Genomic DNA, 111,051 nt, shown 5'->3' on the forward strand with positions numbered 1-111,051 from the left:
GCTCCCACTGCCGGTGTGCGAGCCGGACCGCACGCGCAGACTCAAGCCCTTCCAGGGTTCCCACTGCCTTCAGTGCGGGTTCCTCGAGCGACGCGGCCGGCTTGTAGAAGTGGTCGTATATGTCGTCGGCCCGGCTCGCCGCCTTCTTGAGTACCCCTGGTGCGATTCTCAGGTCGACCGGTGGTCCGGCGGAGTTCGGCGGCCGGAGACCGTGAGGGTCCAAGGTCAGCTTCGGTCGGGCCAGGGGGTCAGCAGTGCTGTCCGCGGGCGGCGCGGTGTAGTGGCCTTCCCAACCGGGGAGAACCTTGTGTCGGTCCATCTCCTCTGGCGACAGCGGGAGTTGCGTGCTGTCTGGTTCCGGAAGCCGGTCGTCCCCAGCGGCCTCGCCGCCACTCCTGGTTGTCGTGCCTTCGCTCATCTAAGCTCCCCGTTCCTGTCGTCACTCAGACAATCATGGAGAAGGTGGGATGATCGCATCCGGGGAGCGGGTCAGGCCGACAACCGCGACGATCCGGACCGCACTGCGAGAGGCGAGGCAGAGGTCGTGCGCGCCCTGCTGCGTGGCCGACCCGCAGGACCTGCGGCTGCGGCTGTGGGTGAACCGTACGCTGCGGCAGGACGGCACGACCGCCGCGCAGATCTCCCGGGTGGGCGTCGCCATGGGCCGTCCCGAGCCGAGCCGTACCTGCGCGCCGGGGACGTGACTTCTCGCGTGAGACACCGCTCGGAGCGGTGCTGCCCGACATGTTCGACGAGGACCACTGGCGGCCCCACTTCAGTTCCCCTGAGCCCGACTCCACCCGCCACCAGGTCGAGCACGCCCTGACCGTCGCCGAGCGGTACGCCGGCCGACCGCTGTTCCTCTTCGTCAACGTCTCCGCCACCCACGTCCCCCACGGCCACTACACCGGTGCCGGAGTCGACTCCTGGCAGTCCCAGGCCGCTGCGCTCGCGTACGCGGACGAACACCTGGGCCGCCTGGTCGAGGGGCTCACCGGCAAGAAGAGATGGCTGATCATCATGTGTGCCGATCACGGCGATGCCTTCGGAGAGGACGGCTACCACGGTCGTGGCATTGCTCATCCGACCGTGTTGAACGTGCCGTTCGCGGCCTGGCTGTCAGAGGAGGCGGATACGCTCCCGGGCCATGACCGACACAACACGACAAGAGGCGAAGCGTGACGCCTCCGTCATCGTGGCTCGAGATGCGGAGGGCATGGTCGCCGTCCTGGCCGCCGAATTCCCCCAGCACGGCGGCGAGTACGTGTTCCTGCCCGGGGGGCGCCGGGAGCAGGGCGAGACACCGGAGGACTGCGCGCGGCGTGAGCTGTGCGAGGAAGCCGGTGTCATCGCCCGGACCTGGCGACCCCTCGGCTCGTACGCCATCACCCTGGAGTCCACTGCCCGCATCCACCTTTTCCTGGCCGAAGGGCTCACCTGTGGCCCGCAGCAGCTCACGCCCGGCGAAGAGAGCTTCAAGCTCATGTGGTGGCCGATGCCAGATGCGATTCGGGCTGCCACCGAGGGGCGCTTCCTGCTTCAAGGGGGACCGCTGGCGCTCCTGTTGGCCCAGCAGGCCATCGCAGTCTGAGAGGCGTCGGTCCCGGGCACCGACCGACAGCCCGCGCGCATCGGGTTCCACCTGAGCGGATGCGGACCCGGACCGGACCGGGCCCCCGGCCCACCCCCCGGCCGGGTATAGCACCGTGTTATCGCCAAGCGTTAGTACCCCGTTCGACGAATATCCGGGAACCTGTGCCGTACCCCGCATCGAACTCCTGTGTCACGGGCCGGAGTTCGGGTGGGGTGCGGTCCGGTGTTCCTCGCCGGGCCGTGTCCCCCACAGTGCGCACGCGTCCCCCTGCGTGCACGTCGAATCGAGGAACCCTTGCGCATATCCCGGCTCGTTCCCGCGCTCGCCGCCGCCGCGGTCACCGTCCTCGCACTCCTCAGCCCGACCGCCGCCGCGGCCGAGGCCCCGGCGCCGCCCCCGAGCACCAAGGCGCCGCAGCCCATCATCGGCGGCGGCCACGCCTCCAGCGGTCCCTGGGCCGCGCGGCTGTTCTCCAACGGCAGAGAGACCTGCTCGGCCACGATCATCGCGCCGACCTGGATCCTCACCGCCAAGCACTGCGTCACCGGCGGCGGGCTGTCCTTCCGCATCGGCAGCCTGGACCAGCACAGCGGCGGCACCGTCGCCAACGGCGTCCAGACCTACACCCACGGCTCGGACCTCGCGCTCGTCCGCCTCGACCGCTCCGTGTCCGCCACGTACGCGCGCCTCGGTCAGCCGGGCACCGTCCGGGTCGGCCAGAACGTCCAGGTCTACGGCTGGGGCGCCACCTCCCGGTGCGGCTCCGAGGCCAACTGCCAGTCCCGGTACCTGAAGGTCGCCAACGTGACCGTCACCGGCGGCTGCACCGACGCCTACGGCGGGTCCGCGATCTGTGCCCGCCGCGGCGACGGCATCACCGCGGGCGGGGACTCCGGCGGCCCGATGATGGCCAACGGCGTCCAGGTGGGCGTCGCCTCGACCAGTGACCGGCAGACGACCACGGCGTACACGAACGTGACGGCGTACCGCTCCTGGATCCAGTCGGTCGCGGGCGTCTGAGGTCCGCGGCGTACGACGACGGGCCCTCACCGCGCGCAGTGCGGTGAGGGCCCGCAGGCATGCTCGGGGTGGCTCAGCAGGCGGCCAGGAAACGCTCCAGTGCCTCCACCACCATGCGGTGGTCCTGGAGTTGGGGAAGTCCCGACACCGTGACCGCGCCTATCACGCCCACGTCGACGACGGTGATCGGGAACGAACCGCCGTGTGCCGCATACGTGTCGGGGTCCAGGCGCGACGACTCCTCGAACGTCGTGCCCTTGGCGCGGTGGCGGGCGCCCACCAAGTAGGAGGCGGAGCCGTAGCGTTCGACCACGCGGCGCTTGCGGGCGATCCAGGCGTCGTTGTCCGGCGTGGAGCCGGGCAGGGCGGCGTGGAACAGCTGCTGCCCGCCGCGGTGGATGTCGATGGCGACCGGGGCGTGCCGTTCCCGGGCCATCCGCACCAGGAGCGAGCCGAGCTCCCAGGCGTCCTCATGGGTGAACCGGCGGAAGATCAGGCGCCGTTCCTGCGCCTCCAGTTCCTCCACGGTCGGCGTCGTGTCGGTCGGCGTCGTGTCGGTCGTCGTCACAGGGTCACCGTCACCTTCTCGGCGGCGGAGCGGCGGGCCGCCTCCAGGACGTCGAGGGCGTCGGCCGCCTCCTGGGCGGTCACCGGGTTGGGGCCGCCGTCCCGCAGGGCCCGCGCCACCGCCGCGTAGTAGGCGGGGTAGTCGCCGGGCAGGCTCTCCACGGCGCGTCCGCCCCCGGTCACCGGGGACTCGCCCGCGCCGATGCGGCCCCACAGCTCCTCCGGCTCCGTGCCCCAGCCGGCCGCGTCCGGGCCCGGACGCAGTCCGTCCCGCAGGGCCGCCTCCTGGGGGTCGAGGCCGTGCTTGACGTAGCCCGCCTTGGAGCCGAGGACGCGGAAGCGCGGGCCGAGCTGGGCCGTCGTCGCGGAGACGTAGAGATGGGAGCGGACCCCGCTCGCGTGCGTCAGCGCGATGAACGTGTCGTCGTCGGCCAGCGCGCCCTCCCGGCGGACGTCCGACTCGGCGTAGACGGACGTGACCGGGCCGAACAGCACCAGCGCCTGGTCGACGACATGGCTGCCGAGGTCGTAGAGCAGGCCGCCGATCTCCGCCGGGTCGCCCGACTCCCGCCAGCCGCCCTTGAGCTGCGGACGCCAGCGCTCGAAGCGGGACTCGAAGCGGTACACCTCGCCGAGCTCGCCGTCGGCGACCAGCTTCTTCAGCGTGAGGAAGTCGTTGTCCCAGCGGCGGTTCTGGAAGACGGAGAGCAGCAGGCTGCGTTCCTCGGCGAGCGCCGCCAGCTCCCGCGCTTCGGCCGCCGTACCGGCCAGGGGCTTGTCGACGACGACCGGCAGACCGGCCTTCAGGGCGGTGGTGGCGAGCGGGACGTGCGTCCGGTTCGGCGACGCCACGACGACCAGGTCCAGCTCGTCGGCGCGGTCGAACAGCTCGTCGGAGCTCGCGGCGACCCGGACGTCCGGGAAGGCGTCGCGGGCCTGCTGCTGCCGCTCGGGGTGGGAGGTGACCACCGTGTCGAGCACGAGGCCCTCGGTGGCATCGATCAGCGGGGCGTGGAACACGGAGCCCGCGAGGCCGTAGCCCACGAGGCCGACGCGGAGGGGGTTGCCAGTCATGCCCTCTACTTTCGCAACGCTGTTGCCAAAGTGCAAGCACGGGAGACAATGGGCCGGTGAACAGGACGAACGGCGGACCGGGACCGGGCCTGCGGCAGGTCACCGGCGGGGGAGCGGCCGACGGGACGGCGCGCGGCGCCGGGGGCGTCAACCTCCTGGCCCTGCGCAGCCACAACTCCGCGCTGGTGCTGGACCTGCTGCGGACCGCGGGCCCCGACGGCATCAGCCGGCTCGAACTCGCCGAGCGCACCGGGCTCACCCCGCAGGCCGTCAGCAAGATCACCGCCCGGCTCAGGGAGGACGGCCTGGCCGTGGAGGCGGGGCGCAGGGCCTCCACCGGCGGCAAGCCGCGCACCGTGCTGCGCCTGGTCCCGGAGGCCGGGCACGCGGTCGGCGTGCACCTCGACCGGGACGGGCTGCGGGCCGTGCTGGCCGACCTGGACGGCACCGTGGTGGCCGAGCGGCGCACCCCGCTGGACCTGGGCGCGGGCGCCGAGGCGGTGCTGACCCGGGTCGCCGAGGTCGTCGGGGCGCTGGGCGTGCCGGGGGTGCCGGGGGCGGCCGGCCGTACGGGGACGGCCGACGGGGCGGTGCGGGGCCTGCTCGGCGTCGGCGTCGCGCTGCCCGGACCGCTCGACCACGCACGCGGCGTGCTGCACCGGGTCACCGGGTTCCCCGAGTGGGACGGCTTCCCGCTGCGGGACGCGCTGACGGAGCGGCTGGGAGCGCCGGTCGTCGTCGACAAGGACACCAACGCGGCGGCCCTCGGGCTGGCCGTCGGCGGGGAGGGCGGCGGCGAGGGCGGCTCCTTCGCCTACCTGCACCTCGGCACCGGGCTCGGGGCCGGACTGGTGATCGGCGGGAGCGTGCACCGCGGGCCGCGGACCGGCGCGGGCGAGTTCGGGCACCAGGTCGTGCAACTCGACGGGCCGCGCTGCCCCTGCGGCGACCGCGGCTGCATCGAGGCGCTCTGCCTGGACGCGGTGGCCCGGGGCGACACTCAGGAGGCGGCCCGCGTGCTCGGCACCGGCGCCGCGAACCTCGTCGGACTGCTGGACATCGACCGCGTCCTGCTCGGCGGCCGGACGATCGCGACCGCTCCGGACACCTTCGCCCGCGGGGTGCGTGCCGTCCTCGACGCCCGCGCCCGGCGCACGGGGGACCCGCCCGTGACCGTACGCATCGCCTCCGGCAGCGACGGGGGAGGGGCGGCCGGGACCCTGGCGGGCGACGGGGCAACGGCTCCGGCGGGCGGCGCGGGAGGCACCGGCGGTGCGGAAGGGACTGGCGGCACGGAAGGCACCGGCGGTACCGAACGCAGCGGCGGCGCGCATGGCACCGGCGGCACGGGAGGCACCGGCGGTGCCACCGACGGGATCGCCGAGGGTGCGGCCCAGCTGGTCCTGGCCCCGGTCTTCGGCCGGGACGACGGATAGCGCCGGGCCCAGCCCACCCTCCCCTGGGGCCCCTCCGCCGGCCGGACGGTTTTCCGGACCCGTCCGGGTGGGCTTCCCGCGTGTCGGGGGACCGGTGGCCCCGGAACGGCAAGGAGACGTGGCATGCGACCCTGCCTGCCCGCGGCCGTCTGCCTGGCGGTGGCGGCTGCCGTCCTCCCCGTCGCCGGAGCGGCGGCGTCCGCGCGCGCCGACACCGACGCCGCCCCGGCCACGGCCTCCTGCGCCACCGCCGGGGACCGCGAGTTCCCCCTCACCACCCGCCTCCACGGCGGTCCCGCCGGCTACACCGCCGGTGGCGGCTACGGGGTCTGGTACGTGGACCTGACCAACACCACCGACCGCACCTGCACCGCCGTCCACCCGGTGATCGTGCTCGTCGACGCCGAGCGGGCCCTGAAACCCGGCCACGCGCAGCTGGAGTTCTACGACCGCGGCACGGTCACCGCCCCGGCCGACACCACCGCCCCCGGCACCCCGACCCCCACCCCCAGCTCCACCCCTACCCCCCACCCCGTCCGTTTCGAGCTCACCGACGAGGACGAGCTCGTCGGCGCCCTCGCCGACGACGAGGCGGGCTTCCGCGGCTTCACCGTCGGACCCGGCCGGACCCTCACCGTGAAGGTACGGCTCCAGTTCACCTCGGCCGCCGTCGCCAACGAGATCGTCGCCAACGCGGCCGTCGTACAGCGGCACAAGGACGACGGCGACTGGGTCGGCCAGTCCAACGACTACCGCTTCCGCGTCGAGGCCGCCCCCGGCACCGGCACCGGGGAGCCCGACCCGGACGCCCGGCGGGACCCCGAGGAGGACCGCGCCCCGAGCCCGGGCCCCCACCCCCGCCCCGGCGACAGCACCGGCCCCCCCTCCTCCACGGCCCCGGCCCCGGGCACGCCCGCCCCGTCCGCGTCCTCCCCGTCGCCCCTGCCGCTCGCCGACGAGCTCGCCGCCAGCGGCACCAGGGCCCGGATCCTCGCCGTGGCCGCCGCCGCCCTGCTCGCCGGCGGAGCGGCGGTGCTGCTGGCCCGCAGTCGGGGCTGACCCCATGACCGTCGGCGGGGCTGAATCACCTTCGGCGGCCCCGCCCCGGACCGACGTGGACCGGCCACCGTCGGCGGGTCTGAACGACCGCCGGCGGCCCCCGCCCGGACCCGGACCCCCACCGGCGGCCCCGCCGCCGTTCCCTCAAGATCCTGGTCTGTTTAGGCTGGGGCACACGCAGCACGCGGACGGCACACGCAGCATCGCGGACGGCAGGAGAACCGGCACATGGCAGACCGCAAGCCCATCGAGTCCTGGCTGACCGACATGGACGGGGTGCTCATCCACGAGGGCGTCCCGATCCCCGGTGCCGACGCCTTCATCAAGAAGCTGCGCGAGACGGGCAGGCCCTTCCTGGTCCTCACCAACAACTCGATCTACACGCCGCGCGACCTGCACGCCCGCCTGCGCCGCATGGGCCTGGAGGTGCCGATCGAGAACATCTGGACCTCCGCCCTCGCCACGGCCCAATTCCTCGAGGACCAGCGCCCGAACGGCTCCGCCTACGTCATCGGCGAGGCCGGTCTGACCACCGCGCTGCACGATATCGGCTACGTCCTGACCGACCACGAGCCGGACTACGTCGTCCTGGGGGAGACCCGCACCTACTCCTTCGAGGCCATGACCAAGGCGGTCCGGCTGATCAACAACGGTGCCCGGTTCATCGGGACCAACCCGGACGAGACCGGCCCGTCCGCCGAGGGCCCCCTCCCGGCGACCGGCGCGGTGGCCGCGCTGATCACCAAGGCGACCGGCAAGCACCCGTACTTCGCGGGCAAGCCGAACCCGCTGATGATGCGCACCGGGCTCAACCGGCTCGGCGCGCACTCCGAGGTCAGCGCCATGATCGGCGACCGGATGGACACCGACGTGCTGGCCGGCATGGAGGCCGGGATGCGGACGTTCCTGGTGCTCACCGGCCTGACCGGGGCCGACCAGGTGGAGGACTTCCCGTACCGGCCGTCGCAGGTCGTGGACTCCATCGCGGACCTCGTCGACCTCGTCTGACCCGGCGGGCCGCCCCCGCCGCACCCCCGCCGGCCTGCGGCTTCAAACCTCACCCGGCGCGGCCGCCACCCGGACGGCGTAACCGGCGCACCCGCGAGGATGCGTGCACCCTCCTCGCGGGGGAGGCTCCGTGTGTCTGGAGGTTCACGATGAGTTCCATGAGACTCACTCTCTGTACGGGAGCCCTGGCCGTGGCCGCGCTCACCCCGACGACGGCGTACGCGGCGGACGGCGGTGGTGTCGCGGTGACCCCCGCGGCCCCGGCGCCCGGCACGGACGTCACCCTGCGGGTGGCCGAGTGCGCCGAGCGGACGGCGGTCGCCGTGTCCGCGGCGTTCGTCTCCGACGTACGGCTCAGCGTGTCCGACGGAGTCCTCGTCGGCGAGAGCCGCGTCCGGTCCACCGTCACCGCCGGGGTGTACGACGTGAAGGTCAGCTGCGGCGAGACCGACCGCAGGGGCACCATCACCGTCGCCGAGGCCCGCAAGCCGTCCGGCGGCCATGACGAACCGGCCGGCGACCGGCCGACGGCACCCGCCTCCCCGGTCGCGCCGGTCGACGCGGGCGGCGGCGGCACGGCCCGGCTGGCGGCGGCCGAGGCCGAGGACGGCCCCGGCACCGCCCAGGTGGTGACCGGTCTGGCGCTCGCGGGAGCCGCGGCGGTGGCCGTCGCGCGCGGCCGCGCCCGCCGGAGCCGCGGGACGGGCTGACCATGTCCGGATCCGAACAGGCCCCCGCTCCCTCCGGCACGGGGCGGTTGCTCACCGGCGTGGCCTGGGTGGTGCTGCTGCTCGGCCTGTGGCTGTGGGGGCGCGACGCGACGGACGCGCGGCCCGGGGTGACCGGGCCCGCCACCGGTGACATGGCCGCCGCCGGCCGCCCGCCGCAGGTGGAACTGCCGCCCGCGCACCGGCCGTTGGACGAGGCGCTGCCCGAGCGCCTGGAGATCCCCGGCCTCGACGTCCGGGCCCCCGTCGTCTCCCGCGGCCTCGACGCGCGCGGCGCGCTCGACCCGCCGCCGTTCGACCGGCCGGGCGTGGTCGGCTGGTACGCGGACGGGGTGACACCGGGGGCGCCCGGTACCGCCCTGATGGTGGGTCATGTCGACACCGAGACCCGGCCCGCCGTCTTCTACCGGGTGAGCACGCTGCAGGCCGGCCAGAAGATCCGGGTGGTCCGCGCGGACGACGAGGTCGCCGAGTTCACCATCGAGGGCATCCAGGTGCTGGAGCGGGACGGCTTCGACGCCCGGCAGGCCTACGGGCCCCGCCGGGACGGCCGGGCCGAGCTGCGCCTGGTCACCTGCGGCGGCACCTTCGACGAGAGCACCGACAGCTACACCGCCAACGTGGTCGTCTCGGCGTACCTGACCGGGACGGGCACCGACAGCGGCACCGAGGACGGCACGGGCGCGAGCACCGGCGCCCGGGGCACCGTCTGAGGCGCCCGGGGCGGTGTCCCCCTCCGGCCGGCGGCCCCCGCCCGACGGGCCGCCGGCCGGGGTGTCGTCACCGCCCGCGGGGCGCGGGAACCCGGGGTGGGCGGCACCCGTTCTGACGGGGGGCGGTGCCGTCTCCGACCGGGGGCGGTGACCGTCGGATCGTCCTCCTGGGGGCCCCGGGACGTATGTCAGGATTGGGACCCGGACAACGGAACAGAAGACCGGAAGAGCACAAGAGCATTCCGGAACCACGCACCTGAGCACAGGTGACCAGTGCACCCAAGGGGGGGTTGGATGTACGGCAGCAGGGGGGTCGGGGCGTTCGCCGGGAGGCGGGCGTCCGCAGCGGTGCTGGGGGCGGCACTGCTGATCACCGGGTGTTCCTCCGACGGCGACGGCAAGGGGGACGACCCGGAGGCCGGCGCGGGGATCAGCCAGCAGCCGAAGGAGACCGACCCCTACTGGGTCAACCCGGACGGCACCGCCGCCCGGGAGGTCGCCGCGCTGACGAAGGCCGGCAAGAAGGCAGAGGCGGAGCAGGTCCGCAAGATAGCCGAGCAGCCCGTGGGCGAGTGGATCAGCCCGGAGAACCCCGAGGAGCAGACCCGCGGCTTCACCGAGGCCGCCGACAAGGCGGGGCGGACCGCGCTGCTCGTCCTCTACAACATCCCGCACCGCGACTGCGGGCAGTACTCCCAGGGCGGCGCCGCCGACGGCGACGCCTACCGCGACTTCGTCGACGGGGTCGCCAAGGGCATCGGCGACCGTCCCGCGACGGTGATCCTGGAGCCCGACGCGGTGCTCCACCTGGTCGACGGCTGCACCCCGCAGGAGTTCCACGAGGAGCGCTACGACCTCCTCAAGGGCGCCGTCGCCAAGCTGAAGGGCCTGAAGGACACCAAGGTCTACATCGACGCGGGCAACGCCGGCTGGGGCGAGCCCGACCAGATCTTCGACCCGTTGAAGCGGGCCGGGATCGACCAGGCCGACGGCTTCTCGGTGAACGTCTCCAACTTCTACTCCACCGAGGACTCCATCGCCTACGGCAAGCAGCTCTCCGCCAAGGTCGGCGGCAAGCCCTTCGTCATCGACACCAGCCGCAACGGCAACGGCCCCTACACCCAGGGTGCCGCCGACGAACGCTGGTGCAACCCGCCCGGCCGGGCGCTCGGCGAGACCCCGACGGTGAAGACCGACGACCCGCTGGTCGACGCGTACCTGTGGATCAAGCGGCCCGGGGAGTCGGACGGCGAGTGCAAGGGCGGCCCGAAGGCGGGCCAGTGGTGGCAGGACTACGCCCTGGGCCTCGCCCGGGCGAGCGACTGACCGAACCCCGCGCGCCGGGCCCGCAAGCCGTCGGGCCCGGCGCGGGAACCGGAAAGGGGTGCCCTCCGTGACGGAGGGCACCCCTTCCTCGTGGGTGCCGGGGCACCGGGACGGTGTTACGGCACCTGCACCCACTGGGCCTTGCTCGGCGTGCCGTCGGCGTCCGTGGCGAACAGCATGTACCAGCCCGCCTGGACCAGGTTGCGGTTCTTCGGCACGGTGACCGTCAGCTTGTCGCCGTCGGCCTCGAAGTCCAGCGCGATCGAGCGCTGGTCCACGTCGGTGACGTGGGTCGAGGCGCTCGGGCGCATCAGCCGGACGCTCTTGATGTTCGCCGCGTCCTTCGAGGTGAACGTGCCGGACTCGCCGCGCTCGATGGTCTCCGGACCGTCGGCCAGCTGGGGCTGCTCACGCTCGCCGTACAGGTACGGCGGGGTGTAGATCTCGATGCGCTGCTCGAACTCGCCCGGCTTGGTGTTGGCCTTGTCCGCGTAGAGCGAGTCGGAGCCGAAGAACATCACCCGGCCGTCGGGCAGCAGGATGGAGCCGGCGTGGTAGTTGCGGCCCACCAGCGGGTCGGCGACCCGCTTGAACTCGTTCTTCTCCGTGTTGTAGATGCGCGCCTCGAAGATGTTCGAGTCGCTGCGGCCCCGGTAGTCCTCCGAACCGCCGGAGACGAGGATGTCGTCGTTCGGCAGGATGGACGCCTGCGGGTAGCGGGTGCCCTTGTCCAGCGTGGGACCGTCGACGAACTTCGGGTCGTCGTCCTTGAGGTCGACGATCCGGGTCTTCACGCTCGCCTTGCGGGACTCGCCGACGCCGCCGCCGCCGATCACCATGTAGCGCTCGTCCTGCGCCGGCGGCAGCAGCACCGTGCCGGACGTCTCCATCATGTCGGGGTCGCTCAGCCCGGGGATCTTGGTGAACTTGTTGGTCTCCACGTCCCAGACGCCCGGGTCACGGCCCTCGTCGGCCGGCCCGTAGCCCGCGTTCGAACCCGAGTAGAACACCTTGCCGTTCTGCATCAGGAACAGCGCCGGGTAGGTCGGGAACTGACGGATCTTGTCCGTGTAGGTCCACTTCTTGGTCTTCGGGTCGTAGATCTCGTTCTTGCCCGGGACCAGCTGGCCGATGTCGTCGAGGCCGGAGACGCTGAGGATCTTGCCGTCGCTCAGGGTGGTGAGCGTCGGGTACCAGCGGGCCTCCTTCATCGGGTCGACCTTGATGTACTTCTCGGCGATCGGGTCGAACTCGAAGGCGTCGTCGATGCCCTGGAAGTCCTTCTTGTCCAGGGCCAGCTTCTCGGCGATGCCGTACGTGTTCTGGGCGTCCTCGCCGCTGAGACCCTGCACGGTGTAGTTGTCCTGCGTGCCGGTCTCGTACTTGGCGCCCTCCTTCTGCGCCTCGACGTAGGTCCGGCCGTAGCCCGGGGTGTTGCCCAGGAACTCGCCGGTCTCCTTGTCGAAGTTCTTCTTCGCGCGGGGGACGAGCACCGGGTCCTTCGAGATGAAGGTCTTGCCGTTCTCCTTGCCGACGAACTTGGTGCCCGCCGGGAGGGTGATCGGCTTGTCCGGGTTCTCGTTGTGGACGACCATCAGGCCGCCCGCCTTCTTCACGTCACCCTTGAGCTTCTCGTACCGCTTGGTACCGCCCGCGATGAGCAGGTTGCCGTTGGCGAGCTGGGTGTGACCCGTGCAGAACAGGTCGCTCGGCGTCGGCACCTTCTTGATGGTCCCCTTGACCGGGTCCCAGATACGGGTGTCGTACTTCTTCGCGTCGAAGTTGTCCTTGTTGTTGCCCGAGCCCGCGACGAGCAGCACCTTGCCGGTGCGCAGCAGCGCCGCGTGGATCGTGTTCTGCCGGTACTTCTCCGGGAACTCGATGATCTCCCAGCGGCCGTTCTCGGCCTTGTACTCCGGCTGATTGATCTTGTACGCGTGGTACTTCTCGGTACCGAAGCGGTACAGCCACGGCCCGTTCATTCCGGCCAGCGCGAGTACCACCGTCGTGCCTATCGCTATGCGACGGGCGCGACGGCGGCCAGCACGGTCGTTCATTTCTTACGTCCCCCAAGTCCACCAAGGGCGATCTGCATGGTCTGGTCGTTACCGGGGTTGCCGCCCCCGGTCCCGCCCGGGCCTTCGGGGCCCCTTGATCCGCCCGGTGCGCCGTGCGAGCCGGCCCAGTCGGGCCGTGCGTGCGGTGCGTGCTGCTGCGGCAGTGCCTGCGTCGGGGCCGCCTGGTCGGCGGCCGGAGGCTGCCCCGCGGCGTGCGCGCCGGGCTTCTTCCTGTCCTGCCGCATGCCGTGGCGCCACGCGAACATGGGCGCCGCGGTGATCAGCAGGGCGAACGTGGCCCAGATGACCATCGCCGGGTGGTTGTGTCCGTAGACGAAGCCCGCGGCGATGGAGCCACCGAAGATCACGATGAAGTACCAGTGGTACCGGAAGGTTCCGAACCATGTGTCCGGGCTGGCCGAGTCGCCCTTCGGGGTGACCACGAACTTGCTCTTGCGGCGCAGGACCGAGTCGATCAGCGCCTTCGCGTAGAGCGGGGCGGACAGCGCGGACATCACCATGCCGGCCACACCGCCGGAGCCCTCGGGCTCGTGCGGCGACACGTTGTGGCGGCGGTTCCAGATGTACAGGCCGATCTGCAGCGCCGAGGCGTTGCCGTAGAGCATCAGCCAGATCGTGGGGTCGATGTTCACACCCGAGGCGCCCAGACCCAGGAACAGCGCACAGCTCAGCGCCGCCAGGATCCAGTTCATGGCCGCCATCGGATAGAAGATGATCATCATGGTGTAGTTGAAGAGCTTGCTCGGCGGAAGCGAGTAGAAGCCCTTCCAGTACTGCCCGATGATCGTCTCGTAGGTGCCGCGCGACCAGCGCATCTGCTGGGTGAAGAAGTCCGTCCAGGCGTTGGGTCCCTCACCGACGGCGAGCACGTCCGGGGTGTAGACCGAGCGCCACTTCCGGCCCGTCTCCGGGTTCTTGTGACGGTGCATCTCGAAACCGGTCGCCATGTCCTCGGTGATCGAGTCGTACAGACCGCCGATCTGCTTCAGCGCCTTGATGCGGACGGCGTTCGACGTGCCGACGAACATCGGCGAGCCGTAGCGGTTGCCGGCCCGCTGGATCAGCGCGTGGAAGAGGAACTGCTGCGACTCCGCGGCCTTGGTGACGAAGTTGTCGTAGTTGCCGTACACCTGCGGGCCGATGACGAAGCCGACGTCCGGGTCCCGGAAGAAGCCGAGCATCCGCTCCAGGTAGTTCGGCAGCGGGACGTGGTCGGTGTCGACCGAGGCGAAGTAGTCGTAGTCGTCGCCGTGCGCCTCGAGCCAGGCGTTGTAGTTGCCGTGCTTGGTCTTGGCGCGGTGCGCGCCCTTGGGACGGTTCCACTTCGCGACCCCTTTGCGGGAGAAGTGGTGCACCCCCAGGCGCGCGCAGACCTCTTTGACCTCGGGGTCGTCGCCCTCGTCGAGCAGCCACACGTGCATCAGGCCCCGGTGGCGGATCTTGACGGCCGCCTCCAGGGTCTTCGTCACCATCTCCAGCGGCTCCTTGCCGGGCACGAAGGAGGTGAGGAAGGCCACGCGGGTGCCGGTCTCGGGCACCACCGGGATGGGGTCGCGGGCGACGAGGGTGGCGTGGGCGTTCGACAGCACGTTCATGCAGCGGAAGAACTCGATCAGACCGATCGAGACGAGCATGACGATGTCCAGGGCCGGCAGCCACTCGAACGCCGGGTGGTCGCGCTCGGTCCAGTGGGACGGCTGCAGCAGCCACACCAGCAGCACCAGCGACAGCACGGGGGCCGCGGCCAGCATCAGCGCGATGCGGATGCGGTGCGGCTCCTGGCCGATCAGCGAGCGGTACTGGACCTTGTACGGCTTGTTCGGATCCGGCTGGGTGAGGGGCCCCGCGAGCCGGCTGTAGTGCTCGTAGTCGTATCTCGGCAGCGTCTTCTTGATCCGCCGGAACGCGCCCGTGTTGCCTGTCCGGTGGGCAGGCACCCTGAGCTGGGTGGTCTGGGACGGGTCGTCGTCCCGTTGGGCGCCCTTCGGCGTCGACGTCATGAGTCATCCCCCCACACGCGGTCCCCCGCGTGTTTCGTCGCTTCCTTCCGTCCGCGTCCGGTCCCCCTCGACCTTCACGGACGTATCAGTGGTAGACCGCTGTCACCACGTCACGCACACCTTATAGACACGGCACAGCGCTCTTCCGGTTGCATGATGCCCCCCTCGGCATCGCTTCCCGGACGGGGCCCGTCGGACCCCGCCTGGTGGCAACCGTTCTCCCGCCCCCAATCGCCGCGAAGCCGCAGCTCATTGAAGAGACCAGGTTGTACGGTGCCCATCATGATCGCAAGATGCGATACACGGTGTTCACCGGTCATACGCGCCCATTGTGACCTCTGAGAGGGGTCCGCGGGGCACGGTTGTGCAGGCTGGGCCGCAGTCCTGTACGGACGGCGGGGGGACCCCGCTCACCGCGGGCGGCGGAACGGCCAAAAGCGGACGGGCCCCCCGGTCACGAGGAGCCCGTCCAGTCGGTGCGCCGCCAGGGACTCGAACCCCGGACCCGCTGATTAAGAGTCAGCTGCTCTAACCAACTGAGCTAGCGGCGCGCGCTGACGGAGTCACTCTACAGGACCCCGGCGGGTGCTCGGGACCGCCGCCCGGCCGGCCCGCGGGGCCCGGGGCGTACATCATTCGGACCGTCAACATGCGCGGGGCGACGACAGTTGAGAAACTGATCAACGTGCACAGGTGCGGAGATTTTCACCGGAAGTGTGAGGGGTATCGCATGGAGTCTCCGGAATTCGAGGAATTCGATCCCGCGAGCGATTGCGAGTGCCCCGGCTGTGTTCAGGGTCGACGCCTCTTGCCGCATTTCCCGGACGGTCGCGGCACCGGCCGCCCGGCCGCCCGGACCGTGGCCGTGGCGGCCGCCGCCTCGGCGGTGGTCGGCGGGCACGCGGCGCCCGCCCTCGCGGCCCCGCAGGCCGCCCAGCAGCCCGCGGTCACCGGGATTCCCGCAGCTGACGTGCCCGACACCCCGCAGGGGCAGCGGGCGCCGTTGCACGGCCCGGCGGGCCAGGCGGCGCCGCCCGTCGCCCCCGCGAACACCCCTGCGACCACCCGCGCGGACATCATCAACCGGGCGAAGAAATGGGTCACCGCGAAGGTCCCGTACAGCATGACCTCCTACTGGTCCGACGGATATCGGCAGGACTGTTCGGGTTATGTCTCCATGGCCTGGAACCTCGCCGGGAACGAATGGACCGGCAGTCTCGGAAACTACGCCGACAAAATCACCAAGGACGAACTGCAGCCCGGCGACATGCTGCTCTTCCACAATCAGGCCGACCCCAACAACGGTTCACACGTCGTCCTCTTCGGCGGCTGGACGGACCACACCCGTACCTATTACGTGGCGTACGAGCAGGCCCGCCCCCACACCCGCAGCCAGCCCACCCCCTACGCCTACTGGAGCGATTCCGCCGGCTACGTCCCCTACCGGTACAAGGGTGTGACGGGCAGCACGGCGGGCTCCGAACCGGACACCGCGAAGCCGGCCGCGCCGGTGCGCACGCCGTTCCCCGGGGCGGCGTACTTCGGGCCGGGCGCCGACAACCAGCACGTCACACAGCTGGGCCGGATGCTCGTCGAGCGCGGCGGGGCCCGCTTCTACACCATCGGGCCCGGCCCGCGCTGGACGGAGGCGGACCGCAGGGCGACCCAGGCGTTCCAGGAGGCCCAGGGCTGGAGCGGGACCGCCGCGGACGGGCTGCCGGGACCGCAGACCTGGGACCTGCTGGTGACCGGCCGGGGCAACGACATCCCCGCCGCCGCCCCCGGCACCGCGGCTCCCGGCTCGCGGGGGGTGCCGGTCTTTCCCGGCCGGGCCCTGTTCCGTCCCGGCGCGCACAACGACCACGTGACGCAGCTGGGCCGGCAGCTGGTGCAGAAGGGGTTCGGCCGCTTCTACACCACCGGGCCCGGCCCGCGCTGGACCGAGGCGGACCGCCGCAACGTCGAGGCGTTCCAGCGGGCCCAGGGCTGGCGCGGCGGAGCGGCCGACGGCTGTCCGGGCCCGGAGACCTGGCGGCGGCTGTTCTCCTGACCGGCCGGCGCGACCCCCGCCGCCCGCGCACCGTCCGGTGCGGTGGGCGGCACCGGTCGTCCGGCCGGGCCCGGACGACCCTTCCCCGATGTGACGCATCTGGCGCGGAGGCTGGAGGCACGCATGACCACGACCACGCCCCACACCCCGGAGTCCGAGCAGCCCGCCGAGGGCGGGCCGGTCACCCGGCCGTCCCGGCTCATCCACACCGAGTCCACCACCGAGATCCCCGTCCACCTGCTGTTCCGGGACGACCCCGACCCGGCCCCGGTGCCGCTGCGGCCCGCCGTCGTGGCGCGCCGGCAGGGCACGGGGGAGCAGCCCCGGCTGCGGCGCCCGGTGCCCGACCGGTCCGGGACGCCGCCCCGGGTCGACCCCGACCTGGTGGAGCGGCCCGCGCGCGTGCTGCCCGGCGTCGTGGGCGTGCTGGCCGGGGTGTGCGGGGCGGCCGGCTGCGTGGCCACGGCGTGGTGGACGGGCGCGCTCCCGCCGCTCGCGGCCGGCGCGCCGGGCCTGCCGCCCGCCCCGGGAGCGGCCGGGATCGGCCCCGCGCAGTGGGCGGCCTGTGCCGGTGCGGGCGCCCTCGCGCTGTTCGGCTTCGGCGGGCTGGCCCGCGGGCGGACCGGACGGGCCTGGGTGCTCGGCCTGTTCGGCCGCTACCGGGGGACGGTCCGCCGGACGGGGCTGCTGTGGGTGAACCCGCTGCTGCTGCGCCGTCGGGTCGACGTGCGGCTGCGGCACTGGCGCAGCGAGCCGATGCCGGCCGCGGACCGGGGCGGGATGGCGCTGCGGGTGGTGGTCACGGTGGTGTGGCGGGTGCGGGACACCGCGCGGGCGACGCTGGGCGTGGAGGATCACGAGACCTATCTGCGGGAGTGTGTCGAGGCGGCGCTGCTGCGACTTCCGGTGGAGGCGCCGGGTGCGGGCCAGGCCGCGATGGACGCGGTGCGCGAGGAGTTGACCCGGCAGGTGGCGGCGGACACCGCGCCGGTCGGGCTCGAGGTGTTCGCGGTGCGGCCGGTGCGGGTGGAGTACGCGCCGGAGGTGGCGGCGGCGATGCACCGGCGCCGGATCGCCGCCCTGGACGCCCGGCACCGGGCGAGTGTCCTCAGCTCGGTCGTGGACTCGGTGGAGGACACGGTGACCCGGCTGACCGTGCGCGGGCTGGTGGAGCTGGACGACTACGAGCGCAAGGCGCTGGTGAAGGACCTCACGGTGGCGTTCTGCGCGGGGAGGGGCGAGCCGATGCCCTGATCCCGCCCGGGGGCCGCCGTCGGGCCGGCACGCAACTGGTTGAACGCGTCGTGCATCTGGTCTGGACATGTTCATGTCGCAGTCCTACGCTCAGACTTGGTCTAGACCTACTCGCACCACCTGCACGGCTCACTGACACCCCCACGTTCACCAGGAGCGGCAGCATGCGCACACGGACCAAGCTGTACGCGGCCGCGGTGGGACTGGCCACGACCGGAGCACTCGCGTTCTCCTCCGGCGGGGCCAGCGGCCACGGCTACACCGACCTGCCGGTCAGCCGGCAGAAGCTGTGCCAGAACGGCACGGTCACCAACTGCGGCGCCATCCAGTGGGAGCCGCAGAGCGTCGAGGGCCCGAAGGGCTTCCCCGCCTCCGGCCCCGCCGACGGACGGATCTGTTCGGGCAACAACACCCGGTTCGCCCAGCTCGACAGCCCCCGCACGCCCTCGGGGGGCGCGTGGCCCACCACCCGCGTCACCGGCGGCCAGAACTACACCTTCCGGTGGCAGTTCACGGCCATGCACGCCACGACCGACTTCAAGTACTACGTGACCAGGCCGGGCTGGAACCAGAACCACGCCCTGACCCGGTCCGACCTCAACCTGACGCCGTTCTTCACGGTGCCCTACAACGGGCAGCGGCCCCCGCAGACCCTCTCGCACACCGGAAGGCTGCCGTCCGGGCTGAGCGGACACCACGTGATCGTCGCCGTCTGGACGGTCGCCGACACGACCAACGCGTTCTACGCGTGCTCGGACGTCACCTTCTGAGCCTTCTGAGCCGGACGTCACGGGCGGGGCCCTTCTGAGCCGGGCCCTCCCGGGGCACCGACCCGTCCCGGGCACCGACCCGTCCCTGGTGCCGACCTGCCCGGGCCGCAGAACACCGAAGGGCCTCTCGCTCCCACGAGAGGCCCTTCACCGTGCGCCGCCAGGGACTCGAACCCCGGACCCGCTGATTAAGAGTCAGCTGCTCTAACCAACTGAGCTAGCGGCGCATGACTCCCGCCGTCCGCTTCCCGCGGCCGGCGACGCGAAAATACTACCTGGTCCCGGAGGGTGCTCCCGACCACGACCGGCGGCGCCGCCCGCGGTGATCCGGATCTAGATCGTCAGCGACAGCAGCACCGGGGCCGCGCTGCGGTTGAGCGTCTCGGCGGCCCGGCGCAGCCGGTGGGCGTGCTCGACCGGCAGCGACAGGGCCAGGCAGCCCACGGCGGAACCGGCCGTGATCGGGACGGCCGCGCACACGGTGCCGACCGCGTACTCCTGGAGGTCCAGCACCGGCACGGTGGGCGGCTGCGTCGCCAGCTGGGACAGCAGCAGCCGGTCGCTGGTGATGGTGCGCGAGGTCAGCCGCGCCATCCGGTGCCGGGCGAGGTGATCCCGCCGCCCGCTGTGGTCCAGCTGGGTGAGCAGGCTCTTGCCGACCGCCGTGGCGTGCGCGGAGCTGCGGAAGTCCACCCACTCGTTGACCTTCGGGGTGGCCGGGCTGTCGGCGTACTGGGTGACCCTGACCTCGCCGTCGATGTACCGGCTCATGTAGACGGCGGCGCCGACGCGGTCACGCAGCCGGTCCAGGGTGCGCTGCAGCGTCGCCCGTACCGCGGCGTCGTGGCCCTCGGTGGCGCCGAGGCGGGCGAAGGACTCGCCGGTGACGTAGGCGCCGTCGGCGATCTGCTCGACGTAGGCCTCGCGGCGCAGCATCCGCAGGAGGGTGGTCAGCCGCTCCCCGTGCAGGCCGCTCTCGCGGGCCAGGTCGTGGTCGGTCACTCCGGTGGTGTGCCGTGCCACCGTCTCCAGCACGCGCAGGGCGTCCTGGGCCGAGTGGTACGGCGCGGTCGGCTCGTGCTTCAGCGCCACGGTTTCCCCCTGCGCTCGCTGGTGGGCCGCGATCCGGTCGGCAGTCCCGTCCACGATAGCCGCGAACGCGCGCTCCCCGCCCGGCTGTTGCCCGGATTCCCGGGCCGGTCCGGCGGGGGCCGGGGCGTCATGACCAGGTAATTATGGCGATGGCATATGACTCCGGCGGCCGGGCGGAGGTGCGCGGTTTTCCCGCGCACCCCCGCCCGGCCGCCAGGGACGGACCGCTGCCGGCCGCCTTACAGGATGGTGCTCAGGAACTCACGGGTGCGCTCGTGGTCGGGGTCCCCGAACAGCTTCTCCGGCGACCCGGATTCGATGACCCGGCCCGAGTCGAACATCAGCACCTGGTCGGAGATGTCCCGGGCGAACGTCATCTCGTGGGTCACGCACAGCATGGTGATGTCGGTGCTGCGGGCGATGTCCCGCAGCACGTCCAGCACCCCCGCGACGAGTTCCGGGTCGAGCGCCGAGGTCACCTCGTCCAGCAGCAGCACCTGGGGCCGCATGGCGAGCGCCCGCGCGATCGCCACCCGCTGCTGCTGGCCGCCGGACAGGTGCGTCGGGTACGCGTCGCACTTGTCGGACAGCCCCACCAGCTCCAGCAGTTCCCGGGCCCGGGCCTCCGCCTCGTCCTTGGACAGGCCGAGGACGGTGACCGGCGCCTCGGTGATGTTGCGCAGCACCTTCATGTTCGGGAAGAGGTTGAACTGCTGGAAGACCATCCCGATCTTCTTGCGGACCTCCCGGACCTGCTTCTCCGGCGCCGGGAACAGCTGCTCCCCGTCGACCGTGACGGTGCCCTCGTCCGGCTTCACCAGGGTCATCAGCAGACGCAGGATGGTCGTCTTGCCGGAGCCCGACGGGCCGATCAGGGTCACGTGCTTGCCGGCGTCGACGGAGAAGTCGAGCCGGTCGAGCACGGTGTTGTCACCGAAGCGCTTGGTGACCTTCTCGAGGCGGATCAGTTCCCGGCCCTTGTCGGTGGACACGGGCTTCTCGGGTGTGGGCGCGGTTTCAGCGGACAAGGCGGCGCTCCAGGGCTCGCAGGAGAAGAGAGGCGGGGTAGGCGATGAGGATGAACGCGATGCCGACGAGGACGATGGGCTCGTTCATCTGGAACGTCTGCGACCCGAACTGACGGGCCTCGCCCAGCATTTCGAGCACACCGATGACCATCAGCATCGGCGAGTCCTTCAGCATCGCGATCACGTAGTTGCCCAGCGCGGGCACCACGCGGCGCAGCGCCTGGGGCAGGATCACCGTGGTCCAGGTGCGCGAGCGCGGCAGGCTGAGGGCCGTCGCGGCCTCCCACTGCCCGGCCGGCACCCCGTCGATGCCGGCCCGGTACACCTCGGCCGTGTACGTCGAGTAGTGCAGTCCGAGACCGACGATGCCGGTGGTCAGCGCGGACAGCGTCAGACCCCACTCGGGCAGCACGTAGAAGATGAAGAACAGCTGCACGAGCAGCGGGGTGTTGCGGATGAACTCCGTGACCGCGGTGACCGGCCAGCTCACGATCTTCAGCGGCGACCGCTGGGCCAGCGCCCAGACCAGGCCGAGGGCGAAGGCGATCAGCGACCCCAGGACCAGGGCCTGAAGGGTGACGAGGACACCGTCCCAGAAGGCCGGGAGGAAGTCCTCCAGCGTGCTCCAGCTCCAGTTCACGCGGCACCTCCGGTGGCCGACGGGTCGGCGACGAGGTCCTTGCCCGGACCGGTGGCCCGGTTACGGATCAGGGACGTGCGCGGCGGAGCGGTCCGGCCGACCCCCGCCTTCGCCCGGCGCTCGACCACACGCATGACCCGGGTGAGCAGGAAGGCGAGCACGAAGTACATGACCAGGATGACGGTGTAGACCGGGGCGCTCTGCCCGGTGGCGTTGCGCACCAGCTGGGCGGCGAAGGTGATGTCGCCGACGCCCAGGACGGACACCAGGGCGGTGCCCTTCAGCAGCTCGATGAGCAGGTTGTTGAACGGCGGCACCATCTCGGGCCAGGCCTGCGGCAGCACGACCTTGCGCAGCCGCTGGCCCCGGGTGAACCCGAGGGCCACGCCGGCCTCCATCTGGGCCGGGGGCACCGCGGCCACCGCGCCGCGCACGATCTCGGAGCCGTAGGCCCCGTAGGTGCAGCCCAGGGTCAGGACGGCCGCCCACATCGGGACGAGCTGCCACCCGAGGGCGATCGGCACGACGAAGAACACCCAGATCATCAGGACCAGGGCCGACGTGCCCCGGAAGATCTCGAAGTACAGGCCCGACAGGAAGCGGACGATCCACAGGTCGTGCGTCCGGGCGAGCCCCACGACGAAGGCGACCGCCGCGCCGAGCGCGGCACTGAACACGGTCAGCTGGACGGTGATCCACACGCCCTTGAGGAGGAGTTCCCACAGACCGGAGGTGATCTCACTCATGGGCGGCACTTCTCCTCGGCCGTGAGCGTCGTCATCTGGTCCTCGGAGAACCCGAAGGGACGCATGATGTCGAGCAGCTCGCCGCTGCGCTTCATCTTGTGCAGCTCGCGGTTGAAGGCGTCCCGCAGGTTGCGTTCCGGCCTGCGGAACGCGAAGCCGCCGACGTCGACGACGGGCTCGCCGTCCACGTAGGGCGTGACCTCCGCCGTCGCCTCGACCTTGCTGCTGCGGCTCTGCTCGACCACGTTGCGCACGGTCACCGCGGTGCCGGCGAAGACGTCCACGCGGCCCTGCTCGACGGCGAGGAGACCGGCCAGCTGGTCGGGCAGGGTCGATATCTTCTCGACCCCCGCCTCCTTCGCGTAGTCGATCTCCGCGTAGCCGATGCCGGTGGCCATGCGGGCGCCGGTGCGGGCGATGTCCTCGTAGGTGCGCAGCTTCATCGGGTTGCCCTTGCGGACGATGAAGGCGTCCTTCATCTGGTACTCGGGGTCGGCGAACAGCACCTGCCCGCACCGCTCGGGGTTGATGTACATCCCGGCGGCGACCACGTCGAACTGGAGGGAGTTGAGACCGAAGATCAGCGAGCCGAACTCGGTCGGGAAGGGCTCGACGCGTTCCACGCCGAGACGCTGGAAGATCTTGGTGGCGATGGCCGGCGCGGATCCGGTGACCTTGCCGTCCCTGCCTATGTAGCCGTAGGGCTGCTCACCCGCGATGCCGAGGCGCACGGTGCCCTTGGCGCGCAACTGCTGCAACAACTGACCGCCGTCCCCGGTGTCCGCCGTCGCCACGCGGCTGCATCCGCTCGTCGCGCCGACCGCCCCCGTGGCAGCCAGCGCGGCCGAACCCGTGAGCAGGAGGCGGCGGGAGATGCCGGGGCGGCCTCTGGGACGTGGGCCGTTGTCCACTACCTGTTCTCGAACCATGGGCGCGCCGCTACCCAGGGTCCGGCCAAGTATGCCCGCCGGTTTCGGCCCTTCTCGGGTGATGCCCGGCGCCCACCGGACGCCGGGCACCGGTCGGTCAGTACTTGACGCAGGCCCGCGCCTCGCTGCGGTACGCCGGGTGCTCGGTCAGCGGGAAGTTCCAGCTGCCGATCATGCAGATCTTCTGCGTGCCCTTCGGGTTGGACAGCTTGACCGTCTTCGTGGTCGACTTCTTCCCGCCGCGCTGACGCTTCGTCACGGTCTTCAGCTTCTTGTTGTCGATGCTGAGCAGACCGATCAGCACGTGGTCGGTGCCGTACTCGCAGCTGCTCTTCAGGTAGCCGGACGCGGTGTTCTTCGTCACGCTGACGACGGCGTGGACCCGGCAGCCCGGCCGCTTCCCGCTGATCCGGATGATCTTGCCCTTCTTGGCGGCGACCTTCGCGGCCTGGGCGGAGACGCCCGACGACGCGGCGGCCTGCGCGGAGGGGCCGGCCTCGGCGGCCTGGGCGGGGGCCAGGGCCAGCGAGCTGACGGCCAGACCGGCGGCGGTGAGGACGCCGGCCGCGCCGAGACGCCGGCGGCCGGGCGCGGTTGCCGTGCTGAGCAGCATGTCTCTCCTAGGGGGTCGGGCCGGGTGGGCCGGCCCGGGTGGGGGGTGGTGTGGATCCGGTGACGGCGCGGTCAATTCACCAGGCCATGCTGATGTGGGTGCTCAGGCGGTACGGCATGGTCAGTTTGAGATTTCCCTTGGGCATGTTCTTGCAGGTGAACGTCTTCTTCTTCCAGTTCTCGCGGACTTCACCCGTGCAGATGATCTTGCCCTTGTGGCGGATGTCCCAGGCGTATCGCGTCGCCTTGTTGCCGCTGTTGTCCACGGTCACGCGGATCGTCTGCTTCTTCGGGTTGACCTTGCCCAGGACGCAGTTGGCCGGGCCGTTGGTGCACCTCTTCGACACGCTCGCAGCCTGCGCGGGGGCCGCCGCGCCGAATGCCACTCCGGCACTCAGGGCCACGGCGAGAAATCCGAGTGCGGCGCGTTGCTTGGACATGGGGGAATTCCCTTCGGTGGTTCCGGGGGATGACACCGGGAATTCTGCTGGAAAGGGCGCGACCGTTTCTATTGCCCTTTGGTGAGGTGACCGAAAGTGCAATCGCCGTCCCGTGCTTGGCCCGCCCGCGGGCCGGGTAGATGCCGGGAAACCCAAAGGGAGGCGGAATGGCAGAACGCCATGTCGAAGTCGCACTCGAACGGCGTGGTGTGCGCGGCACGGCCGTGCTCCTCGACGACCGGGCACCGGTGACCTGCGCCGCGGTCTGGGACGCGCTGCCCCTGGGCGGCGACGTCTACCACGCCAAGTACGCGCGGAACGAGATCTACGCCCTCTTCCCGCCCTTCGCGGACGCCGAGCCGCCCCTGGAGAACCCGACCGTCACCCCCATCCCGGGCGACCTCTGCTACTTCTCCTTCGCCGGCGCCGAACTGGGCACGAAGGCGTACGGCTACGACCGCGAGGTCCGCCCCGGCACGACGGTGGTCGACCTGGCCCTGTTCTACGAACGCAACAACCTGCTGCTGAACGGCGACGTCGGCTGGGTGCCGGGCATCGTCTGGGGCCGGGTGGTGGACGGCCTGGCCGAGCTCGCCGAGGCGTGCAACGACCTGTGGCGCACCGGGGCGGCGGGGGAGACGCTCAGCTTCCGCCGGGCGTGACCCCCGCCCCGGCGGCGGGGCCGGCCGCCACCCCCGCCTCGTACAGCGCGTGCGCGGCCCGCAGCACCAGCGCGTCCCGGTGGCGGGCGGCCACCAGCTGCAGGCCGATGGGCAGACCGTCCGCGTCCCTGCCCACCGGCACGGACGCCGCGGGCTGCTGCGTCATGTTGAACGGATAGGTGAACGGCGTCCAGCCCGTCCAGCGGCGCAGGCCGGAGCCCTTCGGCACCTCCGCGCCCGCCTCGAACGCCGTGCCCGGCATCGTCGGCGTCACCAGCAGGTCGTAGGTGTCGTGGAAGCGGCCCATCCGGCGGCCCAGGTCCATGCGCACGTCCACCGCGGCCAGGTAGTCCAGCGCCGACAGCCGCGCACCGCTCGCGCAGATCTCCCGCAGCCCCGGATCCAGCCGGGCCCGCTGCCCCGGGCCCAGGTGCTGCGTCACCCGGGCCGCCCCGGCGAACCACAGCGCGTGGAACGCCTCCACCGGGTCCACGAAATCCGGATCCGTCTCCTCCACGTACGCCCCGAGACCGGCCAGCCGCTCCACCGCCCGCCGCACCGCAGCCGCCACCTCCGGCCGCACCGCCACCTGCCCGCCCAGCGTCGGCGAGTACGCCACCCGCAGTCCCCGCACCCCGCCCGTGAGCCCCGCCGAGAAGGAACCGGCCGACGGCGGCAGCGCCGACCAGTCGCGCGAGTCCGCCCCGCCGATCACGTCCATCAGCAGCGCCGCGTCCGCCGCGTCCCGGGTCATCGGGCCGACGTGGGCCAGCGTGCCGAACGCGCTCGCCGGATACAGCGGCACCCGCCCGTACGTCGGCTTCAGTCCGAAGATGCCGCAGAACGACGCCGGGATGCGCACACTGCCGCCGCCGTCCGTGCCCAGCGCCAGCGGCCCCGCGCCCAGGGCCACGGCCGCCGCCGCACCCCCGCTCGACCCGCCCGCGGTGCGCGCCGGGTCGTGCGGGTTGCGGGTGACGCCGCTGAGCGGGGAGTCCGTCACGCCCTTCCAGCCGAACTCCGGCGTCGTCGTCTTGCCCAGGAACACCGCGCCGTGCTCCCGCAGTCGCGCCACCGACGGCGCGTCCTCGTCCCAGCGGCCCGCCGGGTCGACCGTCAGCGAGCCCTTCAGCGTCGGCGCGCCCCGCAGCAGCAGGATGTCCTTCACGGTCACCGGCACCCCGTCCAGCAGCCCGCGCGGCTCGCCGCGCCGCCACCGCTCCTCGGACGCGGCGGCCTGCTCCAGGGCCTCCCCGTCCGTCAGCCGCACGAAGGCGTTCACCTCCGGCTGGATCTCCTCGGCCCGCGCGAGCGCCGCCCGCGTCGCCGCCACCGGGCCGAACTCACCCCCGCGGTAGCCGTCGAGGAGTTGTACGGCGGTCAGGTCGGTCAGCTCGGTGAACTCGGTCATCCACCCTCCCGGGGACGTCAGTGTCCGGGTACATACCCACGGTGTTTGTCGACCACGTTCGGCAGCGGCTCGCCTGCTGCCCACAGTTCGAAGAACTCCACGAACTGGGCGGCGAGTTCGTCCCGCCAGCCGACGGTGTCACCACTCATGTGGGGGGACACCACCAGACCCGGCACCTCCCACAGCGGGCTGTCGGGGGACAGCGGCTCCGACTCGAAGACATCCAGGGCCGCGCCCGCGATCCAGCGCCGCCGCAGCGCCTCGGCCAGGTCGTCCTCGACGACGAGCTGCCCGCGGCCGATGTTGACGAAGTGCGCGGAGGGCTGCATCACCCCGAAGCGGCGCGCGTCGAACATGCCGCGGGTGTCGTCGGTCAGCGGCGCCGCGGCGACCACCCAGTCCGCCCGCGACAGCAGCCGGTCCAGCTCGCCCGGGCCGTACACCCCGGCCCGCGCGGTCCGCCCGACCAGGGCCGTCGTCACCCCGAGCGCGCGCAGCAGGTCCGCGATCGCCCGGCCGATCGGCCCGGAACCGACCACGCACGCCCGGGTCCCGGCGACCCTGCGGGTCTCCCGGTGCCGCCAGGTCCGCTCCCGCTGGAGGGCGAGCGTCCGCGGCAGGTCCTTCGCCAGCGCCAGCACCAGCGCCGCGACGTACTCGGCGATCGGCCCGTCGAAGATGCCCCGGGCGTTGGTGACGACCGTCGGGGAGCCGGCCAGTTCCGGCCCGAGGAGATGGTCCACGCCCGCGCTCGCGGTGTGCACCCAGCGCGGCCGGGGGCCCTCTCCCGGCCAGGCGGCGCGCACCGCGTGCGAGGTGAAGTCCCACACCAGCAGCACGTCCGCGTGCGGCAGCCGCTCCGCGAGCGTCGAGGCGTCCGCGTGCTCGATCCGGGCCCGGCCGGTCAGCCGGCCCAGGCGGGGCGGGGGATCCGCGTCCAGCACGAGGACCGTGGGGACGGCGGGGGTGGCAGGGACGGAAGAGGTGCGGGGGGTGGTCATAGCCGCCGTTTCTGCGCCGTGGCCGAAAGTCTCAGATGCGCGGATTGACCACGCTCGCACCCGAACCTACCGTCGTCAACACGGGCGTTCCGACGATCCGTTGTGTGCTCCTTGCGTGCTCCTCACGGGCCACCCGCCGGTCCGTCGTGGGCTCGTCCCCCAGCGTGAGGCCGGTGCTGACATGGACGTCTCCCTTCTCGGTGGACCGGGTCCGCAGCGCGGGGTCGGTGTCGTGGCCCCCTTCGACTTCGCCCTGGACCGGGAACTGTGGCGCTGGGTCCCCGACGACGTGTCCCTGCACCTGACCCGCACGCCCTACGTGCCGGTCGAGGTCAGTCTCGACCTCGCCCGCCTGATCAGCGAGCACGAGACCCTCGGCAACGCGGTGCGCACCCTCACCGCCGTCACCCCCGAGGTCGTCGCCTACGCCTGCACCTCGGGCAGCTTCGTCGGCGGGACCATGGGCGAACGCGCGATGTGCGAGGCCATGAGCCGGACGGGCCGGGTCCCGGCGATCACCACCTCGGGCGCGCTGCTGGAGGCCCTGGTGGAACTGGACGTGCGCCGGGTGGCGCTGGTGACGCCCTACACCGTCTCGGTGACCCGGGCGCTGGAGGGCTACGTCGCCCAGGCGGGCGTCACGGTCACCGGCTGCGCCTTCATGGGCCTGACCCGGCACATCTGGAAGGTCACCTACCGCGAGGTGGTCGACATGGCCCGGCAGGCAGCGGTGCGCGGCCCCCTCGGCCCGGCCGACGCGCTGTTCCTGTCCTGCACCAACCTCCCGACCTACGACGTCATCCCGCAGCTGGAGGCCGAACTGCGCATCCCGGTCATCTCGGCCAACCAGGTGACCATGTGGGCGGCGTTGCGCCGATTGGGTACCCGAGCGGTGGGACCGTATCAGGCGCTGATCGACATGTCGGCGCGCTCCGGGCCCGTACTGCCGGACCAGGCGTCCGGCTCCGTACTGCCGGACGTGCCGGAAGAGAAACAGCAGGAAGGCTGGACATGACCGCACTGGGATTCCTCTACCCGGGACACTCCGCCGAGGACGACTATCCGCGCATCGAGCAGCTGCTGGGCAGCGACGTACGGGTGGACCTGGTGCACACCGACATCGGTGAGGACGCGCACCGGGTCGACGCGCTGCGCGAGATGGGCTCCCCGGAACGGCTCGCGGCCGGGGTGGAGCAGCTGCGGCTCACCGGCGCCGACGCGGTGGTGTGGGCCTGCACCAGCGGCAGCTTCGTGCACGGCTGGGACGGTGCCCAGCAGCAGGTGCGGTCCCTGGCCATGGCGGCGGGCATGCCCGCCTCCTCCACCTCCTTCGCCTTCGTGCACGCGGTGCGGGAGATGGGCGCGAGCCGGGTGGCGGTCGGCGCGACCTACCCGGACGACGTGGCCGCGCTGTTCTCCGGCTTCCTGCGGACCGGCGGCATCGAGGTCACCGGCGTGCGCAGCTCCGGCATCATCACCGCGGCGGAGGTCGGCACCTGGGGCGAGGCGGAGCTGTTCGCCCTGGCCCGCGCGGCCGACCACCCCGACGCGGAGCTGCTGCTCCTCCCGGACACCGCCCTGCACACCGCCGCCCACATCCCCGACCTGGAGAAGGACCTGGGCAAGCCGGTCCTCACCGCCAACCAGGTCACCGTCTGGGAGGGCCTGCGCCTGGCCGACCGCCGGGTCAACGCCCCCGCCCTCGGTGCGCTGTTCACCCGGGAGCCGATCGTCCAGGCGTAGGGCCCGTGCGCTCCCGCGGGCGCGCCCGTCGTCAGGAGCCCGGCGCACCGGCCGTACCGGCCGGGGCCGGCACGCCCGCCTCGGTGTAGTTCGCGACGTCCGCCTCGATGCCGGCCCGCGCGAAGAACTCGGCCGGGCGGAACGACGCGGCCCGGTGCGCCCGCTCGACCACCGGCCGGGCCGCCGCGAGGTCGTCGGCGGAACGCCACCGGACCAGGGTGACGACGTTGAACCGGCCGGGGCCCGACTGCTGCTCCAGCAGGACGTCGTCGAGGAAGCCGGGCTGCTCCCGGAGCAGGGCGTGCGTGCGGCGCACGTGCCGCCAGAACTCCTCCCGGGCGGTGTCGGGCACCGCGAACTTGTCGACGCGATAGACGGTCGTCGTCATGGGAAACCTCCGTGAGCAGGGGCCGGTGCCGGGGGCGCCCGGGCCGGACCGGATACGGGACCGCTGCCGACGCTCGCACCTCAAGCTCGGTTCAGGTCAAGCGCGGAATCCGGGGACCGGTGCACTGGGGGTTCGCCGTGGCCGTACCGGGGGCTGCCCCGGAAGCCACCCGGTGCTGCTGCCCCTGACGCAGCCGCCCCCGGAATGCTCCCGCTACGCCCGGCCCCCGGGAATAACCGGGGACTGTCCCCTGTTCCGTACCGGCAGGGCGGCGCGCGGGCCGCGCACGTCCGCGGCGTGCCGCCGCGCGGACCGCCCCGCACGACAGACCGACCCGCACGACAGACCGACCCGACCGGGACGACTCCGGCCGCCGCGCCGCGCAGACCGACCCGGACGACAGACCGACCCGACCGGGACGACAGACCGACCCGGACGACAGACCGACCCGACCGGGACGACAGACCTGCCGAGACACAGGAGGCACCCCACCGTGGCCGCAGACGACACCGCAGCCGACGAGATCCGCGGCACGGCGCTGGGGAGCGCCCCCGTCCCCCTTTCCGTCCTGGACCTGGTCACCGTCGGCGCCGGGAGCACCGCCACCGACGCCCTGCGCACCAGTGTCGAGCTGGCCCGGCTGGCGGAGTCCCGCGGCTTCCACCGCCACTGGGTCGCCGAGCACCACTCCATGCCCGGCGTGGCCTCCTCGTCGCCCGCCGTGATCCTGGCCCACCTCGCCGCCCACACCAGCCGCATCCGGCTCGGCTCGGGCGGCGTGATGCTGCCCAACCACGCCCCGCTCGTCATCGCCGAGCAGTTCGGCACGCTGGAGGCGCTGGCGCCGGGGCGGATCGACCTCGGGCTCGGCCGCGCCCCCGGCACGGACGGGGCCACGGCCGCCGCCCTGCGCCGCACCGACCGGCTGAACGAGGGCGCCGACGACTTCCCGCAGCAGCTCGCCGAACTCACCCGGTTCCTCGACGACGACTTCCCCGACGGCCACCCCTACCGGCGCATCCACGCGGTGCCCGGCCCGGTGCAGGCCACCTCGCCCGGCGGGGTGCAGTCCCCGCACCGGCCGCCCGTCTGGCTGCTCGGCTCCTCCGGCTTCAGCGCCCAGCTGGCCGGCATGCTGGGCCTGCCCTTCGCCTTCGCGCACCACTTCTCGGCGCGGAACACCATCCCGGCGCTGGACCTCTACCGCGAGTCGTTCCGCCCCAGCGAGGTGCTCGACGCGCCCTACGCTCTCATCGGCGTGTCCGCGCTCGCGACCGAGGACGAGAAGGAGGCCCGCCGGCAGGTGCTGGCCGCCGCGCTGAACATGGTGCGGCTGCGCACCGGCCGCCCCGGACTGGTGCCCACCCCGGAGGAGGCGGAGGCGTACCCCTTTAGCCCGACGGAGCGGGACTTCGTCGACTCCTGGAACGCCAACGTCGTCTTCGGCACCCCGGACGAGGTCCGCGCGGGCCTGGACGAGCTGCACAAGCGCACCGGCGCCGACGAACTGATGATCACCGCCAACGCGCACGGCGGTGACATCCGCCTGCGCTCCTACGCCCTGATCGCCGACGCCTACGGGTTGCCCGCGACGCCCGCCTGAACACCGGGCTCGGCCAGCAGCGCGGAGATGCGGTCCGGGGACACCGGGCGGGAGTAGAGCCAGCCCTGCCCGGTGTCGCACCCGATGCGGCGCAGCCGGGTCGCCTGCGCCGAGGTCTCCACGCACTCGGCGGTGACGGTCAGGCCGAGCCGGTGGGCGAGCTGCACCATCGCCTCGACGATGACCTCGTCCGCCGGGTTCGGCGCGGCGGCGGCCCGCTCCTCGTACTGGAAGCCCCGGACGAAGGAGCCGTCCAGCTTGAGCACCGACACCGGCAGCCGGCTCAGGTAGGCCAGGTTGGAGTAGCCGGTGCCGAAGTCGTCGATGGCGATGCGCACGCCCATGTCGCTGAGCGCCTTCAGGGCCTGGAGCGGGCGGCCGGAGGAGCCCATCACGGCCGACTCGGTCAGCTCCAGCTGCAGCAGGTGCGGGGCGAGGCCCGTCTCGTCGAGGGTCTCGGCGACGTCGGCCACCAGGTCGGAGTCCCAGACCTGACGGACCGCCACGTTGACGCTGACGAAGATGGGCGGGTCGTCGGGGTGCTCGACCTGCCAGCGACGGGCCTGCCGGCACGCCGTGCGCAGCACCCAGCGGCCGAGCGGCACGATCGAACCGTCCTCCTCGGCCAGGCCGATGAACCGATTCGGCGTGAGCGTGCCGAACTGCGGGTGGTTCCAGCGGACCAGGGCCTCCACGCCGTGCACCCGGTCGTCCTCCATGCCCACCAGCGGCTGGTACTCCAGCGCGAACTCGCCCCGCTCGATGGCCGGGCGGAGGGTGGAGGCCAGGGCCTGGCGGGTCATGCGGTGGGCGTTGCGTTCCGGGTCGAACAGGGTCCAGCGGGACTTGCCGTCGGCCTTCGCCCAGTACAGCGTCGTGTCGGCGGCCTGCATCAGGGCGGTGGGCGTGGTCCCGGCGGCGTGCCGCTCGACCACGCCGATGGAGGCGGACACCGACAGCTGCCGCCCGCCCAGGTCGAAGGGTTCCTGGACGGCGGCGAGGACCGACTCGGCGAGCTCGGCGAGCTGTTCGGTGCCGGTGGAGTCCTCGACCAGGACGGCGAACTCGTCGCCGCCGAGCCGCGCCACCAGCGGGGTGGCGGTCCGCGTTCGGCCCGCTTCCTCCGCGCAGCGCGTGAGGCGTTCGGCGACGGCGGTCAGCAGCCGGTCGCCGATGCGGTGGCCGAGGGTGTCGTTGATGGCCTTGAAGCCGTCCAGGTCCAGGTAGCACAGCCCGATCCGGCCGCTGCCGCCGCGCTCGTAGGAGTCCTCCTCCAGCGCGGCCGTGAGCCGTTCGAAGAACAGGGTGCGGTTGGGCAGCCGGGTCACGGGGTCGTGCATCTCCAGGTGACGCAGCCGGTCCTGGAGTTCGCGGCGGGCGCTGATGTCGGCGACGGCCAGCAGCACGCCGTCGTCCCCGTCCTCGCCCGGGGGCAGCTGGGTGACGGTGACCTGCACCCACAGGGCTCCGGCCGACGGGTGCTTGAGGCGGCGGACGCAGTCGAGTTCCGGGCGGCGGCCGCGCAGCACCTCCAGGTAGGCGTGCCAGGTGCGGGCGTCGGAAGAGAGGTCGACGAGGTCGGCGGCGACCGTGCCGGCCAGCGCCTCCGGGGTGCTGTCCAGCAGGCCGGCGAGGGTCGCGTTGACGCCGACCACCATGCCCTCGCGGTCCACCACCGCCATCGCCAGCGGCGCGGCCGTGAAGACGGAGCGGTAGGACGGGGCGGCGGGAGCGGTCGGGCCCGTCCCAGGGGCCGGGGACGCCGGCGGGAGGGAGGGCGCGGGCGCCGGGGATGCCGGCTGGACGGAGGGCGCGGGTGCCGGGGAGGGGTCGGTACGGGTGGACGCCACGATCTCACTCTCCGTGACGATCGGTCGGTCCAGATCCACTGCGGACGCCGGTCCTTCGGAGGTTCCGCTCACCGCTCGCTCCCGCCATGCACTCGATTGCCGTTCGTGCAGGAAACTCTCAGGAAGTCTCAGGAAAGTGTGCCGATCATAGAGCTCGGCGCCAGACCCTTCCAGCCGGTGTTCAGTCTCGGGCATGGTCCGCTTCTCTGCCAGATCGTTTCTGCTCGCAGGTGGCGGGGTTCTGGGTCCCCTCGACCGGTTGTGACGTTCCGTGAATGCTCCGGGGGTGTCGCTCGGGCGCGAAAAGGGGCGCTCGCTCACCCGTCCGGTGCAGCCGAACAGGGCGTAGTGCGACAAACCACCACAGTCTGGGTGCGGTGTCCCGTGAACCGTCTCCCGGAGGTCCCCGTGCCGCGTCGGCTCCCGCTGCGAGGACTCGGTCGTGAGGCTCTGCGGGAATTGGGCCGATCGGGGGTACGCCCCCGACTGCGCAGCACCACCGCGGTGTGCACCACCCTGTCGGCGCTCGCGGCGACCTCCATGGTCTCCGCCCCCTCGGTGGCCGAACCCTTCTCCCCGGCCCCCTGCGCGCTGACCCGCACCGACGCCCACCACTCCGAGGGCCTGGACACCTGGAACGCCGCCTATCCCCGCCCCACCCGCCGGCTGGACGCGGTCATGGTGTTCCTGTCCTTCCCGGACGCGCACCCCCTGACCACGCCCGCCGACCTCACCGCGGACCACTTCCCGGCCACCACCGACTTCTTCGACCGGGCCTCCTACGGCAGGTTCACCCTCCGCCCGCACGCCCTGCAGCACTGGATCCGGATGCCGAACCCGTCCACCGCGTATGCCATACAGCGCGACTGGAGCCTCGCCCACCGGGCCGCCTACCTGCGCGACGCGCTCGCCGCCGCCGACCCCGTGGTCGACTTCTCGCAGTACGACATCGTGTACTTCGTCGCCGACCCGGACGCGCCCGGCGTGGACTCCGACGCCACGAAGGTCGTCAACCTGGACACCCCGCTGCGCGCCGACGGCACCGACATCCGCCGTGTCGTCACCGTGTTCGAGAACCATCCCCCGGACCGGCTGGTCCTCGCCCACGAGACCGGCCACGTCTTCGACCTGCCCGACCTCTACAACCGTCCCGTCGACGGCAAGGGCGACTGGGACACCCATGTGGGCGACTGGGACCTGATGGGCAGCCAGTTCGCGCTCGCCCCGGACCTGTTCGGCTGGCACAAGTGGAAGCTGGGCTGGCTGGAGCCCCGGCAGGTGCGGTGCGTGCGGGGCACGGACCCGGTGCGGCTGACCCTGGAGCCGCTGGGCGCGGGCCCGGACGTGCAGGTGACGGGGACGGCCGGCGCCCCGTCCTTCGGCCTGGGCCGGGGCACCAAGCTGGCGGTCGTGCGCACCGGCCCCGACAGCGTCCTCGCCTTCGAGGCCCGCGGCCGGATCGGCAACGACGCCGAGGCCTGCCGTGACGGGGTGCTCGTCTACCGGGTGCGCAGCGGCACCCGCTCCGGCGGCGGCCCCATCGAGGTGATCGACGCCCACCCGCACACCGAGGCGTGCGGCGAGGACTCGGTGTACCCGCCGCTCGCGGACGCGCCGGTCACCGCCGGCGAGAGCTTCACGGTGCCGGGGGAGAACGTCCGGGTGGAGGTGGAGGGGCGGACCGCGTCGGGGGCGTGGACGGTGCGCATCACCGTGGGCGGGACCGGGACCGCGGGGACGGCCTGAGGGCCGGGGCCACGCTTTGCCCTGACTGCCCCGACGGACAAATGGAGAGGCCCTCTGCTTCACGCAGAGGGCCTCTCCATGTCGTGCGCCGCCAGGGACTCGAACCCCGGACCCGCTGATTAAGAGTCAGCTGCTCTAACCAACTGAGCTAGCGGCGCCTGCTGACGTCGTAGACATTAGCATCCTGATCGGCGGGAGGAAAAATCGATATCCGCACCGCCGCGCGGGCCGCCCGGACGGCCGCCCACAGCAGGACCTCCGGCCCCGGCAGCCAGGGATGACGCGTGTCGGGAGCCACCAGCCAGCGCCCTCCGTGACCGCCCTGCGGCCCGGCTCCCGCGGCGGGCGGCACGGTCACCGCGTCGCCCGTCCCGTGGCACAGCAGCGGCGGCACGGCACCGGCCCGGCCGGCCTGCCGAAGTCCCCCGTCGGCCGCGCTCTCGGGCGCGCCGTGAATCTCGGAGGTGCCCCATTCCTCCCACTCCAGCAGCACGGGCAGGCGCTGGGCGGTGCCCGGGGCGGCGAAGAGCTGGATCCGGCCCCGGTACTGCGCCACCGGCCCCGAGCCCGGCCCCTCGTCCCACATCCGGTCCAGCATGCGGCGGCCGAACAGGGCGGGCGCGCTCACCACGTCGAAGACGGCACCGCAGGGCAGGACAAAGGGGGCGTCCGGGCGCTCCTCCCACAGGGCGAGGGTGCTGCGCGGATACGTGCCCGCCGAGGCGAGCCAGGCGGCACCGTCCGGGGTGAGGCCGCTGACGTCGGAGACCTTGCGTGTCCTGCTCATGAGGACCAGGTCTACCCGCTGTGAGGGAACGGTTCTCCAGAGTTGCCGGAATCGGGGACAGGGCGCCTGCCGACGGGGTATCTTGCCCACGTGGCATATGCCACGTCAGTTCGACCCGGATGCGGGGCCCCTTCGGGTGCGGCCTCGCGCGCGCCTCACAGGCTGTCGATGGACCCCGGACCCTCACCGGCACGCAGCAGATCCCGCCCGAACTCGACCATCTTCTTCGCGTAGTCCTCGGTCCACTGGGCGCGCTCCGCGATGTCGGCCGTCGTCAGCCGGTCGAAACGCCGGGGATCGGCCAGCTGCGCCGCCGCCAGCGCCTGGAACTCCACGGCCCGGTCCGTCGCGGCACGGAAGGCGAGCGTCAGCTCCGTCGCACGCTCCAGCAGCGCCCGCGGATCATCGATCGACTCCAGGTCGAAGAAGTGCTCGGGATCGGCGGCCGCCGCCGCGGGCTCGAACAGCAGGGGCGCGGGGCGTAGCCGCGGTGGGTCCTGACGCGGCGTGGGCTCCGCCATGTGCGTCTCCTTCTCGTACGTCGTCGCGGTCGTTCCTCCCCGCGAGCGGGGACACCCCTGGACAAGCGGGCCACCGCCCATTGTCCCGCGCCCCCGCAAGAGGGCGTCGGGACGCGGGGGCGGTTGCGGGAGCGTGCACCGGGGTGCGGTTGCGGCGGGTACCCCGGAGGGGGCGGCCGAGGGTGGGTGGAGCAGGTCGCGACCGGCAATCACGGAACAGCCGTCAGCCGGATTCCACGGCTCTTCGCGCCGCGTCCCACTTGAGCCGGTTCTTTTCCAACCAATCAAAGGCCACATCAATGGGTACGCACACGGAGATCTGGGTCGACGGAGAGTCGCACACCGTCACCTCCACCGGGTCATCCGGAACGACTTCCAGCCATGCGCCGCGATCTCCGGCCGGCCATTGAACCCCGTTATCAGCCTCAAGCGAATCCAGGCACTGACCCCATTCGTCCAGATCAGCAAGCGAGACCTGAAGGCCGACCCGTCCGGAGACGAAGGCGCTCTGCAGGACGATCTCAGCCGTGTAATAACGCTCCTCGCCCATCACCGTCGGGTTGTCCCACGTCACGTTGACGGTGACGGACTGTGCCGAATCATCGAACGTGAGGAGTTCTGCGCATCTCGCTGGGTGCGGATCATCATTCATGGTCGATCCTTGGAGCATCCCAGGCCGCAGGGTTCTCGGAAAATCTCGAGGACGGCACCCTGACGGTGGCGAGCGGTTCAGAGATCCACGATGCCTCCGGCGCCACGCCTGTGATCTTCTCGGTGAGCATCAACAGGTGCTCACCCGTAGCCTGCTCTCTCTGCAAACCCGCGAGCGCTTCATTCCACGAGGGATTCCAGCGTTCGTCATTCGGTCGAAGCGGGGCAATGACATCCATGGCGTCCTGTTCGTAGGCCACCACATCGCCCCCCACTGCGTAGCGAAAGCTGTTCACGCCCTCGTTGCCGAGTGTCAAGCTCAAGCATCGCCCTTCTTTCGAAAGGTCCCGGAGTACGGCAGGGACAGCGAAAGTCATCCCGATTGCTTCCACGGCGAAGACAAACTCCCGAACGCTTCCCAGTCCGACGAGGTCCACGTCGTGCTCGATCCGGGTGACCGCCTCTTCGGCTGACATCATCTCGACTCGTTCGGTGCCGCACCGGAGGTAGTCGATGACCTCCCTCAGGCTCGCACCCTCGATGAGGGCGAACGTGGGCGAGAGGTATTTTTCTTCCATCTCGGCAAGCCAGGCCGAGCTGCCGTCGGTCGTACCGCCGCCCCCGCGCACCGGGCTCACCCCCGCCACTCCACCCGGTGTTCCGCCAGGTGGGCCAGGACCGCGTGGTTGGCCTCCCAGCCGTCGGGGAACTTCACCAGCGTTCCGAGCTGGACCGGTTCTGTGGACGGGTAGGCGTCCAGGAGGTCGTCGACGCCTTCGCGGCAGACGACGATGCAGGCGTGCCGGTGGCGGGAGGCGAGGACGCAGAGGCGGCCGGTCTCCAGGTGGAAGGCGGTGGCGTCGGGGCGGCCGGAGAGCGGGTGGAGGACGACGGTGATGTCGTACTCGCGGCCCTGGAGGCGGTTGGCGGTGTCGACGACGACGTCGGTGACGCCGAGGGCGGCGAGGGCGGAGCGGACCGCGGCTGCCTGGTCGCGGTGGGCGGTGCCGACGGCGATGCGGTCGGCCGTCAAGGGGGCCGGGTCCGGGGAGCGTTCGGAGGTGGCCACGCCCTCGCGGTCCAGGAGGCGGCGGACCACCAGGGCGACGGCGCGCACCGCTTCCGGGTCGGTGCGCGGGGTGTGCGCGGCCGGGAGTTCCAGCAGGCCCCAGCCGGAGGCAGCCGCCTCGTCGATCACCCGGTCCGGGCCGGAGCCGTCCGACGGGACGGTGAAGGCGAGCGCCCGGTCGCCGTGGTCCGTGCCGCTGCGGAACGGGGTGTAGGGGTAGAAGGCGTCGGAGACCAGCGGGGCCGCGGAGGCGGGGAGGCGCCAGGAGACCGGGAGGCGGTGCTGGGGGAGGTCCGGGTTGTGCGCGAGGAGCGTGGTGACCGCCGACGCCGACGGGTCGTACGACAGGCCCGCCCACTGGTCGCCGCCCACGATGGAGAACGGGTCCAGCTGGCCGGGGTCGCCCACGAACAGCGCCCGCTCGAACAGGTTGGCCACGGCGAGCAGGGCGTCCGAGCGCATCTGGTACGCCTCGTCGACGATCGCGTGCCCCCACGGCTCGACGCCCTTGACGTGCGCCCACTTCGCGGCCGTGGAGATCACCACGTCCAGGCCGGCCAGGTCGGCCGCCTTCGCCGACTTCCGCACGTTGTCCAAGGCGTCGAGCGCCTTGTCGTACGGGTCGGCGTCGCTGCTGTGCAGGCGGCCCACCGGCAGGTCCGGGTCCTTCTCGGCGAGGCGCAGGACGAGGTCGTCGACCTGCGCGTTCGTCTGGGCGACCACCATCAGGGGGCGGCCGACCGCAGCCAGCTCCAGCGCCGCGCGGACCACCAGGGTGGACTTGCCTGCGCCGGGCGGGGAGTCGACCACGACACCGCGGGCCGTGCCGTGCAGCGTGTCGTGGAGGATGACGTCGGTGGCGCGGGTCGCCGCCGCTCCCGGGTGGAAGGCCTTCTCCTCGGCGGGGGCGGTCACAGCACGTCCTCCTCGGTCACCGGGTCGGCGGGCTCCGGCGCCCGCTCCTGGCCGGGCGGGCCGCCGTGCGTCCACGGGGTCTCCTCCGGGTCGGGCAGCTTCGCCCCGCCGCGCGGCTCGTGCTCGAACAGCGTGAAGCAGAGCCGGTCGCCCTTCTCCGGCACGGACCCCGGTTCGGGCTCCTTGCCCCGGCCCATGCGGTCCATGATCCGCAGCACCAGCAGGGCGCCGTCCTCCTCGGCCGCCACGAACTCCGCCGACTGCGGTTTCCCGTCCAGCGAGCGGTACACGCGGGCCCGCTCGGCGAGGTGCGGCCGGTCGTCGGTGCGGACGGTGACCAGCGGGCGGGGGCTCGGCCGCTTGCTCTCGCTGTACGCCATCACCACCTCGGTGACCTCACCGACGAACGCCTCCCCGGACAGCCGCCGGGCCGCCATCACCAGCGGGTCGTCGAGGGCCTCCTGCGCCTCCAGCCGGGCCTGCTCGCGCTCGCGCGTGGCCAGCTTGTTGGCGGCGGTGACCGCGTCGTCGCGGCGGGGCTGCGGCGGCTCACCGGCCACCACCCGGTCCCGGTGACCGGTGAAGGACCACCGGTCGCGCGTCCAGCGCTCCTCCACGTGGGCGCCCTCGGGCAGCGTCCGCAGCAGGTCCAGGCCCCGCCACACCGCGTCCCACGTGGGGCGGGTGCGGCTCTCGACGAGTGCGCGGATCCGCTGCTCGGCGGCGGTCACGTCACCGAGCCGGTCGTCGGCCTCGACACCGTCCTCGGCGGCGGCCAGCGCCGTGCGGGCGCGGTCGAAGCGCTCGATGGCCGGGGCGAGCAGCTTGTTGTCGAAGGCCGGGTCGGTCGCCGGGCCCGCGGGCGGGCACAGCAGCTGCCCCTGGTCGTCGCGCGTGAGCTCGGCCTCCCGCGCGGCCTCGGCACCCGAGCGCCCGGCGGGCGGGTCGATCCAGGCGAGCAGCGCGCCCAGGTGCTGGTCCTCCAGGGTGGACTGGCCGGTCGCCCAGTGCCGGGACAGCACATCGGTCAGGGCGAGCAGCAGCGACGAGCCGGGCACCCGGGCCCGCTCGCCGAAGTGGGTCAGCCACCGCCCGAGCAGCGGCACCCGGGGCGGTGCCGGGAACGGCGCCTCGGGGTCCTGCTCCGCCGTGCGCCGGAACCGGGTGGAGCGGCCGAGGAGGCGGACCAGGTCGATGCCGGCCCGGCTCGGCACGATCAGCTGGGGCGCATCCGCGCACAGCTCCACCTCGACCTTGACCCGCTTGCCGGTCTCCGGGTCCGTCTCGGACCGCTCGGCGGCCTCCACCACATCGCCGTACGCGTCCACGTACGGCAGGACGATGTCGGCCAGGTCGGCGAGGAAGCCGAACCGCAGGTCGCGGTCGCGCGGCTGCGGCACCACCAGCAGCCGGGGAGCGTCCCGGTCGGTGCCCACCAGCGCACCGAGCGGAGCCCCGGCCTCACCGGCGGTGGTGAGCGGCACGAACACCAGCGGCCGGGGCGACAGATGCCGGTGCCGGACGGTGGCGGCGGGCTGGGCGCGGCCGGTGTCCACCGCCTGCAGGCGGGCCAGCGTGGTGATCAGGGACACGGGGCGACCTCCGGGGCTGCCGTCCTCAGGGCCTCCGCCCGCAGGGCCGCCGCCCGGCGCAGCGCGGCCACCGCCGGATCGTCCGGGTCGCCCGCCTCGCCGCGGGCCGCGGCGAGCACGTCCTCCACCGTGGTCAGCCCGCCCAGTTCGGCCCGCACCGGACGGCCCAGGGAGGTGACCGCACCGGACGCGCGGGACCGGTCCCGGCAGTGGAAGGCCAGCTCGCAGGTGGACAGGCACTCCGGCGCGTACGTCGCCGGGACGGCCTCCACGGCGGCCGTCAGCTCCTCGGGAGGCAGCTCCGGCGAGAAGCAGATGCCCTCGGGCAGCGCGTCGGCGATGTCCTCGACGCGGGTGAGCCGGGCCAGCTGGCGGGCGGTCACCGCACGCTGCTTGCGCACGTCCACGGCGGACGCGGTGGGCAGGTTGGAGAAGTCCTTGGGGCACACCAGCAGGATCCGGTGCCGCACGCGCGGGGGCGGGTCGAGCCGCGCGGCCACCTCTTCGAGGGCTATCACGTAGACCGCGGCCTGCCGGGTCGCCGCGCCCACCTTCGCGGGGTCGGCGGCGCCGTCCAGCATTGGGAACGACTTGATCTCCACGACCGTCCAGCTGCCGTCCGGGTGCACGATCACCGCGTCCGGCTCCAGGTAGGCCACCGAGCCCGCGACGTCCAGCGCCAGCATCGGGTGGTCGAGCAGCGTCCAGGTGCCCGGCGAGGCGGTGGCCTCGCGCAGCGCCAGTGCAGTGCGCGCCGCGCGGCCCGAGGGGCCGACGGCGCTCAGGTCGGGCACATGGGTCCCGGCGGGAGGTTCGGCGGAGCGGTCCAGTCTCTCGTGGGCCAGGCGCAGCAGTTCCGTGCCGCCGTCGGCCTTGACCTTCGCCTCGAAGGCGTTGCCCCGCACGAGCGCGAACTGCGACTGCCCGAAGGCCGACGGCGCCCCCAGGGCCCGGGCCAGCGCCGCCTTGTCCACCCCGGCGCCGTCGAGGATCGCGCGCCGGCCGCAGCCCGGGTTGGCGGCCAGGGCGGCCAGGGCGCGCGCGTCCAGCGCCTTGGGCTGCGTCTCGGGGCCGCGCAGCTCAGCGAGCCGGTGCCGGAGCGCCCTCTCCCGTGTCCGCGGGGGCGGCACTCGGCTCGGCTCCTGGCCCGTACCGCGGCTCGACGTGCCGCTGCCGTGGAATTCGCTCACCCGCGGAAGTCTGGCATCCGGCACTGACATCCGGGGAACCCGCCGCGGAAGCCACCGCCGCGGGAAGCGCGGGGCGCGGCAGGAAACGGGCCTTGACCCGGTCCGCCCACCGCATCGCGGGCGCGGCCAGCAGCAGTCCGGCGCCCATCACGGCGGCGCCGGCGACCGCGTCCAGGAAGTAGTGGTTGGCGGTGCCCATCACCACGATCGTGGTGACCAGCGGATAGACGACGGCGAACGTCTTCACGGTGCGGGTCCGGCCGTGCCGCCAGAGGATCACGCCGCACCACAGCGCCCAGCCTACGTGCAGGCTCGGCATCGCCGCGTACTGGTTCGTCATGCCGCCCAGCCCGCGCGGGGCGCTGGCCTCGCCGCCCCACCAGCCCCAGGAGCTGTAGTGGGCCATGGTGTCCACGAAGCCGTGGCTCGCGTCGAGCAGCCGGGGCGGGCAGGTCGGCAGCAGCGTGAAGCCGATCAGCCCGATGAAGGTGGACACCATCAGCCAGGTGCGGGCGGCCCGGTAGTGCACGGCACGGGACCGGAACAGCCAGATCAGGACGGCCGGCGTCACCAGGTAGTGCAGGGAGGCGTACCAGAAGTCGGCGGGTATCCCCAGCCACGGCTCGTGGGTGAACCAGCGGTTCAGCGGGCTCTCCGCGTTCAGGTACAGCGCCTTCTCGATACGCAGGATGGCCAGGCCGTGGTCCACGGCGTCCGAGACGTCGCCCCGGACGACCAGGCGTCCCAGCGAGTAGCAGGCGTACACCAGGACGATCAGCGGCAGCTCGGTCCACCAGCGCAGCCGGGTCACCGGGGCCTCCTCGGTGCCCGGTTTCTCGCTGTGCGGCATCCGATCGCCCTCCCCCTTCGTCCTTGCCCGCGCCATCGGCGGTCAGCCACTCTACGGCGTCGGTCCACGCCCCCCGTGAGGCGCCCTCGGCCCTGATAGACGTCGGGATCGGGCCAGGGGTTGCCCCTCATCAGGGTGCGCGATGATGGACGGGTTCCGCTCGGCTTTTGTTCCGGAAGGTCTCCCATGGCACCGCGCATTCTGCTGGCCCGGCACGGACAGACCGCGTGGTCGCTGTCCGGCAAGCACACCGGGCGGACCGACGTGCCGCTTCTGGAGGAGGGCCGCCGGGGCGCCGAGCTGCTCGGCGAGCGGCTGCGGCGCGCCCCGTACGACGCGCTGCCCGGCGTGGAGGTGCGCACCAGCCCGCTGTCCCGCGCGCGGGAGACGTGCGAGCTGGCCGGTTTCGGCGAGCGCGCCGACACCTGGGACACGCTGATGGAGTGGGACTACGGCGCCTACGAGGGGCTGACGCCCGACGAGATACAGGCGCTGCGCCCCGGCTGGCTGATCTGGCGCGACGGGGTGCCCGAGGGCGGGGAGACCCTGGCGGAGGTGACCGCCCGCGCGGACGAGGTGGTCGACTGGGCCCGCTCCGCTGACCGGGACGTTATGGTCTTCGCCCATGGCCACATCCTGCGCTCGATCGGCGCTCGCTGGCTGGGCCTGCCCCTGGAGTTCGCGGCCCGCATCCGCCTCAACCCGACGTCCCTGTCGGTCCTCGGCTGGGCTTACGGGGAACCGGCCATCGAGAGCTGGAACGACCAGGGGCACCTGGCGGCGTGACACCGTCCGCCCGGGGCGTGGGCGTGGGCGTGGGCGTGGGCGTGACGCCGGTCGCCGGGCCGTCGGAGTGACGCCGTCCGCCCGGGGTCGCCGGCGTGACGCCCGCCGGTCCGACGGCGCCCTGTGCCGCCTCGGGCCTCCACCGGCCTGACCCGTCCGCGCCGTCTCGCGAGCCTGCAGCGGCCCTGATCGGTGCGCGCTGTCTCTCGGGCCACCAACCGCCCTGACCCGTCCGCGCCGGGCCTGGGCCTGCAGCGGCCCTGATCGGTCCGCGCCGTCTCGCGGGCCACCAACCGCTCTGACCCGTCCGCGCCGGGCCTGGGCCTGCAGCGGCCCTGATCGGTCCGCGCTGTCTCGCGGGCCACCAACCGCCCTGACCCATCCACGCCGGGCCTGGGCCCCACCCCGTCCGCGCCCGCCCTCACGCGTCGTCCTCCCGCAGTCGGTCCGTCACGCGTGGGACGCGGAACGCGGAGGAGGCGGCTCTGGACGGGCGACGCGTGTGGGGTCGCGGAACGATGTCGGCCGTGGGCGGGGACCGCGTATGGGGGGCGCGGTGGGAGTGGGCGACGCGTGTGAGATGCGCAACGGAGTCGGCCCTGGGGCGGGCGACGCGTGTGAGACGCGCAACGGAGCCGGTCCCGGAGCGGGCGACGCGTGCGAGACGCGCAACGGGGGCGGTCCCGGGGCGGGCAACGCGTGCGAGACGCGCAACGGAGCCGGCCCTGGGGCGGGCCACGCGCGTGGGACGCGGACGGCCCGCCCCTCACACCGCGCGCGGGACGCAGCCGTGGCGGTCCAGGAAGGCGGAGACGCCCGAGGCGCGGCGGTGCGGGAGCAGCACGCGCGCGGTGCCGGCCAGCATGGTCTGGATCCGGGACGACTGCACCTCGCCCAGCAGGTCCAGGACGCGCATGCCGGCCGTCGCCGCCTCGTCGGGACGCCCCCCGCGCGCCAGGTCGTCCGCCAGTTCCGCCGTGTACAGGGCGATGTTGCGGGTGAAGTGCGGGTCCTGGAGCTCGGCCGCCCGGCGGGCGTGCCGGGCGGCGCGCGGCCAGTCGCCCAGCGTCGACCAGCACTGCGCCTCCAGGCCCTCCAGCTCGGCCTCGCCGTAGAAGGTCATCCACTCCGGGTCGGCCTCGGCGGGGCCGCGTTCGAAGTACGCCTGGGCGCGGGCCAGGGCCTGCTCGCAGCCCGCGCGGTCGGCCAGACCGGCCCAGCCGCCCGCTTCCCGGAGCGCGAGCAGCGACATCAGCCGCGGTGAGCCGAGCGGGCGCGCCGCCCGCTGTGCGGCCTGCGCCGCGCGTACCGCCTCCCGGGGCCGGCCGGCGTCCCGGGCGAGGAACGCCGTGTTGCAGAAGGCGTGCGCCTCCAGGCCGGCGTCGCCGGTGACGCGCGCGGTCGCCAGTGCCTCCGCGTAGTGCGAGCGGGCGTCGTCGAAGCGGCCCGAGTCGTGGGCCAGCCAGCCCACCGAGATGGCCAGTTCACCGGCGCCCGAGTACAGCCGGTCCGCGGTCCGCTGCCGGGTCGTGCCGGCGTCGAGCAGGGCGTAGGCGGCGCGCAGCGGTGCCGCGGCCCGCCGGTAGAGCCCGTCGGCCCCGTGCCGGTCGTCGAGCAGGCGGATCCTGCGGACGGCCTCCTCCAGGGCACCCGCGTCACTGGCCCCGGCGCGGCGCACGGAGCGCTGTGCGGCCGAGGCGTCCCGGGCGAACCCGAGGGGGCCCAGCGAGGCGGCGGCCACGGTGGCGCCCCCGCCGGTCATGAATGCGCGACGCAGCACGTCGCTCTCCTCGTAGTTGTCGTACGTGTCGTAGCTGTCGTACGGGTCGTACGGGTCCTGCGGCTCCTCATACGGATCCGGGGGCCCGCTGGTCTCACTCGTGGGGTTCGCCGGCCGTGGTGCGGGCACCGGGGAAAGGTCCCCGGGCCCTCCCGTCCGGGCCCCGCGGCCGCGGACCGACGAGCGGGGCGCGAAGCCCAGATCGGTCAGCGTGCGGCCGGGGAACATGTGCAGGAACACCCGTTCGTAGGCGTAGTTGGGGCAGCGGATCTCGCCCGTCTCGACCCGGTGGACGTAGCGCGCGTCACAGCTGACGCGCTCGCCGATCTCGCGGGCGGCCCGCCGTACCGCGGCGGCGAACTCGCCCGGCGAGCGCGCTCCGCGCAGTTGCCGGAAGACGAGGTTCGGCCGTGCCGGCCGGTCGGGGTTGGACGAGGGCACCGTTGACGACGCCATGGCCGGGTCCTCTCTGCGAACCGTCGAACCATGCCGGACTCGGGGCGAATTGTCGGTGTGCCGCCCTGATTCCGGCGGGCAAGAACGTACCTGCTGTGACGGAGTCGGCACGCAGGGTTTGGCTACAAACCGGATATCTCACCCGCGATCCGCCATGAACTGCCATCCTTTGCGGCCAACTTCCGCCGTTGCCGTTGACGGCCCGGCGCGTTGAACCCTGTGGACCGGGAGCCCCCCGACTCCCGACCCGCTTGTCCAAGCAGGGATTTCGTGTGGTGGAGGCGTGGGATGGAGACCAGCCGGAGCAGCGATCCTCGGAGAGTGCCGGACGCACCGGGTGCCGCGTCCGCTGCGGCGGCGGACACCATGGGTGCCCCGGACACGTCGTGCGACGTGGTGACGGTGCCGGCCCGGCAGGGCCTGGAGGCGGTGGACATCCTGCGCCGCGGGGCCGGGGACGGCGTGGGGCCCGTCCTGCACGACGGCGGCGGCACGCTGGGATTCCTGGTCCCGCCCGGCACGGCCGCGGCGTGGGACGTACCGGGGAGCACCTGCACGGAGACCGACGGCCGCGGGCTGAGGTTCGCGCCGGAACCGCCGGTGGAGGGTTCGGACTGGCTCCTGCCGCCCGGTGAGGACCCGGCGACGGACCCGGCGGTCCTGCGGGCCGCGCTCGACGAGGCCCAGCGCCTGATCGAGGCCGCGGACAGCTGCCGCTAGGGCCGTCCGGCACCATCCGCCGGGCAGGCCCCGGCCCGGGAGCACCCCCCCCGCACCGGCCACCACCGGGCCAGCCGGGACCGGCCCCCACCGAGCCCCGGCAGCGAGAACGCCGGCACCGCACAGCCGGCGGACGCGTCCCGTCCGACCCCGCCGGCAACCGGCCGCGCGGCCGGCGTGCGCGGGCCGGGTCGGTTCCTGGTGCGGGCCGGGTGGGGACGGCACACCGTTGCAGCGCGGCCCGGTGCCGGAGGCGGACCTGCCGGGCGGGCCTCCGGGCGGCTTGGGACAATGCGGGAATGGGAAAGTCCAGGAACCCCGGGCGGCGGCAGGCGGCGGCCGAGGCCGTCACCGAGAGCGTCGACGGCGGGCTCGCCCAGCTCATCCCCGACCGGGAACGGCCCCGGGCCCGGACGCTGCTGATCGACGGCGCCCCCCAGTCGCACGTCGACCCGGACGACCCGCGGCACCTCTCCTTCGAGTACCAGCGCCGCTTCGGCCACGTCGTCGACCTCGTGGCCCCGCCCGGCAAACCCGTGCACGCCGTGCACCTCGGGGGCGGCGCCTTCACCCTCGCCCGGTACGTCGCCGCCACCCGGCCGCGGTCCACCCAGCAGATCGTCGAACGGGACGCCGCCCTGGTGCGGCTGGTGCGCCGGGAACTGCCCCTCGACCCCAAGGCCCGCATCCGGGTGCGCTCGGTGGACGCCCGGGAGGGGCTCGCCAAGGTGCCCGACGGCTGGGCCGGGCTCGTCGTCACCGACGTCTTCAGCGGGACCCGCACACCCGCCCACCTCACCTCCACCGAGTTCCTCGACGACGTCCGCCGCGCCCTCGCCCCCGGCGGGACCTACGCCGTGAACCTCGCCGACGGGCCGCCGCTGGCCCATCTGCGCGGCCAGATCGCCACCGCCGCCGCCCGGTTCGCCGAACTCGCCCTCATCGCGGACCCCGCCGTGCTGCGCGGCAAACGCTTCGGCAACGCCGTCCTGGTCGCCTCCGACGCACCGCTGCCGATCGCCGAACTCACCCGCCGGGCCGCGTCCGACCCGCACCCCGCCCGGGTCCTGCACGGCAGGGAACTCACCGACCTCACCGGCGGGGCGCGCGCCGTGACCGATCTGGCGGCCGTCGCCTCGCCCGCCCCGCCCGCGTCCGTGTTCCGCTGAGCGGCGGACGCGGGCCGGCGGTCAGTAGGTGCCGATCTCCACGCGCGGCGGACCGTCGTGCCAGGTGCAGAACACCGACACCCGGTCCGCGCCCGAGCTGAACTCCACCCTGATCCACGACTCCGTCTTCCACACCTGCATCGACCAGCCCGACCCGGGCGTCGCCGACACCAGGGACGCCGCGGCGGGGCCCAGGTCGAACACCGCCCGGCCGCCCTCGGTGTCGTAGCTCCTGACCCGGCCGGACGTGGCCGGTGCCGGGTCGCCGCCGGACGGCGCGGTGGTGGTGGGGCCGGGGCGCCGCGAGGGCGGCGGGGACGTCCGGCCGGGCGTCGACGACGGTTTCCCGTCGTCCGGTTCGCCCGCGCCGGGCCGCTCGGGGCTCTTCGCGTCGGACGGCCGACGGGTGGAGGACGACACCGGCTTCGACTCCTCGGTGGCGTCGTCCGCCGCCGCCACGGGCAGCGCGCGCGGCGGGTCGTAGACCGTGCCCGTCATCACCGTGTGGACACCCCACCACGACAGCGTGACCGCCGCGCCCGTGGCGAGCAGCCAGGCCAGTACGTGTACGAGTCCTCTGCGCATCGTCGGCCCATACTGCCTCACCCGCCCCACGGGTGTCCCGCCTGTGGACGGTTCCGGAGTTGTCCACAGCCCCCCACCGGGCCCACCCGCATGGCGTACGGTGCCGCCCATGGCAAGTGTTCTCGTGGTCGAGGACGACCAGTTCGTACGCTCGGCGCTGATCCGGCACCTGACCGACGCCGCACACCTCGTGCGCAGTGTCGGGACGGCGCTGGAGGCGCTGCGCGAGGTCGCCCATTTCCGCTTCGACGTGGTCGTCCTGGACCTCGGACTGCCCGATCTGGACGGCTCCGAGGCGCTGAAGATGCTGCGCGGGATCACGGACGTGCCCGTCATCGTCGCCACCGCCCGGGACGACGAGTCGGAGATCGTGCGGCTGTTGAACGCCGGGGCGGACGACTACCTCACCAAACCCTTCTCCGTGGAACACCTCTCCGCCCGGATGGCGGCCGTACTGCGCCGGGCCCGCGCCACCGGCGGCCAGGCCCCGTCGTCCACGGTGATCCGGGTCGGCGGACTGACCGTCGACCCGCTGCGCCGGCAGGCCGAACTGGACGGCGCCCCACTGGATCTGACGCGACGTGAGTTCGACCTGCTCGCCTTCCTCGCCGGACGGCCCGGCGTCGTCGTCCCCCGCAAGGAGCTGCTCGCCGAGGTGTGGCAGCAGTCCTACGGCGACGACCAGACGATCGACGTCCATCTGTCCTGGCTGCGCCGGAAACTGGGGGAGACCGCGGCCCGGCCGCGCTACCTGCACACCCTGCGCGGGGTCGGCGTGAAGCTGGAACCGCCCGCCGCCGCAGGTCCGGTGGGCGGCACCACCCCCGGGGCGGAGCCGCCGCGATGAGATGGGCCCTGGTGAAGGTGTCGCTGGCGGTGACCGCGATGGTCGTCGTCGCCTTCGCCGTACCCCTCGGCCTGGTCATCAGGGAACTGGCCAGCGACCGCGCCTTCTCCCGGGCCGAACGGGAGGCCGCCGCCGTCGCCCCGGCGCTGTCCATCACCACCGACCGCGACCAGCTCGAACGGGTCGTCGCCTCCGCCGGTTCGGACGCCGCCATGGCCGTCCACGTGCCGCTCGGCGACGACGAGGAGGCCCTCCACATCGGGCGGCAGCGCGCCGCCGCGCAGGACATAGCCGCCGTGCGGAAGCTGGGCCGGGCCTCCACCACCACGGTGACCGGCGGGTCCGCGCTGCTCCAGCCGGTCGCCCTCAGCTCCGGCGAGATCGCCGTGGTCGAGGTGTACGTGCCCGAGTCCGAGGTCACCAACGGGGTGGCCACCGCCTGGGCCGTGCTGGCGGCCGTCGGTGTCGCTCTGATCCTCGGCTCGGTGGCCGTCGCCGACCGGCTCGGCGTCCGGATGGTGCGGCCCGCGCAGCGGCTGGTGGAAGGCGCGCACGAACTGGGGGAGGGCAAGCTGGGCGCCCGGGTCCCCGAGGAGGGGCCCACCGAACTACGGCTGGCCGCCGTCGCGTTCAACTCCATGGCCGACCAGGTCGTGCAACTCCTCGCCAACGAGAGGGAGCTGGCCGCCGACCTGTCCCACCGGCTGCGCACCCCGCTGACCGTGCTGCGGCTCAACGCCGCCTCGCTGGGCGAGGGCCCCGCCGCCGAGCAGACCCGTGCCGCGGTCGAGCAGCTGGAGCGCGAGGTGGACACCATCATCCGCACCGCCCGCGACGCCAAACCGCAGACCGCGGCGGCCGGACCGGGCGCGGGCTGCGACGCCGCCGAGGTGGTCCGGGAACGGATGGCCTTCTGGTCCGCCCTCGCCGAGGACGAGGGCCGCAAGTGGCGGGTCGCCGGGGCGGACCGCCCGGTACGCATCCCCGTCGCCCGCGCCGACCTCGCCGCCGCCCTCGACGCGCTGCTCGGCAACGTCTTCCGGCACACCGCGGAGGGCACCGCCTTCGCCGTCGACCTGCACAACGGGGAGGACGCCGTGATCGTGCTGGTCTCCGACGCGGGCCCCGGCATACCCGACCCGCAGGCGGCGATGGCCCGCGGCCGCGGCTCGGGCAGCGACGGCTCGACGGGGCTCGGCCTGGACATCGTGCGCCGCCTCGCGGAGTCGACCGGAGGGGACGTGCGGGTCGGTTCCTCGGTGCTCGGCGGGACCGAGGTGCGCATCTGGATACAGCTCGACGGACGCGAGGCGGCACCCCGGCGGCGCGGTCACCGGGGCGGCGTGCGCCGCCGCGGCCCCGGGCGGCTGCTCCCCTCCCTCAAGCGCGCCCGGACCCTGACCTGAGGGGCAGGGGCCGTTCACCCACGGCCGTCAACGGCCGGCAGGGGACAGAAACGCGGCCCGCCCCCCGGATACCGGGCGCCGCCCCCTGGGTACCGGGCACGGCCCCCCGGGATACCGGGCACGGCCCCCCGGGTACCGGGCGCCGCCCCCTGGGTACCGGGCGCGGCCCCCCGGGATACCGGGCACGGCCCCCCGGGTACCGGCCCCGTCCCCTGGGTACCGGGCGCGGCCCCCCGGGATACCGGGCACGGCCCCTGGGTACCGAGCCCCGCCCCGCGGTATCGCGCCGGCCCGTCGTCGTCGCGCCCGGCCCGCCGTCACCGCGCCCCGCCCGGCCGTCACCGCGCCCCGCCCGGCAGGAAGGCGGGCCGTGGACAGTACGCGGCGGGCCGTGGACAGTACGCGGGGGTGCGGCACTCCCCTAGGGCACCGCACCCCCACGCCCCCCGTCCCGGAAGGGTCAGAACTGCTCCGGGTCCGGCAGCACACCCGTCCGGGCCGCGCGCCCGTACCAGAGCGCGCTGGACTTCGGGGTGCGCTGCTGGGTCGCATAGTCGACGTACACCGCGCCGAAGCGCTTCTCGTAGCCGTACGCCCACTCGAAGTTGTCCAGCAGCGACCACAGGTAGTAGCCCCGCACGTCCGCGCCGTCCGCGAGGGCCCGGTGGACCGCGGTCAGGTGGCCGTGCAGATACGCCACCCGCTCCGGGTCGTGCACCGTGCCGTCCGCCTCGGGCTTGTCGTCGTAGGCGGCGCCGTTCTCGCTGATGTACAGGGGCAGGCCGGGGGCCTCACGCGTGTACCGCATGATCAGCTCGTGCAGCCCGGTCGGGTCGACGGACCAGCCCATCTCCGTGCGCTCGCCCGGCGGCTGGTGGAACGTCACGTCGTCGGTGCCCGGCCAGGGCGAGTGCTCGCTCGCGCCGTGCCCGTCGGCGCGCGGTGCGGGAGCGGACGGGTCCGCCGCCGACACCAGGGTCGGCGTGTAGTAGTTGAGGCACAGGGCGTCCAGCGGCTGGTGGATCGTGTCCAGGTCGCCGTCCTCGATGCACGACCAGTCGGTGAGGGACGACGTCGCCTCCAGCAGCGTCTCCGGATAGGCGCCGTGCAGGATCGGGCCGTGGAAGATACCGCCGGCCAGGTCGTCGATCTTCCGGGCCGCCGCCAGGTCCGCGGGCCGCTGGGTCAGCGGCCGTACGGCGGCTGAATTGAGGCTGATCGCTATCGAGTTGCGGGCCGGCATCACCTCGCGCAGGGCCTTGGTGCCCAAGCCGTGCGCGAGGTTGAGGTGGTGGGCGGCCCGCAGCGAGGCCGCGGGGTCCGTGCGGCCGGGCGCGTGCACCCCGGAGGCGTAGCCGAGGAAGGCGCTGCACCACGGCTCGTTGAGGGTGATCCACTGCTCCACCCGGTCACCGAGCGCCTCGCCGACGATCTGCGCGTACTCGGCGAACCGGTAGGCGGTGTCGCGCGCGGGCCAGCCGCCCGCGTCCTCCAGCTCCTGCGGGAGGTCCCAGTGGTAGAGGGTGACGGCCGGGGCGATGTCGTGCTCCAGCAGCTCGTCGACCAGCCGGCGGTAGAAGTCCAGGCCGCGCTGCACGGCGGGGCCGCGCCCGGTCGGCTGCACCCGGGGCCAGGAGACGGAGAAGCGGTAGGCGGTCAGCCCCAGCTCCGCCATCAGCGCGACGTCCTCGCGGTAGCGGTGGTAGTGGTCGACGGCGATGTCACCGGTGTCCCCGCCGGCCGTCCGGCCCGGGGTGTGGCTGAAGGTGTCCCAGATGGACGGGGTCCGTCCGTCCTCCCGCACCGCACCCTCGATCTGGTACGCGGAGGTCGCCGCGCCCCAGAGGAAGACGGAAGGAAAGGCAACCGGGGTCACCGGCGTGGCGGAGTCAGGCATGGAAGCGCTCCCATAGGGGTCGTGGAGGACCGACGAGTCAGCGGACGAGGAGGAGGAAGGACGGGCAGAGCCGTACAGGAGGGGCGTCGGACGGAGGGACAGGGGAAGGGGTTGGGCGACGCGTCAGCCCTTCACGGCGCCCTGCATGATGCCGCCCACGATCTGCTTGCCGAAGATGGCGAACACGATCAGCAGGGGCAGCGTGCCCAGCAGCGCGCCGGCCATGATCAGGGACTGGTCCGGGGTGTAGCCGCGGCCGAGTGCAGCCACCGCGACCTGCACGGTCGGGTTGCCGTGCTGGGTCAGCACCAGGAACGGCCACAGGAAGTCGTTCCACGTCTGCACGAACATCAGCATGCCCAGCACCGCCATCGCGGGCCGCGCGGCCGGGAACACCACGTGCCACACCACGCGCCAGCTGCTCGCGCCGTCCACCCGGGCCGCCTCGATGATCTCGTCGGGCAGCGCCTGGATCAGGTACTGCCGCATGAAGAACACTCCGAAGGCGCTCACCATCGACGGGAAGATGACCGCCTGCAACTGGTCGGTCCAGTCCAGCTTCGCCACCATCATGTACAGCGGGATGATGCTGAGCTGCGGCGGCACCATCATGGTGCCGATGACGATCAGCATCAGCGCGCCCCGGCCGCGGAAGCGCAGCTTGGCGAAGGCGAACCCGGCGATCGTCGACAGCACGACGATGGTCACCGCCGAGATGCCCGCCACGATCGTGGTGTTGAGGAAGGCCTCACCCAGGTTGGCCTCGGTCCAGGCGATCTCCAGGTTCTTGAACAGGTTGGAGCCGAACCAGAACGGCGGCGGGGTCTGCGCCAGCCGCTGGTTGTCCCGGGAGGCGGCGATCGCGGTCCACACCAGCGGGAACAGCGACACCAGGGTGAACACGACCAGGATCGCGTAGGCGATCGGACCGCCGTGCAGCGTGCCGCCCGCGCGGGCGGACTTCGGCAGGCGCGAGCGCTTCTGCTCCTTGGCGGGTGAGGTCTCGGGGGGCGTCACAGTCGTCGTCACGGCCACACCTCCTTAACTGCTGGCGCGCAGCCGGCGCGAGATGACGTAGTTGATGATGCCGACGACGATCAGGATCGCGAACATCGTCCAGGCGATCGCCGAGGCCCGGCCCAGGTGCTGGTTCACCCAGCCCTGCTCGTACAGGTACAGGCCGAGTGTCTGGAACTGGTGCTCCGCGCCGCCGGACGCGCCCTTGTTGGCGTCGAACAGCAGCGGCTCGCCGAAGACCTGGCTGGCACCGATCGTGGAGACCACGACGGTGAAGAGGATCGTCGGGCGCAGCGAGGGCAGCGTGACGTGGAGGAACTGCTGCCAGCGGTTGGCGCCGTCCAGGGCCGCCGACTCGTACAGGTCCTGCGGGATGGCCTGCATCGCGGCCAGGTAGATCAGCGCGTTGTAGCCGGTCCAGCGCCAGATGATGATCGTGGAGACGGCGAACTGGGAGGGCCACTTGTCGCCCTGCCAGTCGACCGGGTCGATCCCGACGAGGTCGAGCCCCCAGTTGATCATGCCGTAGTCGCGTCCGAAGAGCAGCACGAACACCAGGGAGGCGGCGGCGATCGAGGTGGCGTACGGCGCGAGCATCGCGACCCGGTAGAAGGTCGAGGCGCGCAGCTTGTAGTTGAGGATGTGGGCGATGCCCATGGCCATCATCAGCTGCGGGACGGTGGAGATGATGCCGATGGTCAGCGTGTTCCGCGCCGCGTTCCAGAAGAAGTCGTCGTCGAAGATCCGGGTGTAGTTGCGCAGCCCCACCCAGTTCATGTCGGTGGGGGCGGTCAGCTCCACCTGGTGCAGCGAGGCCCAGCCGGTGTAGATCAGCGGGAACAGGCCGAAGGCGGCGAACAGCAGGAAGAACGGGGCGACGAACGCGTACGGGCTCCAGCGCCGGTCGCGCTGCCAGCGCCGGGAGAGCCGGTCGCGGCGCCGCTGTTCCTTGTCGACGGGCGCGGAGGGCTTGCGCTTGCGCGGACGGCCCGGGGCCGCGCCCCCCTTGACGGGGGACGCGGCGGTGTCGGAGCGGGTGGCCATGCGGGTCACTTGTCCAGGTTGTTGTCGATGGTCTTGGTGGCCGTCTCCCAGGCCTCCTCGGCGGACTTGCCCTTGGTCACGAGGATCACGCCGTTGTCGCCCAGACCCTGGCCGATGATCTGGTCCTTCGGGCCGATGACCTGGACCGGGATCTGCTTCGCGGCCTCGGCGAAGATCTCACCGATGGGGGCGTCACCCGTCATGTCGTTCTTGGCGCCGGTGACCGCGGGGCTGTCGTAGGCGCTCTGCGCGCTCGGGAAGCTGCCCTGCACCTCGAACAGCTTGGCCTGCTGCTCGGGGGCGGTCAGCCAGGCGACCAGCTTCTTGGCCTCGTCGACGTTCTTGCCGCTCTTGGGCACGGTCAGGAAGGAGCCGCCCCAGTTGCCGGACTTGGGCGCCACGGCGACGTCCCACTTGCCGGCGGCGTCGGGCTGCGACTTGCCCTTGATGTAGCCGAGCATCCACGGCGGGCAGGAGATCGCGGCGAACTTGTTGTTGGCGATCGTCTGGTCCCAGGCGGGCTGGAACTGCGTCTGCGCGCCGACCAGTCCGTCCTCGGCGGCCTTCGCGGTCAGGTCGAACGCGTTCTTCACGGCCGGGTTGGTCTTGTAGACGATCTCGCCGGACTTGTCGTAGAAGCGCTCCTCCTCACTGCTGAGGATGGCGTTGAGCAGGCCGCCGGGGGAGTCCATGAAGGTGGTGCCCTTGGGCGCCTTCTTCTTGTAGTCCTCGCCGACCTCGACCAGCTTCGCCCAGTCGCCGGCCCACAGCTTGCCGACCTCCTCGCGGTCGGTGGGCAGGCCCGCCTTCTCGAAGAGGTCCTTGCGGTAGCAGATCGCCATCGGGCCGATGTCGGTGCCGAGGCCGATGGTCGCGCCGTCCTTGGTGGTGGCCTGCTCCCACTTCCACTCGAGCCAGTCGGCCTTCTTCACGCCGGGCGCCTTGGAGAGGTCCTCCAGCTTGTCCGCCTGGGTGGCGACGATCTCCGCGATGTTGCCGACCTCGACGGCCTGGACGTCCTGCAGACCGCTGTTGGTCGTGAGGTGGTTGAGCAGGGCGGGGTAGTAGTTCTCGTTCCGCTCGATCACGTTCTCCGCGATCTTGATGCCGGGGTTCTGCTTCTCGTACTCGGCGTAGAGCCCGGCTTCCTTGAAGCCCATGGTGCCGAACAGGCCCAGGGTGATCGTGGTCTTGCCCTTGCCCGACGAGGAGCCGGAGTCGTCGTCTCCGCCGTCGTCGGCACAGCCGGCCAGCAGCCCGGTGCCGAGCGACACCACGGCCGCGACGGCCACGGCCCGGCGGACCATGGGCCTGCCCCCGCTCGAGCGCAGCCGAGTGTGGGGGAGGGTACGTGCTCGCATTGCGTCCTCCTGTTGCCCTGACGTGCCGACCCCCCGGCCAACGGCGTTGTCGGTCCCGTTGTTGCGTGCTGCGGCTCGGGCGGGGAACGTGCGGGTTGTGTATGTGTCAGGTACTGTGGGAGCGCTCCCACAAGTGATGTGTTGAAGAGTCCCGGCTCGCGACGGGGGTGTCAAGGGAGCAGACACGGCAAAAAGCGTTCAGTTATCGGGCTGTTAACTGAAGCGGTCCGGGGCGCAGTCGGCCGCCCCGCGGCCCGATGGGGGCCCTTCCCACGGCGGTCACGGTGCGCCTGCGGCCGCCTACGGGGCTGTTAGATTCCAGGTCGGGGAGACATTCGACGGAAGGCGGGGCCCGATGGCAAGCCACGGAGTGCGGGGCCGCAGCGGCGGCCGGCCCACCCTCGAAGAGGTGGCGGCGCGCGCCGGTGTCGGCCGGGGCACGGTGTCCCGGGTGATCAACGGCTCGCCCCGGGTCAGCGACGCCACCCGCGCCGCCGTCGAGGCGGCCGTCGCCGAACTGGGGTACGTGCCGAACACCGCGGCCCGGGCACTGGCCGCCAACCGCACGGACGCGATCGCGCTGGTCGTGCCCGAGCCGGAGACGCGTTTCTTCGCCGAGCCGTACTTCTCCGACATGCTGCGTGGGGTGGGCGCGGCCCTCGCGGACACCGAGCTGCAGCTGCTGCTGATCTTCGCGGGCAGCGACCGGGAGCGGCAGCGCCTCGCCCAGTACCTGGCCGCCCACCGGGTCGACGGGGTGCTGCTGGTGTCGGTGCACGCCGACGACCCGCTGCCGGACATGCTGGCCCAGCTGGAGATCCCGGCGGTGATCAGCGGCCCGCGCTCCGCCACCGAGACGCTGACCTCGGTGGACTCGGACAACTACGGCGGCGCCCGGCAGGCCGTGGAGCACCTGATCGGCCGGGGCCGGCGGACCATAGCCCACATCACCGGCCGCCTCGACGTGTACGGCGCCCAGCGCCGCATCGACGGCTACCGCGACGCGCTGCGCGAGGCGGGCCATCCGCTGGACGATCTGCTGGTGGAGCCGGGCGACTTCTCCGAGGACGGCGGCCGGCGCGCGATGGCGGCCCTGCTGGAGCGCCGCCCCGACCTGGACGCGGTGTTCGCGGCGTCCGACGTGACCGCGGCGGGCGCCAGTCAGACCCTGCGCGAGGCGGGCCGCCGGATCCCGGACGACGTGGCCCTGGTCGGCTACGACGACTCCGCCATCGCCCGCCATCTGCACCCGCCGCTCACCAGTGTGCGCCAGCCCATCGAGGAGATGGGGCGCGCCATGATCGATCTTCTGCTGGCCGAGATCGCCGACCGGCGTCCGGCCGTCTCCCGCCGGATGGAGCCGCGCCACGTGGTGCTCGCCACGGAACTGGTGCCGCGGGCTTCCTCCTGAAACGGCTTCAGCCGGTGACTTCGTCGAAGTCACCGGCTGAAGACTCAGGGTGAGTGACGGGACTTGAACCCGCGACATCCTGGACCACAACCAGGTGCTCTACCAGCTGAGCTACACCCACCACGGCTGTCGGTCGGAAGTGGTGTCCTTCCCGACCGGCCGAGAAAGAGTCTACAGGGTCTTCAGGGGTGCTCGCGCCAGGGTTTGTGCCGGGGGCGGGTAACGCCCCTCACACGCTACTGAGCAGGCAGGACGTGCTTCGCCGCGATCTTCCGCGCGGTCTCCGAGTCGGGGCCGGGCTGGGCGACGAACACGGCCTCGCGGTAGTAGCGCAGTTCCGCGATGGACTCGCGGATGTCGGCGAGGGCGCGGTGGTTGCCGTTCTTCTCGGGGCTGTTGAAGTACGCCCTCGGGTACCAGCGCCGGGCCAGCTCCTTGATGCTGGACACGTCGACGATCCGGTAGTGCAGGTAGTCCTCCAGCGTCGGCATGTCGCGCAGCAGGAACCCCCGGTCGGTGCCCACGGAGTTGCCGCACAGCGGCGCCTTGCCGGGTTCCTTGACGTGTTCCCGGATGTACGCGAGGACCTGCTCCTCGGCGTCCTCCAGGGTCGTGCCGCCCGGCAGCTCCTCGAGCAGGCCGGACGCGGTGTGCATGGCGCGCACCACCTCCGGCATCGTCTCCAGGGCCCGGTCCGGCGGGCGGATGACGATGTCGACGCCCTCACCGAGGACGTTCAGTTCGGAGTCGGTGACGAGGGCGGCCACCTCGATGAGCGCGTCGTCCGACAGCGAGAGGCCGGTCATCTCGCAGTCGATCCACACCATGCGATCGTTCATGTGCTCAACCCTACGGGGAGCGGTGGCTGCGGGAACCGTGCGGTTCGGCCTCGCCCGTCGGGAGCGGGCGCCGTCGGCGCGGCCCGGTGGCGCACCGGCGCGTCCCCCTCACCCGTGGTGATCACCGCTCGGCCGGGCCCCCCGTTCCGAACCGGCGGAAGGGGCCGGAGGCATCGCCTCCGGCCCCTTCCGCGTCGGGGCGCCGAACCCCCTACGTCACGTCGCGCTCCGCTGCCCGGGGACGCTCGCCCGGGTGGGCACGTACGCCTCCCGGCCGCCCTCCGCCGAAGCCGCCAGGCCCAGGGCGCCGGCGGCCGCCGTGCGCCGGGACTGGTGCGGGACCGAGCCGTCCGGGTGCAGGCCGGCGGGTGCCGGCTGGCCCGGATGGTGGCCCGGGTGGCCCGCCTGGCCGGGCGGGTAGCCGCCCTGCGTGTGCGGGCCGTCGTCGACGGCCTGGTTCCGCTCGGCCTGCGGACGCCGGGCCCGGTAGGCGGCCCGGTAGGCCGCCGGGGAGGAACCCAGCTGGCGCCGGAAGTGACCGCGCAGCGCCACCGGCGAGCGGAAGCCGCAGCGCCCCGCGACCTCGTCCACCGAGTAGTCCGACGTCTCCAGCAGGCGCTGCGCCTGCAGCACCCGCTGGGTGATCAGCCACTGCAGCGGCGCGCTCCCGGTCAGGGAACGGAAACGGCGGTCGAACGTACGACGGCTCATGTACGCGCGGGCCGCCAGCGTCTCCACGTCGAACTGCTCGTGGAGGTGCTCCAGCGCCCAGGCGACGACCTCGGCGAGCGGGTCGGCGCCGATCTCCTCCGGTAAAGACCTGTCGAGGTAGCGCTCCTGACCGCCGGTCCTGCGCGGCGGGACCACCAGGCGGCGGGCCAGGGCCCCGGCCGCCTCGTTGCCGTGGTCCGTGCGCACGATGTGCAGGCACAGGTCGATGCCGGCCGCGGTGCCCGCCGACGTCAGCACGTCGCCGTCGTCCACGAAGAGTTCCCGCGGATCGACGTGCACGGACGGATAGCGCTTCGCGAGCGTCGGCGCGTACATCCAGTGCGTGGTCGCGGGGCGGCGGTGCACCACGCCCCCCCCCCCGGCGACCAAGGCCCCCCGGCACACCCCCCCCATCCGGGCGCCCCCCACCAGGGCCCCGCCCCCCCCCGCGAGCCCCCCCGGGCGCCGGCCACCCAGTTTGGGCCCCCGGTTGCGGGGGGGGGGGGGGGGGTGCGGGGGGGGGGGGGGGGGGGCGCCCCCCGGGGGGGGGGGGGGGGGCGGGGGCCCCCCCCCCCCCGCCGCCGCGAGGACGAAGGCGCCGGTGCACAGCCCGACGATCCGGGCGCCCTCCTCGTGGGCCCGGCGCAGCGCGTCGAGCGCCGCGTCGGGTGGTGGTGAGGTGATCGAACGCCAGGCCGGCACCACGACGGTGCCCGCCCGGGAGATCGCCTCCAGGCCATGTGGCGCGGTGAGTTCCAGGCCCCCTGTGGTCCGCAGCGGGCCGTCCTCGCCCCCGCACACCAACAGGCGGTAGCGCGGTACGCCGGCGTCCTGGCGGTCAACCCCGAACACCGACAGCGGTATGGAACTCTCGAAGATGGGGCCGCCGCTGAACAGCAGCACCGCGACGATCTCCTTGCGGCGGCGCCCGGCCAGTTTCCGGGCGGTGTCCGGCGTGGCAGTGGAGTCGTGGCTCATACTGCTAAGCCCCCCTCGGTGGTCGCGGCTCCTCGGTTGTGTCGCTCCTGCACGTTTCCCCTCGGTCCTGCACGAGTCCCCCGCCGTAGACAGTCAAGATCGAATCTACTGTGTCCCGTCGTGCACCGGTGGCCAGTTCGGCACCCGGCACATTGTCGACTTGGCAACTTGGCGTGAAGCATTCGATCACGAAGCGTTGCACTCGGGGAGGGTGTCGGGAAGTGCGCCTCGTCGCAGTGGCCAATCCCCGTAGGGTGCGCGCTCCCCCCGAGACCCTTTCCGTGCAGGTCGAACGGGGGTTGGGGGGTGGTCAGGACAGGAGATGCACGGGAACCGGAAGTTGGCTGAAAAGATTCGGGTCCGTGCGCGGAAACCGGTCAGCCGACCGGTGATTCCACGCCGCGCGGACGTCAGCTCCGGTGCGCGCCGCTCTCATGGCGGTGACGCCGGTCGCGGTGCCCGGACGCACCCCCCGCGGCCACCCGCTCGGAGCGGCGGATCAGCAGGGTCCCGGCGGCCGCGACGGCCGCCAGGCCGGCCCCGGCGCCCACCGCGCCCGCCGGGGAGAAGCCGCACACCAGCAGGACGGCCGAGGTCAGTGCGCAGCCGAGGGCCGAGAAGCGGGCCAGTTCCCCGGCCGCGCCGGGGGCGGCTGCGGCCCCGCGCTCCGCGGCGCCGCGGGCGGCGGGTCCGGACATGGTGTGCTCCCTGTGGTGCGGCTCACGGGGATAACGCACCGGGGGGCGGTCGGTCACCCGGAGCCGCCCGACGGGACCCGCGCGGCCCGCCGGACCGGGTGGCCGAACGCAGTTGGTTGAATGCTGCGCAAACCAGCTGTACAACGCAGCAACCGTTGCGTCGCGGGCGCCCCCTCGTGCATGCTCCGGGAAACCCGCCAGCCGGCGGGGGCGGGATCTGGGCCTAGGGTCTTTCGTTCGGATCAGGGCGGATCAGGGGCCGGGGCCCGCGAGCCCGTCCTGATCCGAACGAGAGGCTCTAGGAGGCGTGCCGCCGTACCCTTGGGGGTATGGGGTTGGGAAGATGATTCCCGGACACAGCTCCGCCGCACACTGTCGTCCCCCTCAAAAGGATCACAACGCCGAGACAGCCATGGCCGGTCACGAATTCTTCGAACCCGCGGACCGCAAGCGACCGGTCGCCGACCCGACGGCGGCCGACTCCCTGGCGGCGCAAGAGGCGCGCGAGTCCTGCGACCCCGCCTTCCGGCACGGTGTGGTCGTCGGCTTCGACGGTTCCACGTCCAGTGAGCGTGCCCTCGCCTACGCGATCGGCATGGCCCGGCGGCTGGGCTCCGGCCTGATCATCGTCCACGTCGCCAACCGGCTGCCCACCACGGTGTGGGCGGGCTGCGAGCCGCCGGTCTTCGTGGACGTCCCGGACCACCGCACCGAGGTGCTCGGACTCGAACTGGCCTGCGCGGAGTATCTCGCCGAGGTGCCGTGGATCCTGGTCGAGCGCGGCGGGGACATCTGCCACGAACTCGAAGAAGTGGGGCGGGAGTACGAGGCCGACGCGATCGTCGTGGGTTCCACCCACGGGCTCGTGGGGCGGCTGTTCGGGTCTGTCGCGGGGAGGCTGGCGAAGCGGGCGCAGCGGCCCGTCGTCGTGATTCCGTGAGCCGAGGGGCGGGCCCCCGCGTGGTGCGGCACCACGCGGGGGCCCGTTCCCGTGCGTCGGCCCGTGCGGGCGGGTGGGGCCGGTCGCGCAGAACCCCGCGCCCCTGAGAGCAGGGGCCGGTGTTCGAGGGGACCGTGTCCCGGCGGCCTACTCGACCGTGACCGACTTGGCCAGGTTGCGGGGCTTGTCGATGTCGCGGCCGAGGGCCAGCGCCGTGTGGTAGGCGAGGAGTTGCAGCGGGATGCCCATGAGGATGGGGTCCAGTTCGTCCTCGTTCTTCGGCACCACGATCGTGTGGTCGGCCTTCTCCTGCTCCTGGTGGGCCACCGCGAGGATCTGGCCGCTGCGGGCCTTGATCTCCTCCATGGCGGCGCGGTTCTTCTCCAGCAGGTCGTCGTCCGGCACGATCGCGACGGTGGGCAGGGCCGGCTCGATCAGGGCGAGCGGGCCGTGCTTGAGCTCGGAGGCGGGGTAGGCCTCGGCGTGGATGTACGAGACCTCCTTCAGCTTCAGGGACGCCTCGCGGGCCACCGGGTAGCCCCGCACCCGGCCGATGAAGAGCATCGAGCGGGCCTCGGCGTACTGCTGGGCCAGCTTCTCGATCTCGCCCTCCTGCTCCATGATCGCGTCGATCTGCTCCGGCAGCCTGCGCAGACCCTCGATGATCCGCTTGCCGTCGCGGACCGACAGGTCACGGGTGCGGCCCAGGTGCAGGGCGAGCAGGGCGAAGGCGACCGTGGTGTTGGTGAAGCACTTGGTGGACACCACGCACACCTCGGGGCCGGCGTGCACGTACACGCCGCCGTCGGCCTCCCGGGCGATCGCGGAACCCACGACGTTGACCACGCCGAGCACCCGCGCGCCCTTGCGCTTCAGCTCCTGCACCGCCGCCAGCACGTCGTAGGTCTCACCGGACTGGGAGACGGCGATGTACAGGGTGTCCGGGTCGACGACCGCGTCGCGGTAGCGGAACTCGGAGGCCGGCTCGGCGTCGGCCGGGATGCGGGCCAGCTCCTCGATCATCTGCGCGCCGATCATGCCGGCGTGGTACGAGGTGCCGCAGCCGAGGATCTTCACCCGGCGGATCAGGCGGGCCTCGCGGGCGTCCAGGTTCAGGCCGCCCAGGCGGACGGTGGCGAAGCGGTCCTCGATCCGGCCGCGCAGCACCCGGTCCACGGCCTCGGCCTGCTCGTGGATCTCCTTGTGCATGTAGGTGTCGTGGCCGCCCATGTCGTAGGAGGCGGCCTCCCACTCCACGGTGGTCGGCTCGGCGGTGGTGCTGGTGCCCTCGGTGGTGTACGTGCGGAAGTCGTCCGCGGTGAGGGTGGCCATCTCGCCGTCGTTGAGGGTGACGACCTGCCGGGTGTGGGTGACCAGCGCGGCGATGTCGGAGGCGACGAACATCTCCTTCTCGCCGATGCCGAGCACGACGGGCGAGCCGTTGCGGGCCACCACGATGCGGTCGGGGAAGTCGGCGTGCAGCACGGCGATGCCGTAGGTGCCCTCGACGACGCGCAGCGTCTCGCGGACCCTGTCCTCCAGCTTCTCGGCCTGCGAGCGGGCGATCAGGTGGGTGAGGACCTCGGTGTCGGTCTCCGAGAGGAACTCGACCCCGTCCGCCTCCAGCTTGCGGCGCAGGTCGGCGGCGTTGTCGATGATGCCGTTGTGGACGACGGCGACCTTGCCCTCGGCGTCCAGGTGGGGGTGGGCGTTGACGTCGGACGGGGCGCCGTGGGTGGCCCAGCGGGTGTGGGCGATGCCGGTGGTGCCCTTGAAACGGGCCGGCACCTTCGCCTCCAGGTCGCGCACCCGGCCCTTGGCCTTGACCATCTTCAGGCCGGAGGTCTTGGGGGAGGTGACGACGATGCCCGCCGAGTCGTAGCCCCGGTACTCCAGGCGCTGGAGGCCCTCCAGCAGCAGCGGCGCGACCTCACGCCTGCCGATGTATCCGACGATTCCGCACATATGGGTTATTCCTAGTCGTAGAGGTCAGCCGTAGACGATGCGGCGCAGCTGCCGGAGCGAGAGCTCCGGCGGGGACACCGCCCGGTATCCGAGGTCCGTGGCGATCCGTTCGAAGATCGTCGCGTTGACCAGGCCCTGGGCCTGGAGCTCCCGGTGGCGGCGACGGACGAACTCCTCGGTCGTCTCGTCGAAGTAGGCGAGCACGTCCTGGACCACACGCAGCGCCTCACCCCGGCTGAGGGGCGTGGACCGCGCCAGATGATCAACAAGTTCGTCGTGCACCCGACGATCCTGAAGTACGGGGGCCCTCTGCGCAAGAATTCTGCCCGATATCGGGCAGGAATGCCTGTCGAGGGGCACGGACGGCCTACATGAGCCTGAAGGGGCGGCCTACATGCGTTTGAGGATGGCCTGCTTCGCCAGGGTGAACTCCTCCTCGGTCAGCACCCCGGACCGGTGCAGGTCGCCCAGCTCGCGCAGCCGGCGCAGCAGGGCGTCGTGATCGTCCTCGGCCGGGGCCGCGGGCGCCGGGACGGCGGCAGCGGCCGTTGCCGGGCCGGCCGGGGCCGGCACCTCGCCCCGGTCCGTCCCCGCGCCGTCGGCGCGGGCCGCCGGGTGCGGCAGCCGGGCCTGCACGGCGGCGGCGACCAGCGCCATCAGGGGGTCCTTCTTGAAGCCCCACAGCTCCACCGCGTTCGGGTCGTACTTCGCCGGCGCCTTGGTGGGGGTGTGGCGCACCAGGAAGCGGAGGTGGCCGTTCTCCAGCCCGGCGGCCGGCAGCCACTCCACGGCGGATATGTCCCCCAGGGCGAGCGTGCGGGCACCGGCGGCGGCCTTGGCGTCCTCGGTCTTCCAGTTCCACTCCAGGCGGACCCGTTCGCCGTCGAAGCTCACCGTCCCGTCCCCGGCGGAGACGGACAGCGGCAGCGACGGGCCCGGCAGCAGATACGCGTCGACCGGGTCGGCGGGCACCTGGTCCAGCAGCAGGGCGGTGCGGACCTCCTCGGCGAAGTACTCGGCGACGCCGTACCGGCCCGGTTCGACGACCAGCTGGTACGGGTCGTGCGGCTCGCTCAGACGGCCGCCGGTCACCTGGAGCAGCGGGTCGGCGCCGTCCCGCAGCCGCAGCCTCAGGCGCCCCGCCTTCCTGCCCTGCTCCAGCGAGACGCCCGCCACCGCCTGCAGGGGTACCGGGAGTTCACCCAGCGTCCGGCGCAGCAGTCCGACGTTCTTGTCCCGGCCGGGGGTCAGCCGCAGGGTCTCCCCGTCGAAGGTCCAGGTCCCGTCCTTCTGGATGATTTCCGCCATGGTGCGATTGTTCCACCGCCGCGGCGGGCGGTGGTCCCGTACGGGCGGCGGGCACCCGCGAGGACCGTACGCGCGGGTGTCCGCCGGGCCTTGGGGTCAGCGTCCCGCGAGCGGGTTCTCCAGGGTGCCGACGAGCTGCAGCGCGGCGGACGGGTCCGCGAGGTCCACCATCTGCCGGTTGTTGCGCAGTTGGAGCCGGTTGAGGCAGGACAGCGCGAACTCGGGCGCGAACAGGTCGTACTGGGCGAACTTGTCGGCGAGCTCGGGCACCGACGCCTGGTAGGCGCGGGTGACCTCGGCGACCGTCCGCCAGAAGCCGTCCTCGCTCAGGATGCCCTCGGCGGCCAGGTCGGAGGCCAGGAACCGGAAGAAGCAGTCGAAGACGTCCGTGAAGACGGACAGCAGCTTCTGGTCCTCGGGGACCTCCACGCGGATCCGGGAGACCTCCGGCGGCAGCACCGCGTCCGGGTCCATCACCACGATCTCCTCGGCGATGTCCTTGTAGACCGCCCGCTGCACGACCCCGTCGCGCAGCACCAGGATCACGTTCTCGCCGTGCGGCATGAAGGCCAGGTCGTAGGCGTAGAAGCAGTGCAGCAGCGGGGTGTAGTAGGCGTGCAGGTACCGCCGCAGCCACTCGGCGGGGGCGAGCCCCGACTGCTCGATGAGGGCGCCCGCGAAGGAGGAGCCCTCGTGGTCCACGTGGACCAGGGACGCCATGGTGGCCAGCGACTCGCCCTCGGCCAGGGAGGACACCGGGCTCTCCCGCCACAGCGCGGCCAGCATCTTGCGGTACGGCGAGTAGCGGTCCGTCGCGCGTTCGTACTCCAGGTGCCGGTAGCCGGCCGCGGCCCGCTCCCGGATGATCGACAGGCCCGTCGCCCGCAGCACCGCGTCGCCCTCGATCAGCTGGGCCAGCCAGTCGTTGATGGCCGGGGTGGCCTCCATGTAGGCGGCGGACAGGCCCCGCATGAAGCCCATGTTCAGCACCGACAGGGCCGTCTTCACGTAGTGCTTCTCGGGGTGCGAGGTGTTGAAGAAGGTCCGGATGGACTGCTGCGCCAGGTACTCGTCGTCGCCCTCGCCGAGGCACACGAGGTGGCGGCGGGCGACCTCGGCGGCGAAGGTGACGGTGAGCTTGTTCCACCACTGCCAGGGGTGCACCGGGATGAGCAGGTAGTCGGCCGGGTCCAGGCCCTGCCCGCGCAGCACGCCCTCGAAGCGGGCGACGGTGTCCGCGCCCAGTTCCTGGCGGACGAACGACTCGTAGTCGATGCCGACGCCCGCCGTGAACGCGGCCCGCGAGCGGTGCGCGGCCAGCCACACCAGCTTCACCGGGGCCGCCGCCTCGGGGGCGTACGCCGCGTACTCGTGGATGCCGAAGCCGAGGCGCCCGTTGTTGGCGACGAAGCAGGGGTGGCCCTCGGTCATGCCGGTCTCGATGGCCTGGAAGCCGGCGCGGGCCAGCTCGGCGGAGGTGACGGGCGGCTTGGTCAGCTTGTAGCAGGTCCCGGAGAGGGTGGAGGAGATCTCCTCCAGGTACACCGGCAGCACCTCGTCGCCCAGGCCCAGCGACTTCTGCAACTCGATGACGAAGTCCAGCGCCTCCAGCGGGAGTTCGGCCCCGTCCCGGTGCCGGGATATGGACTCGGCGTCCACCTGCCAGTGGTCGAGGGCCCGGCGGACGGCAGTGAAGCGGTACTCGGTCAGCCCGTCGTCGGAGCGCACGACGTAGCCGCCGTCGCCGGTGGCCTCGGGGGTGATGAGCCGTTCGTGCGCGAACTCGGCGAGCGCCTTGCGGATCAGCAGCCGGTTCGCCCGCGCCCAGGGCTCGGGGGACAGGTGCGCCACGGCGTCGGACGGGGTCATGCGGTCACTCCTCGGGCGGCCTCGAACTGCTCGCGGGTGCAGAAGCTCAGCAGGGCGCGCTTCTCCGGCTTGTCGATCTCACGCGCCGGGACGAAGCCGACGGCCTCGTTCAGCGCGTGCACGGCCTTGTTGCCGACGTCCGGTTCCACGACCACCCGCCGGGTGTCCGGGTCGGCGAACAGCTCCTCCATCACGGCGGTGATGACGGCCTTCGTGAAGCCGTGCACCGGCCGGTCCGTGGGGGCGACCAGGAAGTGCATGCCGACGTCGCCGGGCTCGGGGTCGTACAGGCCGACGAGGTCGACGTACCGGGGGTCGTAGCGCTCCATCAGGAAGGCCGGTTCGCCGTCGTGCAGGCCCAGGTGGGCGTGGTGGTGCTCGTGGGCGGCGATGCGCATGTACTCCCGCTCCACGTCCTGCAGGCGCGCGTCCTGCATCATCCAGAACGCCGCCTTCGGGTGCGTGACCCAGCGGTGCAGCAGCTCCGCGTCCCGCAGCGGGTCCAGCGGGCGGAAGGTGAAGGTGCCGATGGTCATACGGAGAACTCCTGGAACGCGATGGACTTCTCGACCGGGTAGACCTCGCGGCCCAGCAGCTCGCGGATGATGGAGCTGTTGCGGTACGGGCCCATCCCCAGGTCGGGGCTGGTGATGCTGTGCGTGTGCACTCCGGCGTTCTGCAGGAAGACGCCGCGGCCGGTCACGTCGATGGCGTAGTTGCGGGCCACGTCGAAGCGGCCGTGGCCGTCCAGCCGGAGCCGGTCGCGGACCGGTTCCAGGAAGGCGGGCGGCTCGTAGTGGTAGCCGGTGGCCAGCACGAGGCCCTCGGTGCGGATCTCGAAGTCCTTGTCCTGCTCGTCCTGGTGGAAGCCCAGCGTGTAGCCGCCGTCCTCCCAAGAGGCCGCCGTGAGCGTGGAGTTGGTGAGCAGCCGGGTGGCGACGCCCCGGCCGCCGCTCTCCACGTTCTTCTGGTACAGCAGGTCGAAGATCGCGTCGATGAGGTCCGAGTTGATGCCCTTGAACAGGCCCTTCTGCTGCTTCTCCAGCCGGTACCGGGTCTCCTCCGGCAGGGCGCGGAAGTAGTCGATGTAGTCCGGGGAGGTCATCTCCAGGGTCAGCTTGGTGTACTCCAGCGGGAAGAACCGCGGGGAGCGGGTGACCCAGTTGAGCCGGTAGCCGTGGACGTCGATCTCGGAGAGCAGCTCGTAGTAGATCTCGGCGGCACTCTGCCCGCTGCCGACGATCGTGACCGACTCCTTCTCGCGCAGCTCGCCCCGGCGGTGCACGTACTGCGCGTTGTGGAAGAGGCCGCCCTCCAGCCCGCGGCACGGCTCGGGGACGTAGGGGGCGGTGCCGGTGCCCAGGACCAGATGGCGGGCGCGGTAGGTGTCGCCGGCCCGGGTGCGCACCGCGTACAGGCCGTCCGCCTCGTCGTAGTCCACCGCGGTGACCGTCGTGGCGAAGCGGATGCTGGTCAGCTGTGCCGCGGCCCAGCGGCAGTAGTCGTCGTACTCCACGCGCAGCGGGTAGAAGCTCTCGCGGATGTAGAACGAGTACAGCCGGCCCTTCTCCTTGAGGTAGTTGAGGAAGGAGTAGGGGGACGTCGGGTCGGCGAGCGTGACCAGGTCCGACATGAACGGCGTCTGCAGGTGGGCGCCGTCGAGGAACATCCCGGCGTGCCACTCGAAGTCCGGCTTGGACTCCAGGAAGACCCCGTCCAGTTCGGCGATCGGCTCGGTGAGGCAGGCCAGACCGAGGTTGAAGGGGCCCAGCCCGATCCCCACGAAGTCGTGGACGGTGCCGTCGATGGCGTCAGGAAGCGCGGTCAAGGGACTCTCCCAGGTACTGCTCGGCGTGGCCGGCGATCAGGTCGAGGACGGCGGTGATGTCGGCCGTCGTGGTCTCGGGGTTCAGCAGGGTGAACTTCAGGTAGTGCCGCCCGGCGACCTTGGTGCCCGCGACGACGGCGTCCCCGGAGGCGAACAGCGCTTTGCGGGCATAGAGGTTGGCCCGGTCGATCTCGGCCGGGTCGGTGACGGCCGCCGGGATGTAGCGGAAGACGAGGGTGGACAGCGAGGGTTCGACGACCACGTCGTAGCGCGGGTCGGCGGCGAGCAGCTTCCAGCCCTCCGCGGCCAGGTCGCAGACCTCGTCGAAGAGGGCGCCGATGCCGTCGGCGCCCATCACCCGCAGCGTCATCCACAGCTTGAGCGCGTCGAAGCGGCGGGTGGTCTGCAGGGATTTGTCGACCTGGTTGGGGATCCGCTCGATGAGCGTGCGGCGCGGGTTGAGGTACTCGGCGTGGTAGGTGGCGTGCCGCAGGGTGGTGGCGTCGCGCACCAGCACGGCCGACGAACTCACGGGCTGGAAGAAGGACTTGTGGTAGTCGACGGTCACCGAGTCGGCGCGCTCGATGCCCGCGAGGCGGTCCCGGCGCTTCAGCGAGGTGAGCAGTCCGCAGCCGTAGGCGGCGTCCACGTGCATCCAGGCGCCGTGCTGTTCGCACAGTTCGGCGATCTCGGGCAGCGGGTCGATGGAGCCGAAGTCGGTGGTGCCCGCGGTGGCGACGACGGCCATGGGGACGAGTCCCTCCTCGGCGCAGCGCTCCAGTGCGCGGGCGAGGGCGACGGTCTGCAGGCGCTTGTCCTGGTCGACGGGGAGCGGCACCACGGCGTCCGGTCCGAGGCCCAGCAGCTTCGCGGACTTCTGCACGCTGAAGTGGCTGACCTCGGAGGCGAAGACGCGCAGCTTCGCCGTGTCGTCGGTCTTGGCCTCCTCGCGGGCCAGCAGCAGCGCCTGGAGGTTGGACTGGGTGCCGCCCGAGGTGAACACCCCGTCGGCGGCGGGCCCGAGGCCGATGCGGCCGGTCGTCCAGTCGATGAGTTTGCGCTCGATCAGCGTGCCGCCGGCGGACTGGTCCCAGGTGTCCAGGGAGGAGTTGACTGCGGACAGCACGGCCTCGCCGAGCACGGCCGGGATGACGACCGGGCAGTTGAGGTGGGCGAGGTAGCGGGGGTGGTGGAAGTAGACGGCGTCCCGGAGGTAGACGTCCTCCAGCTCGTCCAGGGCGGCCGTGGTGTCCAGCAGGGGCCGGTCGAGGTCGATCCGGTCGATGCGGGGGGAGAGGTCGTCGGCCGTGACGCCGGTGAACGGCCGTTCGGTGGTGGCGAGTCTGGCTGCCACCCGCTCGACTCCTTGGGTGACGGACCGGCGGTACTGCTCCGCGGTGGTGTCGTTGAGCAGGTGCGAGCGCATGTGGGGGTCCTCCGGTGGGGACGGTCCGGTGCGGGTCGGGGAGCGGGGCCGGGCGCTGTGCGGCGCGGGGCCGAAGCGCGACTTAGGTTAGCCTAACCTCATTGCCCAGATGGCCGTGCGGCACCCATCGTGACCGCGATCACGGCCGGTTCATGCGGTTCGTGCGTCAACTACGGCTGGAATCAGCCCTGTTCGCGCAACTGTTCCTCGGACACGCCGTGCCGCCAGTACCCGACGAACGTCACCCGGCGCCGGTCGACGCCGCGTTCGCCGACGAAGTGCCGCCGCAGCTGCTTCACACAGCCGGACTCACCGGCGAGCCACACGTACGGCCGTTCGGCGCGGGGGAGTTCGGCGTCGCGGATGCTGTCCAGCGCGAGCGGCGTGCCGTGGGAGCCGTCCCGGCCCGCGCCCTGGCCCTCGCGCACGAACCAGGTGATCTCGGCGTCGGCCCGGTGGGCGAGGTCCGTGACGTCCCCGGGGTGCGGCACCTCCAGCCAGACGCGGGCCCGGGTGCCGGCCGGCAGGGACTCCAGGACGGCCGCCGTCGCGGGCAGCGCGGTCGCGTCGGCCCACATCAGCACCAGGCCGGTGTCCTGCGGCGGGCGGAAACGGATCGCACGGTTGTCGGCGACGGCGGGCCCGAGCAGCAGGACCCGGTCCCCGGGCGCGGCCCGCGCGGCCCAGCGCGAGGCCGGACCCGCCTCCTGGCCCGTACCGGCGACGGCGGACCCGTCCGGCAGGCCGTCCCGGCTCCCGGGGCCGATGCCGTGCAGCACGAAGTCGATGTCGATGCCGGTGGTGACCCCGAAGGCGTCCGTGTGCCGCTGCCTAAGGGTGTAGGAGCGCATCACCGCCCGGACGTCGTCGGGGAGTTCGCGCCAGGCCTGCCACCAGTCGTCGCCCCGGTCGAGCGGCACCACCGGTTCGCTCCGGCCCGGCGCCGGCAGGAACAGCGACAGGGACTGGTCACGTCCGTCGGAGCGGAACTCCGCCAGATCCGGCCCCGCGAACCGGACCCGGACCAGCGACGGGCCGAGCCGCCACGTCCGTACGACCTGAAGGGCGAAGAAACGGAACGGGGCGGCTACGGCTGTGGTCACGGGACGTCTCCGCGGGTCGGGGCGGGTACGGACGGACGCCGGGTCAGCTGACCTTCTTGGCCTTCTCGATGGCCTCGGCCAGGCGCTCGACGACGGGCGCGCACTTGTCGTAGGAGAGGATCGGCTCGGCGGAACGCGGGATGACCTGGCCGGCCTTGACGGCGGGCAGCTTCTTCCAGGTCGCCTCGCTGATGTCGGCGGGCTGGATGGCCGAGGTGCGGTCGTCCATCATGATGATGTCGGCCGCGTACTTGTCGACGTTCTCCCAGCTCAGGCTCTCGAACCAGCCGCCGCCCTCGGCCTTGGCCTTCTCCGGGGGCTCGACGAAGTCCACGCCGAGGGCCTTGAAGTACTCCAGGTCGATGGACAGGTTGGTGCCGGAGACGTAGAAGATCTCCTGGCTCGCGGAGCCCGCCATCACCTTGATGCCGGGGTTAGCCTTGACGGCCTTGCGCAGCCGCTCGGAGGCCGCCTCGAAGCGCTTCTTGGCGTCGGTGGCCTTCGCGGCCTTCATGTCGCCGCCCAGCGACTCCGCGAGCTCCCACATGCGCTGCAGCGGGCCCGTCAGCTGACGGTCGTAGACGGAGATGCCGACGCTCGGGGCCAGCTTGGCGATCTTGTCCTTGGACGCCTCGGGGACGTACCAGAGGGTGCCCGTGTCGTCGAACATCGTGGAGATGAGGACGTCCGGCGCGAGGGTCGCGTACTTCTCGACGTTGAACTGGTCCCAGACGTTGCCGAGGATGGTCACCTTGCTGATGTCCATGTCGCCGGCCTGGACATCGGCCTTGCCGTCCTTGGTCTCGGTCGGGCCGAACACGCCCTTGACCTGGATGCCGTAGTCGAAGAGCGCCGCGGCGACACCGGTGAACGCGACGATGTTCGCGGGCACCTTGTCCAGCTTCACGGTGGTGCCGCGGTCGTCCTTGAAGCTCCAGGGACCGGACCCGGCGTCCTTCTTCGACCCCGAGCCGCCGCTTTTCGCGTCGTCGTCCCCGCAGGCCGCGAGCGCGGCGCCGAGTCCGAGGACGCCGCCTGCGGCGAGCAGTCCGCGACGGGAGAGGCGGGCGGTTCTGGCATTCGACATGGGTCGGTCTGCTTTCGTGCGTACGGGAGCCGGAGGGTGCGCGATCGCGGGCCCCCGGGCCGGAAACAGCCTTAGGTTAGCCTAACCTCAGAGCTTGTCCAGAGGGCCGTCGGATGCATCCCCCCGCGGGAGCCCGGACATGCCGTCCCGGTACCGTGATCCCGGTCACGCCGAGGGGGAGACGATGGACGCGATACGCCGATGGGGCCCGCCCGTGGCCGTGCACCTGATCCTCGGCATGGTGGCCCTCGTGCCGCTGTGGCTGTCGATGATGTTCCTGCTGAGCCACCCGCTGGCCGCATGGGGCCTCACGTCCCGCGAACCCACCGACAACGACGGCATGTTGCCCTGGCTGGTGCTCCTCGTGCCGGTGTGGGCCGTCTTCCTGGCCCTGTGGCTGCCCCTCGGCTCCCTGGCCCGCCGGACCGTCACGGGGGTCTCCCGAGCCCGCTACTGGGCCGTCGGCGCGGCCCTGGTGTTCACCCCCATGGTGTTCCTGACGACGCTGTTCTACGTCGTCGAGGGCTGAACACGGCGGGGAGCGCGGCTGCGGGCGCGGCTGCGGGCGGGCCGTGGCGGCCCGCCCGCCGGACGGTGGAACGCGACCTGCGGGGATCAGCCCGCCAGGCCCAACTCCCGTGCGATCAGCATCCGCTGCACCTCGCTCGTGCCCTCGCCGATCTCCAGGATCTTCGAGTCGCGCCACATCCGCGCCACCGGGTACTCGTTCATGAAGCCGTACCCGCCGTGGATCTGCGTGGCCTCGCGCGCGTTGTCCACCGCGACCGTCGAGGAGTACAGCTTCGCCAGCGCCGCCTCCTTCTTGAACGGCTCCCCGGCGACCAGCCGGCTCGCCGCGTCCCGCCACGCCAGCCGGGCCGTGTGGGCCTTCATCTCCATGTCCGCGATCTTGAACTGGATCGCCTGGTTGGCGCCGATCGGCCGGCCGAAGGCGTGCCGCTCCTTGGCGTACTTCACCGACTCGTCCACACAGCCCTGCGCCAGGCCCGTGCCCAGCGCCGCGATGGCGATCCGGCCCTCGTCGAGGATCCGCAGGAACTGCGCGTAGCCGCGCCCCTCCTCGCCCAGCAGGTTCGCCGCCGGGACCCGCACGTCCTGGAACGACAGCTCCCGCGTGTCCGAGGCGTTCCAGCCGACCTTCGAGTACGGGGCGGCCACCGTGAACCCCGGGGTGCCCGAGGGGACGATGATCGCCGAGATCAGCGGCTTGCCGTCCGGCTTGCGGCCGGTGACCGCGGTGACCGTCACCAGACCCGTGATGTCCGTGCCCGAGTTGGTGATGAAGCACTTCGTGCCGTTGATCACCCACTCGTCCGTCGCCTCGTCCAGCCGGGCGGTGGTGCGGGTCGCGCCCGCGTCGCTGCCGCCGTCCGGCTCCGTCAGCCCGAACGCGCCCAGGATCTCGCCCGAGCACAGCCGGGGCAGCCACTGGCGCTTCTGCTCCTCGGTGCCGAACAGGTGCAGCGGCATCGCACCCAGCGACACCCCTGCCTCCAGCGTGATGGCCACCGACGAGTCCACCCGGGCCAGTTCCTCCAGGGCCACCCCGAGCGCGAAGTAGTCGCCGCCCATGCCGCCGTACTCCTCCGGGAACGGCAGGCCGAACAGGCCCATGCGGCCCATCTCCCGCACGATCTCGTACGGGAACTCGTGCCGCTCGTAGAAGTCGCCGATCTTCGGCGCCACCACGTCGTGCGCGAACTCCTCCACGGTGCGGCGGAGTTCTTCCAGTTCGGGGGAGAGCTTGTGGTCCATGGTCGTCACTGCTCCTGGTGGGAGAGGGCTCGTACGGTGCGGGACGGGCTGGGTCGGCCCAGGTGTCCGGCCATCCACGCGCTGGTGGCGACGAGGCGGCCGAGGTCGACTCCGGTGTCGATGCCGAGACCGCGCAGCATCCACACCAGGTCTTCGGTGGCGAGGTTTCCGGTGGCGGACTTCGCGTACGGGCAGCCGCCGAGCCCGCCGGCCGAGGCGTCCACGGTGGTGACGCCGTGCCGCAGCGCGGTCAGGGTGTTGGACAGGGCCTGGCCGTAGGTGTCGTGGAAGTGCACGCCCACCACTCCCACCGGCACGCCCTCGGCGGCCAGGGCGTCGAGCAGCGCGCTCACATGACCCGGTGTCGCCACCCCGATGGTGTCGCCGAGGCTGAGTTCGTCGCAGCCCATGTCCAGCAGGGCCCGGCAGACCCGGACCACCTGCCCGACGGGGACCGCGCCCTCCCAGGGGTCGCCGAAGCACATCGAGAGATAGCCCCGCACGTGCACGTCGTCCGCCTTGGCCCGCCGCACCACCGGCTCGAACATGGCGAGCGCCTCGTCCAGCGAGCGGTTGAGGTTGGCCCGGGCGAAGGACTCCGTGGCGCTGGCGAACACCGCCACCCGGCGGGCGCCGAGCGCCAGCGCGCGGTCCAGTCCGCGCTCGTTGGGCACCAGCACCGGCAGGTCCACGGGAAGGCCGGCGACCTGGGGGAACAGCTCCTCGGCGTCCGCCAGTTGGGGCACCCACTTGGGGTGCACGAAGCTGGTCGCCTCGATCGTGGTCAGCCCCGCCCCGGCGAGACGGCGGACGAACTCCGCCTTCACCTCCACCGGGACGACACCCTGCTCGTTCTGCAGGCCGTCGCGCGCCCCCACCTCGTGGATGCGGACCCGGGCGGGCAGACCCTCGGCCGGTACGGCCATGGGCAGCCCCAGCTCGTGTGCGTTCATGCCGTCTCCTCCTCCACGGGGGCGATGACCGCCAGCACCTGGTCCATGGCGACCGTGGTGCCCGGGGCCACGTCCAGCCCGGTGACCGTGCCGGCGTGCGGGGCGGAGATGACGTGCTCCATCTTCATCGCCTCCACCACCAGCAGGCTCTGGCCGGCGTCCACGGTGTCGCCGACGGCGACCTTCACCACCGTCACCGTGCCCGGCATCGGCGCGGTCAGCGAGTCGGCGCCGCCCCGGCCCGCCCGGCTGAGGGACTCCTCGACCGGGTCGTGGTCCCGTACCTGCCAGGCGTCGCCGTCCCGGCCCAGCCAGCTGCCGTCCGGCAGCGCGGCGACGGTGTGGGTCACACCGTCCAGGGCGAAGGTGAACCTGTCGCCCTCCGCGGTGCCCGCGGACGCCCGCACGGGGGCCTCGGCGCCCGGCAGCAGCAGTTCCGTCCCGCCGTCCGCCGTGCCGCGCACCCGCACGGCCACCGGGTCGTGGCCCGGGACCCGCAGGTGATGCGTGGTCCACGCCCGCCGGCCGCCCAGCCGCCAGCCGTCCGCGGCGGCGAACGGATCGGCCCAGCCGGAGCCGTCCGCCGGGGCGGCGAGGGCCCGCCGGCGCAGCAGCGCCGCCGCCGCGTACGTCTCGGCCGGCACCTCGTCCGGTGCCAGTGCTCCCGCCTCCCGCTCCACCAGTCCGGTGTCCAGGTCGCCGGCGACCACCGCCGGGTGGGCGAGCAGCCGCCGCAGGAAGCCGGCATTGGTCTGCACGCCCAGCGTGACCGTCTCCGCCAGCGCCGCCCGCAGCCGGCGCAGCGCGCTCGCCCGGTCCGGGCCGTACGCGATCACCTTGGACAGCATCGGGTCGTACAGGCTGCCGACCTCGGTGCCCGCGCTGAGCCCGGAGTCGGTGCGGACGCCGTCGCCCTGCGGCTCGTGCAGCGAGAGCACCGTGCCGCCGGAGGGGAGGAAGCCGCGGGCCGGGTCCTCGGCGCAGATCCGGGCCTCCACCGCGTGACCGGTGAGGCGGACGTCGTCCTGCGCGAACGTCAGCGGTTCGCCCGCCGCCACCCGCAGCTGCCATTCGACCAGGTCCAGCCCGGTGACCAGCTCGGTGACCGGGTGCTCCACCTGGAGGCGGGTGTTCATCTCCATGAAGTAGTAGGACGCGGGGTCGTCGCCCGGGACGATGAACTCCACCGTGCCCGCGCCCCGGTAGCCGCAGGAGCGGGCCGCCTGCACGGCCGCCTCGCCCATCGCGGCCCGGGTCTCCTCGTCGAGGAGCACACTGGGCGCCTCCTCGATGATCTTCTGGTGCCGGCGCTGGAGTGAGCACTCGCGCTCGCCCAGGTGCACCACGCCCCCGTGGCCGTCGGCCAGGACCTGGATCTCGATGTGCCGGGGGCGGTCGATCCACCGCTCCACCAGCAGCGTGTCGTCACCGAAGGAGGCGCGGGCCTCGCGGCGGGCGGCGGCGATCTCCTCGGCCAGCCGCTCCTCGTCCCGCACCAGGCGCATGCCCTTGCCGCCGCCGCCCGCCGACGGCTTCAGCAGCACCGGCATGCCGATCCCGCGGGCCGCCCCGACGAGCTGCTCGTCGGTCAGACCGCTGCCGCTGGACCCGGGGACGACCGGCACCCCGGCCGCCTTCACGGTCTCCTTGGCGCGGATCTTGTCGCCCATCAGGGAGATCGCCTCGGCCGGCGGGCCGATGAACACCAGCCCGGCCTCGGCGCAGGCGCGTGCGAAGGCGGCGTTCTCGGCGAGGAAGCCGTATCCCGGGTGCACCGCCTGCGCGCCGGTACGGGCGGCGGCGTCCAGCAGCCGCTCCACGGACAGGTAGCTCTCCGCGGCGGGCGCCGGCCCGATCCGCACGGCCGTGTCCGCCTCCCGCACGTGCCGGGCGTCGGCGTCCGCGTCGGAGTACACCGCCACCGCGCGCACGCCCATCGAGCGCAGGGTGCGGATCACGCGGACCGCGATCTCGCCCCGGTTGGCCACCAGGACCGTGTCGAACATCCGCGGCGCCCCGGCCGCCCGGCCTGTCGCCCCGGCCGCCCGGTCCGCCGCCTGTGGTGTCGCCTGTGGTGTCGTCTGAGCTGTCATCGTCAGGGGTCCCCTCACATCCGGAAGACGCCGAACTGAGGGTCACTCAGTGGCGCGTTGGCGCACGCGGTCAGGGCCAGGCCCAGGACCTGCCGGGTCTCCATCGGGTCGATCACACCGTCGTCCCACAGCCGGGCCGTCGCGTAGTAGGCGTTGCCCTGCTCCTCGTACTGGGCGCGGATCGGCGCCTTGAAGGCGTCCTCCTCCTCGGCGGACCACTCCTCGCCGCGGCCCTCCAGCTGGTCCCGCTTGACGGTGGCCAGCACCGAGGCGGCCTGCTCGCCGCCCATGACCGAGATCTTGGCGTTGGGCCACATCCACAGGAAGCGGGGCGAGTACGCCCTGCCGCACATCGAGTAGTTGCCCGCGCCGTAGGAACCGCCGACGACCACCGTCAGTTTCGGCACGCGGGTGCACGCGACCGCGGTGACCATCTTGGCGCCGTGCTTGGCGATGCCGCCCGCCTCGTAGTCCCGCCCGACCATGAAGCCCGAGATGTTCTGCAGGAACACCAGCGGGATCCCGCGCTGGTCGCACAGCTCGATGAAGTGGGCGCCCTTCTGGGCCGACTCGGAGAACAGGATGCCGTTGTTGGCGACGATCCCCACCGGGTGACCGTGGATCCGGGCGAAGCCGGTGACCAGGGTCTGCCCGAACTCCGCCTTGAACTCCGCGAACCGGGACCCGTCGACCACCCGGGCGATGATCTCCCGCACGTCGTAGGGGGTGCGGGAGTCCACCGGCACCACGCCGTACAGGCCCGCCGGGTCCACCTTCGGCTCCACCGGCGCCTCGACGCTCCACGGCAGCGGGCCGCGCGCGGGCAGCGTGGAGACGATGGTGCGCACCGTGCGCAGCGCGTGCGCGTCGTCCTCCGCGAGGTGGTCCGTCACGCCGGACACCCGGGAGTGCACCTCGCCGCCGCCCAGCTCCTCCGCCGTGACGACCTCGCCGGTGGCCGCCTTCACCAGCGGCGGGCCGCCGAGGAAGATCGTGCCCTGGTTGCGCACGATCACCGCCTCGTCGCTCATCGCCGGGACGTACGCCCCGCCCGCCGTGCACGAGCCGAGGACCGCCGCGATCTGCGGGATCCCGGCGCCGGACATGCGGGCCTGGTTGTAGAAGATCCGCCCGAAGTGGTCCCGGTCGGGGAACACCTCGTCCTGCATCGGCAGGAACGCGCCGCCGGAGTCGACCAGGTAGACGCAGGGCAGCCGGTTGTCGAGCGCCACCTCCTGCGCGCGCAGGTGCTTCTTCACCGTCATCGGGTAGTAGGTGCCGCCCTTGACGGTGGCGTCGTTGGCCACCACCACGCACTCGCGGCCGCTGATCCTGCCGATGCCGGCGATCACCCCGGCGGCCGGGGCCTGCCCGTCGTACATCCCGTCGGCGGCCAGCGGGGCCAGCTCCAGGAAGGGCGAGCCGGGGTCGAGGAGCGTGTCCACGCGCTCGCGCGGCAGCAGCTTGCCGCGCGCGGTGTGCCGCGCGCGGGCCCGCTCGCCGCCCCCGAGCTCGGCGGCGGCCAGCTTGGCGCGCAGCTCCGCCACGAGGGCGCGGTGCGCCTCCTCGTTGGCCCGAAAGGCCTCGGACGCGGGATCTTCCCCCACGCTCGAAAGAACTCGCGCGGGGGCACCCCCATCGCTGTGAAGCTCCGGTGCCTCATGCATCCTGCGGGTCCCCTCACCTTGTTAATGAGCGTTAACGCATTTCCCCTCAGGTTAACGACCGCTAACCTCGCTGTCTAGAATCGTCCTCATGGCCACCAGAACCGACGCCCCGACCCGCCGCGAGCAGATCCTCAAGGAGGCCGCGCGGCTGTTCGCCGAGCGCGGTTTCCACGGTGTCGGGGTCGACGAGATAGGCGCCGCGGTCGGCATCAGCGGACCGGGGCTGTACCGGCACTTCGCGGGCAAGGACGCGATGCTCGCCGAACTGCTGGTGGGGATCAGCGGCTCGCTGCTCACCGGCGCCGAGCGGCGCCTCGCGGAGGCCGACGGGGTGCCCCCGGAGGAGGTCCTCGACTCCCTCATCGAGGGGCACATCGACTTCGCGCTCGACGACCGCCCCCTCATCACCCTGCACGACCGCGAGCTGGACCGCCTGCGGGACTCCGACCGCAAGCTGGTCCGCCGGCTGCAGCGGCGGTACGTGGAGCTGTGGGTGGGCGTGGTCCGCGCCCTCTACCCGGACCTGGCCGAGCCCACCGCCCGGTCCGCCGTGCACTCGGTGTTCGGGCTGCTCAACTCCACCCCGCACCTCGGCCGCCCCGGCGCCCTGCCCGGCCGGGCGGTGACCGCCGGACTGCTGCACCGCATGGCCCGCGGCGCCTTCGAGGCCGCGGCGCGCTGAGCCCGCGCGCGTGACGAGCGTTACGTCCGCCCCTCTCTGGACGACGGTGGATACTCGCCGGTATCTTTGAGTCTGAGCAAGCGCTTAGCCATGCGGGTGTGCCCCGGCCGGGGAATCCGCGGCGAGCAACCCCGTACGCGAGAGCGGCGCCGGCAGGGCGCGAGGAAGGGCGGTGGGCGTTCGTGCGCCGTACGCTGTTCAACGAGGACCACGAGGCGTTCCGGGAGACCATCCGCGCCTTCATCGAGGCCGAGGTCGTCCCCGTCTACGACGAATGGTTCGCGGCCGGCCAGGCCCCCCGCGACTTCTACTACAAGCTGGGCGAGCTGGGCGTCTTCGGCATCACCGTGCCCGAGGAGTTCGGCGGCGCGGGCATCGAGTCCTACAAGTTCGAGGCCGTCCTCTACGAGGAGACCGCCCGCGCGGGCGTCCAGTTCGGCGGCTCGGGCGTGCACGTCCTGCTGGCCCTGCCCTACATCAAGATGCTCGCCACCGACGAGCAGAAGAAGCGCTACCTCCCGAAGTTCGCCACCGGCGAGGAGATGTGGGCCATCGCGATGACCGAGCCGGGCACCGGCTCCGACCTCGCGGGCATGAAGACCACCGCCAAGCTGTCCGAGGACGGCACCCACTACGTCCTCAACGGCGCGAAGACCTTCATCACCGGCGGTGTGCACGCCGACAAGGTCATCGTCTGCGCCCGGACCGCCGCGCCGACCGCCGAGGACCGCCGCCACGGCATCTCCCTGTTCGCCGTGGACACCAAGTCCGAGGGCTACTCCGTGGGCCGCAAGCTGGACAAGCTGGGCCTGCGTACCTCCGACACGGCCGAGCTGGCCTTCGTCGACGTCAAGGTGCCCGTCGAGGACCTGCTCGGCGAGGAGAACAAGGGCTTCTACTACCTCGGCCACAACCTGGCCTCCGAGCGCTGGGGCATCGCCTTCGGCGCCTACGCCCAGGCCAAGGCCGCCGTCCGCTTCGCCAAGCAGTACGTGCAGGAGCGCACCGTCTTCGGCAAGCCGGTCGCCCACTTCCAGAACACCAAGTTCGAGCTGGCCGCCTGCCAGGCCGAGGTGGACGCCGCCGAGGCCGTTGCCGACCGCGCGACCGAGGCCCTGGACGCCGGTGAGCTGACCCCCGCCGAGGCCGCCTCCGCGAAGCTGTTCTGCACCGAGGTCGCCCACCGCGTCATCGACCGCTGCCTCCAGCTGCACGGCGGCTACGGGTACATGAACGAGTACCCGATCGCCCGCCTGTACGCGGACAACCGCGTCAACCGCATCTACGGCGGCACCAGCGAGATCATGAAGACGATCATCGCCAAGGACATGGGCCTGTAGGACGGACCCGGGACACCCCTGGCCCCTACACCTACCTGTACAACTGAACCCCATGAGTCAGGCACTCCAGCACCTCCTCGATCTGCTCGACCTCGAGCAGATCGAGGAGAACATCTTCCGCGGCCGGTCCCGCTCCGCCGTCGTCCCCCGCGTCTTCGGCGGGCAAGTCGCCGCGCAGGCCCTCGTCGCCGCCGGCCGGACCGTGCCCGCGGACCGGCCCGCCCACTCCCTGCACGCGTACTTCCTGCGCCCCGGGGACCCGGGCGCGCCGATCGTGTACAACGTGGACCGGATCCGCGACGGCCGGTCCTTCACCACCCGCCGGGTGGTCGCCGTGCAGCACGGCAAGCCGATTTTCCACCTCTCGGCGTCCTTCCAGACGTACGAGGAGGGCCTGGACCACCAGGCGCCGATGCCGCCCTCCCCGGACCCGGCCACCCTGCCCACCGCCGAGGAGCGGCTGCGCGGCTACACCCACCTCGACCCCGAGGTGGTCGAGCGGTCCCTGGAGGCGAGCGCCGCCGTCGACCTGCGCTACGTCGACGAGCCGCCCTACGGCCGGTTCGGCGAGCCCCGCGAGCCGCACTCCCAGGTGTGGTTCCGCACCAACGGCAAGCTGGACCGCGACGTCGACGAGCCGCTGCTGCACGTCGTGCTCGCCACCTACGTCTCCGACATGACGCTGCTGGACTCCGTCCTCCTCGCCCACGGGCGCGGCGGCTGGGCCGTCGGCGACGTCGTCGGGGCCTCACTGGACCACGCCATGTGGTTCCACCGCCCGTTCCGGGCCGACGAGTGGCTCCTGTACGACCAGCAGTCCCCGTCGGCCCACGGCGGCCGGGGACTGGGCCAGGGCCGCATCTACACCCAGGACGGCCGTCTCGCCGTGTCGGTCATCCAGGAGGGCGTGGTCCGCGTCCCCCGGGACGCCTCCTAGCCCGCCCCGTCCCGGTCCGTCCGCCCCGTCCCGGTCCCACCCCGTCCTGTTCAGCTGTCGCGGGCGAGGCCCGCCTCGGCCAGCAGGTACGCCGTCATCGGGTCGTAGTGGCGGGGGCTGACCACGTGGTCGTCGAGGGGGACCGTCACCTGCACGGTGCCCTCCGCCTCCGCCAGGAACAGCGCCGGGTCGTTGCAGTCGGCGTAGCCGACGGAGTCCACGCCGTACTGTCCCGCCGCGCCCGCCCAGCCGTGGTCGGCGACGACCAGGTCGGGCAGCGGGCGGCCCTCACGCTCCAGCGCCGTCAGGATGGCCTTCATCGGCTCCCCGGAGTGTGTGTGCCACAGGGTGGCGCCGTGCTCCAGCATCGCCACGTCGGCGAACTGCATCACGTACCCCTCCTCCGTGGTCAGCCCGTCCGGGATCACCACGATCTCGCAGCCGGCCGCCCGCAGCGCGTCGGCGGTCGCGCGGTGTACGTCGAGCAGCCCGCCCGGGTGGCCGGTGGCCAGCAGCACCCGCTGCCGGCCGTCCGCCGCCTTGCGCAGCCGCGCCGCCATCCGCTCCAGCCCGGCCACCGTCAGCTCCGGGTCGATGGTGTCCTGCCCGTACCGGTACTCGGGGTCGTCGTTGACGCCGACCCGCTCCGCCATCACCGCGAGCACATCCTGCTCGTCGCTCCAGCGCTCGCCGAGCTCCAGCCCGAGCCAGTAGTGGCGGTCACCGTTCGCCAGCTTCCGGTAGTGGGAGAGGTTGTTCTCGCGGGGGGTGGCGACATCGCCCGCGATGCGGGTGGCGGTGAGGTGGCCGAGCAGTTCGGCGCGGCTGGGGGTCCCGGGTATCGGCATGCCCCCCATTGTGGAGCAGCCGCCGGTGGGCGTCTCGGCCGTATCGCGCGCTGGGATGTGCGTCACGTACTCGGACGACTCCGTACAGGTACTCAGGCCGGTACTCAGCCCCAACTGCTCGGGCGCGTACTCGGCTCCGGCTGCTCGGGCCGGTACTCAGCCCCGGCGCAGCGCGAACCACAGCTCCATGCGCACGTCCGGGTCGTCCAGGTCCGCGTCCAGCAGGGCCGCGCAGCGGGCGATGCGCTGGCGGACCGTGTTGCGGTGCACCGACAGGGCCACCGCCGTGCGGTCCCAACTGCCGTGCAGCGACAGCCAGGTGCGCAGGGTCTCCGGGAGGGCGGGCACGGCGGCGAGCGGTGCCAGCAGCGCCCGGGCGTGGGCCTCCGCGTCCGGGTCCGCGACCAGGTCGGTCAGCGCGGGCCGCCCGCCGTGCCGGACCAGGGGTTCGCGGGTGGCGCGGGCCCGGGCCAGCGCGCGGGCCGCCTGGGTGTCGGCGGCGGGCCACTCCCGCGGGCCGACGGCGGCGCTGACGCCGAGGGTCCAGCCGGGCAGCGCCTCCACGGCCCGGTCGCCCGGCACCAGCACCCGGACCGTCCGCCCGTCCGGGTCCACCAGCGCCGAGCCGAGCGCCGCGCCCAGCGCCGAGGCGGCCACATGGTCCGGGGCCGGCCCGTCCGGCCGCGCGTGCACGACCCGCCACTGCTGTCCGCCGAGCAGCCCGGCCACGTCCTCGGGCGTGCTGCCCAGCAGCAGCCGCACGAGCGCGGCCGAGCGGGCCGCGCCCCGCCCGCTCTGGTGCTCGCCGGTGAGCAGCGACAGCAGCACGGCGGCCACGGACGCGATGGTGTGGTCGCCCGGTTCCTGCCGCGGCGCGGCGACCCCGAGCACGAAGCCCCGGCCGGCCCCGAGCGCGTACGTGGTCAGCCGTGTCCCGGCGACCGTGTCGGCGGCCGAGGCGGGCCGGCCCGTCCCGCCGGGGGCGGTGCCCGGCAGGTCGCGTCCGGGGGAGACGTCGGGCCGGACCACGGCCGCCAGTCCGGCCAGCGCGAGGCGGACCTCCTCGCCCGGTTCCCGGCCGGCCGCCGCGAGCCGGGTGCTCTCCGGGCCGTACAGCACCGCCCACCCGTCCAGCCGGCCCGCGAGCCGCCGCAGCACCGACGGCACCGGGTCCGGTCGGCCCGCCGCGGCCGCCAGGCCCTGCTGCGCCTCGGTCACCCGGCGCAGCTCCGCCAGCCGTGCCTGCGCCATCAGCCGCCACACCGCGCGGGCCACCCCGGAGAAGGTGGTCCGGGGCGGCACCTCCAGCAGGGGCAGGCCGTGCAGCGCGCACGCCTCCACCAGCGCGTCCGGCACCGTGTCGTGCACCGGCGCGACGCCGAAGCCGAGCGCCGCACCGCCCGCCGCCACGATCCGCGAGGCGTACGCGTCGAAGTAGCCGGGCCCCGCCCCGTCCGGGATGTGCACACCGGCCGACAGCAGCAGCTCGCCGCCCAGCAGGTACGGATACGGGTCCGCCATCTCCGAGGTGTGCACCCAGTGCACGACCAGGTCCGGGTCGTCAGGCCCGGCGATGCGGCGCAGCCCCAGGTCCTCGCGGGCCAGGAGGGCGTCCAGGGGGACGGGCGGGGTGGGCGGAACCGTGGGGTCCGGCATGGTGGACGTTTCCTCCATCCCGTTCGCTGCGAATGGATGAAACGTACACTTCGCAGTCGCTTTCCGGCCACCTAGGGTCAGGTCAGACCGGCGGCCCGTGGGTACGGGCGGATGTCCCCGCGACGAGCGGCCGGGCCACTCCCCTTGCACGACACGCCACCGAGTACCGCGTGAAGGAGGCCCCCGCATGGCCGTGGACTACCTGGTCATCGTCGTCTATCTGGTCGGCATGCTGGCCATGGGCTGGTGGGGCATGCGCCGCGCCAAGTCCAAGAGCGAGTTCCTGGTCGCGGGCCGCCGGCTCGGCCCCGCCATGTACTCCGGCACCATGGCCGCCATCGTCCTCGGCGGCGCCTCCACGATCGGCGGCGTGGGCCTGGGCTACCAGTACGGGCTGTCCGGCGCCTGGATGGTCTTCACCATCGGCCTGGGCCTGCTCGCCCTGTCGGTCTTCTTCTCCGCCCGCATCGCCCGGCTGAAGGTCTACACCGTCTCCGAGATGCTCGACCTGCGCTACGGCGGCCGGGCGGGCGTCATCTCCGGGCTCGTCATGTGGGCGTACACCCTCATGCTCGCGGTGACCTCGACGATCGCCTACGCCACGATCTTCGACGTCCTCTTCGACCTGAACCGCACCCTCGCCATCGTCCTCGGCGGCTCCATCGTCGTCGCCTACTCCACGCTCGGCGGCATGTGGTCGATCACCCTCACCGACATGGTGCAGTTCGTCGTCAAGACCATCGGCGTGCTGCTCCTGCTGCTGCCCATCGCCGTCGTCAAGGCCGGCGGCTTCGCCGAGATGAAGGCGCAGCTGCCCACCGAGTACTTCGACCCGCTGGGCATCGGCGGCGAGACGATCTTCACCTACGTGCTGATCTACACCTTCGGCATGCTCATCGGCCAGGACATCTGGCAGCGCGTGTTCACCGCCCGCAGCGACCGCACCGCCCGCTGGGGCGGCACCGTCGCGGGTACCTACTGCCTCGCCTACGCCCTCGCCGGCGCCGTCATCGGCACCGCCGCCAAGGTGCTCTACCCCGACCTGGCCAGCGCCGACGACGCCTTCGCCACCGTCGTCAAGGACGAACTCCCCCTCGGGGTGCGCGGGCTGGTGCTGGCCGCAGCCCTCGCCGCCGTGATGTCCACGTCCTCCGGCGCGCTCATCGCCTGCGCCACCGTCGCCAACAACGACATCTGGGCCCGGCTGCGCGGCCTCGCCCGTGCCCCGCAGGGCGACGACCGCGACGAGGTCCGCGGCAACCGCCTGTTCATCCTGCTCATGGGCGTCGCCGTGATCCTCACCGCGATCGCGCTGAACGACGTCGTGCAGGCCCTGACCGTCGCCTACAACCTGCTGGTCGGCGGGCTGCTGGTGCCCATCCTCGGCGGGCTGCTGTGGCGGCGCGGCACCGCCCAGGGCGCCCTCGCCGCCGTCGCCGTCGGCGGGCTCACCGTCGTGGTTCTGATGGCGACGTACGGCGTCCTCGCCAACGAGCCGATCCTCTACGGCCTGCTGTCCTCCCTCGCCGTCTACGTCGTCGTCTCCCTGGCGACCCCGCCGACCGACGCGGCCGTGCTCGCCGCCTGGCGTGAACGCGTCGCCGGACGCGCCCCCGCAACCGGAACCGAATCCGTGTCCGAACGGGTCCCCGCCGGCCAGTAGAGTCGTGCGGGCAGACATCACATACGCGACGAAGCGTAGGAAAGAAGGCAGTTCCATGAGCAGCAACGAGACACCCCGCGGGCCCGTCGACTCGTCCCGCGTCCCGCGGTACGCCGGGCCGGCGACCTTCGCCCGGCTGCCCCGCCTGGACGAGGTCGGCCGCGCCGACGTCGCCGTGGTGGGCATACCGTTCGACTCGGGTGTCTCCTACCGGCCGGGCGCCCGCTTCGGCGGCAACGCCATCCGCGAGGCGTCCCGGCTGCTGCGCCCCTACAACCCGGCCCAGGACGCCTCCCCCTTCGCCCTCGCCCAGGTCGCGGACGGCGGCGACATCGCCGTGAACCCGTTCAACATCAACGAGGCGGTGGAGACCATGGAGGCCGCCGCCGACGACCTGCTCGGCACCGGCGCCCGCCTGATGACCCTGGGCGGCGACCACACCGTCGCGCTGCCGCTGCTGCGCGCGGTCGCCAAGAAGCACGGCCCGGTCGCGCTGCTCCACTTCGACGCGCACCTGGACACCTGGGACACCTACTTCGGCGCCGAGTACACCCACGGCACCCCGTTCCGCCGGGCCGTGGAGGAGGGCATCCTCGACACCTCCGCCCTGTCCCACGTCGGCATCCGCGGCCCGCTCTACGGCAAGCAGGACCTCACCGACGACGAGAAGATGGGCTTCGGCATCGTCACCTCCGCCGACGTCTACCGGCGCGGCGCCGACGAGGTCGCCGACCAGCTCCGCCAGCGCATCGGCGACCGCCCGCTGTACATCTCCATCGACATCGACTGCCTCGACCCGGCGCACGCCCCCGGCACCGGCACACCCGAGGCGGGCGGCATGACCTCCCGCGAGCTGCTGGAGATCCTGCGCGGCCTGGCATCCTGCAACCTGGTCTCGGCGGACGTCGTCGAGGTGGCGCCCGCCTACGACCACGCGGAGATCACCTCGGTCGCCGCGTCGCACACCGCCTACGAGCTGACCACGATCATGTCCCGCCAGATTGCAGAGGCCCGCGCGAAGTGACTCACGACCACGACCTGGTGCTCCGCCCGACCGCCGCGCAGACGGAGGCGGCGCTGAACCCGCCGCCCGGCCGCACGGGCGGAGACCTGGTCGTGGAGACCCTGGCCGGGCTCGGCGCGACCACCGTCTTCGGCCTGCCCGGCCAGCACGCCCTCGGCATGTTCGACGCCCTGCGCCGCTCCGACCTGCGTTACATCGGCCTGCGGGTGGAGAACAACGCCGGCTTCGCCGCCGACGCGTACGGCCGGATCACCGGCGAGGCGGCCCCGCTGCTGCTGTCCACCGGCCCCGGCGCGCTCACCTCGCTGGCCGCGCTCCAGGAGGCGGCGGCCGCCTCCGCCCCCGTCCTGGCCATCAGCAGCCAGGTCCCCACGGCCGGACTCGGCGGCGGCCGCCACGGCTACCTGCACGAACTCCCCGACCAGTCGGCCTCGTTCCGCGGCGTGGTGAAGTCCGTCCACACCGTGCGCACGGCCTCCCAGATCCCGTCGGCGGTCACCGAGGCGTGGAAGTCGGCGCTGACCGTCCCGCACGGCCCCGTCTGGGTGGAGGTCCCGCAGGACGTCCTGCTCGCCGAGACCCTCCTGCCGGCGGTGACGGCGATGGACGCCACCCCCGACGAGCTGCCCCCGCGCCCCGAGCTGACCGCGCTCGCCGCGCACCTGCTCGCCACCGCGGAACGCCCAGCGGTCATCGCGGGCGGCGGGGTGATCCGCTCCGACGCCTCCGGCAAGCTGCGGCAGCTCGCCGAACGCGTCCAGGCGCCCGTCGTCACCACCCCGGGCGGCAAGGGCGCCTTCCCGTGGACCCACCCGCTCTCGCTCCAGTCCTGGATCGAGGACCGGCACACCACGGACTTCCTGGAGGACGCCGACGTCCTCCTCGTCGTCGGCTCCGGCCTCGGCGAACTCTCCTCGAACTACCACACGTTCAAGCCCCGCGGCCGGGTCGTCCAGATCGAGGCCGACCTCGGCAAGCTGGAGTCCAACCACCCCGGCATCGGCATCCACGCCGACGCCCGCCTCGCCCTCCAGGCGCTCCTGGAGACCGTGGAACCCCGCGAGGACGCGACTGCCCCGGAGCGGGTGCGCGCCCTGCTGGAACGGGTCCGCGCCCGCATCGCCGCCCAGGACCTCACCCTGGAGCAGCAGGTCCTCACGGCCGTCCGCCGCGCCCTGCCGCGGCAGTCGCCCTCCTTCTGGGACATGACGATCCTGGCCTACTGGGCCTGGTCCGCCTTCGACGCCATGGGCCCCAACCACCTGCACTCCGCGCAGGGCGCCGGCGGCCTCGGCTACGGCTTCCCCGCCGCCCTCGGCGCGGCCGTCGCCGACCCCACCCGCCCGGTGCTGGCGGTCTCCGGCGACGGCGGCGCCCTCTACTCGATCGCCGAGCTGGCCACGGCACGGCAGTACGACCTGAACGTCACCTGGCTGATCGTCGACGACGGCGGCTACGGCATCCTGCGCGAGTACATGAACGACACCTTCGGCGCGTCCACGGCGACGGAGCTGACCCGCCCCGACTTCGTCGCCCTCGCGGAGTCCTTCGGCGTCCCGGGCGTCCGCACGACGCCCGAATCGCTGGAGCGGGACCTCGCGAAGTCCCTGGCCGCCCCCGGCCCGTCCGTGGTCGTCCTCCCGGCGGTCCTGCGCATGTTCGCGCCGACGCATCTGGACGGAGGGAACGGCGGCGCACCGTAGGCTGCCCGCATGCTGAGGATCGGAATCCCTGTCATCGGTGTCACCGACCTCCACCGGGCCGAGGCCTTCTGGACGCAGGCCCTGGACCTGGTGGTCGCCGACGAGTGGTCGAGCGAGACGTGGCGGACGCTCAACCATGCCGACGGCTCCGGCCAGGCGCTCGGGCTGCTGCGGAGTGCGTCGCCCGCCGAGCCGCACCCTCGCCTTCACCTCGACCTGTTCACCGACACCGCGGAGGAGCAGCAGGCCGAGGTGCGGCGGCTGACCGGTCTCGGCGCCCGCCTGGTCGACTGGGACCTCTACCCGCCGGACCCCGACTTCGTCGTCCTCGCCGACCCGGACGACAACATCTTCTGCGTCGTCGACCTGAGCCGCGGCCCGGGTGGCGGCGACCGCCCTGCCCCCTGAGGCGGCCGGTCCACGGGCGTACCGGGGCGATGAGGTCCCTACGAGATCGCCCGCAGGCGTCCGTGGCCCGTCTGCTCGCGGAGGCGGCTGACCGCCGCAGCCGTCGCCTCGTCGTCGGAGAGGAGGACCAGCAACAGCTGGGCGTCCGACGCGAGTTCGAGGAGTTCGCGGCGCAGGCGGAGGTCGCCGGCGGTGGGATGGCGCAGGCGCAGGACGCCCCGCTCCGGGACCTTGTGGCGGTTCATCCGCTCGGTGAACTCCGGTCCGGCGGCGGGTGCGAGCTCCGCCGCCAGCCCTTCCGCGTTCTCCGCCCTCGGCCCCTGCCACAGGTCGAACGCCTGCTCGTCCGCGACGGTCTCCCAGTCGGCGAAGTACGTCTTCGCGCGGGTGTCGGTGAACACGTACCGGGTGAGGTTCGGGGCATCCCCCTCCAGCAGCCCCGTGCCGTCGGCCAGCGCCTCGTAGGCGGCCGTCCATGCGAGCAGGTCGCCCAGCCGGTTGGTGACCACCGCGATGCCCGGTTCGAGCAGCCGGAGGGTCTCCCGCACGGACGGGCGCACCTCGCGGCGGGCGGGCTCGGGCCCCAGGCGCCCGGTGCACTCGTCACCGGTCACCTTCGCCAGGTAGCGCAGGTGCTCGCGTTCCGCCGTGTTCAGGGCGAGCGCGTCGCCGAGGGCGTGCAGCACCGCCACCGAGGGATTGCGGTCCCGGCCCTGCTCGATCCGGGTCAGGTACTCGACGCTGATCCCGGCGCGCACGGCGACGTCCGACCGGCGCAGGCCCGGCGAGCGGCGGCGGCCGTGGTCCGGCAGACCCAGCTGCGCCGGCTGGATGCTGTCCCGCTTGACCCGGATGAAATCGCCCAAGGGTGTCCCCATGCCCGCGAGCATAGGTCTCCGGAGTGCCCCACCCGAAGTGCTCAGGGTGGCCCTGTCGGGGCCAGCCAGAACGCGGTCTGGCTGCCGCCCGGGGCCGGTTCCAGGGTGGAGGACATGGACATCAACACCAAGCACAGGCTCGTGGTCGTCGTCGGCAGCGTCCGGGAGGGACGCTTCGGTCCCGTGGCGGGCTCGTGGATCGCCGGACAGGCGCGCGAACACGGCGCCTTCGACGTCGAGGTCGTCGACCTCGCCGACTTCGACCTCCCGCCGGCCCTGCCGGACGCCTACCCGAGCGTCGCCGGCGCCTCCTACCCCCGCCCCGCCGCCATGGCCCCGCTCACGGCGGCACTGGACGCCGCGGACGCGTTCATCATGGTCACGCCGGAGTACAACCACAGCTACCCGGCGTCGCTCAAGGCCGCCATCGACTGGCACTACACCCAGTGGGCGGCGAAGCCCGTGGCCTTCGTCAGCTACGGCGGCGCGGCGGGCGGACGGCACGCCGTGCTGCACCTGGAGAACGTGATGACCGAGCTGCACGCGGTGACCCTCCGCGACGGTCTCGCCCTCCCCCTGAACCGGGTGCCCTGGGAGGACGGCCGCCCCCTCGACCCGGAGATCCCGGGCTACGCGAAGAAGCTGCTGGACCAGCTGTCCTGGTGGACGTCAGCCCTGCGCTCGGCCCGGGAGGCGGCGCCGTACCCGGGGTGAGGGGCGGATGGGGCCGGGGTGAGCTCAGCGCGTGCGTCTTTGCCCCGGCGGTCCCGCACCGCGGGCCCGGGTCTCAGTTCTTGAGGTGGGTGACGAAGGCCGCCCACGCCCTGCCCGGGAACACCAGCACCGGCCCGTGCGTGACCTTCGAGTCGCGCACGGGTATCCCCTCCGGGGCCCCGTCCAGCACCTCCAGGCAGCTGCCGCCGTTCGGATCGCTGTGGGAGGACTTGCGCCAGCCGCTCGGTGAGGCGGCCCGGGTCATGACGTGATCAGCCATTGTCTCCGTGGTCCTTCGCAACGGCCCCGAGGAGGGCGATGGAGTCCGTCAGCGACAGCGCGTCGCTCAGCGCGAGATCGTAGCGGTGCTGCAACTCGCGTACCACGGATGGCGAATCGTGCAGGCGGCCCATCCGCAGACCCTCGCTGTACGCGACCGGCGGCTGGTCCTCGAACCACATCAGCGTCAGCATGCTGTCCAGCAGGGGGTGGAGGCCCACGCCGAAGGGCACCACGTGGACACGGATGCGCCCGGACTCGGCCAGGCCGACCAGGTGGCTCAGCTGCTCCGCCATGACGGAGGGAACGCCGACCGGAGAACCGCACGCGCGTACGATTCGGTCTGGAGGATGCCGGGAACGTAGGACAGCGCGAACTCGCGGATGGTCACCGCCTGCTGTTCGAGCACCCGCACTGATTCGAAGTAGCCGGCCGCCGCGGCTTCCTGCCGGGGCAGAAAGCTGCTGAGCACGTTCCCCGTGTTCAGCGCCGTGTCCAGCCGTCGCGCGTCCTCCTTCGACGGCACCCGGCGGCCCGCCTCGATGTGCGCGATGTGCGAACGCGTCATGATCGCCATGTCGGCCAGTTGCTGCTGCGTGAGGCCGGCCGTCTCGCGCCGGTCCTTCAGCCAGTCCCCGTACATGCTGCCCATCGCGTCAACCCCCATGTGACAGGTGCTCTGTCACCACGAACCCTCTGGCGAGCCTAGCCGCGCCGCTTCCAGTCTGTGAGTGGATCGCTACGCAAGGCGATCTCCCGCTCGGGGTGTCTCCATGACGGCCCGGGCGTGGTCCTCGACGCATCCAGGGGTACGGACGACATGACCGAAGCCACCGCCTCCCTCCTCGCGCCGCTGCTGCGGCTGCTGTTCCCGGCGCGGGGACGGCACCGACGAGGGGCCGTTCCGCGTCACCGCGCGGTCCCCGCCCCGGGCCGGGAGGCCGCCGGCAGGCCGGCACCGCCTCCGCTGCGGGGCGAGGACAACGCGCTGGTCCGCCCGTACCTCCTGGCGCACGAGCGCAAGGAGGAGGCCCGGCGGCAGCGTGCCCGGCGCCGCGCGCTGTGGCTCGCCGTGCACGGGATCGACGTCGGGCCGCGCGTCCTCCACGGCGTGGAGGTGACGGCGTGAGGAGCGACGGGCGCGACGCGGACGAGGTGCGGCTGCTGCCGTGGACCGGGGAGGAGGGCAAGCCGTGCTATCTGATCACCGACGGTACGGGGAGGGCGTCCCGTCACGCCGACACGGTCGAGGAGACCCTGCTCGCGATGGCCGCGGACCTGCTCGGCCATGCGGCGGACCTGCTGGCGGACCGCCGCACGACCCCGGAGCAGCTGCGGTTCCTGCTCGCCCGGATGCGCGAGGCACTGACCGGCGTGTGCCGGGTCGCGGAGAGCAGGGGCGGGCGGACGGCTACCAGATCGACTCGACCCACTCCGGGTGGTCGATGAACGGGTTGCGGTTGTGCTGGAAGGAGTCGTGGATGACGTCGTTGCGGCGCTTCTCGAAGGAGTCCGGCGGGTCCTGCTGGTGCCAGGCCTTCAGGACGGAGAGCTTGCCCATGTAAGGGGTGCTGCCGTTGTTGACCTGGCCGTTGACCTCCAGGTCGGGCCAGCCGTCGGTGCCCTCGTAGCGGACCGCCATGTAGAAGATCATGCGGGCCACGTCGCCCTTGACGGCGTCGCGGGGTTCGAAGGAGTCGGAGTCGGTGAGGCTGCCGCCGCTGTCGGTGAAGGCGCTGCCGCCGTTGTCGAAGTCCTTGTTGCCCCGCACGCTGTTGACGCGGACGTCGGAGGGGCGCAGGTGGTGGATGTCGGTGCCGGGGCCGGTGGAGGTGCCGAAGCCGCCGTGGGACTTGGCCCACACGTGCTCGCGGTTCCAGTCGCCGGTGTCCCCGCCGTTGAGGGACTTGCTGCGGGAGATACCGGAGTACAGCAGGATCACGTTGCTGCTGTTGCCCGGGTCCTGGTCGGTGACCTTCAGGGCGTCCCAGACCGCCGAGTACGACAGCTTGGTCTGGTCGCTGATGATCGTGTGCAGGGCGTCCTTGAGGGCGTCACCGGTCTTGCCGGCGGCGTCGTCGTAGTACGCGTCGTCGTAGGCGGCGGCGTGGGGGGCGGCCGTCGTGGTGGTGGCCGTGGCGGTGCCGGCCGTCAGGGCGGGGGCGGTCAGACCGGCCAGCACGGCGGCCGTGGCGAGGGCCACCGCCTTCCGGCGGCGGTTGCGTATCGCGAGCATGTGGGGGTCCCATCTACGCGGGTTGCACTGTGGGGATACCCGAGAGAGTGACATGCACATGCGAGACGACGAGTGGAGGGAACGTGGCGATTGCGTGACGGGAAACCGACGCTCCGTCCCGCCGGCCGGCCCCGGACGGTGACCCGTGGGCGCCCGAGTGTCACGGAGGGATGAAATCCGCCGGCGCCCGCGTTGGTGCTGTGCGGAAGATCAGGGACGATCGGAGGGCACCCGCGTGACACCGCAACGGGGATGGGCACGACGACTGACCGGGTACGCCTGGCGTCACCGAAAGGACGTCGTCCTCGCCCTCGGCGCCTCCCTCGGCGGCATGGCCGTGATGGCGCTGGTGCCGCTGATCACCAAAGTGATCATCGACGACGTCATCGGCGACAAGACCAGGGACATGACCACCTGGGCCGGACTGCTCGTCGGCGCCGCGTCCGTCGTCTACGTCCTGACCTACATCCGCCGCTACTACGGCGGCCGGCTCGCCCTCGACGTGCAGCACGACCTGCGCACCGACATGTACGGGACGATCACCCGGCTCGACGGCAGACGCCAGGACGAGCTGTCCACCGGGCAGGTCGTCGGCCGCGCCACCAGCGACCTCCAGCTGATCCAGGGCCTGCTCTTCATGCTGCCGATGACCATCGGCAACCTCCTGCTGTTCGCGATCTCCCTGGTGATCATGGCGGCGCTGTCGCTGCCCCTGACGGCCGTCGCCCTCGCCGTCGCCCCCGCCCTGTGGTGGATCGCCAAACGCAGCCGCACCCGGCTCCACCCCTCCACCTGGTACGCGCAGGCCCAGGCCGGCGCGGTCGCCGGGGTCGTCGACGGCGCCGTCAGCGGCGTCCGCGTGGTGAAGGGCTTCGGGCAGGAGGAGCAGGAGACCGGCAAGCTGCGCCAGGTCGGCCGGCGGCTGTTCGCCGGACGGATGCGCACCGTCCGGCTGAACTCCCTCTACACCCCCGCCCTCCAGGCCGTGCCCGCCCTCGGCCAGGTGGCGATGCTCGCCCTCGGCGGCTGGCTGGCCGTGCGCGGCGACATCACCCTCGGCACCTTCGTCGCCTTCTCCACCTACCTCGCCCAGCTCGTCGGCCCGGTCCGGATGCTCGCCGTGGTGCTCACCGTCGGCCAGCAGGCCCGCGCCGGCACCGAACGCGTCCTGGACCTGATCGACACCGAGCCGTCGCTCACCGACGGCACCAAGGACCTGCCCGCCGACGCGCCCGCCACCGTCGAGTTCGACGACGTCTCCTTCGGCTACGACCCCGACCGGCCGGTCCTGGACGGACTGTCCTTCGAGATCCGCCCCGGCGAGACCCTCGCCGTCGTCGGCGCCTCCGGCTCGGGCAAGTCCACCGTCTCCCTGCTCCTGCCGCGCTTCTACGACGTCACCCGGGGCGCCGTCCTCGTCGGCGGCCACGACGTGCGGGAACTGACCACCGCGTCCCTGCGCGCCGCGATCGGGCTGGTCCCCGAGGACTCCTTCCTCTTCTCCGACACCGTCCGCAACAACATCGCGTACGGCCGGCCCGACGCCACCGACGAACAGATCACCGCCGCCGCCCGCGCCGCCCAGGCCCACGGCTTCATCAGCGAACTGCCCGACGGCTACGACACCACCGTCGGTGAGCACGGACTGACCCTCTCCGGCGGCCAGCGCCAGCGCGTCGCCCTGGCCCGCGCGATCCTCACCGACCCGCGCCTGCTGGTCCTGGACGACGCGACCTCCGCCGTGGACGCCCGCGTCGAGCACGAGATCCACGAGGCGCTGAGCAGCGTCATGGAGGGCCGCACCACCCTGCTCATCGCGCACCGCCGCTCCACCCTCAACCTCGCCGACCGCATCGCCGTCCTGGAGGACGGCCGGCTCGCCGACATCGGCACCCACGACGAACTCCAACGGAGCTCCGCCCTCTACCGCAGGCTCCTCACCGACCCCGACGAACTGGGCGCCGTCTCCCCGGGCCACACCCCGCCCGCGCAGACCCCGGAGGAGGACACCTCCGTCCGCGCCGAGCTGGACGCCGAGTTCGACGCCGAACGCGGGGTCACCCCCCGCCTGTGGACCGGCGACCGCGAACCCCGCGACACCGCCCTGGCTGACGCCCCGGCCACCCCCGAACTCCTCGCCCAGGTGGACGCCCTGCCCCCGGCCGACGACGTCCCCGACATCGACGAGGAACGCGCCGTCCGCCCCGAGGACTCCTACGGCCTGCGCCGGCTGCTGCGCGGCTTCCGCACCCCCCTGCTCATCAGCCTCGGCCTGGTCGCCGTGGACGCCGGGATGGGCCTGCTGCTGCCCGTGCTGATCCGGCACGGCATCGACCAGGGCGTCACCCAGGCCGCCCTCGGCGCGGTGTGGGCGGCGGCGCTGCTGGGCCTGGTCACCGTGCTCGCCCAGTGGGCGGCGCAGACCGGCGAGATCCGGATGACCGGCCGCACCGGCGAACGCGTCCTGTACACGCTGCGCCTGAAGATCTTCGCCCAGCTCCAGCGCCTCGGCCTGGACTACTACGAGCGCGAGCTGACCGGCCGGATCATGACCCGGATGACGACCGACGTGGACGCCCTGTCCACGTTCCTCCAGACGGGCCTGGTCACGGCGTTCGTCTCGGTGGTCACCTTCTTCGGCATCATGGTCGCCCTGCTGGTGATCGACGTCGGGCTCGCCCTGGTCGTCTTCGCCACGCTGCCCCCGCTGATCATCGCCACGTTCTTCTTCCGCCGGGCCAGCGTCAAGGCCTACGAACTGGCCCGCGAGCGGGTGTCGGCGGTCAACGCCGACCTCCAGGAGTCGGTGTCCGGCCTGCGGATCGTGCAGGCGTTCCGCCGCGAGCGGGAGGGCGAGCGCCGCTTCACCGAGCGCAGCGCCGCCTACCGCAGTGCGCGCATCCGCGGCCAGTGGCTGATCTCGGTGTACTTCCCGTTCGTGCAGTTCCTGTCCTCGATCGCCGCCGCGGCCGTCCTCGTCGTGGGCGGCGCGCGGGTCGACGCCGGGACGCTCGCGATCGGCTCCCTGGTGGCGTACCTGCTGTACATCGACCTGTTCTTCGCGCCGGTGCAGCAGCTGTCCCAGGTCTTCGACGGCTACCAGCAGGCGACCGTCTCGCTGGGCCGCATCCAGGAGCTGCTGCGGGAGCCGACCTCGACGCAGCAGACGGACGAGCCGCTCGACGTGCCGTCCCTGCGCGGCGAGATCGCCTTCGAGGACGTGCACTTCGCCTACGGCGACGGCGAGGAGGCGCTGAGCGGCATCGACCTCGTCATCCCCGCCGGACAGACCGTCGCCTTCGTCGGCGAGACCGGCGCGGGCAAGTCCACCCTGGTCAAGCTGGTCGCCCGCTTCTACGACCCGACGAGCGGGCGGGTCACCGCCGACGGCATCGACCTGAGGGACCTCGACCTCACCGCCTACCGGCACCGGCTCGGTGTCGTACCGCAGGAGGCGTACCTGTTCCCGGGCACCGTCCGCGACGCGATCGCCTACGGCCGCCCGGACGCCACCGACGCGGAGGTCGAGGCCGCGGCCCGGGCGGTCGGCGCGCACGAGATGATCGCCACCCTGGAGGGCGGCTACCTCCACGAGGTCGCCGAACGCGGCCGCAACCTCTCCGCGGGGCAGCGTCAGCTGATCGCGCTGGCCCGCGCCGAACTCGTCGACCCAGACGTGCTGCTGCTCGACGAGGCCACGGCCGCGCTCGACCTGGCCACCGAGGCCCAGGTCAACCAGGCCACGGACCGGCTCGCGGGCCGCCGCACCACCCTCGTCGTCGCCCACCGGCTGACCACGGCCGCCCGCGCCGACCGGGTGATCGTGATGGACCACGGGCGCGTCGCCGAGGACGGCACCCACGACGAACTCCTGCGCCTGGACGGCAAGTACGCGGCCCTGTGGCGCACCTTCATAGGAGAGGACCTCCCCGCCGTCGCCTGACCCGCCCGGCCCGCGCGGGCGCACCCGTTCCGGCCCGCGCGGGCGCACCCGTTCCGGCCCGCGCGGGCGCACCCGTTCCGGCCCGCGCGGGCGCGCCTCGCCCACACCGCGCGGGCGCACCCTGGCAACCAAGCGGCGTACGTCAGGCGTCCGTACACCCGTACGCCGTCGGTCGCGGCAGGCGCGGTACGGGGAGGAACGACTGTGGACAGTGGACCGATACGCCGGCGACTCGCGCTCTGCCTCGCCCTGTTGACCGCCGCGGGGCTGCTCGTCGTCGCCGTGCCCGGTGACGCCCTGGCGGCGGCGCCCTGCCCGGGGCGCAAGGCCCGCACCGTGACGTTCTCCACCGGCGCGGTCGTCGTGTACAAGCGCGGCGGCTACCTGTGCGCTGTCACCGTCGCCAAGAAGGCCGGCAAGCGGCGGACGATGTCGGTCAGCATCCGGGCGCGCGGCGGCCGGCCGGTCGTCGACAAGGGGCTCTTCCGCCGGCACGCCGGCCCGGTCACCGTGCACGCCGGGCAGCGCTGCGTGTGGGTGAAGGGCCGGGTCGGCGGCGGCTCGGCCGACTCCGGCTGGATCCTGTGCTGATCCCCGGCCCACGCGGAGGCTGAACCCGCCGCCCGCGCGGACGCGCCCCCCCTCGCGCACGGAGGGTTTTCCCTATGTCCCCTGGTGCTGTGGGGAGTTGGTCCGCTAGCTTCCGGCGCACATCTGTCACACAGGGGAGTGCGCATGCGCAAAGCGCTCAGATGGCTGCTGACGCTCACGATGCTCATAGGCACGGTGAGCGCGGCGAGCGCGGCCACCGCCGCCGAGCCGGAGGCCGACGGCGTCACCGACATCGAGGAACGGCTGCTGTCCATCCCGGGCATGAGCCTGATCGAGGAGAAGCCGTACGCCGGGTACCGCTTCTTCGTCCTGAACTACACCCAGCCGGTCGACCACCGCAGGCCCGGCAAGGGCACCTTCCAGCAGCGCATCACCGTGCTGCACAAGGACACCGCGCGGCCGACCGTCTTCCACACCGGCGGGTACAACGTCTCCACCACGCCCCGCCGCAGCGAGCCGGCCCAGATCGTGGACGGCAACCAGGTCTCCATGGAGTACCGCTTCTTCACCCCGTCCCGGCCCGACCCGGCCGACTGGTCCAAGCTGGACATCTGGCAGGCCGCCAGCGACCAGCACCGCATCTTCACGGCGCTGAAGAAGATCTACCGCAAGAACTGGATCTCCACCGGCGGCTCCAAGGGCGGCATGACCGCCACCTACTACGAGCGCTTCTACCCGAGCGACATGGACGGCGTGGTCGCCTACGTCGCCCCCAACGACGTGGTGAACAAGGAGGATTCGGCCTACGACCGGTTCTTCCGCACGGTGGGCACCAAGGAGTGCCGCGACCGGCTGAACGGCGTGCAGCGCGAGGCGCTGGTCCGCCGGGCCCCGCTGCAGCAGAAGTACCGCGCCCTCGCCGCCGAGAACGGCTACACCTTCGACACCATCGGCAGCCTGGACCGGGCCTACGAGGCCGTCGTCCTCGACTACGTGTGGGGCTTCTGGCAGTACAGCACCGTGAAGGACTGCGAGCAGATCCCCGCGGACGCCAAGAACGCCACCGACGACGAGATCTGGACGTCCGTCGACACGATCTCCGGGTTCTCGTTCTACACCGACCAGGGCCTCAGCCCCTACACGCCGTACTACTACCAGGCCGGCACACAGCTGGGCGCGCCCACCATCCACTTCCCGCACATCGAGAAGAAGTACATCCGCTACGGCTACCAGCCGCCGCGCAACTTCGTGCCCCGCTCCATCCCGATGCGGTTCCAGCCGCAGGCGATGCGCGACATCGACACCTGGGTGCGCCACAACGCCCGCAACATGCTGTTCGTCTACGGCGAGAACGACCCGTGGGGTGCCGAGCCGTTCCGGCTGGGACGCGGCGCACGGGACTCCTACGTGATGACGGCGCCCGGCATGAACCACGGCGCGAACGTGGCCGGGCTGAAGGACAAGGAGCGGGCCCTCGCCACGGCCCGCATCCTCGACTGGGCCGACGTCACGCCGAGCGCGGTGCGCAAGGACCCGGCGGCGGCCGAGCCGCTGGCCGCGTTCCACGCCGGCCTAGACAAGCGGGACATCGAGCAGGAGCGGACCCTGCGTCCGTAGCCGGACCGGCGCGGACCTACACCGGACCGGCGCGGACGTGCACCGGACCGGCGCGGACGTGCACCGGATCGGCGCGGACGTGCACCGGATCGGCGCGGACGTGCACCGGATCGGCGCGGACGTGCACCGGATCGGCGCGGACGTGCACCGGACCGGCGCGGACGTGCACCGGACCGGCACGGACCTACACCGGGCGGGCGCAGCCCACCGGTGAGGTGCCGCCGAGCCGGACGTAGAGGGCCGTGGACGCCGGGCACTTCGACCGGGTGTCCACGGCCTTCGTCACCCTGTACTGCGGGGCGTGCTCGCCCTCGCCGTCGCAGCGGGTCTCGCGGACCTTGCCGTCGCCCAGGTCGTAGACGCAGTCGCCGACGATGGTGCGCGGCCCGCCCCCGCCGCCCGGGTCGCCGGGGTGCGGCGGCTGGAGGTTGCGCATGCAGGCGTAGCCCTGCGGCACGGCCCCGTCGCCGTCCTCGTCGGCGGCGGGCCGCTGCTCGCTGATGTGCAGCACGAAGTCGGTCGTGCCGGGGCAGCGCGGCCCGTCGCGGACGGTGCCGTCGTGGCGGGCGACCACCCGGGCCGCGGCGCGTTCGCCCGTGCAGGGCACCTCGGTGAAGCTGGTGCGCCCGAAGGAGCTGCACTCGTCGACCGCGAGGAACACCGCCCCGTACCCGGACGTGCGGGCCGGCCCCGGCGAGGTCGTCGCGGTGTGCGGCTCGCCGGGACGGTCCGCCTCCCCGCCGCCCGGCGGGTTCTGGCAGCCGGCCAGCAGCGCCGCGCCGAGCGCCGCCAGCGCGCACACCCCGGCCAGAGAACTTCTCACGTGCATCGTCATCCCCCCGAACACCCCGGTCCAGCGTGACCCGCCGCGCCGGGCCACGCCAGACAACTGGGGTGCTTTGCGCATATGGGGGGAAGTGCGCCGCATCGTCGGCGTAGGGGGCCTACGCCCGATGCGCTACTCCGCTGAGCACCCGGCCCGGCGCCGCTCCCCGGGGTGCCGGGCCGGAGCGCGCGTCAGTACCTCAGCCCGTGCCCGACCGGGTACAGCACCGTCGCAGGGTCGTCCGCCCGCTGCACCGGCACGGGCAGCGTCCCGCGGGGTTTCACCCGGCCGGCGACGACCCGGGCCGCGGCCCGCAGTTCGACGTCCGTCCAGGAGTAGGCGGCCAGATACGCCGGCACGTCCGGCAGGTGGGCCACGTCGTAGGGGTTGCGGATCGCGACCGCGACCACCGGCCGCCCGGTGGCCAGCAGCCGCTCCACGAGCGTCCGCTGGCTGCTGCCCGCCGACACGTTGTACGTGCCGACGACCACCGCGTCCGCGTCCCCGGCCGCGGCGACGGCCCGGTCGATGGCGGCCGCCGAGGGTGCCGTCCCGGTGGACAGCGCGGTGGCCGTGAAGCCGAGCTCGGTCAGCGTGTCCGCGAGCACCCCGGTCGGCGGTCCCGTCGTGCCGGACGGGGAGGCCGGGTCGGCGCCGACGACCAGCAACTTCGGGTGCCTGCGCCGGGACAGCGGCAGCAGCCCGCCCTCGTTGACCAGCAGGGTGGTGGTCCGCTCGGCGATCCGGTCGGCGGCGGCGAGGTGCGCCCGCGTGCCGACGGTGCGGTCCACGCCGCTGTGGGAGACGAAGGGGTCCTTGAACAGGCCCAGCTTCGTCTTCAGCCGCAGGATGCGCAGGATCGATTCGTCGAGGCGTTCCTCGGTGAGTTCGCCGTCCCGCACGGCCTGCAGCACGGCGTTCCAGGCGAGGTCCAGGTCCGGCGGGTTGAGCAGCTGGTCCACGCCCGCCTTCAGGGCGAGCACCGGCACCCGGTCGTCGCCGTACTTCGTGCGGACGCCCTCCATGCCGAGGGAGTCGGTCACCACGACCCCGTCGTAGCCCAGTTCCTCCCGCAGGATGCCGGTGAGGATCGGGCGGGAGAGGGTGGCGGGGTCCTCGGCGGGGTCGAGTGCGGGGACGACGATGTGCGCGGTCATGATCGAGTCGATGCCCGCGGCGATCGCGGCCCGGAACGGCGGGGCGTCGAGCCGCTCCCACTCCTCCAGTGTGTGGTGGATGTAGGGCAGCTTGGCGTGGCTGTCGTCGACGGTGTCGCCGTGCCCGGGGAAGTGCTTGGCGGTCGCCGCCACCCCCGAGTGCTGGTACCCGGACACCTCGGCGGCCACCAGCCGCGCCACCGCGTCGGGTGAGGAGCCGAAGGACCGCACGCCGATGACCGGGTTGGCCGGGTTGACGTTCACGTCGGCCACCGGGGCGTAGTCCTGGCGGATGCCCAGGGCGCGCAGCTCGCGTCCGGCGATCCGGCCGAGGGTGCGGGCGTCGGAGCGGGAGCCGCCCGCCCCGACGGCCATCGCCCCCGGGAAGAGGGTGGCCGGCTCGCCCACCCGGGCGACGATGCCGTGCTCCTGGTCGGTGGAGACGAGCACCGGCAGGCCGCGCGGCAGGCCCAGGGACGCCTTCTGGATGCCGTTGGACAGGTCCGCGATCTGGTGCGGGTCGCGGGTGTTGTGCGCCCAGGCGAAGTAGATGATGCCGCCGACCCGGTACCGCTCGAGCAGTTCGGCGGCGGTGCGGACGCCGATCTCCTCGAGGTTGGCGTCGATGTCGGCCTGGTCGGGCTCGGTCGCGGAGTGGCCGTAGACCCGCATCACGAAGAGCTGGCCGACCTTCTCCTGAAGCGTCATGCGCGAGACGAGGGCACGCAGCCTGCGTTCCTCGGCGGCGGAGCGGCCGGGGACCGCGTGTGCGGCACCCCCGGCGGCGAGGGCGGTGCCGACCCCCGCCGTCGCGGCGAGGACGGTGCGTCTGGACGGCCGTGCGGTACTTCCCGTAGTTCCCGTAGTTCCCGTGCTTCCCGTGCTTGCCGTGCTGCTGTCGGGCACGTGCGCTCCTTCCGGAGGTGATCCGCGGGGATCCGCTGAAGGAAACTTCCAGGGGGTCACCAATATCCGGGAAGTTTCTGCCAGTCAAGGGAGAGCACAGTAACCAACGAGGGGCCGCCATCGGCGCAGTCGGAGGGGGCGCGCCGATGACGGCGTGCTGCCGGCCGCGGCACGGCGGAGAGGGTGGGTCAGCGATCGCAGCCAGCAGCGAGGGCCGACACCGTGCCACGCCAGACGTGCCCGGCAGCCTGCCCATGGGACGGACGGCGCGGCCGGCAGGTTCCGAAGCCGGGAGGAATTCCCCGGAATCGGGGCGGGCGGGCCGCGTGGGTTCAGCGGGGCGCGTGCGCCGACACCCTGGGCCAGTGCTCCCGCAGCGCCCGCACCGTCTCCGCGATCGCCGGCCGCCGCGCCGCACCCGAGCGCCACAGGGCGTACAGGCGGCGGGCGGGCAGCGGGTCGAGCGGCACCTCGACCACCTCCTCGGGCAGCGGGCCGCGGCCCAGCCGGGGGATCAGCGCGATGCCGAGCCCGGCCGCCACCAGGGCCACCAGGGTCGGGTTCTCGTCGGCCTGGTGCACGATGTCCGGCTCGTGCCCGTCGGCCCGCAGGGTGCGCACCAGCCACTCGTGGCAGACCCGCCCCGGCGGCGGGCAGATCCACCGCTCCCCGCCCAGCTCCTCCCGCCGCACCGCGCTCCGGGCGGCGAAGGGGTGGCCGCGGGGCACGAGCAGATCGCACAGGTCGTCACCGATCACCGCCTGCTCCACTCCCGCCGGGGCGGGCAGCGGCGCGATGTCCCAGTCGTGTGCCACCACGAGATCCACGGCACCGCGGGCCACCAGGTCCACGGACAGGTGCGGGTCGATCTCCGTGAGCCGGGTGTCGAGCGCGGGGTGCCGCCGGGCCAGGTCCGCCAGCACAGACGGCATCAGCCCGCGCGCCGCCGACGCGAAGGCGGCGATGGTCAGCCGCCCCGACGGCCGCCCCCGCCGTTCCTCCAGCTCGGTCTCCGCCCGCTCCACGATCGCCATCAACTCCTGTGCGGTCGCGACGAGTTGACGTGCCTCGTCGGTGAGCCGCACCCCGCGTCCCTGGCGTTCCAGGAGTACGGTCCGGGTCTCCCGCTCCAGCTTCGCGATCTGCTGCGAGACGGCGGAGGAGGTGTAGCCGAGGGCCACGGCGGCGGCCCCGACGGTGCCGTGGACGGAGACCGCGTGCAGGGCGCGCAGCCGCTGGAGGTCGAGCATCACAGCCCTCCGATCGGTTAGCGATGCTTCATCCAACCATGCAGAAACCTTCGCTGGTGCTGAAGTGTGCGGTGCGGCGATCCTCGATCCATGCGACCCTCCCACCTCCTGCTCGCCGTCCTCGTCGCCGCCGTCTGGGGCGTCAACTTCACCGTCATCGAGGTCGGCCTCGACCACTTCCCGCCCCTGCTGTTCTCCGCCTTGCGCTTCCTCGTGGCGGCGCTCCCCGCGGTGTTCCTGGTGGGACGCCCCACGGTGGCCTGGAGATGGATCGTCGGCGTGGGCCTGACGCTCGGGGTCGCCAAGTTCGGGCTGCTCTTCGTCGGCATGGACGCGGGCATGCCGGGCGGGCTGTCCTCCCTGGTGCTCCAGATCCAGGCGGTGTTCACCGCCCTGTTCGCCTTCGCCCTGCTCGGCGAACGTCCCTCCGCCAGGCGTTTGGCCGGCATGGCGGTGGCCCTCGCGGGCATCGGCGTCGCAGCGGTCGACGAGGGCACCTCCGGGCCGCTCACCGGCTTCGCCCTGGTCGTCGCGGCGGCCGGCTGCTGGGGCGTCTCGAACATCCTCACCCGCAGGGCGGCGCCCCCGGACGCCCTCAACTTCATGGTGTGGGTGAGCACCGTGCCGGTCCTGCCGCTGCTGGCCCTGTCACTCCTCCTGGAGGGCCCCCGGCGGGACCGGGACGCACTGGCCGGCCTCGACTGGCAGGGCGCGGGCACCGTGCTGTTCGTCGCCTGGGTCGCCACCGTGCTCGGCTTCGGCGCCTGGGGCTGGCTGCTGCGCCGTCACCCGGCCTCCACGGTCGCGCCGTTCTCCCTGCTGGTACCGGTCTTCGGGATGTCGTCGGCCGCCCTGTTCCTCGGCGAGTCGATGACCCCGCTGCGGTGGTGCGCGGGCGTGCTGCTGGTGGGCGGCGTCGCACTGGCCACGGTGACCCGGCGCCACCCGCCGACGGCGTCGGCCACCCGGCCCGTGACCCCCGGGGAGGCCCGGGCCGAGGGCTCCCCGGTCGGCGGCTGAGGGCGGGGAGCGCGGGCCTGCTGCCTTGCGGGGGCCGCCCGCCTCGCGGGGACCGCCGCCTCGCGGGGACCGCCCGCCTTGCGGGAGCGGGCGGCCTCACGGGGGCGGGCGGCCGCCGCGGCCCTCACCCCTACGCCTCCAGGGCGGCGCGCCAGACGGGGCTGTCGACGTAGTGGTTGTCGAACCGCTCCGCGGACTCGGCGATCTCCTTGCCGTCCGCCTCACCGCGCATCACCCGGCCGAGCAGCCGCAGGTAGTCGAAGCGGCCCATGCCCGGCGTGAACACGAACAGGACGTCGGCCTCACACCCGGGTGCCGCGGCGAACGCGTGCGGGGTGCGGGGCGGCACCGCCAGGAAGTCGCCCGCATCCAGGACGGTGACCTCCTCGTCCACCAGCACCCGCAGGGATCCGCTGATGACGAAGAACAGTTCGGTCGCCCTGGTGTGGAAGTGCGCCGGCGCCCCCACGGCCCCCTCGGCGAACGTGGACCGGTAGGCGGTGAAGCCGTCGGCCGTGGTGTCCGAGTCGGCGAGCAGCGTCATCACGCTGCTCGGGTCGGCGCAGGTCTCGGCCTGCGCGCCGCGGGTCAGCAGCGGCCGGAACGGCGCAGCGGCGTCCCGGCGGCCGGAGCCGGCGTGCGAGTCGGCGGAAGTGGTCATGTCGGGCCCCTCTTCGTGCGGCTGACGTGGTGTCGGACGTCACCCACTCTGCCGGGGAAAGGACAGGCGACCAACGCCCGTCTGAGCAATGATCGTGAAGCCGGGCTTCACGATGGGGGAACGAGTGATCGAGCGGCACGAGGCGGAGGCGTTCCTGACCCTGGCGGAGGAACTGCACTTCGGCCGCACCGCGGCGGCGTTGCACGTGTCGACCGCCCGCGTCAGTCAGACCATCCGGAAACTGGAGCGCCGCGTGGGGGTGCCGCTGTTCCACCGCACCAGCCGGCACGTCTCCCTCACCGCGGTGGGCAGGCAACTGCACGACGAGCTCCGCCCCGCCTGGGACGCACTGGGAGCCGCGGTGCACCGCGCGACCGAGACGGGACGCGGTCTGACCGGTGTGCTGCGCGTCGACTTCGTCAGCGCCGCCGCCGCGCAGCTCCTGGCCGGCGCCGCACAGCTCTTCCGCGAACAGGCACCCGAATGCGAGGTGCGCATCCAGGAGACGCAGGCCCACCACATGCCGGCGCGCATCCACGCGGGGGAGAGCGACCTCGGACTGACGACCCTGCCCGTCGACGACCCCGGGCTGGCCCACGGCTCGGTCCTGATACGCGAGGCGCAGGTCCTGGCGGTCCCCTCGGACCACCCCTTCACCCGCGGACAGCGCGTCCGGGCCGCCGACCTGGCCCGCGTCCCCCTGGTACGACTCCCGGGCCACACGAGTCTCCTCCCGCGCCACCGGGCCGACGCGTTTTCCGTCGTCGCCGAGGGGCCGTCGGCGGAGACGCTCCAGGAGGCCCTCACCCTCGTCGGCGCAGGCCAGGGCGCCCTTCCCGCGGGCGCCCACACCCGCCGGTACTACCCACGCCCCGACATCGCCTACCTCCCCATCAGCGACGCGCCGGCCCTCGAATGGGCCCTGGTCTGGCCGGCCGCCCGCCACACCGCACGCGTCCGCTCCTTCGTGGCGGCGGCCGACCGCCTGATCCACGGCAACGAGCCGGCACCGCAACGCGCGGAGTGAGGGGCTGATGCGACGGCCCGAAGCGAGGGGCTGATGTGACGGCCTGGAGCCCGGTCCGGCCGCCCCGTCGTCCAGCAGGTCAGACGGCGACCGGCATCCCCCGCACGGTCACGCCGATTCGTTCAGCAGCCGGGCCAGATGCTCCCGCCCGGGAGCAAGCAGACCGCTCAGCTCCGGTACGTCCGGGTACCACCGCTTCTCGTACTCCCAGCACAGCCAGCCGTCCCAGCCGTGCCGGGAGAGGACCTCCACGCAGTCGGCCAGCGGCAGAATGCCCTCGCCCAGTGCCAGCGGGATGGTGTCGTCGGCCGAGGCGATGTCCTTGACCTGCACATAGCCGAGGTGCGGGGACAGGCCGGCGAAGCTGTCCGCGGGCTGCTCACCGCCGAGCCAGGTGTGCATCACGTCCCAGAGCGCCCCGACCCTGCCGTGCCCCACCAGGCCCAGGATCCGCATCGCGTCGGCCGCCGTACGGTGCGAGTCGTGCGTCTCCAGCAGGATCCGCACCCCCAGGTCACCGGCGTACTCGGCGGCCGTGCCGAGCCGGCGGGCGGCCGTCGCGTCGGCGTCCTGCGCGCTCTGCCCGGGCGTGCCGCCGGGGAAGACGCGGACGTAGGGAGCGCCGAGGTCACGGGCCAGTTCGAGCAGGGCACGGATCTCGGCCAGCACGGGGGCGTCGTCACCGGGCGCCGCCACCCGCACGTATCCGGCGGCGCTCAGGACCTCGACACCGGCCGACTTGAACGCGGCGGCGACACCGGCCCGTTCGGCCGGGGAGAGACCCGGGTGGACCGGTTCCTCCGGGTGGGCGCGCAGTTCGACGCCGTGATAGCCGTGCGCGGTCGCCAGCTCCAGCACGTCGGTGACGGGCAGGCCGGGGACGCCGAGGGTGGAGAACGCCAGCTTCATGCCAACGGACCCTACCCGCGGACCCCGCCGGCAACTCCTCCCTGACACCCCGGTGTCGCCCGCGAGCCGCCGCGCCCGGACCGTCAGCCCCCGGCGGGTGCCTGCGCGGGCCGGTACACGCACACCTGGGCGCCGGTCTTCGCGGCCGTGGTGGAGACCAGCTCGAAGGGCCGCTTCGCACCGTCGGTGGGGAAGACCGACTTGCCGCCGCCGAGCATCACCGGCATGACGATCAGCTGGAGCTCGTCCACCAGGTCCTCGCCCAGCAGGGTCCGCACCAGCGTGGGGCTCCCCATCATCGCCAGGTCGCCGCCCTCGGTGGCCCGCAGCTCACGGATCCGGGCGAGGGCCTCACCGGCCGGGATCAGCCGGGAGTTGTTCCACGTGAGGTCGGCCTCGCCGAGGGTGCCCGAGACGACGTACTTGGTCAGGCTGTTCATCCGGTCGGCGAACGGATCACCGGCGCGCTCCGGCCACGCCGCCGCCATCGTCTGCCACGTCCGGCGCCCGAACAGCAACGCGTCCGCCTTCCGCAGCCCCGCGTCGAAGGCCCCGCCGAGCACCTCCGGGTCGAAGTACGGGTGCGACCACCCACCGTGCACGAACCCCCCGTCGGTGTCCTCCTGAGGCCCACCCGGAGCCTGGGACACACCGTCGAGACTGATGAACTCCGTGACGACAATCCGCATGACGCCCACTCCCACAACCGAGAACCAAGACTGACGAACCTACAGACCACACCCAGCCCCCAAACTCATCGCCACACCCCCACGCCCGCCCCGACGGGGCCCACTGGAAGCCGACGGTTCCTGTCAGGGGCGCGGGGAACTGCGCACATCCCACGACGGACCCGCACAGGCCCACTCCGGACCCGGGGGCTCCCCCCAGGGGCGCGGGGAACTGCGCGAGAAACCCCCACCACCCCGCAGACAACACACGACCTCTCAAGGGGCGCGGGGAACTGCGCAAACCCCACGACGATCCCGCACGGCATCTCAGGGGCGCGGGGAACTGCGCACCCCCGACACCCCCACAGGCCGCGGCCGCCCCACAGACCCCCGCACCACCAACTCCCCCCGCACAACCCCCACCCCACCGTCCACCTCTTCCCCCCGCCCCATGGCGATCCGCCCCGCCCAACCCCCCGCCTCCGCCAACGGCAACCGCACCGTCGTCAGCCCCGGCACCGCATCGACGCTGAACGGCAGATCGTCGAACCCGGCGACCGACACGTCCTCCGGGATGCGCCGCCCGGAGGACCGCAGCGCCGCACACGCCCCCAGCGCGACGGAGTCGTTCGCGGCCACGACGGCGGTCAGGGACGGATCCGCCCGCAGCAGTTCCAGCGTCCCCTCGTACCCGGACCGCCGGTCGAACTGCCCGTGCACCGTCCAGCGCGGATCCTCCACCACCCCGTGCGCGGTCAGTGCATCCCGGTGGCCCTCCAGCCGCTCCCGCGTGGTGGTGCGCTCGGGCGGCCCGGCGAGGTACCCGAGGCGGCGGTGGCCGAGACCGAGCAGGTGCGCGGTGAGTTCCCGCGCACCCCCGCGGTTGTCGAAGGGCAGCGCGACCGCCCCCGTGCCGGGCGCGGGCGGACGCCCGCACAGCACCACCCGTGTCCCCGCCGCCACCAGCTTGCTCAGCTTCGTGTTCATCGCCGCCGCGTGGTCCGGGGCCTCGCTCGCGCCGCCGGTCAGGACGACGGCCGCCGCCCGCTGCCGCTGGAGCAGCGTGAGGTAGGTCAGCTCCCGCTCGGGGGAGCCGCCGGTGGTGCAGACGATGGCGAGCCGTTCCCCGCCCGCGCGGCCGCCCGGCCCGCCGATCTCGGCCTGGACGGCGCCGGCCATGATCCCGAAGAACGGGTCGGCGATGTCGTGGACGAGGATGCCGACGAGGTCGGACGTGGCGGCGGCCAGGGCGCTGGCCGGGCCGTTGAGGACGTAATCGAGTTCGTCGACCGCTTCGAGGACGCGTTCCCGGGTGGACGCGGCCACCGGATAGTTGCCGTTCAGTACGCGCGACACCGTCGCGGGGGAGACCTGCGCACGGGCCGCCACGTCCGCCAGGGTCACCGTCATGTCTCGTCCTCCGCCTCGTGCGCCTCGTCGTACGCCGCCGTACGCCGTCGTCCCCACCGGGTCCCCAGGCCCCCCGGGCCCCGGCTGCGACCAGACGATAGGGCCATACGCCGCGTTGTTCGCCCCCTCGAACAAGCCGGGCTCGCGGCGCTCTTGTCCCCGGGGCGGCGAGGCGGCAGGATTCTCCCCGCCCAGAAAGCGCTCGCTGCCACGTCCATCGGCCCACGTCCGTCCCAGTGGTCAGCTGGTCAGCGCGGGAGGGGTGGGGCGCACGCGGCGCGCGGACCGCGTACGAAGGGAACGTCGTGACACGCAGGACCGTGCGTATCGCCATGAACGGTGTGACCGGCCGCATGGGCCACCGCCAGCACCTCGTCCGCTCCCTCCTGGCCCTGCGCGAGCAGGGCGGGCTCGATCTCGGCGACGGCACCGTGCTGCGACGGCACCGTGCTGTGGCCGGAGCCATTCCTCGCGCCGACTGGACCACCCCTCCCCGAGGGCGCCCTCACCGGCCGCGTCCAGCTCGGCGACGGCACGATCGACCTGCGGGCGTGGCAGCGGCACGTGGACGCGGTCGGCTACACGGCCCGTTCGAGGTCGAGCTGTTCAACGGGACCCTGTGGTCCCGCGACGGCCACGAGGACCTGACGGAGACGGCGGCACGGTTCGCGGAACACATGGGGTAGCACGGCGGATCCCCTCAGGTCTCCCCGCCCGCCGCACCGGCCCGCAGATGCGCGGCAAGGCGGTGCAGCGTGCCCAGGGCGCCGGCGTCGACGCCGTCCCCCAGCGAATAGTGCAGGGCCGGTGCGGAGGCGGGCCCGAGAGCGACGGGCGGTTCCCCGACGGGCGGGCGACGGGCATGGGTGAGTCCGATGCCCCGCACGTCGCGCGCGCCCAGGGTGAAGGCGACCGGGACAGACGGTGCCTGGAGCACGGGGGCCGTGGTGAGGTCGCGGGGGGCCCGGCGCACCGACGTCAGCATCGTCGTCAGGCCGTGCTCCTCGACGAGGGTCCCGGCGAGGGACGGAATCGTCTCCAGCGGCGGTTCCTCGTGCTCGCCGTACCCGAGGGTGAGCGTCACGTCCTGTTCGACTCCGGCGGTCGTGCGCGTCACCCGGATCCACGCCAGCGCGGGCCGGTCCGGGTGCCCCGTCACGAGCAGATGGGTGGGCTCGGGGGCCCGGTCCCGGGCCAGTTCGGTCAGCCGGCGCGGCGACCAGGGCAGGTTGACGGGTTCGGCGGTGCCCCAGCCGGCCGGGGCCGAGCCGGTGAGCGCGCGCCAGGCGGCTTCGAGCGCCTCACCCAGGACGATGTCCTGATGCGCGGGAAGCGTCGTTCGGAACGCCACGACGAGCTGACGCTCACTCGAAGGGGACGTCCGGCCGAACGCCTCCGCGACCGAGGCCGTGCCGTCCGCTCCGAGCGCCGGCGTGAACGTGCCGTCCCGCCAGCGCAGCACCGCCCCGGACAGCCCGTCGTAGTAGCCCTGTGCTGGGTCCTGGACGACCCAGCGGCCCGGCACCTGCAGGAGGGTGGCGCGGGCCGGGGCACTGACCCGGACGTGCGGCGGGGTGACGATCTGCAGGGCCCGGCCCGTTTCGGCCGTGCCGCGCAGCACTTCGGAGAGCCAGGTCGTCAGGGCCAGGACGGGCCGGTCGGCCAGCACGACGGACGTGGTGTCGGTGAGGACGTCCACGACGGGCTGCCCGTCGTCCGGCGCGACGGTCGCGCGTACGTCCACGACGTCGGTGCCCGCGACCGGCTCGGGCCAGGTGCTGCCGCCCAGCAGCAGCGTGAGCCGCCCGCACACCGATCCGGCCAGGCGGTCTGCGCCCGGCACGGCGCCGGAGGCCCGGACCTCGGTCCACCAGAACGGCACGGACACGTCCCGCCCGAGGAGCCGTTCGGCTTCCCCGGGGACCTGGACCAGCAGCGGGGCCTCCACCGACACGAGGGGCCTGCCGTCCGGCGTGCACAGCCGCAGTACGGCACCCCCCGACCCGGCGGTGACGGCCGCATCGGGGCCGCCCGCGTACAGGCCGGCCAGCAGGGCCCAGGTGTCCGGCATCTTCGGGGTGAGGGCGATGACGTCCTTGGTCACGACGCTGCTCCCTCCTCTTCCGCTCCGGCCAGCGCGGTCTGGACGACCTGGTGGCGTCGGCCGCGGCGGACCAGGGTGCCGCGGCCGGGTGGCTGCGCGGAGGCGTACAGGCCGGGGAAGAGCTGACCCTCGGTGCGGTCTCCGGTCATCACCAGGGCGGTGGTGCCCGTCTCACGCAGGGTGGTCAGCAGCGGCTCGTACAACGCGCGGGAGGCCCCGGCGACGCGGCGCGCCAGGACGAAGTGCAGTCCGATGTCCTGCGCGGAGGAGACGTACGGCAGGAAGGCCGCGAGGGGCTGCTGTCCGGCGGTGGTCAGGATGTCGTAGTCGTCGACGAGGATGACGATGCGCGGACCCCGGAACGCGGGCTCGCCGGTGTCGGGCGCGTCCGGGTCGGCGGTCTCGGGCAGGCGCTTGTCGAGTTCGGCGGCGATGCCCGTGGAGAGGGCGTCGGCGAGCGTGGCGTTGTGGGCGTAGCCGCCCCGGTAGGGCTCGGGGACGACGCCGCGCAGGCCGCGGCGGGGGTCGAAGACGCCGAAGACCAGCTCGTCGTCGGAGTACCGTTCGACGAGCCCGGCCACGATCAGCTTCAGCAGGTTCGTCTTGCCGCACTCGTTGTCACCGAGGACCAGCAGGTGCTGGTCGGCGCCGAAGAGGTCGAGCAGCACGGGGGCGAGGGCGTCCTGGTCGAGGCCGAGGGGGATCCGCCGCGGCTCGGCGGCCGGTGCGGGCAGCCGGGTCGCCCAGAGCCGGGTCGGCAGCACCCGCAC

At 72.7% G+C, this 111,051-nt stretch carries 101 protein-coding genes, 4 tRNA genes and 4 pseudogenes (2 of these 109 only partly in view); 43 read left to right on the forward strand and 66 right to left on the reverse strand.

Features of this window, described 5'->3' with window-relative positions:
* Nucleotides 1-418, reverse strand: the 5' portion of a protein-coding gene (locus tag ACIRPP_RS19885) for a hypothetical protein (RefSeq protein ID WP_403644341.1). 143 nt of this gene lie to the left of the window's left edge; the window shows 418 of its 561 coding nt (coding positions 1-418); the start codon lies at nt 416-418; its stop codon lies off the left edge, out of view.
* Between the two features lie 142 nt (nt 419-560).
* On the opposite strand from ACIRPP_RS19885, the gene ACIRPP_RS19890 reads away from it, so the two are divergent.
* From ACIRPP_RS19890 to ACIRPP_RS19905, 4 genes are all read left to right on the forward strand, one after another.
* Nucleotides 561-704 (forward strand): hypothetical protein, encoded by a 144-nt coding sequence (locus tag ACIRPP_RS19890; protein ID WP_403644649.1) that lies wholly within the window; start codon nt 561-563, stop codon nt 702-704.
* Nucleotides 705-744: 40 nt separating this feature from the next.
* Nucleotides 745-1,182: a sulfatase-like hydrolase/transferase gene (locus tag ACIRPP_RS19895; protein WP_403644344.1), complete on the forward strand. Its 438-nt coding sequence runs from the start codon at nt 745-747 to the stop codon at nt 1,180-1,182.
* Nucleotides 1,148-1,591 (forward strand): NUDIX hydrolase, encoded by a 444-nt coding sequence (locus ACIRPP_RS19900; protein WP_403644347.1) that lies wholly within the window; start codon nt 1,148-1,150, stop codon nt 1,589-1,591. The genes ACIRPP_RS19895 and ACIRPP_RS19900 overlap by 35 nt, the downstream gene beginning before the upstream one ends.
* Before the next feature lie 297 nt (nt 1,592-1,888).
* The gene (locus tag ACIRPP_RS19905; RefSeq protein ID WP_403644350.1) at nt 1,889-2,614 is read left to right on the forward strand and encodes a S1 family peptidase; all 726 of its coding nucleotides are present in this window, start codon (nt 1,889-1,891) and stop codon (nt 2,612-2,614) included.
* 73 nt (nt 2,615-2,687) lie between these two features.
* On the opposite strand, the gene ACIRPP_RS19910 is transcribed toward ACIRPP_RS19905, so the two are convergent.
* Both ACIRPP_RS19910 and ACIRPP_RS19915 read right to left on the reverse strand, forming a co-directional pair.
* On the reverse strand, nt 2,688-3,182 hold the full coding sequence (locus ACIRPP_RS19910) for a heme-degrading domain-containing protein (protein ID WP_403644353.1): 495 nt from the start codon (nt 3,180-3,182) through the stop codon (nt 2,688-2,690).
* Nucleotides 3,179-4,255, reverse strand: coding sequence for a Gfo/Idh/MocA family oxidoreductase (locus tag ACIRPP_RS19915; RefSeq protein ID WP_403644355.1), 1,077 nt, complete (start codon nt 4,253-4,255; stop codon nt 3,179-3,181). The genes ACIRPP_RS19910 and ACIRPP_RS19915 overlap by 4 nt, the downstream gene beginning before the upstream one ends.
* 89 nt (nt 4,256-4,344) lie before the next feature.
* On the opposite strand from ACIRPP_RS19915, the gene ACIRPP_RS19920 reads away from it, so the two are divergent.
* The 6 genes from ACIRPP_RS19920 to ACIRPP_RS19945 all read left to right on the forward strand — a co-directional run bounded on the left by ACIRPP_RS19920 (nt 4,345) and on the right by ACIRPP_RS19945 (nt 10,525).
* Nucleotides 4,345-5,691, forward strand: a complete 1,347-nt coding sequence (locus ACIRPP_RS19920) for an ROK family protein (RefSeq protein WP_403644634.1) — start codon at nt 4,345-4,347, stop codon at nt 5,689-5,691.
* Nucleotides 5,692-5,814: 123 nt separating this feature from the next.
* Nucleotides 5,815-6,750, forward strand: a complete 936-nt coding sequence (locus ACIRPP_RS19925) for a hypothetical protein (protein ID WP_403644358.1) — start codon at nt 5,815-5,817, stop codon at nt 6,748-6,750.
* A gap of 228 nt (nt 6,751-6,978) precedes the next feature.
* Complete coding sequence (locus tag ACIRPP_RS19930) at nt 6,979-7,758, forward strand: HAD-IIA family hydrolase (protein ID WP_403644361.1); 780 nt, start codon at nt 6,979-6,981, stop codon at nt 7,756-7,758.
* A gap of 149 nt (nt 7,759-7,907) precedes the next feature.
* Nucleotides 7,908-8,468: a hypothetical protein gene (locus ACIRPP_RS19935; protein ID WP_403644363.1), complete on the forward strand. Its 561-nt coding sequence runs from the start codon at nt 7,908-7,910 to the stop codon at nt 8,466-8,468.
* Nucleotides 8,469-8,470: 2 nt separating this feature from the next.
* The gene (locus ACIRPP_RS19940) at nt 8,471-9,199 is read left to right on the forward strand and encodes a class F sortase (RefSeq protein WP_403644366.1); all 729 of its coding nucleotides are present in this window, start codon (nt 8,471-8,473) and stop codon (nt 9,197-9,199) included.
* 294 nt (nt 9,200-9,493) lie between these two features.
* Complete coding sequence (locus tag ACIRPP_RS19945) at nt 9,494-10,525, forward strand: glycoside hydrolase family 6 protein (RefSeq protein WP_403644369.1); 1,032 nt, start codon at nt 9,494-9,496, stop codon at nt 10,523-10,525.
* Between the two features lie 116 nt (nt 10,526-10,641).
* Here the strand turns inward: ACIRPP_RS19945 and ACIRPP_RS19950 are convergent, their stop codons facing one another.
* The 3 genes from ACIRPP_RS19950 to ACIRPP_RS19960 form a co-directional block, all read right to left on the reverse strand.
* Complete coding sequence (locus ACIRPP_RS19950) at nt 10,642-12,582, reverse strand: galactose oxidase-like domain-containing protein (protein WP_403644371.1); 1,941 nt, start codon at nt 12,580-12,582, stop codon at nt 10,642-10,644.
* Nucleotides 12,579-14,603, reverse strand: coding sequence for a glycosyltransferase family 2 protein (locus ACIRPP_RS19955; protein ID WP_403644374.1), 2,025 nt, complete (start codon nt 14,601-14,603; stop codon nt 12,579-12,581). The genes ACIRPP_RS19950 and ACIRPP_RS19955 overlap by 4 nt, the downstream gene beginning before the upstream one ends.
* A 477-nt stretch (nt 14,604-15,080) precedes the next feature.
* Nucleotides 15,081-15,154, reverse strand: a tRNA-Lys gene (locus tag ACIRPP_RS19960).
* Between the two features lie 179 nt (nt 15,155-15,333).
* On the opposite strand from ACIRPP_RS19960, the gene ACIRPP_RS19965 reads away from it, so the two are divergent.
* The 3 genes from ACIRPP_RS19965 to ACIRPP_RS19975 all read left to right on the forward strand — a co-directional run bounded on the left by ACIRPP_RS19965 (nt 15,334) and on the right by ACIRPP_RS19975 (nt 18,677).
* Nucleotides 15,334-16,653, forward strand: coding sequence for a peptidoglycan-binding protein (locus ACIRPP_RS19965; RefSeq protein WP_403644377.1), 1,320 nt, complete (start codon nt 15,334-15,336; stop codon nt 16,651-16,653).
* Between the two features lie 123 nt (nt 16,654-16,776).
* Nucleotides 16,777-17,907: an SPFH domain-containing protein gene (locus ACIRPP_RS19970; RefSeq protein WP_403644379.1), complete on the forward strand. Its 1,131-nt coding sequence runs from the start codon at nt 16,777-16,779 to the stop codon at nt 17,905-17,907.
* Between the two features lie 164 nt (nt 17,908-18,071).
* Nucleotides 18,072-18,677, forward strand: coding sequence for a lytic polysaccharide monooxygenase (locus ACIRPP_RS19975; RefSeq protein ID WP_403644382.1), 606 nt, complete (start codon nt 18,072-18,074; stop codon nt 18,675-18,677).
* 153 nt (nt 18,678-18,830) lie between these two features.
* Here ACIRPP_RS19975 and ACIRPP_RS19980 read toward each other — a convergent pair.
* The 8 genes from ACIRPP_RS19980 to ACIRPP_RS20015 all read right to left on the reverse strand — a co-directional run bounded on the left by ACIRPP_RS19980 (nt 18,831) and on the right by ACIRPP_RS20015 (nt 24,164).
* Nucleotides 18,831-18,904 (reverse strand) — tRNA-Lys (locus ACIRPP_RS19980).
* A 106-nt stretch (nt 18,905-19,010) separates the two neighbouring features.
* Nucleotides 19,011-19,769, reverse strand: coding sequence for an IclR family transcriptional regulator (locus ACIRPP_RS19985; RefSeq protein WP_403644384.1), 759 nt, complete (start codon nt 19,767-19,769; stop codon nt 19,011-19,013).
* 239 nt (nt 19,770-20,008) lie between these two features.
* Complete coding sequence (gene ehuA / locus ACIRPP_RS19990; protein WP_164343823.1) at nt 20,009-20,797, reverse strand: ectoine/hydroxyectoine ABC transporter ATP-binding protein EhuA; 789 nt, start codon at nt 20,795-20,797, stop codon at nt 20,009-20,011.
* The gene (gene ehuD, locus ACIRPP_RS19995) at nt 20,787-21,437 is read right to left on the reverse strand and encodes an ectoine/hydroxyectoine ABC transporter permease subunit EhuD (RefSeq protein WP_403644387.1); all 651 of its coding nucleotides are present in this window, start codon (nt 21,435-21,437) and stop codon (nt 20,787-20,789) included. The genes ehuA and ehuD overlap by 11 nt, the downstream gene beginning before the upstream one ends.
* On the reverse strand, nt 21,434-22,183 hold the full coding sequence (ehuC, locus tag ACIRPP_RS20000; RefSeq protein WP_403644389.1) for an ectoine/hydroxyectoine ABC transporter permease subunit EhuC: 750 nt from the start codon (nt 22,181-22,183) through the stop codon (nt 21,434-21,436). The genes ehuD and ehuC overlap by 4 nt, the downstream gene beginning before the upstream one ends.
* Complete coding sequence (ehuB, locus tag ACIRPP_RS20005; protein ID WP_403644392.1) at nt 22,180-23,112, reverse strand: ectoine/hydroxyectoine ABC transporter substrate-binding protein EhuB; 933 nt, start codon at nt 23,110-23,112, stop codon at nt 22,180-22,182. Before ehuB ends, ehuC begins: the two co-directional genes overlap by 4 nt.
* A 97-nt stretch (nt 23,113-23,209) precedes the next feature.
* Nucleotides 23,210-23,725, reverse strand: a complete 516-nt coding sequence (locus ACIRPP_RS20010; protein WP_403644395.1) for a hypothetical protein — start codon at nt 23,723-23,725, stop codon at nt 23,210-23,212.
* Nucleotides 23,726-23,801: 76 nt separating this feature from the next.
* Nucleotides 23,802-24,164 carry a hypothetical protein gene (locus ACIRPP_RS20015; protein WP_403644397.1) on the reverse strand — a complete coding sequence of 121 codons (363 nt, stop codon included), beginning with the start codon at nt 24,162-24,164 and terminating at the stop codon, nt 23,802-23,804.
* 167 nt (nt 24,165-24,331) lie between these two features.
* Here ACIRPP_RS20015 and ACIRPP_RS20020 point away from each other — a divergent pair, with 167 nt between their 5' ends.
* Complete coding sequence (locus tag ACIRPP_RS20020; protein WP_192235899.1) at nt 24,332-24,826, forward strand: DUF3830 family protein; 495 nt, start codon at nt 24,332-24,334, stop codon at nt 24,824-24,826.
* Here ACIRPP_RS20020 and ACIRPP_RS20025 read toward each other — a convergent pair.
* Complete coding sequence (locus tag ACIRPP_RS20025; RefSeq protein WP_403644401.1) at nt 24,807-26,237, reverse strand: amidase; 1,431 nt, start codon at nt 26,235-26,237, stop codon at nt 24,807-24,809. The two genes, ACIRPP_RS20020 and ACIRPP_RS20025, sit on opposite strands and share 20 nt — an antisense overlap.
* Before the next feature lie 17 nt (nt 26,238-26,254).
* On the reverse strand, nt 26,255-27,238 hold the full coding sequence (locus tag ACIRPP_RS20030; RefSeq protein WP_403644404.1) for a D-2-hydroxyacid dehydrogenase: 984 nt from the start codon (nt 27,236-27,238) through the stop codon (nt 26,255-26,257).
* A gap of 181 nt (nt 27,239-27,419) precedes the next feature.
* Here ACIRPP_RS20030 and ACIRPP_RS20035 point away from each other — a divergent pair, with 181 nt between their 5' ends.
* Nucleotides 27,420-28,253, forward strand: a complete 834-nt coding sequence (locus tag ACIRPP_RS20035) for an aspartate/glutamate racemase family protein (RefSeq protein WP_164343808.1) — start codon at nt 27,420-27,422, stop codon at nt 28,251-28,253.
* Entirely contained in the window at nt 28,250-28,981 is a 732-nt protein-coding gene (locus ACIRPP_RS20040; protein WP_384670057.1) for a decarboxylase, read from the forward strand. The genes ACIRPP_RS20035 and ACIRPP_RS20040 overlap by 4 nt, the downstream gene beginning before the upstream one ends.
* 31 nt (nt 28,982-29,012) lie before the next feature.
* Here ACIRPP_RS20040 and ACIRPP_RS20045 read toward each other — a convergent pair whose 3' ends face one another.
* Nucleotides 29,013-29,369: an antibiotic biosynthesis monooxygenase family protein gene (locus tag ACIRPP_RS20045; protein ID WP_403644407.1), complete on the reverse strand. Its 357-nt coding sequence runs from the start codon at nt 29,367-29,369 to the stop codon at nt 29,013-29,015.
* 493 nt (nt 29,370-29,862) lie between these two features.
* Between ACIRPP_RS20045 and ACIRPP_RS20050 the strand changes: the two genes are divergently transcribed.
* Nucleotides 29,863-30,972: an LLM class flavin-dependent oxidoreductase gene (locus tag ACIRPP_RS20050; RefSeq protein ID WP_403644410.1), complete on the forward strand. Its 1,110-nt coding sequence runs from the start codon at nt 29,863-29,865 to the stop codon at nt 30,970-30,972.
* Here the strand turns inward: ACIRPP_RS20050 and ACIRPP_RS20055 are convergent.
* Nucleotides 30,945-32,894, reverse strand: a complete 1,950-nt coding sequence (locus ACIRPP_RS20055; protein WP_403644413.1) for a putative bifunctional diguanylate cyclase/phosphodiesterase — start codon at nt 32,892-32,894, stop codon at nt 30,945-30,947. The two genes, ACIRPP_RS20050 and ACIRPP_RS20055, sit on opposite strands and share 28 nt — an antisense overlap.
* 432 nt (nt 32,895-33,326) lie before the next feature.
* Between ACIRPP_RS20055 and ACIRPP_RS20060 the strand changes: the two genes are divergently transcribed.
* Nucleotides 33,327-34,568 carry a M6 family metalloprotease domain-containing protein gene (locus ACIRPP_RS20060; protein WP_403644416.1) on the forward strand — a complete coding sequence of 414 codons (1,242 nt, stop codon included), beginning with the start codon at nt 33,327-33,329 and terminating at the stop codon, nt 34,566-34,568.
* An 84-nt stretch (nt 34,569-34,652) separates the two neighbouring features.
* On the opposite strand, the gene ACIRPP_RS20065 is transcribed toward ACIRPP_RS20060, so the two are convergent.
* The 9 genes from ACIRPP_RS20065 to ACIRPP_RS20105 form a co-directional block, all read right to left on the reverse strand.
* Nucleotides 34,653-34,726, reverse strand: a tRNA-Lys gene (locus ACIRPP_RS20065).
* Complete coding sequence (locus tag ACIRPP_RS20070) at nt 34,717-35,355, reverse strand: bifunctional DNA primase/polymerase (RefSeq protein WP_403644419.1); 639 nt, start codon at nt 35,353-35,355, stop codon at nt 34,717-34,719. Before ACIRPP_RS20070 ends, ACIRPP_RS20065 begins: the two co-directional genes overlap by 10 nt.
* 155 nt (nt 35,356-35,510) lie before the next feature.
* The gene (locus tag ACIRPP_RS20075) at nt 35,511-35,876 is read right to left on the reverse strand and encodes a hypothetical protein (RefSeq protein WP_403644421.1); all 366 of its coding nucleotides are present in this window, start codon (nt 35,874-35,876) and stop codon (nt 35,511-35,513) included.
* A 223-nt stretch (nt 35,877-36,099) separates the two neighbouring features.
* Nucleotides 36,100-36,528, reverse strand: coding sequence for a DUF5959 family protein (locus ACIRPP_RS20080; protein ID WP_403644424.1), 429 nt, complete (start codon nt 36,526-36,528; stop codon nt 36,100-36,102).
* Nucleotides 36,521-37,165: a hypothetical protein gene (locus tag ACIRPP_RS20085; RefSeq protein ID WP_403644426.1), complete on the reverse strand. Its 645-nt coding sequence runs from the start codon at nt 37,163-37,165 to the stop codon at nt 36,521-36,523. The genes ACIRPP_RS20080 and ACIRPP_RS20085 overlap by 8 nt, the downstream gene beginning before the upstream one ends.
* Complete coding sequence (locus tag ACIRPP_RS20090; RefSeq protein WP_403644428.1) at nt 37,162-38,511, reverse strand: AAA domain-containing protein; 1,350 nt, start codon at nt 38,509-38,511, stop codon at nt 37,162-37,164. The genes ACIRPP_RS20085 and ACIRPP_RS20090 overlap by 4 nt, the downstream gene beginning before the upstream one ends.
* On the reverse strand, nt 38,508-40,103 hold the full coding sequence (locus ACIRPP_RS20095) for a hypothetical protein (protein WP_403644431.1): 1,596 nt from the start codon (nt 40,101-40,103) through the stop codon (nt 38,508-38,510). Before ACIRPP_RS20095 ends, ACIRPP_RS20090 begins: the two co-directional genes overlap by 4 nt.
* Nucleotides 40,094-41,233, reverse strand: coding sequence for a hypothetical protein (locus tag ACIRPP_RS20100; protein ID WP_403644637.1), 1,140 nt, complete (start codon nt 41,231-41,233; stop codon nt 40,094-40,096). The genes ACIRPP_RS20095 and ACIRPP_RS20100 overlap by 10 nt, the downstream gene beginning before the upstream one ends.
* On the reverse strand, nt 41,184-42,143 hold the full coding sequence (locus ACIRPP_RS20105; protein WP_403644433.1) for a phosphatase PAP2 family protein: 960 nt from the start codon (nt 42,141-42,143) through the stop codon (nt 41,184-41,186). The genes ACIRPP_RS20100 and ACIRPP_RS20105 overlap by 50 nt, the downstream gene beginning before the upstream one ends.
* Nucleotides 42,144-42,329: 186 nt before the next feature.
* Between ACIRPP_RS20105 and ACIRPP_RS20110 the strand changes: the two genes are divergently transcribed.
* The gene (locus ACIRPP_RS20110) at nt 42,330-42,929 is read left to right on the forward strand and encodes a histidine phosphatase family protein (RefSeq protein ID WP_403644436.1); all 600 of its coding nucleotides are present in this window, start codon (nt 42,330-42,332) and stop codon (nt 42,927-42,929) included.
* A 766-nt stretch (nt 42,930-43,695) separates the two neighbouring features.
* Here ACIRPP_RS20110 and ACIRPP_RS20115 read toward each other — a convergent pair.
* Complete coding sequence (locus tag ACIRPP_RS20115) at nt 43,696-45,165, reverse strand: hypothetical protein (protein ID WP_403644439.1); 1,470 nt, start codon at nt 45,163-45,165, stop codon at nt 43,696-43,698.
* Between the two features lie 288 nt (nt 45,166-45,453).
* On the opposite strand from ACIRPP_RS20115, the gene ACIRPP_RS20120 reads away from it, so the two are divergent.
* Nucleotides 45,454-45,885, forward strand: coding sequence for a hypothetical protein (locus tag ACIRPP_RS20120; protein WP_403644442.1), 432 nt, complete (start codon nt 45,454-45,456; stop codon nt 45,883-45,885).
* Nucleotides 45,886-46,184: 299 nt separating this feature from the next.
* Nucleotides 46,185-47,054 (forward strand): spermidine synthase, encoded by an 870-nt coding sequence (locus tag ACIRPP_RS20125; protein WP_403644444.1) that lies wholly within the window; start codon nt 46,185-46,187, stop codon nt 47,052-47,054.
* A 21-nt stretch (nt 47,055-47,075) separates the two neighbouring features.
* Here ACIRPP_RS20125 and ACIRPP_RS20130 read toward each other — a convergent pair whose 3' ends face one another.
* The gene (locus ACIRPP_RS20130) at nt 47,076-47,639 is read right to left on the reverse strand and encodes a hypothetical protein (RefSeq protein WP_403644447.1); all 564 of its coding nucleotides are present in this window, start codon (nt 47,637-47,639) and stop codon (nt 47,076-47,078) included.
* A 109-nt stretch (nt 47,640-47,748) separates the two neighbouring features.
* Here ACIRPP_RS20130 and ACIRPP_RS20135 point away from each other — a divergent pair, with 109 nt between their 5' ends.
* Together ACIRPP_RS20135 and ACIRPP_RS20140 are read left to right on the forward strand one after the other, a co-directional pair.
* Entirely contained in the window at nt 47,749-48,486 is a 738-nt protein-coding gene (locus ACIRPP_RS20135) for a response regulator transcription factor (RefSeq protein ID WP_403644451.1), read from the forward strand.
* Nucleotides 48,483-49,892 (forward strand): sensor histidine kinase, encoded by a 1,410-nt coding sequence (locus ACIRPP_RS20140; protein ID WP_403644453.1) that lies wholly within the window; start codon nt 48,483-48,485, stop codon nt 49,890-49,892. Before ACIRPP_RS20135 ends, ACIRPP_RS20140 begins: the two co-directional genes overlap by 4 nt.
* A gap of 460 nt (nt 49,893-50,352) precedes the next feature.
* On the opposite strand, the gene ACIRPP_RS20145 is transcribed toward ACIRPP_RS20140, so the two are convergent.
* From ACIRPP_RS20145 to ACIRPP_RS20160, 4 genes are all read right to left on the reverse strand, one after another.
* On the reverse strand, nt 50,353-51,789 hold the full coding sequence (locus ACIRPP_RS20145; RefSeq protein ID WP_403644456.1) for a GH1 family beta-glucosidase: 1,437 nt from the start codon (nt 51,787-51,789) through the stop codon (nt 50,353-50,355).
* A gap of 123 nt (nt 51,790-51,912) precedes the next feature.
* Entirely contained in the window at nt 51,913-52,818 is a 906-nt protein-coding gene (locus ACIRPP_RS20150) for a carbohydrate ABC transporter permease (RefSeq protein ID WP_164345608.1), read from the reverse strand.
* Between the two features lie 12 nt (nt 52,819-52,830).
* Nucleotides 52,831-53,850 (reverse strand): carbohydrate ABC transporter permease, encoded by a 1,020-nt coding sequence (locus ACIRPP_RS20155; RefSeq protein ID WP_403644640.1) that lies wholly within the window; start codon nt 53,848-53,850, stop codon nt 52,831-52,833.
* 5 nt (nt 53,851-53,855) lie between these two features.
* Entirely contained in the window at nt 53,856-55,211 is a 1,356-nt protein-coding gene (locus ACIRPP_RS20160; RefSeq protein WP_164333905.1) for an ABC transporter substrate-binding protein, read from the reverse strand.
* Between the two features lie 355 nt (nt 55,212-55,566).
* On the opposite strand from ACIRPP_RS20160, the gene ACIRPP_RS20165 reads away from it, so the two are divergent.
* Nucleotides 55,567-56,622, forward strand: coding sequence for a LacI family DNA-binding transcriptional regulator (locus tag ACIRPP_RS20165; RefSeq protein WP_403644460.1), 1,056 nt, complete (start codon nt 55,567-55,569; stop codon nt 56,620-56,622).
* A gap of 48 nt (nt 56,623-56,670) precedes the next feature.
* Here ACIRPP_RS20165 and ACIRPP_RS20170 read toward each other — a convergent pair.
* From ACIRPP_RS20170 to ACIRPP_RS20190, 5 genes and pseudogenes are all read right to left on the reverse strand, one after another.
* Nucleotides 56,671-56,743: transfer RNA gene (locus tag ACIRPP_RS20170), tRNA-His, on the reverse strand.
* Nucleotides 56,744-56,858: 115 nt separating this feature from the next.
* Complete coding sequence (gene orn / locus ACIRPP_RS20175) at nt 56,859-57,461, reverse strand: oligoribonuclease (protein ID WP_403644463.1); 603 nt, start codon at nt 57,459-57,461, stop codon at nt 56,859-56,861.
* A 216-nt stretch (nt 57,462-57,677) separates the two neighbouring features.
* Nucleotides 57,678-58,544 (reverse strand): annotated as a pseudogene (locus tag ACIRPP_RS20180) (GlxA family transcriptional regulator); the annotation flags it as partial.
* A 204-nt stretch (nt 58,545-58,748) separates the two neighbouring features.
* Nucleotides 58,749-59,150 (reverse strand): annotated as a pseudogene (locus tag ACIRPP_RS20185) (AraC family transcriptional regulator); the annotation flags it as partial.
* 410 nt (nt 59,151-59,560) lie between these two features.
* A complete protein-coding gene (locus ACIRPP_RS20190; RefSeq protein ID WP_403644466.1) occupies nt 59,561-59,848 on the reverse strand; it encodes a hypothetical protein in 288 nt (95 codons plus the stop codon).
* A 412-nt stretch (nt 59,849-60,260) separates the two neighbouring features.
* On the opposite strand from ACIRPP_RS20190, the gene ACIRPP_RS20195 reads away from it, so the two are divergent.
* Nucleotides 60,261-60,788: a universal stress protein gene (locus ACIRPP_RS20195; RefSeq protein ID WP_403644469.1), complete on the forward strand. Its 528-nt coding sequence runs from the start codon at nt 60,261-60,263 to the stop codon at nt 60,786-60,788.
* A gap of 147 nt (nt 60,789-60,935) precedes the next feature.
* Here ACIRPP_RS20195 and glmS read toward each other — a convergent pair whose 3' ends face one another.
* From glmS to ACIRPP_RS20240, 9 genes are all read right to left on the reverse strand, one after another.
* Nucleotides 60,936-62,753: a glutamine--fructose-6-phosphate transaminase (isomerizing) gene (glmS, locus tag ACIRPP_RS20200; protein WP_403644472.1), complete on the reverse strand. Its 1,818-nt coding sequence runs from the start codon at nt 62,751-62,753 to the stop codon at nt 60,936-60,938.
* A 24-nt stretch (nt 62,754-62,777) separates the two neighbouring features.
* Entirely contained in the window at nt 62,778-63,035 is a 258-nt protein-coding gene (locus ACIRPP_RS20205; protein ID WP_164336556.1) for an HU family DNA-binding protein, read from the reverse strand.
* A gap of 108 nt (nt 63,036-63,143) precedes the next feature.
* Nucleotides 63,144-64,061 (reverse strand): DUF4429 domain-containing protein, encoded by a 918-nt coding sequence (locus ACIRPP_RS20210; protein WP_403644474.1) that lies wholly within the window; start codon nt 64,059-64,061, stop codon nt 63,144-63,146.
* Between the two features lie 96 nt (nt 64,062-64,157).
* The gene (locus ACIRPP_RS20215) at nt 64,158-65,930 is read right to left on the reverse strand and encodes an IucA/IucC family protein (protein ID WP_403644477.1); all 1,773 of its coding nucleotides are present in this window, start codon (nt 65,928-65,930) and stop codon (nt 64,158-64,160) included.
* Complete coding sequence (locus tag ACIRPP_RS20220; RefSeq protein ID WP_192229625.1) at nt 65,927-66,466, reverse strand: GNAT family N-acetyltransferase; 540 nt, start codon at nt 66,464-66,466, stop codon at nt 65,927-65,929. The genes ACIRPP_RS20215 and ACIRPP_RS20220 overlap by 4 nt, the downstream gene beginning before the upstream one ends.
* Nucleotides 66,463-67,758: a lysine N(6)-hydroxylase/L-ornithine N(5)-oxygenase family protein gene (locus ACIRPP_RS20225; RefSeq protein ID WP_403644480.1), complete on the reverse strand. Its 1,296-nt coding sequence runs from the start codon at nt 67,756-67,758 to the stop codon at nt 66,463-66,465. The genes ACIRPP_RS20220 and ACIRPP_RS20225 overlap by 4 nt, the downstream gene beginning before the upstream one ends.
* On the reverse strand, nt 67,742-69,184 hold the full coding sequence (gene desA / locus ACIRPP_RS20230; protein WP_403644483.1) for a lysine decarboxylase DesA: 1,443 nt from the start codon (nt 69,182-69,184) through the stop codon (nt 67,742-67,744). The genes ACIRPP_RS20225 and desA overlap by 17 nt, the downstream gene beginning before the upstream one ends.
* 182 nt (nt 69,185-69,366) lie before the next feature.
* Nucleotides 69,367-70,287 (reverse strand): siderophore-interacting protein, encoded by a 921-nt coding sequence (locus ACIRPP_RS20235; RefSeq protein WP_403644486.1) that lies wholly within the window; start codon nt 70,285-70,287, stop codon nt 69,367-69,369.
* Between the two features lie 43 nt (nt 70,288-70,330).
* The gene (locus ACIRPP_RS20240; RefSeq protein ID WP_403644489.1) at nt 70,331-71,374 is read right to left on the reverse strand and encodes an ABC transporter substrate-binding protein; all 1,044 of its coding nucleotides are present in this window, start codon (nt 71,372-71,374) and stop codon (nt 70,331-70,333) included.
* A 184-nt stretch (nt 71,375-71,558) separates the two neighbouring features.
* Here ACIRPP_RS20240 and ACIRPP_RS20245 point away from each other — a divergent pair, with 184 nt between their 5' ends.
* Nucleotides 71,559-71,903: a hypothetical protein gene (locus ACIRPP_RS20245; RefSeq protein WP_403644492.1), complete on the forward strand. Its 345-nt coding sequence runs from the start codon at nt 71,559-71,561 to the stop codon at nt 71,901-71,903.
* 86 nt (nt 71,904-71,989) lie between these two features.
* Here the strand turns inward: ACIRPP_RS20245 and ACIRPP_RS20250 are convergent, their stop codons facing one another.
* From ACIRPP_RS20250 to ACIRPP_RS20265, 4 genes are all read right to left on the reverse strand, one after another.
* Nucleotides 71,990-73,150: an acyl-CoA dehydrogenase family protein gene (locus ACIRPP_RS20250; RefSeq protein WP_403644495.1), complete on the reverse strand. Its 1,161-nt coding sequence runs from the start codon at nt 73,148-73,150 to the stop codon at nt 71,990-71,992.
* 5 nt (nt 73,151-73,155) lie between these two features.
* The gene (locus tag ACIRPP_RS20255) at nt 73,156-74,103 is read right to left on the reverse strand and encodes a hydroxymethylglutaryl-CoA lyase (protein ID WP_403644498.1); all 948 of its coding nucleotides are present in this window, start codon (nt 74,101-74,103) and stop codon (nt 73,156-73,158) included.
* On the reverse strand, nt 74,100-76,109 hold the full coding sequence (locus ACIRPP_RS20260; RefSeq protein WP_403644643.1) for an acetyl-CoA carboxylase biotin carboxylase subunit: 2,010 nt from the start codon (nt 76,107-76,109) through the stop codon (nt 74,100-74,102). The genes ACIRPP_RS20255 and ACIRPP_RS20260 overlap by 4 nt, the downstream gene beginning before the upstream one ends.
* A 101-nt stretch (nt 76,110-76,210) precedes the next feature.
* The gene (locus ACIRPP_RS20265; RefSeq protein ID WP_403644500.1) at nt 76,211-77,863 is read right to left on the reverse strand and encodes a carboxyl transferase domain-containing protein; all 1,653 of its coding nucleotides are present in this window, start codon (nt 77,861-77,863) and stop codon (nt 76,211-76,213) included.
* Between the two features lie 88 nt (nt 77,864-77,951).
* On the opposite strand from ACIRPP_RS20265, the gene ACIRPP_RS20270 reads away from it, so the two are divergent.
* From ACIRPP_RS20270 to ACIRPP_RS20280, 3 genes are all read left to right on the forward strand, one after another.
* The gene (locus ACIRPP_RS20270; protein WP_403644503.1) at nt 77,952-78,545 is read left to right on the forward strand and encodes a TetR/AcrR family transcriptional regulator; all 594 of its coding nucleotides are present in this window, start codon (nt 77,952-77,954) and stop codon (nt 78,543-78,545) included.
* A 182-nt stretch (nt 78,546-78,727) separates the two neighbouring features.
* Nucleotides 78,728-79,885, forward strand: a complete 1,158-nt coding sequence (locus tag ACIRPP_RS20275; protein WP_403644506.1) for an acyl-CoA dehydrogenase family protein — start codon at nt 78,728-78,730, stop codon at nt 79,883-79,885.
* Nucleotides 79,886-79,937: 52 nt separating this feature from the next.
* The gene (locus ACIRPP_RS20280) at nt 79,938-80,822 is read left to right on the forward strand and encodes an acyl-CoA thioesterase II (RefSeq protein WP_164347957.1); all 885 of its coding nucleotides are present in this window, start codon (nt 79,938-79,940) and stop codon (nt 80,820-80,822) included.
* Between the two features lie 50 nt (nt 80,823-80,872).
* Here ACIRPP_RS20280 and ACIRPP_RS20285 read toward each other — a convergent pair whose 3' ends face one another.
* The gene (locus tag ACIRPP_RS20285; protein WP_403644510.1) at nt 80,873-81,670 is read right to left on the reverse strand and encodes a phosphatase; all 798 of its coding nucleotides are present in this window, start codon (nt 81,668-81,670) and stop codon (nt 80,873-80,875) included.
* Nucleotides 81,671-81,826: 156 nt separating this feature from the next.
* Nucleotides 81,827-83,326, reverse strand: coding sequence for a PucR family transcriptional regulator ligand-binding domain-containing protein (locus tag ACIRPP_RS20290; protein WP_403644513.1), 1,500 nt, complete (start codon nt 83,324-83,326; stop codon nt 81,827-81,829).
* A gap of 187 nt (nt 83,327-83,513) precedes the next feature.
* On the opposite strand from ACIRPP_RS20290, the gene ACIRPP_RS20295 reads away from it, so the two are divergent.
* The 4 genes from ACIRPP_RS20295 to ACIRPP_RS20310 are packed head-to-tail and all read left to right on the forward strand — an operon-like array spanning nt 83,514 to nt 88,124.
* Nucleotides 83,514-84,989, forward strand: a complete 1,476-nt coding sequence (locus ACIRPP_RS20295) for a sodium:solute symporter (protein WP_403644515.1) — start codon at nt 83,514-83,516, stop codon at nt 84,987-84,989.
* A gap of 55 nt (nt 84,990-85,044) precedes the next feature.
* Nucleotides 85,045-86,013, forward strand: coding sequence for an agmatinase (gene speB / locus ACIRPP_RS20300; protein WP_164334629.1), 969 nt, complete (start codon nt 85,045-85,047; stop codon nt 86,011-86,013).
* On the forward strand, nt 86,010-87,716 hold the full coding sequence (locus ACIRPP_RS20305; protein ID WP_403644518.1) for a thiamine pyrophosphate-binding protein: 1,707 nt from the start codon (nt 86,010-86,012) through the stop codon (nt 87,714-87,716). The genes speB and ACIRPP_RS20305 overlap by 4 nt, the downstream gene beginning before the upstream one ends.
* Before the next feature lie 9 nt (nt 87,717-87,725).
* Complete coding sequence (locus tag ACIRPP_RS20310; RefSeq protein ID WP_403644521.1) at nt 87,726-88,124, forward strand: VOC family protein; 399 nt, start codon at nt 87,726-87,728, stop codon at nt 88,122-88,124.
* Between the two features lie 38 nt (nt 88,125-88,162).
* Here the strand turns inward: ACIRPP_RS20310 and ACIRPP_RS20315 are convergent, their stop codons facing one another.
* Nucleotides 88,163-89,002: a helix-turn-helix domain-containing protein gene (locus ACIRPP_RS20315; RefSeq protein ID WP_403644524.1), complete on the reverse strand. Its 840-nt coding sequence runs from the start codon at nt 89,000-89,002 to the stop codon at nt 88,163-88,165.
* 114 nt (nt 89,003-89,116) lie between these two features.
* Here ACIRPP_RS20315 and ACIRPP_RS20320 point away from each other — a divergent pair, with 114 nt between their 5' ends.
* Nucleotides 89,117-89,716, forward strand: a complete 600-nt coding sequence (locus ACIRPP_RS20320) for an NADPH-dependent FMN reductase (protein WP_403644527.1) — start codon at nt 89,117-89,119, stop codon at nt 89,714-89,716.
* 73 nt (nt 89,717-89,789) lie between these two features.
* Here the strand turns inward: ACIRPP_RS20320 and ACIRPP_RS20325 are convergent, their stop codons facing one another.
* Both ACIRPP_RS20325 and ACIRPP_RS20330 read right to left on the reverse strand, forming a co-directional pair.
* Nucleotides 89,790-89,996, reverse strand: a complete 207-nt coding sequence (locus ACIRPP_RS20325; protein ID WP_403644530.1) for a DUF397 domain-containing protein — start codon at nt 89,994-89,996, stop codon at nt 89,790-89,792.
* A pseudogene (locus tag ACIRPP_RS20330) lies at nt 89,989-90,647 on the reverse strand (Scr1 family TA system antitoxin-like transcriptional regulator). Before ACIRPP_RS20330 ends, ACIRPP_RS20325 begins: the two are co-directional and overlap by 8 nt.
* Nucleotides 90,648-90,815: 168 nt before the next feature.
* Between ACIRPP_RS20330 and ACIRPP_RS20335 the strand changes: the two are divergent.
* A complete protein-coding gene (locus ACIRPP_RS20335; RefSeq protein WP_403644533.1) occupies nt 90,816-91,124 on the forward strand; it encodes a hypothetical protein in 309 nt (102 codons plus the stop codon).
* Entirely contained in the window at nt 91,121-91,444 is a 324-nt protein-coding gene (locus ACIRPP_RS20340) for a hypothetical protein (protein ID WP_403644536.1), read from the forward strand. Before ACIRPP_RS20335 ends, ACIRPP_RS20340 begins: the two co-directional genes overlap by 4 nt.
* Here ACIRPP_RS20340 and ACIRPP_RS20345 read toward each other — a convergent pair.
* Nucleotides 91,407-92,231 carry an endonuclease I family protein gene (locus tag ACIRPP_RS20345; RefSeq protein ID WP_403644539.1) on the reverse strand — a complete coding sequence of 275 codons (825 nt, stop codon included), beginning with the start codon at nt 92,229-92,231 and terminating at the stop codon, nt 91,407-91,409. The genes ACIRPP_RS20340 and ACIRPP_RS20345 overlap by 38 nt on opposite strands.
* 235 nt (nt 92,232-92,466) lie before the next feature.
* Between ACIRPP_RS20345 and ACIRPP_RS20350 the strand changes: the two genes are divergently transcribed.
* From ACIRPP_RS20350 to ACIRPP_RS20365, 4 genes are all read left to right on the forward strand, one after another.
* Nucleotides 92,467-96,174, forward strand: a complete 3,708-nt coding sequence (locus tag ACIRPP_RS20350; RefSeq protein WP_403644541.1) for an ABC transporter ATP-binding protein — start codon at nt 92,467-92,469, stop codon at nt 96,172-96,174.
* 204 nt (nt 96,175-96,378) lie between these two features.
* The gene (locus ACIRPP_RS20355) at nt 96,379-96,765 is read left to right on the forward strand and encodes a hypothetical protein (protein ID WP_403644544.1); all 387 of its coding nucleotides are present in this window, start codon (nt 96,379-96,381) and stop codon (nt 96,763-96,765) included.
* 144 nt (nt 96,766-96,909) lie between these two features.
* Nucleotides 96,910-98,343: a S28 family serine protease gene (locus ACIRPP_RS20360; protein ID WP_403644547.1), complete on the forward strand. Its 1,434-nt coding sequence runs from the start codon at nt 96,910-96,912 to the stop codon at nt 98,341-98,343.
* Between the two features lie 37 nt (nt 98,344-98,380).
* Complete coding sequence (locus ACIRPP_RS20365; RefSeq protein ID WP_403644550.1) at nt 98,381-98,557, forward strand: hypothetical protein; 177 nt, start codon at nt 98,381-98,383, stop codon at nt 98,555-98,557.
* Here ACIRPP_RS20365 and ACIRPP_RS20370 read toward each other — a convergent pair.
* From ACIRPP_RS20370 to ACIRPP_RS20380, 3 genes are all read right to left on the reverse strand, one after another.
* The gene (locus ACIRPP_RS20370; protein WP_403644646.1) at nt 98,528-99,172 is read right to left on the reverse strand and encodes a hypothetical protein; all 645 of its coding nucleotides are present in this window, start codon (nt 99,170-99,172) and stop codon (nt 98,528-98,530) included. The two genes, ACIRPP_RS20365 and ACIRPP_RS20370, sit on opposite strands and share 30 nt — an antisense overlap.
* A 188-nt stretch (nt 99,173-99,360) precedes the next feature.
* Entirely contained in the window at nt 99,361-101,232 is a 1,872-nt protein-coding gene (locus ACIRPP_RS20375; protein WP_403644553.1) for a glycoside hydrolase family 3 protein, read from the reverse strand.
* A gap of 332 nt (nt 101,233-101,564) precedes the next feature.
* Nucleotides 101,565-102,482 (reverse strand): LysR family transcriptional regulator, encoded by a 918-nt coding sequence (locus tag ACIRPP_RS20380; protein ID WP_403644556.1) that lies wholly within the window; start codon nt 102,480-102,482, stop codon nt 101,565-101,567.
* Between the two features lie 90 nt (nt 102,483-102,572).
* On the opposite strand from ACIRPP_RS20380, the gene ACIRPP_RS20385 reads away from it, so the two are divergent.
* Nucleotides 102,573-103,502, forward strand: coding sequence for an EamA family transporter (locus tag ACIRPP_RS20385; RefSeq protein ID WP_403644558.1), 930 nt, complete (start codon nt 102,573-102,575; stop codon nt 103,500-103,502).
* Nucleotides 103,503-103,632: 130 nt separating this feature from the next.
* Here ACIRPP_RS20385 and ACIRPP_RS20390 read toward each other — a convergent pair whose 3' ends face one another.
* Nucleotides 103,633-104,163: a cupin domain-containing protein gene (locus ACIRPP_RS20390; RefSeq protein WP_403644561.1), complete on the reverse strand. Its 531-nt coding sequence runs from the start codon at nt 104,161-104,163 to the stop codon at nt 103,633-103,635.
* Nucleotides 104,164-104,251: 88 nt separating this feature from the next.
* On the opposite strand from ACIRPP_RS20390, the gene ACIRPP_RS20395 reads away from it, so the two are divergent.
* Nucleotides 104,252-105,190: a LysR family transcriptional regulator gene (locus ACIRPP_RS20395; RefSeq protein ID WP_403644564.1), complete on the forward strand. Its 939-nt coding sequence runs from the start codon at nt 104,252-104,254 to the stop codon at nt 105,188-105,190.
* A 108-nt stretch (nt 105,191-105,298) separates the two neighbouring features.
* Here ACIRPP_RS20395 and ACIRPP_RS20400 read toward each other — a convergent pair whose 3' ends face one another.
* The 3 genes from ACIRPP_RS20400 to ACIRPP_RS20410 all read right to left on the reverse strand — a co-directional run bounded on the left by ACIRPP_RS20400 (nt 105,299) and on the right by ACIRPP_RS20410 (nt 108,177).
* A complete protein-coding gene (locus ACIRPP_RS20400; protein WP_403644566.1) occupies nt 105,299-106,099 on the reverse strand; it encodes a sugar phosphate isomerase/epimerase family protein in 801 nt (266 codons plus the stop codon).
* Nucleotides 106,100-106,182: 83 nt separating this feature from the next.
* Nucleotides 106,183-106,788, reverse strand: a complete 606-nt coding sequence (locus ACIRPP_RS20405) for a dihydrofolate reductase family protein (RefSeq protein ID WP_403644569.1) — start codon at nt 106,786-106,788, stop codon at nt 106,183-106,185.
* Between the two features lie 306 nt (nt 106,789-107,094).
* Nucleotides 107,095-108,177, reverse strand: a complete 1,083-nt coding sequence (locus ACIRPP_RS20410; RefSeq protein WP_403644572.1) for a LacI family DNA-binding transcriptional regulator — start codon at nt 108,175-108,177, stop codon at nt 107,095-107,097.
* Nucleotides 108,178-108,482: 305 nt separating this feature from the next.
* Between ACIRPP_RS20410 and ACIRPP_RS20415 the strand changes: the two are divergent.
* Nucleotides 108,483-108,614, forward strand: a pseudogene (locus tag ACIRPP_RS20415) (gfo/Idh/MocA family oxidoreductase); the annotation flags it as partial.
* Nucleotides 108,615-108,877: 263 nt separating this feature from the next.
* Here the strand turns inward: ACIRPP_RS20415 and ACIRPP_RS20420 are convergent.
* Both ACIRPP_RS20420 and eccCa read right to left on the reverse strand, forming a co-directional pair.
* Nucleotides 108,878-110,281 (reverse strand): DUF6177 family protein, encoded by a 1,404-nt coding sequence (locus ACIRPP_RS20420; protein ID WP_403644575.1) that lies wholly within the window; start codon nt 110,279-110,281, stop codon nt 108,878-108,880.
* On the reverse strand, nt 110,278-111,051 hold the 3' portion of the coding sequence (gene eccCa, locus ACIRPP_RS20425) for a type VII secretion protein EccCa (protein WP_403644578.1). 3,237 nt of this gene lie beyond the right edge of the window; 774 of the gene's 4,011 nt are visible here — the last part of the coding sequence; its start codon lies off the right edge, out of view; it ends in the stop codon at nt 110,278-110,280. The genes ACIRPP_RS20420 and eccCa overlap by 4 nt, the downstream gene beginning before the upstream one ends.

Source organism: Streptomyces sp. NPDC101219 (assembly GCF_044767675.1).
GTDB lineage: Bacteria > Actinomycetota > Actinomycetes > Streptomycetales > Streptomycetaceae > Streptomyces.

What these genes read in the sequence shown, in the direction of transcription:
- ACIRPP_RS20210 (WP_403644474.1), bottom strand. Translation starts at nt 64,061, where the DNA reads ATGGCGGAAATCATCCAGAAGGACGGGACCTGGACCTTCGACGGGGAG.
- ACIRPP_RS20120 (WP_403644442.1), top strand. Translation starts at nt 45,454, where the DNA reads ATGGAGACCAGCCGGAGCAGCGATCCTCGGAGAGTGCCGGACGCACCG.
- ACIRPP_RS19935 (WP_403644363.1), top strand. Translation starts at nt 7,908, where the DNA reads ATGAGTTCCATGAGACTCACTCTCTGTACGGGAGCCCTGGCCGTGGCC.
- ACIRPP_RS20040 (WP_384670057.1), top strand. Translation starts at nt 28,250, where the DNA reads ATGACCGCACTGGGATTCCTCTACCCGGGACACTCCGCCGAGGACGAC.
- ACIRPP_RS20260 (WP_403644643.1), bottom strand. Translation starts at nt 76,109, where the DNA reads ATGTTCGACACGGTCCTGGTGGCCAACCGGGGCGAGATCGCGGTCCGC.
- ACIRPP_RS20335 (WP_403644533.1), top strand. Translation starts at nt 90,816, where the DNA reads ATGACCGAAGCCACCGCCTCCCTCCTCGCGCCGCTGCTGCGGCTGCTG.
- ACIRPP_RS19945 (WP_403644369.1), top strand. Translation starts at nt 9,494, where the DNA reads ATGTACGGCAGCAGGGGGGTCGGGGCGTTCGCCGGGAGGCGGGCGTCC.
- ACIRPP_RS20240 (WP_403644489.1), bottom strand. Translation starts at nt 71,374, where the DNA reads ATGTCGAATGCCAGAACCGCCCGCCTCTCCCGTCGCGGACTGCTCGCC.
- ACIRPP_RS20220 (WP_192229625.1), bottom strand. Translation starts at nt 66,466, where the DNA reads ATGACCATCGGCACCTTCACCTTCCGCCCGCTGGACCCGCTGCGGGAC.
- ACIRPP_RS20370 (WP_403644646.1), bottom strand. Translation starts at nt 99,172, where the DNA reads ATGCACGTGAGAAGTTCTCTGGCCGGGGTGTGCGCGCTGGCGGCGCTC.
- ACIRPP_RS19965 (WP_403644377.1), top strand. Translation starts at nt 15,334, where the DNA reads ATGGAGTCTCCGGAATTCGAGGAATTCGATCCCGCGAGCGATTGCGAG.
- ACIRPP_RS20310 (WP_403644521.1), top strand. Translation starts at nt 87,726, where the DNA reads ATGCTGAGGATCGGAATCCCTGTCATCGGTGTCACCGACCTCCACCGG.
- ACIRPP_RS20315 (WP_403644524.1), bottom strand. Translation starts at nt 89,002, where the DNA reads ATGGGGACACCCTTGGGCGATTTCATCCGGGTCAAGCGGGACAGCATC.
- ACIRPP_RS20285 (WP_403644510.1), bottom strand. Translation starts at nt 81,670, where the DNA reads ATGCCGATACCCGGGACCCCCAGCCGCGCCGAACTGCTCGGCCACCTC.
- ACIRPP_RS20145 (WP_403644456.1), bottom strand. Translation starts at nt 51,789, where the DNA reads ATGCCTGACTCCGCCACGCCGGTGACCCCGGTTGCCTTTCCTTCCGTC.
- ACIRPP_RS19940 (WP_403644366.1), top strand. Translation starts at nt 8,471, where the DNA reads ATGTCCGGATCCGAACAGGCCCCCGCTCCCTCCGGCACGGGGCGGTTG.
- ACIRPP_RS20105 (WP_403644433.1), bottom strand. Translation starts at nt 42,143, where the DNA reads ATGCCGCACAGCGAGAAACCGGGCACCGAGGAGGCCCCGGTGACCCGG.
- ACIRPP_RS20390 (WP_403644561.1), bottom strand. Translation starts at nt 104,163, where the DNA reads ATGACCACTTCCGCCGACTCGCACGCCGGCTCCGGCCGCCGGGACGCC.
- ACIRPP_RS20135 (WP_403644451.1), top strand. Translation starts at nt 47,749, where the DNA reads ATGGCAAGTGTTCTCGTGGTCGAGGACGACCAGTTCGTACGCTCGGCG.
- ACIRPP_RS20400 (WP_403644566.1), bottom strand. Translation starts at nt 106,099, where the DNA reads ATGAAGCTGGCGTTCTCCACCCTCGGCGTCCCCGGCCTGCCCGTCACC.
- ACIRPP_RS20125 (WP_403644444.1), top strand. Translation starts at nt 46,185, where the DNA reads ATGGGAAAGTCCAGGAACCCCGGGCGGCGGCAGGCGGCGGCCGAGGCC.
- ACIRPP_RS20195 (WP_403644469.1), top strand. Translation starts at nt 60,261, where the DNA reads ATGGCCGGTCACGAATTCTTCGAACCCGCGGACCGCAAGCGACCGGTC.
- ACIRPP_RS19925 (WP_403644358.1), top strand. Translation starts at nt 5,815, where the DNA reads ATGCGACCCTGCCTGCCCGCGGCCGTCTGCCTGGCGGTGGCGGCTGCC.
- ACIRPP_RS20030 (WP_403644404.1), bottom strand. Translation starts at nt 27,238, where the DNA reads ATGACCACCCCCCGCACCTCTTCCGTCCCTGCCACCCCCGCCGTCCCC.
- ACIRPP_RS20190 (WP_403644466.1), bottom strand. Translation starts at nt 59,848, where the DNA reads ATGTCCGGACCCGCCGCCCGCGGCGCCGCGGAGCGCGGGGCCGCAGCC.
- ACIRPP_RS20115 (WP_403644439.1), bottom strand. Translation starts at nt 45,165, where the DNA reads ATGGCGTCGTCAACGGTGCCCTCGTCCAACCCCGACCGGCCGGCACGG.
- ACIRPP_RS20345 (WP_403644539.1), bottom strand. Translation starts at nt 92,231, where the DNA reads ATGCTCGCGATACGCAACCGCCGCCGGAAGGCGGTGGCCCTCGCCACG.
- ACIRPP_RS20070 (WP_403644419.1), bottom strand. Translation starts at nt 35,355, where the DNA reads ATGAGCAGGACACGCAAGGTCTCCGACGTCAGCGGCCTCACCCCGGAC.
- ACIRPP_RS20165 (WP_403644460.1), top strand. Translation starts at nt 55,567, where the DNA reads ATGGCAAGCCACGGAGTGCGGGGCCGCAGCGGCGGCCGGCCCACCCTC.
- ACIRPP_RS20215 (WP_403644477.1), bottom strand. Translation starts at nt 65,930, where the DNA reads ATGACCCCGTCCGACGCCGTGGCGCACCTGTCCCCCGAGCCCTGGGCG.
- ACIRPP_RS20385 (WP_403644558.1), top strand. Translation starts at nt 102,573, where the DNA reads ATGCGACCCTCCCACCTCCTGCTCGCCGTCCTCGTCGCCGCCGTCTGG.
- ACIRPP_RS20010 (WP_403644395.1), bottom strand. Translation starts at nt 23,725, where the DNA reads ATGCTGCTCAGCACGGCAACCGCGCCCGGCCGCCGGCGTCTCGGCGCG.
- ACIRPP_RS20155 (WP_403644640.1), bottom strand. Translation starts at nt 53,850, where the DNA reads ATGGCCACCCGCTCCGACACCGCCGCGTCCCCCGTCAAGGGGGGCGCG.
- ACIRPP_RS20160 (WP_164333905.1), bottom strand. Translation starts at nt 55,211, where the DNA reads ATGCGAGCACGTACCCTCCCCCACACTCGGCTGCGCTCGAGCGGGGGC.
- ACIRPP_RS20015 (WP_403644397.1), bottom strand. Translation starts at nt 24,164, where the DNA reads ATGTCCAAGCAACGCGCCGCACTCGGATTTCTCGCCGTGGCCCTGAGT.
- speB (WP_164334629.1), top strand. Translation starts at nt 85,045, where the DNA reads ATGAGCAGCAACGAGACACCCCGCGGGCCCGTCGACTCGTCCCGCGTC.
- ACIRPP_RS19975 (WP_403644382.1), top strand. Translation starts at nt 18,072, where the DNA reads ATGCGCACACGGACCAAGCTGTACGCGGCCGCGGTGGGACTGGCCACG.
- ACIRPP_RS19930 (WP_403644361.1), top strand. Translation starts at nt 6,979, where the DNA reads ATGGCAGACCGCAAGCCCATCGAGTCCTGGCTGACCGACATGGACGGG.
- ACIRPP_RS20360 (WP_403644547.1), top strand. Translation starts at nt 96,910, where the DNA reads ATGCGCAAAGCGCTCAGATGGCTGCTGACGCTCACGATGCTCATAGGC.
- ACIRPP_RS20380 (WP_403644556.1), bottom strand. Translation starts at nt 102,482, where the DNA reads ATGCTCGACCTCCAGCGGCTGCGCGCCCTGCACGCGGTCTCCGTCCAC.
- ACIRPP_RS20265 (WP_403644500.1), bottom strand. Translation starts at nt 77,863, where the DNA reads ATGCATGAGGCACCGGAGCTTCACAGCGATGGGGGTGCCCCCGCGCGA.
- ACIRPP_RS20405 (WP_403644569.1), bottom strand. Translation starts at nt 106,788, where the DNA reads ATGCGGATTGTCGTCACGGAGTTCATCAGTCTCGACGGTGTGTCCCAG.
- ACIRPP_RS19955 (WP_403644374.1), bottom strand. Translation starts at nt 14,603, where the DNA reads ATGACGTCGACGCCGAAGGGCGCCCAACGGGACGACGACCCGTCCCAG.
- ACIRPP_RS20270 (WP_403644503.1), top strand. Translation starts at nt 77,952, where the DNA reads ATGGCCACCAGAACCGACGCCCCGACCCGCCGCGAGCAGATCCTCAAG.
- ACIRPP_RS19895 (WP_403644344.1), top strand. Translation starts at nt 745, where the DNA reads ATGTTCGACGAGGACCACTGGCGGCCCCACTTCAGTTCCCCTGAGCCC.
- ACIRPP_RS20080 (WP_403644424.1), bottom strand. Translation starts at nt 36,528, where the DNA reads ATGAATGATGATCCGCACCCAGCGAGATGCGCAGAACTCCTCACGTTC.
- ACIRPP_RS20395 (WP_403644564.1), top strand. Translation starts at nt 104,252, where the DNA reads ATGATCGTGAAGCCGGGCTTCACGATGGGGGAACGAGTGATCGAGCGG.
- ACIRPP_RS20325 (WP_403644530.1), bottom strand. Translation starts at nt 89,996, where the DNA reads ATGGCTGATCACGTCATGACCCGGGCCGCCTCACCGAGCGGCTGGCGC.
- orn (WP_403644463.1), bottom strand. Translation starts at nt 57,461, where the DNA reads ATGAACGATCGCATGGTGTGGATCGACTGCGAGATGACCGGCCTCTCG.
- ACIRPP_RS20130 (WP_403644447.1), bottom strand. Translation starts at nt 47,639, where the DNA reads ATGCGCAGAGGACTCGTACACGTACTGGCCTGGCTGCTCGCCACGGGC.
- glmS (WP_403644472.1), bottom strand. Translation starts at nt 62,753, where the DNA reads ATGTGCGGAATCGTCGGATACATCGGCAGGCGTGAGGTCGCGCCGCTG.
- desA (WP_403644483.1), bottom strand. Translation starts at nt 69,184, where the DNA reads ATGCGCTCGCACCTGCTCAACGACACCACCGCGGAGCAGTACCGCCGG.
- ACIRPP_RS20255 (WP_403644498.1), bottom strand. Translation starts at nt 74,103, where the DNA reads ATGAACGCACACGAGCTGGGGCTGCCCATGGCCGTACCGGCCGAGGGT.
- ACIRPP_RS20295 (WP_403644515.1), top strand. Translation starts at nt 83,514, where the DNA reads ATGGCCGTGGACTACCTGGTCATCGTCGTCTATCTGGTCGGCATGCTG.
- ACIRPP_RS19915 (WP_403644355.1), bottom strand. Translation starts at nt 4,255, where the DNA reads ATGACTGGCAACCCCCTCCGCGTCGGCCTCGTGGGCTACGGCCTCGCG.
- ACIRPP_RS20110 (WP_403644436.1), top strand. Translation starts at nt 42,330, where the DNA reads ATGGCACCGCGCATTCTGCTGGCCCGGCACGGACAGACCGCGTGGTCG.
- ACIRPP_RS19970 (WP_403644379.1), top strand. Translation starts at nt 16,777, where the DNA reads ATGACCACGACCACGCCCCACACCCCGGAGTCCGAGCAGCCCGCCGAG.
- ACIRPP_RS20320 (WP_403644527.1), top strand. Translation starts at nt 89,117, where the DNA reads ATGGACATCAACACCAAGCACAGGCTCGTGGTCGTCGTCGGCAGCGTC.
- ehuB (WP_403644392.1), bottom strand. Translation starts at nt 23,112, where the DNA reads ATGGTTCGAGAACAGGTAGTGGACAACGGCCCACGTCCCAGAGGCCGC.
- ACIRPP_RS20245 (WP_403644492.1), top strand. Translation starts at nt 71,559, where the DNA reads ATGGACGCGATACGCCGATGGGGCCCGCCCGTGGCCGTGCACCTGATC.
- ehuC (WP_403644389.1), bottom strand. Translation starts at nt 22,183, where the DNA reads ATGAGTGAGATCACCTCCGGTCTGTGGGAACTCCTCCTCAAGGGCGTG.
- ACIRPP_RS19950 (WP_403644371.1), bottom strand. Translation starts at nt 12,582, where the DNA reads ATGAACGACCGTGCTGGCCGCCGTCGCGCCCGTCGCATAGCGATAGGC.
- ACIRPP_RS20025 (WP_403644401.1), bottom strand. Translation starts at nt 26,237, where the DNA reads ATGACCGAGTTCACCGAGCTGACCGACCTGACCGCCGTACAACTCCTC.
- ACIRPP_RS19900 (WP_403644347.1), top strand. Translation starts at nt 1,148, where the DNA reads ATGACCGACACAACACGACAAGAGGCGAAGCGTGACGCCTCCGTCATC.
- ACIRPP_RS20075 (WP_403644421.1), bottom strand. Translation starts at nt 35,876, where the DNA reads ATGGCGGAGCCCACGCCGCGTCAGGACCCACCGCGGCTACGCCCCGCG.
- ACIRPP_RS20410 (WP_403644572.1), bottom strand. Translation starts at nt 108,177, where the DNA reads ATGACGGTGACCCTGGCGGACGTGGCGGCCCGTGCGCAGGTCTCCCCC.
- ACIRPP_RS20290 (WP_403644513.1), bottom strand. Translation starts at nt 83,326, where the DNA reads ATGCCGGACCCCACGGTTCCGCCCACCCCGCCCGTCCCCCTGGACGCC.
- ACIRPP_RS20035 (WP_164343808.1), top strand. Translation starts at nt 27,420, where the DNA reads ATGGACGTCTCCCTTCTCGGTGGACCGGGTCCGCAGCGCGGGGTCGGT.
- ACIRPP_RS20045 (WP_403644407.1), bottom strand. Translation starts at nt 29,369, where the DNA reads ATGACGACGACCGTCTATCGCGTCGACAAGTTCGCGGTGCCCGACACC.
- ACIRPP_RS20020 (WP_192235899.1), top strand. Translation starts at nt 24,332, where the DNA reads ATGGCAGAACGCCATGTCGAAGTCGCACTCGAACGGCGTGGTGTGCGC.
- ACIRPP_RS20140 (WP_403644453.1), top strand. Translation starts at nt 48,483, where the DNA reads ATGAGATGGGCCCTGGTGAAGGTGTCGCTGGCGGTGACCGCGATGGTC.
- ACIRPP_RS20250 (WP_403644495.1), bottom strand. Translation starts at nt 73,150, where the DNA reads ATGGACCACAAGCTCTCCCCCGAACTGGAAGAACTCCGCCGCACCGTG.
- ACIRPP_RS20280 (WP_164347957.1), top strand. Translation starts at nt 79,938, where the DNA reads ATGAGTCAGGCACTCCAGCACCTCCTCGATCTGCTCGACCTCGAGCAG.